86 protein-coding genes, 3 tRNA genes and 2 pseudogenes are annotated in these 115343 nt (G+C 58.3%); 48 read left to right on the top strand and 43 right to left on the bottom strand.

Annotation, left to right across the window (positions count from 1 at the left end; translation table 11 throughout):
* Positions 1–281, bottom strand: a 281-nt coding sequence (locus DL88_RS10085; RefSeq protein ID WP_034995720.1) for a transposase, incomplete at its 3' end; no start/stop codon positions are given.
* A 230-nt stretch (positions 282–511) separates the two neighbouring features.
* Positions 512–1012: a hypothetical protein gene (locus DL88_RS10090; protein ID WP_034995502.1), complete on the bottom strand. Its 501-nt coding sequence runs from the start codon at positions 1010–1012 to the stop codon at positions 512–514.
* Between the two features lie 922 nt (positions 1013–1934).
* Here DL88_RS10090 and DL88_RS10095 point away from each other — a divergent pair.
* The 5 genes from DL88_RS10095 (at position 1935) to DL88_RS10125 (ending at position 7331) form a co-directional block, all read left to right on the top strand.
* Entirely contained in the window at positions 1935–2294 is a 360-nt protein-coding gene (locus tag DL88_RS10095) for a hypothetical protein (RefSeq protein WP_034995505.1), read from the top strand.
* 802 nt (positions 2295–3096) lie between these two features.
* Positions 3097–3363 carry a hypothetical protein gene (locus DL88_RS10110; RefSeq protein WP_034995513.1) on the top strand — a complete coding sequence of 89 codons (267 nt, stop codon included), beginning with the start codon at positions 3097–3099 and terminating at the stop codon, positions 3361–3363.
* A gap of 88 nt (positions 3364–3451) precedes the next feature.
* Positions 3452–4135, top strand: coding sequence for a hypothetical protein (locus DL88_RS20310; protein WP_156971040.1), 684 nt, complete (start codon positions 3452–3454; stop codon positions 4133–4135).
* A 101-nt stretch (positions 4136–4236) separates the two neighbouring features.
* Positions 4237–6360, top strand: coding sequence for an AAA family ATPase (locus DL88_RS19375; protein WP_084705108.1), 2124 nt, complete (start codon positions 4237–4239; stop codon positions 6358–6360).
* A 677-nt stretch (positions 6361–7037) separates the two neighbouring features.
* A complete protein-coding gene (locus DL88_RS10125; RefSeq protein ID WP_034995519.1) occupies positions 7038–7331 on the top strand; it encodes a hypothetical protein in 294 nt (97 codons plus the stop codon).
* 583 nt (positions 7332–7914) lie between these two features.
* Here the strand turns inward: DL88_RS10125 and DL88_RS10130 are convergent.
* The 10 genes from DL88_RS10130 to ileS all read right to left on the bottom strand — a co-directional run bounded on the left by DL88_RS10130 (position 7915) and on the right by ileS (position 21581).
* On the bottom strand, positions 7915–9117 hold the full coding sequence (locus DL88_RS10130; RefSeq protein ID WP_034995523.1) for a tyrosine-type recombinase/integrase: 1203 nt from the start codon (positions 9115–9117) through the stop codon (positions 7915–7917).
* Between the two features lie 165 nt (positions 9118–9282).
* Positions 9283–9358, bottom strand: a tRNA-Phe gene (locus DL88_RS10135).
* A gap of 119 nt (positions 9359–9477) precedes the next feature.
* Positions 9478–10761, bottom strand: coding sequence for a phosphoribosylamine--glycine ligase (gene purD / locus DL88_RS10140; protein ID WP_034995722.1), 1284 nt, complete (start codon positions 10759–10761; stop codon positions 9478–9480).
* A 37-nt stretch (positions 10762–10798) separates the two neighbouring features.
* Positions 10799–11386 carry a hypothetical protein gene (locus tag DL88_RS10145; protein ID WP_034995525.1) on the bottom strand — a complete coding sequence of 196 codons (588 nt, stop codon included), beginning with the start codon at positions 11384–11386 and terminating at the stop codon, positions 10799–10801.
* Between the two features lie 36 nt (positions 11387–11422).
* The gene (gene mutL, locus DL88_RS10150) at positions 11423–13348 is read right to left on the bottom strand and encodes a DNA mismatch repair endonuclease MutL (protein WP_034995527.1); all 1926 of its coding nucleotides are present in this window, start codon (positions 13346–13348) and stop codon (positions 11423–11425) included.
* 71 nt (positions 13349–13419) lie between these two features.
* On the bottom strand, positions 13420–14700 hold the full coding sequence (locus DL88_RS10155) for a M16 family metallopeptidase (protein WP_034995529.1): 1281 nt from the start codon (positions 14698–14700) through the stop codon (positions 13420–13422).
* A 232-nt stretch (positions 14701–14932) separates the two neighbouring features.
* Positions 14933–16342 carry a M16 family metallopeptidase gene (locus DL88_RS10165; RefSeq protein WP_051955847.1) on the bottom strand — a complete coding sequence of 470 codons (1410 nt, stop codon included), beginning with the start codon at positions 16340–16342 and terminating at the stop codon, positions 14933–14935.
* A gap of 411 nt (positions 16343–16753) precedes the next feature.
* Positions 16754–17509, bottom strand: a complete 756-nt coding sequence (locus DL88_RS10170) for a hypothetical protein (RefSeq protein WP_034995533.1) — start codon at positions 17507–17509, stop codon at positions 16754–16756.
* Between the two features lie 507 nt (positions 17510–18016).
* Complete coding sequence (lspA, locus tag DL88_RS10175; RefSeq protein WP_034995535.1) at positions 18017–18514, bottom strand: signal peptidase II; 498 nt, start codon at positions 18512–18514, stop codon at positions 18017–18019.
* A 61-nt stretch (positions 18515–18575) separates the two neighbouring features.
* Entirely contained in the window at positions 18576–21581 is a 3006-nt protein-coding gene (gene ileS / locus DL88_RS10180) for an isoleucine--tRNA ligase (protein WP_034995724.1), read from the bottom strand.
* 446 nt (positions 21582–22027) lie between these two features.
* Between ileS and DL88_RS10185 the strand changes: the two genes are divergently transcribed.
* The 3 genes and pseudogenes from DL88_RS10185 to DL88_RS21140 form a co-directional block, all read left to right on the top strand.
* A complete protein-coding gene (locus DL88_RS10185) occupies positions 22028–23959 on the top strand; it encodes a hypothetical protein (protein WP_034995538.1) in 1932 nt (643 codons plus the stop codon).
* A 1572-nt stretch (positions 23960–25531) separates the two neighbouring features.
* Positions 25532–25753: pseudogene (locus tag DL88_RS20815) on the top strand (Mu transposase domain-containing protein); the annotation flags it as partial.
* A pseudogene (locus DL88_RS21140) lies at positions 25751–26071 on the top strand (ATP-binding protein); the annotation flags it as partial. The pseudogenes DL88_RS20815 and DL88_RS21140, both read left to right, overlap by 3 nt.
* A gap of 43 nt (positions 26072–26114) precedes the next feature.
* On the opposite strand, the gene DL88_RS10195 reads toward DL88_RS21140, so the two are convergent.
* Entirely contained in the window at positions 26115–27104 is a 990-nt protein-coding gene (locus DL88_RS10195; RefSeq protein WP_034995543.1) for an aldo/keto reductase, read from the bottom strand.
* 51 nt (positions 27105–27155) lie between these two features.
* Complete coding sequence (locus DL88_RS10200) at positions 27156–28202, bottom strand: NAD(P)-dependent alcohol dehydrogenase (protein WP_034995546.1); 1047 nt, start codon at positions 28200–28202, stop codon at positions 27156–27158.
* 154 nt (positions 28203–28356) lie between these two features.
* Between DL88_RS10200 and DL88_RS10205 the strand changes: the two genes are divergently transcribed.
* Positions 28357–29250, top strand: a complete 894-nt coding sequence (locus tag DL88_RS10205; protein WP_034995548.1) for a LysR family transcriptional regulator — start codon at positions 28357–28359, stop codon at positions 29248–29250.
* A gap of 419 nt (positions 29251–29669) precedes the next feature.
* On the opposite strand, the gene DL88_RS10210 is transcribed toward DL88_RS10205, so the two are convergent.
* On the bottom strand, positions 29670–30608 hold the full coding sequence (locus DL88_RS10210) for an AraC family transcriptional regulator (RefSeq protein ID WP_245270751.1): 939 nt from the start codon (positions 30606–30608) through the stop codon (positions 29670–29672).
* Between the two features lie 226 nt (positions 30609–30834).
* Between DL88_RS10210 and DL88_RS10215 the strand changes: the two genes are divergently transcribed.
* Positions 30835–31605: an alpha/beta hydrolase gene (locus DL88_RS10215; protein ID WP_034995550.1), complete on the top strand. Its 771-nt coding sequence runs from the start codon at positions 30835–30837 to the stop codon at positions 31603–31605.
* 623 nt (positions 31606–32228) lie between these two features.
* Here the strand turns inward: DL88_RS10215 and DL88_RS10220 are convergent.
* Both DL88_RS10220 and DL88_RS10225 read right to left on the bottom strand, forming a co-directional pair.
* Complete coding sequence (locus DL88_RS10220) at positions 32229–33293, bottom strand: saccharopine dehydrogenase family protein (RefSeq protein ID WP_034995553.1); 1065 nt, start codon at positions 33291–33293, stop codon at positions 32229–32231.
* Positions 33294–33295: 2 nt separating this feature from the next.
* Positions 33296–33814, bottom strand: coding sequence for a hypothetical protein (locus DL88_RS10225; RefSeq protein WP_034995555.1), 519 nt, complete (start codon positions 33812–33814; stop codon positions 33296–33298).
* A 79-nt stretch (positions 33815–33893) separates the two neighbouring features.
* On the opposite strand from DL88_RS10225, the gene DL88_RS10230 reads away from it, so the two are divergent.
* Positions 33894–34838: a LysR family transcriptional regulator gene (locus tag DL88_RS10230; protein WP_051955849.1), complete on the top strand. Its 945-nt coding sequence runs from the start codon at positions 33894–33896 to the stop codon at positions 34836–34838.
* A 115-nt stretch (positions 34839–34953) separates the two neighbouring features.
* Here DL88_RS10230 and DL88_RS19380 read toward each other — a convergent pair whose 3' ends face one another.
* From DL88_RS19380 to DL88_RS10240, 3 genes are all read right to left on the bottom strand, one after another.
* Positions 34954–35223, bottom strand: a complete 270-nt coding sequence (locus tag DL88_RS19380) for a hypothetical protein (RefSeq protein WP_051955851.1) — start codon at positions 35221–35223, stop codon at positions 34954–34956.
* Positions 35220–35444: a Rossmann-fold NAD(P)-binding domain-containing protein gene (locus DL88_RS19385; protein WP_051955853.1), complete on the bottom strand. Its 225-nt coding sequence runs from the start codon at positions 35442–35444 to the stop codon at positions 35220–35222. Before DL88_RS19385 ends, DL88_RS19380 begins: the two co-directional genes overlap by 4 nt.
* Before the next feature lie 624 nt (positions 35445–36068).
* Positions 36069–36145: transfer RNA gene (locus tag DL88_RS10240), tRNA-Arg, on the bottom strand.
* Between the two features lie 237 nt (positions 36146–36382).
* Here DL88_RS10240 and DL88_RS10245 point away from each other — a divergent pair.
* Positions 36383–36997 carry a DUF938 domain-containing protein gene (locus tag DL88_RS10245; RefSeq protein WP_034995729.1) on the top strand — a complete coding sequence of 205 codons (615 nt, stop codon included), beginning with the start codon at positions 36383–36385 and terminating at the stop codon, positions 36995–36997.
* Positions 36998–37000: 3 nt separating this feature from the next.
* Here DL88_RS10245 and DL88_RS10250 read toward each other — a convergent pair whose 3' ends face one another.
* Positions 37001–38479, bottom strand: coding sequence for a sensor histidine kinase (locus tag DL88_RS10250; protein ID WP_034995557.1), 1479 nt, complete (start codon positions 38477–38479; stop codon positions 37001–37003).
* 857 nt (positions 38480–39336) lie between these two features.
* Here DL88_RS10250 and DL88_RS10260 point away from each other — a divergent pair.
* The 3 genes from DL88_RS10260 to DL88_RS10270 all read left to right on the top strand — a co-directional run bounded on the left by DL88_RS10260 (position 39337) and on the right by DL88_RS10270 (position 45132).
* Positions 39337–40593, top strand: a complete 1257-nt coding sequence (locus tag DL88_RS10260) for an efflux RND transporter periplasmic adaptor subunit (RefSeq protein ID WP_245270753.1) — start codon at positions 39337–39339, stop codon at positions 40591–40593.
* Positions 40594–40694: 101 nt separating this feature from the next.
* Complete coding sequence (locus DL88_RS10265) at positions 40695–43865, top strand: efflux RND transporter permease subunit (protein WP_034995562.1); 3171 nt, start codon at positions 40695–40697, stop codon at positions 43863–43865.
* Entirely contained in the window at positions 43825–45132 is a 1308-nt protein-coding gene (locus tag DL88_RS10270) for a lytic murein transglycosylase (RefSeq protein WP_245270755.1), read from the top strand. The genes DL88_RS10265 and DL88_RS10270 overlap by 41 nt, the downstream gene beginning before the upstream one ends.
* A gap of 39 nt (positions 45133–45171) precedes the next feature.
* On the opposite strand, the gene DL88_RS10275 is transcribed toward DL88_RS10270, so the two are convergent.
* Positions 45172–47577, bottom strand: coding sequence for a heavy metal translocating P-type ATPase (locus DL88_RS10275; RefSeq protein ID WP_084705109.1), 2406 nt, complete (start codon positions 47575–47577; stop codon positions 45172–45174).
* A 79-nt stretch (positions 47578–47656) separates the two neighbouring features.
* Here DL88_RS10275 and DL88_RS10280 point away from each other — a divergent pair, with 79 nt between their 5' ends.
* Entirely contained in the window at positions 47657–48088 is a 432-nt protein-coding gene (locus DL88_RS10280; protein ID WP_034995567.1) for a MerR family DNA-binding protein, read from the top strand.
* A 45-nt stretch (positions 48089–48133) separates the two neighbouring features.
* Here the strand turns inward: DL88_RS10280 and DL88_RS10285 are convergent, their stop codons facing one another.
* From DL88_RS10285 to DL88_RS10295, 3 genes are all read right to left on the bottom strand, one after another.
* A complete protein-coding gene (locus DL88_RS10285; RefSeq protein ID WP_034995570.1) occupies positions 48134–49729 on the bottom strand; it encodes a PEP/pyruvate-binding domain-containing protein in 1596 nt (531 codons plus the stop codon).
* A gap of 180 nt (positions 49730–49909) precedes the next feature.
* A complete protein-coding gene (locus DL88_RS10290) occupies positions 49910–51868 on the bottom strand; it encodes a hypothetical protein (protein WP_034995734.1) in 1959 nt (652 codons plus the stop codon).
* A gap of 291 nt (positions 51869–52159) precedes the next feature.
* Positions 52160–54061 (bottom strand): sigma-54-dependent Fis family transcriptional regulator, encoded by a 1902-nt coding sequence (locus DL88_RS10295; protein WP_034995573.1) that lies wholly within the window; start codon positions 54059–54061, stop codon positions 52160–52162.
* 769 nt (positions 54062–54830) lie between these two features.
* On the opposite strand from DL88_RS10295, the gene DL88_RS10305 reads away from it, so the two are divergent.
* Positions 54831–55040, top strand: coding sequence for a cold-shock protein (locus DL88_RS10305; RefSeq protein ID WP_034995578.1), 210 nt, complete (start codon positions 54831–54833; stop codon positions 55038–55040).
* Between the two features lie 211 nt (positions 55041–55251).
* On the opposite strand, the gene cdd is transcribed toward DL88_RS10305, so the two are convergent.
* On the bottom strand, positions 55252–55677 hold the full coding sequence (gene cdd / locus DL88_RS10310; RefSeq protein WP_034995581.1) for a cytidine deaminase: 426 nt from the start codon (positions 55675–55677) through the stop codon (positions 55252–55254).
* Between the two features lie 226 nt (positions 55678–55903).
* On the opposite strand from cdd, the gene DL88_RS10315 reads away from it, so the two are divergent.
* The gene (locus DL88_RS10315; protein WP_034995583.1) at positions 55904–56116 is read left to right on the top strand and encodes a con-10 family general stress protein; all 213 of its coding nucleotides are present in this window, start codon (positions 55904–55906) and stop codon (positions 56114–56116) included.
* A 231-nt stretch (positions 56117–56347) separates the two neighbouring features.
* Here DL88_RS10315 and DL88_RS10320 read toward each other — a convergent pair whose 3' ends face one another.
* Positions 56348–56644 (bottom strand): con-10 family general stress protein, encoded by a 297-nt coding sequence (locus DL88_RS10320; protein WP_034995586.1) that lies wholly within the window; start codon positions 56642–56644, stop codon positions 56348–56350.
* 1554 nt (positions 56645–58198) lie between these two features.
* On the opposite strand from DL88_RS10320, the gene DL88_RS10330 reads away from it, so the two are divergent.
* Together DL88_RS10330 and DL88_RS10335 are read left to right on the top strand one after the other, a co-directional pair.
* Positions 58199–59077, top strand: a complete 879-nt coding sequence (locus tag DL88_RS10330; RefSeq protein ID WP_034995593.1) for a 3-hydroxybutyryl-CoA dehydrogenase — start codon at positions 58199–58201, stop codon at positions 59075–59077.
* 367 nt (positions 59078–59444) lie between these two features.
* Positions 59445–60014, top strand: a complete 570-nt coding sequence (locus tag DL88_RS10335; RefSeq protein ID WP_210165298.1) for an HNH endonuclease — start codon at positions 59445–59447, stop codon at positions 60012–60014.
* Between the two features lie 295 nt (positions 60015–60309).
* Here the strand turns inward: DL88_RS10335 and DL88_RS10340 are convergent, their stop codons facing one another.
* The 3 genes from DL88_RS10340 to DL88_RS10350 all read right to left on the bottom strand — a co-directional run bounded on the left by DL88_RS10340 (position 60310) and on the right by DL88_RS10350 (position 63331).
* Positions 60310–60747: a DoxX family protein gene (locus DL88_RS10340; RefSeq protein WP_034995599.1), complete on the bottom strand. Its 438-nt coding sequence runs from the start codon at positions 60745–60747 to the stop codon at positions 60310–60312.
* Between the two features lie 310 nt (positions 60748–61057).
* On the bottom strand, positions 61058–62095 hold the full coding sequence (locus tag DL88_RS10345) for an endonuclease/exonuclease/phosphatase family protein (RefSeq protein WP_051955858.1): 1038 nt from the start codon (positions 62093–62095) through the stop codon (positions 61058–61060).
* A 753-nt stretch (positions 62096–62848) separates the two neighbouring features.
* Positions 62849–63331 carry an outer membrane protein assembly factor BamE gene (locus DL88_RS10350; protein WP_034995601.1) on the bottom strand — a complete coding sequence of 161 codons (483 nt, stop codon included), beginning with the start codon at positions 63329–63331 and terminating at the stop codon, positions 62849–62851.
* Positions 63332–64038: 707 nt separating this feature from the next.
* Between DL88_RS10350 and DL88_RS10355 the strand changes: the two genes are divergently transcribed.
* The 8 genes from DL88_RS10355 to DL88_RS10390 all read left to right on the top strand — a co-directional run bounded on the left by DL88_RS10355 (position 64039) and on the right by DL88_RS10390 (position 73025).
* Positions 64039–64647, top strand: a complete 609-nt coding sequence (locus DL88_RS10355) for a ubiquinol-cytochrome C chaperone family protein (protein ID WP_034995737.1) — start codon at positions 64039–64041, stop codon at positions 64645–64647.
* A 337-nt stretch (positions 64648–64984) separates the two neighbouring features.
* The gene (locus tag DL88_RS10360; RefSeq protein WP_169741559.1) at positions 64985–65629 is read left to right on the top strand and encodes a YceD family protein; all 645 of its coding nucleotides are present in this window, start codon (positions 64985–64987) and stop codon (positions 65627–65629) included.
* 359 nt (positions 65630–65988) lie between these two features.
* Positions 65989–67083, top strand: a complete 1095-nt coding sequence (gene plsX, locus DL88_RS10365; RefSeq protein ID WP_051955862.1) for a phosphate acyltransferase PlsX — start codon at positions 65989–65991, stop codon at positions 67081–67083.
* A 350-nt stretch (positions 67084–67433) separates the two neighbouring features.
* Entirely contained in the window at positions 67434–68402 is a 969-nt protein-coding gene (locus DL88_RS10370) for a beta-ketoacyl-ACP synthase III (protein ID WP_034995604.1), read from the top strand.
* Positions 68403–68635: 233 nt separating this feature from the next.
* Positions 68636–69013: an integration host factor subunit alpha gene (locus DL88_RS10375; RefSeq protein WP_051955864.1), complete on the top strand. Its 378-nt coding sequence runs from the start codon at positions 68636–68638 to the stop codon at positions 69011–69013.
* 273 nt (positions 69014–69286) lie between these two features.
* Entirely contained in the window at positions 69287–69862 is a 576-nt protein-coding gene (locus DL88_RS19895; RefSeq protein WP_034995606.1) for a MerR family transcriptional regulator, read from the top strand.
* 311 nt (positions 69863–70173) lie between these two features.
* Positions 70174–70251 (top strand) — tRNA-Pro (locus tag DL88_RS10385).
* 1166 nt (positions 70252–71417) lie between these two features.
* Positions 71418–73025: a glycoside hydrolase family protein gene (locus DL88_RS10390; protein ID WP_034995610.1), complete on the top strand. Its 1608-nt coding sequence runs from the start codon at positions 71418–71420 to the stop codon at positions 73023–73025.
* 309 nt (positions 73026–73334) lie between these two features.
* On the opposite strand, the gene DL88_RS10395 is transcribed toward DL88_RS10390, so the two are convergent.
* The 4 genes from DL88_RS10395 to DL88_RS10410 form a co-directional block, all read right to left on the bottom strand.
* Entirely contained in the window at positions 73335–73865 is a 531-nt protein-coding gene (locus DL88_RS10395) for a Dps family protein (protein WP_210165299.1), read from the bottom strand.
* 668 nt (positions 73866–74533) lie between these two features.
* A complete protein-coding gene (locus DL88_RS10400; protein ID WP_034995616.1) occupies positions 74534–76876 on the bottom strand; it encodes a xanthine dehydrogenase family protein molybdopterin-binding subunit in 2343 nt (780 codons plus the stop codon).
* Entirely contained in the window at positions 76869–77342 is a 474-nt protein-coding gene (locus tag DL88_RS10405; protein WP_034995618.1) for a (2Fe-2S)-binding protein, read from the bottom strand. The genes DL88_RS10400 and DL88_RS10405 overlap by 8 nt, the downstream gene beginning before the upstream one ends.
* A 115-nt stretch (positions 77343–77457) precedes the next feature.
* Positions 77458–78756 (bottom strand): c-type cytochrome, encoded by a 1299-nt coding sequence (locus DL88_RS10410; protein ID WP_034995746.1) that lies wholly within the window; start codon positions 78754–78756, stop codon positions 77458–77460.
* Between the two features lie 43 nt (positions 78757–78799).
* Between DL88_RS10410 and DL88_RS10415 the strand changes: the two genes are divergently transcribed.
* Both DL88_RS10415 and DL88_RS10420 read left to right on the top strand, forming a co-directional pair.
* Positions 78800–79159 (top strand): hypothetical protein, encoded by a 360-nt coding sequence (locus DL88_RS10415; RefSeq protein WP_156971042.1) that lies wholly within the window; start codon positions 78800–78802, stop codon positions 79157–79159.
* 549 nt (positions 79160–79708) lie between these two features.
* Positions 79709–80401: a response regulator transcription factor gene (locus DL88_RS10420; RefSeq protein WP_034995623.1), complete on the top strand. Its 693-nt coding sequence runs from the start codon at positions 79709–79711 to the stop codon at positions 80399–80401.
* A gap of 511 nt (positions 80402–80912) precedes the next feature.
* On the opposite strand, the gene DL88_RS10425 is transcribed toward DL88_RS10420, so the two are convergent.
* Together DL88_RS10425 and ppc are read right to left on the bottom strand one after the other, a co-directional pair.
* Positions 80913–82679 carry an AMP-binding protein gene (locus DL88_RS10425; RefSeq protein WP_034995627.1) on the bottom strand — a complete coding sequence of 589 codons (1767 nt, stop codon included), beginning with the start codon at positions 82677–82679 and terminating at the stop codon, positions 80913–80915.
* 261 nt (positions 82680–82940) lie between these two features.
* Positions 82941–85754 (bottom strand): phosphoenolpyruvate carboxylase, encoded by a 2814-nt coding sequence (gene ppc / locus DL88_RS10430; RefSeq protein ID WP_051955866.1) that lies wholly within the window; start codon positions 85752–85754, stop codon positions 82941–82943.
* Positions 85755–86248: 494 nt separating this feature from the next.
* Here ppc and DL88_RS10435 point away from each other — a divergent pair, with 494 nt between their 5' ends.
* From DL88_RS10435 to DL88_RS10465, 7 genes are all read left to right on the top strand, one after another.
* Positions 86249–86734 carry a Het-E N-terminal domain-containing protein gene (locus tag DL88_RS10435; RefSeq protein WP_034995633.1) on the top strand — a complete coding sequence of 162 codons (486 nt, stop codon included), beginning with the start codon at positions 86249–86251 and terminating at the stop codon, positions 86732–86734.
* A 110-nt stretch (positions 86735–86844) separates the two neighbouring features.
* Positions 86845–90270 (top strand): tetratricopeptide repeat protein, encoded by a 3426-nt coding sequence (locus DL88_RS10440; protein ID WP_156971043.1) that lies wholly within the window; start codon positions 86845–86847, stop codon positions 90268–90270.
* A 308-nt stretch (positions 90271–90578) separates the two neighbouring features.
* Positions 90579–91016, top strand: coding sequence for a pyridoxamine 5'-phosphate oxidase family protein (locus DL88_RS10445; RefSeq protein ID WP_245270759.1), 438 nt, complete (start codon positions 90579–90581; stop codon positions 91014–91016).
* Between the two features lie 866 nt (positions 91017–91882).
* Positions 91883–93016, top strand: coding sequence for an ABC transporter permease (locus tag DL88_RS10450; RefSeq protein ID WP_034995638.1), 1134 nt, complete (start codon positions 91883–91885; stop codon positions 93014–93016).
* 86 nt (positions 93017–93102) lie between these two features.
* Positions 93103–93900 carry an ABC transporter ATP-binding protein gene (locus DL88_RS10455; RefSeq protein WP_034995750.1) on the top strand — a complete coding sequence of 266 codons (798 nt, stop codon included), beginning with the start codon at positions 93103–93105 and terminating at the stop codon, positions 93898–93900.
* Between the two features lie 133 nt (positions 93901–94033).
* Positions 94034–95080 carry an MlaD family protein gene (locus DL88_RS10460; RefSeq protein ID WP_245270761.1) on the top strand — a complete coding sequence of 349 codons (1047 nt, stop codon included), beginning with the start codon at positions 94034–94036 and terminating at the stop codon, positions 95078–95080.
* Positions 95081–95294: 214 nt separating this feature from the next.
* A complete protein-coding gene (locus DL88_RS10465) occupies positions 95295–95903 on the top strand; it encodes an ABC-type transport auxiliary lipoprotein family protein (protein WP_034995643.1) in 609 nt (202 codons plus the stop codon).
* 47 nt (positions 95904–95950) lie between these two features.
* Here DL88_RS10465 and DL88_RS10470 read toward each other — a convergent pair whose 3' ends face one another.
* Both DL88_RS10470 and DL88_RS10475 read right to left on the bottom strand, forming a co-directional pair.
* Positions 95951–96949, bottom strand: coding sequence for a cation diffusion facilitator family transporter (locus DL88_RS10470; protein ID WP_034995646.1), 999 nt, complete (start codon positions 96947–96949; stop codon positions 95951–95953).
* Between the two features lie 58 nt (positions 96950–97007).
* Complete coding sequence (locus DL88_RS10475; protein ID WP_084705116.1) at positions 97008–98216, bottom strand: ceramide glucosyltransferase; 1209 nt, start codon at positions 98214–98216, stop codon at positions 97008–97010.
* Positions 98217–98743: 527 nt separating this feature from the next.
* Here DL88_RS10475 and DL88_RS10485 point away from each other — a divergent pair.
* Positions 98744–100096, top strand: coding sequence for a glutamate--tRNA ligase (locus DL88_RS10485; protein WP_034995650.1), 1353 nt, complete (start codon positions 98744–98746; stop codon positions 100094–100096).
* Here DL88_RS10485 and DL88_RS19395 read toward each other — a convergent pair.
* Positions 100059–101375 (bottom strand): DUF2865 domain-containing protein, encoded by a 1317-nt coding sequence (locus DL88_RS19395; protein ID WP_051955868.1) that lies wholly within the window; start codon positions 101373–101375, stop codon positions 100059–100061. The two genes, DL88_RS10485 and DL88_RS19395, sit on opposite strands and share 38 nt — an antisense overlap.
* 382 nt (positions 101376–101757) lie before the next feature.
* Between DL88_RS19395 and DL88_RS10495 the strand changes: the two genes are divergently transcribed.
* The 5 genes from DL88_RS10495 to ruvA all read left to right on the top strand — a co-directional run bounded on the left by DL88_RS10495 (position 101758) and on the right by ruvA (position 107052).
* Positions 101758–102246: a CreA family protein gene (locus DL88_RS10495; RefSeq protein WP_051955884.1), complete on the top strand. Its 489-nt coding sequence runs from the start codon at positions 101758–101760 to the stop codon at positions 102244–102246.
* Between the two features lie 167 nt (positions 102247–102413).
* The gene (gene rpsT / locus DL88_RS10500) at positions 102414–102677 is read left to right on the top strand and encodes a 30S ribosomal protein S20 (protein WP_034995653.1); all 264 of its coding nucleotides are present in this window, start codon (positions 102414–102416) and stop codon (positions 102675–102677) included.
* Between the two features lie 1615 nt (positions 102678–104292).
* On the top strand, positions 104293–105828 hold the full coding sequence (dnaA, locus tag DL88_RS10510; protein WP_084705117.1) for a chromosomal replication initiator protein DnaA: 1536 nt from the start codon (positions 104293–104295) through the stop codon (positions 105826–105828).
* A 97-nt stretch (positions 105829–105925) separates the two neighbouring features.
* Positions 105926–106438, top strand: coding sequence for a crossover junction endodeoxyribonuclease RuvC (gene ruvC / locus DL88_RS10515; protein ID WP_034995660.1), 513 nt, complete (start codon positions 105926–105928; stop codon positions 106436–106438).
* Positions 106435–107052, top strand: a complete 618-nt coding sequence (gene ruvA, locus DL88_RS10520) for a Holliday junction branch migration protein RuvA (RefSeq protein WP_034995663.1) — start codon at positions 106435–106437, stop codon at positions 107050–107052. Before ruvC ends, ruvA begins: the two co-directional genes overlap by 4 nt.
* Before the next feature lie 7 nt (positions 107053–107059).
* Here the strand turns inward: ruvA and DL88_RS10525 are convergent, their stop codons facing one another.
* The 3 genes from DL88_RS10525 to tsaD form a co-directional block, all read right to left on the bottom strand.
* On the bottom strand, positions 107060–108535 hold the full coding sequence (locus tag DL88_RS10525) for a protein adenylyltransferase SelO (RefSeq protein ID WP_034995667.1): 1476 nt from the start codon (positions 108533–108535) through the stop codon (positions 107060–107062).
* Between the two features lie 152 nt (positions 108536–108687).
* Complete coding sequence (locus DL88_RS10530; RefSeq protein WP_034995765.1) at positions 108688–109248, bottom strand: Hsp20/alpha crystallin family protein; 561 nt, start codon at positions 109246–109248, stop codon at positions 108688–108690.
* A 427-nt stretch (positions 109249–109675) separates the two neighbouring features.
* Positions 109676–110734: a tRNA (adenosine(37)-N6)-threonylcarbamoyltransferase complex transferase subunit TsaD gene (tsaD, locus tag DL88_RS10535; RefSeq protein WP_034995671.1), complete on the bottom strand. Its 1059-nt coding sequence runs from the start codon at positions 110732–110734 to the stop codon at positions 109676–109678.
* A gap of 202 nt (positions 110735–110936) precedes the next feature.
* Between tsaD and hemC the strand changes: the two genes are divergently transcribed.
* The 5 genes from hemC to DL88_RS10560 all read left to right on the top strand — a co-directional run bounded on the left by hemC (position 110937) and on the right by DL88_RS10560 (position 114763).
* A complete protein-coding gene (hemC, locus tag DL88_RS10540) occupies positions 110937–111872 on the top strand; it encodes a hydroxymethylbilane synthase (RefSeq protein WP_034995674.1) in 936 nt (311 codons plus the stop codon).
* Between the two features lie 58 nt (positions 111873–111930).
* Positions 111931–112692: a uroporphyrinogen-III synthase gene (locus DL88_RS19400; protein WP_051955869.1), complete on the top strand. Its 762-nt coding sequence runs from the start codon at positions 111931–111933 to the stop codon at positions 112690–112692.
* 78 nt (positions 112693–112770) lie between these two features.
* Positions 112771–113115, top strand: a complete 345-nt coding sequence (locus tag DL88_RS10550) for a lysozyme inhibitor LprI family protein (RefSeq protein WP_051955870.1) — start codon at positions 112771–112773, stop codon at positions 113113–113115.
* 8 nt (positions 113116–113123) lie between these two features.
* Positions 113124–113930 (top strand): lanthanide ABC transporter ATP-binding protein PedB/LutE, encoded by an 807-nt coding sequence (locus tag DL88_RS10555; protein ID WP_084705113.1) that lies wholly within the window; start codon positions 113124–113126, stop codon positions 113928–113930.
* Positions 113927–114763 (top strand): lanthanide ABC transporter permease protein PedC, encoded by an 837-nt coding sequence (locus DL88_RS10560; protein ID WP_034995678.1) that lies wholly within the window; start codon positions 113927–113929, stop codon positions 114761–114763. The genes DL88_RS10555 and DL88_RS10560 overlap by 4 nt, the downstream gene beginning before the upstream one ends.
* Before the next feature lie 57 nt (positions 114764–114820).
* Here DL88_RS10560 and DL88_RS10565 read toward each other — a convergent pair whose 3' ends face one another.
* A complete protein-coding gene (locus DL88_RS10565; RefSeq protein ID WP_051955872.1) occupies positions 114821–115219 on the bottom strand; it encodes a c-type cytochrome in 399 nt (132 codons plus the stop codon).
* Between the last annotated feature and the right edge of the window lie 124 nt (positions 115220–115343).

Below are 115343 nucleotides of genomic sequence, written 5' to 3' on the forward strand. Positions count from 1 at the left end.
AGTGCCGGGCTCTTCTGCTTCTGGACCAGGGCAAGCAGCCGTTCCCAGACCCCGAGCTTCGACCAGCGGATGAATGTCTGCGCCGCCTTCCACCACGGACCAAGCTCCGGCGGAATGCTGCGCCATTTGGCACCGTTGGTGTGCCGCCAGAAGATCGCCGTAATGGTCCGACGCAGGTTCTGCAAAGGCGTTTTACCATGCGGCTGTACCGCCTGGATCAGAGGCTCCCAGATCGCCCAGGCTTCATCCGTGAAGACTTGTAAGCTCTTGTCCGTGCTCATCAATCAGATATAGGGAATAATTCAAGAACTAACAGGCCCTAATATCAGTTTTTCATAATAAAGAAATATTATGGTACTTCCGGCAAATCCGATTTTATCGACTACCACAACAGAAAGATGATAATCTTTTCATTCCTTTTTTGGCTCTGAAAAATCTTCAAAAGCATTATAGAAAGCTTCGACACCCTATATCACAAGAACGATATACATCTACTATCCGTATCTAATTTTTAAAATGGACGAACAAGGCTTGGAGCTGCATTCCCCCATTGTGGATCACCCGTTTCCAGAAAATAGACGACAGCATCACGTGCTTCTTGAGGTGTGATTTTATGCCAACGGCTGATTTCAGATGGCGAAAACAGTTCAGTGATAGGCCCGAATTCTCCCACACGGGCATGAACGTAAGCACCACATTCCACCATCGTTTTTTCTGGAAATCGCGATATAAAAATATGTCGTCCTATACACAGATGGATATCATCCTTGTAAATCATACTGAAATTGGAAGCGTTGATACTATTGTTATCAACTTTTTTAACGAACAGAATTAGCTCCTCTCGTTCCCATTGATTAATTCCCAGTTTTTCCTTCGAGAGAAACCCGTCCATTTCCAATTTGAGATTTTGATAATTGACGAGTATTGGCAAACACTCTATTAAATATACAATAATTCTCTCGTACAAACACCGCAATAAATGAAATCTATGCTTAAAAAATGAAGAAAACATATTAAAAATATTCCTTTTTTTGATTTTAATAAAAATCTATACATAGAAATAGCTAATTAAAAAAGCCAATAATATATCGGAATTGATCGCGCTACAGGATCAAGTTACTTTATTAATACCATTAACAATTTGAAAAGCCTATTCAGTAAAATTTTACTTTGCAGAGGGATATTGATCCATATATGATCAAAGCAAATCGTCTCTTATCTTAAGATACAATCAAAAAGCGCTCATAACGCTTTTGTTTTAATTTCTATAGTTGTTGGTTATATATTATTGATTTTTATAAAGATAAGTATTTTATTGATGCATACATAAGTCTCACTTAATACAATATATGCTTTGAAAGTATCCGGCAGCGACCTGCGCCGCTTTCACGCCATTGGTCATTTCAGTCGGTGACACAATGTTTCCAAGAAATTCATACAGGGCGTGAAAATCTTCAGGCAAAACTGCTCCATAGCCACACAAAACAAATATGTGACATCGACATCAAGCGCCTTCGCCAAGAAAAAATTTTGCTATAGAACTCGGAGATGACCATTGTTGGAGCGGCGCCAACAACACTGGTTGAGCATTCTGAAAAGGATGATGGCACAGCGACGCAGATCGGATTGGCACCGATCGAAGTCATAACCCGTATCGGCATGAAACCCGTCCGGTCTCTTGCGCTGTATGCTGCGCTTTTGTCGCATCGGATGAATGGCATCGACCACTCTTCATCACCATGCTGTCATGCCGGTTGGCCCTGGTCAGGATGCTGGGAGCGCAAGCCCTTGCCTTCGCCACGATGGCGCGCTCGATCTTTTCGGTCGGTCCAGCATAGGGCGATGGAGCCTACCCCGCAAAATTGCGTCCTGCGGGGCGAGCGCCCTGCGTCAGCGTGTCATCCCGGAGCAACCGACAATCTCGTCAGGCAGATATGCCCACGAGGTTCCGTATCACGGAAGAACAGGATGCCGCGGGGCGACTGCGCTGGATTACCGACCCAAGCCCGCTCGACTTCGGGCGCGGCACATCCAGTGAAAACGACGGCGCGATTATTTCAGCCCATACAGCGTCAGGAAGAATGGATGCCGCATGGTCTTCTGCCAGACTTTGGGCAAACAGCTTCGTGAAGCTGACTCTGCTGACAGCACGATCACCACTGGCCTTGGACAAAGACGCACGGCGACGGCACGACATGGTTTTGGAAAGGCGTCTCTCTTCCAAAAAAGTGGAAAAGATAAAGACGTTGAATCTAAAGGGAAAATATAATGGTGCCAGGGGCGGAGCCAAATGATTTATATAAATCATTGATTTTACATAAAAAATTTATAACTCGGAAAATGTCTGTACCAACATAAATACCAACAGATTTTTCGGCTTGGCCGGTTCCATTCCCATCTCTTTCTGCCACTGACGCGTAATTTTTCCCCGAATCAATTCGCGCGGAGCGACTCGCCATTCGTGCCAGCCGCCAAATCCTCTGACAAGCCAGACCTTAGTAACGCCGCCAGCCAGATTTCTTCCTCATCATCCAGGCGCGGCGGCCATAGTGCCACGATCCCCATACCGCGGTCCTTGTTCCTGCCCGGCATCCACTCACCCCTGGTTCTTTTGTACCTCTTCCGCAAACCGTCATTCCGGCGAGTGCCTTGTCCGGTCAAGTAAACATGAGCAGACAATCAACGACGTTCCTCTATGACGGATACACTAACCAGTCAGGCGTATAACATCTGTCTAACAGAGCACCAAATTTAAGAAAAAATTCTAAAATTTTAGGGAAGGTTAGATCCCGCACAACAAAACACTAAAATTATGAAAAACCGAGCCTAATTTGACACCGTAAGCAACGCTATGCTACCGTTCTTCTGTATCCAAAAGTGACAGAGGAGATACACACAACAGATGCTGCAATCCGTCCCTGTATTCGGCGCAATGAGCATTACTCAATTCTGCCGATCGCACAGCATTAGCAGGACATTTATGTACGATCTGCTCAAAAAAGGCGAAGGCCCACGCATCATGACTGTTGGCCGCCGCAAATTGATCTCGAACGAAGCCGCGGCCGATTGGCGACGCGAAATGGAAGGAAAAATTCAATGAGTACCAATTCGTTTACGCCATCTGCCCCGACCGGTAAGCATTTTCAGCCTTTTCGCATGGACGAGGTGCGCTCCGCTCTCGCCCAGGAGCGCATGAGCCCTGACGAGTTCATACAGGCGTGGCTCCCATATGCTCTTTCCTTGAAGGGTGGAAGCGCGGACGATGCGCTTCGCCGGTGCCTTGGCAACGGCATGCACGCCTTCGACGGCAACAGCCTTCAAAAAATGGAACGGCATTCTCGGGGCTTTGATTTCTCGAAATAGCCCACGCCTGCGGGGCGGAATAGATGCAGATATAGCGTAGATCGATAGAAGAGAGATTTCCGCTCCGGGCCAATCCGGAGATTACATCATGAGTTTATCAACAATAAACCCCACTTCTGCGCCAACAGAAGCGGGGTTAAAAAGTATACTTCCTTTTGTGGGGCCGAAAGAACTACAAATATACCGCGATCTATTACTTGAACGTGGCAAAGTCACGATCACAAACGGGAGCCAATCGACAGCTTTATCTGTAGCCTTTAGTGGGCTCGAACGCAAGCGACTTATCGATGAAACCGGCGTATCTGCGAAACCGTTCAAAACTCTTATCGTTTACGATAAAGGTGATGACGATTATCTCAAACGCACAGGCCGTTGGCTTCACGAGATCGAAGCTCGTCGTCTCGAACGATACAAAGTCGTGCGAGATATTTGCGTCTACAGACTTGAAGGCTGTGGGCTTGAATCCCTGCGAATAACTCATCGGGATAGCGCTGTCTCTGTCGCCAACCGACTTATCACCGAGACCAGATCTCATGGTGCAGATCTGATAGCTCTTGGTCCCTTCAGCCCATGTCCGTTCGCGCTCGATTGGCTGTCACTAGTCGCCAAAGAGACGAATGCGGCCACGCTCGTTTATAGTAGCCTTGGTCATATTGACGGCAAAGATCTCTGTTTCCGGGAAGCTACACCTTCGAGTGCGGCAATCTTAAATCACTGCAAAGAAACTCTGACGGAATTTCAGACCCGCGCAGTTTGCAAATCGCATTCGTGAGCAATTCGCCGCCACAACCTCGCTCAATCGACAGAAAAAAGACCGGTGGCGGCAACGCCCCGCCGGCCCAAACCTACTTAAATTCTAAACGGTTATTCCACATGACAGACACGTTACTGCCAACCGATAATAAAAATGTAAACCCGCGATTCGAAGGGAAGCTTGACGCCGCGCTCGCTTGGGCGGCGCGTGGATTTCGCGTCTTCCCTTTGCGCGAGAATGGGAAGCACCCGCTTCCTAAAATGAAAAACTGGCAGCACCTTGCCACGGATGATCCAGACAAGATCCGTGAGTGGTGGAAATGCCCCGTCACAGGTTCCGAGTTTGACTATAATATCGGCGTTTGCACGACCAATTTGGTTGTCCTCGACCTTGATACGAAAGACGGGAAGAAAGGCGTCGAGAGCTTTAAGGGTCTCGGTCTCGCCTTCACATCGCTGACCGTTAAGACGCCCTCCGGCGGTTTCCACGTCTATTACTGCGGTCAGAATGTCGGGAACAAGGTTGATCTTCTCGGCCCCGGCTCCGGTCTCGACGTTCGCGGGTTCCATGGCTACGTGCTGGCACCAGGGAGCACGATTGACGGAGTCGCCTACGAAATCGTCAAGGACAGCGAGATAGAGCTTGTCCCCGAAGAGGTTTCTCCTCTCCTCCCCCCTCCCCGCGTTCGCCAAGTCGGCACGCTCGAAACCCCCGACGATTCTGACGATGCCGTTGCGCTTGGCACGCACTATCTGCTTAACAATGCGCCGATCGCGATCGAAGGCCAAGGCGGCAACGCGACGACATACGGCGTCTGCGCGCACCTGACGCGCGACCTCGGCCTATCTGAGGACACCGCGCTTTATCTGCTTCTAGAGCACTGGAACGAACGATGCGAACCGCCGTGGAGTGGCGAAGAACTCCAGGCCCTTGTCGAGCACTCCGCACAATACGGCACGTCGCCGATGGGATGCGGGACTTTCGAGGCCATGTTCGGGGAGATTAATCCAAAGGACGTTGTCACCTACGACGACGGCGACGGCAGCAGTGAAAACGATGAAGGCGATACGGGAGAGACCAAGTCGAAAATAATCCCATCTCCCAAGATGGCGCTTGAATGGTTTAATGCCGCGGCGGACGCAGCATTGAACACAGTCCACCATCCTCTTGTTGAAGGTTTATTAGACGAAGGGGGCCTAAGCGTCGTCTACGGACCCTCAAACGTAGGCAAAAGCTTCATACTTCTCGACTTGGCGTTCCATGTCGCTTCCGGGTTTCCGTGGAACGGAAAGCGCACAACGCAAGGATTCGTTTTATATGTCGCGGCGGAAGGCGGAGTGCGTATTCAACAACGGCTAGCGGCGCTGAGGAAACACCTTCAGGAGCGGCAAGGTGCTGAGGTGCTGGAACCCTCGCTTGCATTGGTCCGCTACCCCGTAGACCTTCGGTCTAGCACCGGAGACATCAAAGAACTTCTACGCATTATCCGGGAAGCCGAGTCGCAAAAAGGCAAAAAATGCAATTGGATCATCATCGATACTTTATCGAGAGCAATGGGCGGTGGCGACGAAAACAGTTCAGTTGACATGGGTGCCCTTGTCTCTGCTGCAGGCACTATTCAGAAGAGGACGGGCGCGCATTTCACATTCATTCACCATTCCGGCAAAGACGTCGCAAAAGGGGCGAGAGGCCATTCATTGCTCCGGGCGGCGACCGACACAGAAATCGAAATTGCGCGATCCCGAATGGAGGTAACGAAACAGCGAGATATGGATGGTGATTTCAAAATCGGCTTCCAAATTCGCGACATAGACATTGGGTTTGGAAAAGACGGAACCGTCGCGAAAAGTGCGGTGGTCCATTGGACACCAATCGTCGAGGGTTCGAGACACGAGAAAAAGGTTGTAGCAAGAAAGCCACCACCGGGTCTTACAACTTTCCCGGAATCGTTGGATGAAGCCCTGGAGTCAGGAAGCATAGAAATCGAGGTAGATGGGTGTCCCGTTACAGCGGTGCCCGATAGCGCATTCCGGGAAAGGTATCGCCGGCGGCTTGCCGAAACCGCGCACACTGGAGAGGCAACAGACAAGCTGGAGAAGAGACTCAGCACATATTTCACAAGACATGCCAAAAGGGCTATTGATGAGAAACATTTGATGGCGAAGGAACATGGTGGCGAGAGACACTTTTGGCGGCCCTCCAATCGTCCTACCCGCGAAGCCGTGCAAGGTCTTTTGCATTGAAATTCGACAACACCATCAGAACTAAATTCTAGAAAATATTCTATGTATTTCGAACATAGGCCAAGTTAGACTGTGTGTTAGACACGTTCGAACGGCTGAAAGCCCTCCACATTCGCCACAAATCCGAAAGCGCATTTGTGGAGTGTTCTGTGGTGAGATGTACAACACGCCACAGTTTGCCACAAAAACCCTTTTCCTATTAAGCTATTGTTTTCTATTGACTCCACTTTTCCACATTTGGCCCACAAAGTTGAAAATTGTGGCCAGCAAAACCTTTTCCACATTCCACACGCGGCGCGGCGAGCTTTAGAGAGCCGCAAAGTGTGTGGAGTGTGGAGGATGCCAGGTTCTGTGGTGTTGGGTTGGTGCGCAATGGCCGGAAAAGCATGAAACAGGCGAAAGCATATCCCTCGGCGCGCAAGAATGCTGGAGGCTTCGCGCGTTGCCAGGGTGAAACCATGCAAGCGCCGAAAGCAGTCACGAATTCGATAGGAGCACCCTACTGACAACGCTGACAGCCCCGGCAATCTGACAACACTGGCGCGTTATACCGAATGTTATACAAAGACTGAAATCTAAGAATGAAATCTTATTCGACACAGAGTGTTTTCTGTTTGACGAAGACCGCGCTCACATGTTTGCATGTTTTTGTACCCGCAGAACGGAGGCAAACAATCATGACGATTCCGCACGAATACCTTTCTATGGCTACACAAGCGTTTGACGAAGATCTGGAAGACGCCACTGAATGTCTTTGTGAATATATCTCTGAGGGAGAGCCTATATCTCTGGCCATAGACGGAACGGGAAGGAAGATCCGTATCCCATGGGAGAACGCCCTCGTTTATTCGAAAATGGCCAATGAAGCGGGGGTGCCTCTTGATGAATGGCTCGAAGGTTTCCTTAAAAACGCGGCAAAGGATCAAGCATCGCTCAACAGCGTCCTGGATGCTTTATTGGGTCCGGCATAGACCGAGGCACGATGGTCACGACGGGACTCCGCGCCCGTCGCCCCAGCCATACAATGAAGCGTTTAGACTTAATTGGATCGATAGAATTTCAATTAAAAGTTGTAATCGCAGAAGAATCGCGCATTTATAGAATTATTATGTTATTGCACCACCCAGCCGCTAGTCCGAATTGCCGTAAGACTCTTCCGAAAATCCTATAAGAATTTACAAATTTGATGAGGCTTAACATCCCCCTGGTAAATTTAAGAATTTTCTCTAATTTCCGTTGGCGAGCCGATTGTAAAACTTCGGTAAGAAGAGCCTTCGAGCGGTAAAATCCGATCGATTCGGACGCCTTGGCTTTTCGTGTCAAGCGATTCTAGACCATTTTGCACTTCGGTTGAATCGCTTCGCGATTTCGTTTGTCCGGAAATGCTCTGGTTCTCTTAGCCAGACCGCTTCCAAATCAATTCGAAACGCTCTAGCTAGTCCCTTGTCCCGTCTCCGAAGCTTTGGCCACCTTCCGAATTGCCGTTGTCCGGTATCCGTGGCCGGGGCAATGCAATATGCTAATAGTTCTAGGTAGAGTCCGAAAACCTACCGTCTAACGCTCCGCCACCCCACTGCCCCGCATTTCTTCGCATTGATCGGCCCACCAGGCCATCATACGAACCCGCTCTTCCCAAAACTCCGCTCGCTGATAAGCCCGGCGCACGGCGTTTCCCTCGATATGCGCCAACTGAGCTTCGATCGCGTCGGGGTTCCACCGCCCACATTCATTCAACATGGAAGACGCCGCAGCACGGAAGCCGTGGCCGGTCATTTCTTCCTGTCCAAAGCCGAGACGCCGCAAAGCCGCATTGATCGTGTTTTCCGACATACAGCGCGACGGTGAACGCACGGAAGGAAAAAGCAGCGAACCATGGCCTGTAATTGCACGAAGCCCTTTCAAGATGTCCACCGCTTGCGGCGCAAGCGGAACACGATGCGGCCGCCGCATCTTCATCTTCTCGGCAGGAATCGCCCAGACAGCCGTATCGAGATCAAACTCACACCATTCAGCAGAGCGAAGCTCGCCTGGTCGAACAAACGTCAAAGCCAGCAGTTTGAGCGCAGTTGTTGTTTCCGGCATGCCGTCATATGTCGCTATGGCTCTCAGAAGGCCGCCGAACTCCTCTGGCTCAGTGATAGCCGCGCGATGCCGTGCAACCGGCGTTACCAGTGCACCCTTGAGAGCCCCCGTAGGATCATTTTCGCATCGTCCCGTTGCGATGGCGAAGCGGAAAACCTCCCCTATTGTGGAGCGCATCCGCCGGGCGGTTTCAAGCCTTCCGCGCGCCTCGACCTTGCGGAGCACGTCAAGGACTTCCGTAGCTGCAATTTCCGCAATTGGACGTGATCCTATTGCCGGTTTGGCGAGGCCCAGGAGCCATTCCACCTTTTCGAGCGTCCGGGGCGCCTTATCCTCCCGGCGTTTCTTCTCCAGCAACTCCTCGGCAATTGCGGCGAACGTAGTGGCTGAAGAGATAGCCCGCGCTGTCTTGGCTGTCTTTTTTACCAATCCAGGATCCTGCCCGTCCGCCAGCAACCTGCGCGCCGAGTCTCTGGCTTCGCGCGCCTCTTTCAAGCCGATGGCCGGATAGACGCCAATAGCCAACGTCTTTTGGATTCCACCGAACCGATAGGCCAGTCGCCAACGCTTCGCTCCGTCTGGCGTGATCCAGAGTTGCAGTCCTCCGCCATCCGAGAGCTTAACGACCTTTTCGCCGGGCTTAGCCTTTTGGATTTCGAGAGCGGTGAGAGGCATATGTTGGTATCCGAAGCTGTTGGTATGGCGCGATACCAACAATGCTACCAACAAATTTACCGGATTCAACCGGACGCCCCCGGGCAACAGCGGACACTAAATCGCCAAAAGCACCAGACTTTTCAGTATTTTATGGACGGTTTTGGACGAAGAGAGACGCCTATATGGTGCCCAGGGGCGGAATCGAACCACCGACACTGCGATTTTCAGTCGCATGCTCTACCAACTGAGCTACCTGGGCATAACCGCAACCGTGTTTCGGTTCCGGCGGTGCGCTGATTGATGAGTCTCAACCGCGCGATTTGGGCCTTATAGTAGACTGGACCTCCCATTGTCCAGCACCCTCTTGAAGGTTTTCTGTCAGTTTTTCTTTCCTGCACCGAGATTTTTCAGGGCCCGCCAGCCGATGTCGCGGCGGCAAAATCCTTCCGGCCAGTCTATAGCATCGACCGCCTGATAGGCGCGCGCAGCTGCCTCGGCGACATCCTTGCCAAGCGCGGTGACGTTCAGCACGCGGCCGCCATCGGCCAGCAGTTTCCCGCCCTCGCGCCGCGTGCCGGCATGGGTCAGGCTCACGCCGGGCACCAGCGCCGCCTTGTCGAGGCCGGAAATCACGCTGCCCTTTTGCGGCGCCTCCGGATAGCCACGCGCCGCCAGAACCACGGTCAGGGCTGTTTCAGGCGAGAAGCGCAGCGATTTTTCTTGCAGGTTTCCTTCGGCCGCGGCGAGCAGAAGGGCCAGAAGATCCTCTTGGAGACGCGGCAGCATGACCTGCGTTTCGGGATCACCGAAACGCACATTATATTCGATCAGCTTCGGCCCATTCGCGCCGATCATCAGGCCCGCGAACAACATGCCCTTGAACGGCGTGCCGCGCGCCGCCATGCCCTTGAGCGTTGGGCGGATGATCTCCTCCATGACACGCTCCGTCATGGTCCCATCCATGATTGGCGCTGGAGAATAGGCACCCATGCCGCCCGTATTGGCCCCTTTGTCACCCTCACCCACCCTTTTGTGGTCCTGCGCGGAGGCGAAAGGCAGAGCGCGAGTACCGTCACAGAGGGCGAAGAACGAGGCTTCCTCTCCTTCCAGAAAATCCTCGATGAGCAGACTGCCGCCACCAATTCCGCCGGCGAAAATCTGGTCGACCGCCGCTTCCGCCTCTTCCCGGCTCGCGGCCACGACGACACCCTTGCCCGCGGCGAGGCCATCGGCCTTGACGACGATCGGCAGGGAACGTGTCGACAGATAGGCTTTTGCGGGTTCCGCCGCCTCGAAGGACCGTGCCTCAGCCGTTGGAATGTGATGGTCGATGCAGAATTGCTTGGTGAAGCTTTTCGAGCCTTCGAGCTGCGCCGCCGCCGCGCTCGGCCCGAACACCTTGAGACCTGCCCGTTCGAGCGCTTCGGCAAGCCCGGCAACGAGCGGTGCCTCCGGACCGATGACGACGAGGCCTATCGCCTGCACGCGGCAGAAGTCGATGATCGCCTGAAAGTCATCGAGCCGCAGGACCACGCATTGGGCGATTTCCGCCATGCCCGGATTGCCCGGCGCGACGAAGAGCGTCGAAAGCAGTGGACTTTGGACGAGACTTTTGGCGATCGCATGTTCGCGGCCGCCGGAACCGATAAGAAGGACATTCATGGAGCGAAACGAGGCATGGGCTGGGAAGGGAGATGGATCAAGCCATGACATTATAATGGCGCAGGATCCACACAATTTGAACGATCAGCGCGCCCGCGACGAACATCAGGTGGAAATTGCGCCGGCGTATGAACATCGCGACAACGGCCAGGGTGAAGAAGGCGGTTTGCTGCAACATATATTCTTCCGACAGCGACCAGAAATGATCCCATCCCTTCAGAACGGAATCGAAGACATCGAAGAGAAACACCAAAGCAAGAAGGCCGTAGAACCATTTCTGCCGCGATGTGAAATAATCCTCGAAACCTTTGTATTCGTCGAGACGGTCGGGAAACAGCAATGTCGAAAGGAAGAACAGGAGAATGATATAGGCGAGAATGTATGCGTAAAATTCGAAGGTAATGACATCGACCCGCACCAGCATGATCTGGAACCACCAGAAATAGATGGTGTAAAGCAGCAAAAACAACGCCCAGCCGAAATGGACCGGATAGATCGTCTCGCGTTTCGGATGCTGGACGAAACGCGCGAGACCGGTCAGGAGCCGGGCGATGCTCAAACTGGTGATGAAGCCGGTGATCAGACGCACATGGGTGAAGACATCGAGATGCACTATCTGGTTCATGGGGCGACATTCCGCAAATGAATTGACGTTCCGCGATCAGCTGCGGCCGAATAATTTCTCGATATCGGCACGTTTCAATTCGATATAGGTCGGCCGGCCGTGGTTGCATTGGCCGGAACCCGGCGTGCGTTCCATTTCGCGCAAGAGCGCATTCATTTCCTCGATTGCGAGACGGCGGCCAGCGCGCACGGAATGATGGCAGGCGAAAGTTGCAAGCAGATGATCGAGCTTGCGCTCGAGCGGGATCAAAGCCCTTTCATCTTCCTGCAATTGCTCGGCAAGATCGCGGATGAGCGCGGGGATGGAGCCATTTTTCAGAACGACCGGAATTTCCCGCACGGCGAGCGCGCCCGGCCCGAAAGGCTCGACGATAAGACCATAATCGGCAAGCATGGGGGCCGCCTCGGCAAGCCTTTCGACATCGGCCTCGGGCAGATCGACGATCGTCGGCAAAAGGAGAATCTGGCGTTCGACCGCATGGGATTGACGCGCCTGTTTCAGCTTTTCATAAACCAGCCGCTCATGGGCGGCATGCTGATCGACAAGAACGAATCCTTCGTCGGTTTGCGCGACAATATAAGTGTCATGCAATTGCGCCCGCGCGAAGCCGAGCGGCGGCAGATCGCCACCGGGCGCTTCAGCACCGGAAGAATCACGAGGAGGAGCAGCGGGCGATTCCGCAAAACCTGCCTTAAAACCCACCTCCCGACCGGCAATATCCAGTGCCGAGGGCTCCACATCCTGCGGACGCGCGTGGGATATGCGCCAATCCCAATCGACGCTACGAGCAGGAGATTCCGCGCCCGTCCAGGATCGTGGACCGCCCGCGCGCGCGGCAGGCATCGGCAAAGGCAACCGGCTCTCGATCACCGGTAAGGAGCTCGCGAGGGCATCTTCCTGTCTCTTGGCCTGTGCTTGGGCAAGCAAGCCCAGGGCGGCCGCGCCATTCTGCGGGCTCGCCCGATGCATGGCCTGCTGCAAAGTCTGCTTCAGCGCCCCGACGATGAGGCCACGCACGAAACCCTGGTCACGAAATCGCACTTCCGCCTTGGCCGGATGCACATTGACATCGACATCATGCGGATCGCAGGTGAGGAAAAGGACCAGAGCCGGAAAGCGCCCGGCGGGCAGATAATCCATATAGGCCGCACGCACGGCGCCCGTCAGCAATTTGTCGCGCACCGGACGGCCATTGACGAAGAGATGCTGGGCGAGCCCATTGGCGCGGTGCCATGTCGGCAGGCCGATGAAGCCCTCGAGCACAACGCTTTCGCGCCGCGCGGAAACGGGGAGCGCATTGGCCTCGAAATCCTTGCCGAGAATGGCACTCATGCGCGCCAGATGGCCTTTTGCATCCTCCGTCACGGGAAGATAATCGAAACCCGCCGTCTCCGTGCTCGTGAAGGTGAAACGTTTCCCCGGATGCGCAAGCGCCAGCCGCTCGATCGCATCGGCGGCGGCCCGCGCCTCGGCCCTGTCGCTTTTCAGAAATTTGAGCCGCGCCGGCGTGGTGCGGAAGAGATCGCGCACCTCAATCCGCGTGCCGCGCGCCTGCCCGCAGGGCGCAACGGCGCCTTTAACGCCATGCTCCACACGGATGGCGACGCCATGATCCGCACCTTCCGCGCGGGTCGCGACATTCAGAGAGGACACAGAGCCGATCGATGGCAAAGCCTCACCGCGAAACCCGAGGGTCGCGATGGCGAAAAGATCACCGTCGGGCAGTTTCGAGGTCGCATGGCGCTCGACCGCGAGGGTGAGATCCTCCCCGCTCATGCCGCAGCCGTCGTCGCTCACGCGGATCAAAACCTTGCCGCCGCCTTCCAATACGACGTCGATTTCCCGCGCGCCCGCGTCGAGCGCATTCTCGACGAGTTCCTTCACCGCCGCGGCGGGGCGCTCGATGACCTCGCCGGCGGCGATACGGTCGATCAGGATCGGATCGAGACGGCGAATGGCCAAGATGGGGCTCCGGCAGGTTTCACGGCTCTACCCCGCCGTGCAAGCCCTATCTAGTCACACAAGGGCTCACGTCAAAGATTTTCCGGCCGACCGGCAATGACCACGAGCAGGCTGCCGTCGCCGAAAAGGCGCTTGGCGACCCGCTTCGCATCCTCCATCGTGACACCGGCAATCAATTTGTTGCGGGCGTCGAGATAATCGACATCGAACCCTTCAGTCTGCAAATGCACGAGATGCGCGGCGATCTTGGTCGATGTATCGAAGCGCAGGGCATAGGAGCCGATGAGATATTTGCGCGCCTTGTCGAGCTCCTCCTCGGTCGGGCCAGCCTCGGCGAGATCGCGGATCTGCTCCTGGATGACGTCGAGGGATTCCACTACGCGCTCGTTCTTGGTGGAGGTACCGCCCGACATCATCGCCGCATGATCGAAGGTCACGAGTTGCGAATAGACGGAGTAAGCAAGGCCGCGCTTCTCGCGCACCTCGCGGAACAGGCGGGCGGAGAAAATGCCGCCGCCCAGAATGTGATTGACGACGCTCGCGGCGATGAAATCATCGTCCTTGCGGGCGATGCCCTGGCGGCCGAAACGGATGTTCGATTGTGGAATGTCGAGGTCGACGACCTGTCTGCGGCCCTCGCCGGAAAAGACAACATCGGGAATGACGAGGCGATCGCCCTTGGCCGGCAGCGCGCCGAAAACATCGTCGAGATAGGTCCCAAGGCTCACCGCGTCGATGGCGCCGACGACGGCGATCTTCAATCCGTCGCGCGCCAGCACACGGCGGCCGGTCTCGACGAGATCGCCGCGCGTCAGGCTCGGCAGGCTGGTGAGATCGCCCCGCACCGGCAGGCCATAGGGATGACCGGGATAGGAAAGCGCCCGAAAGGTCCGCCCGGCGGCATAATCGGGATCATTGGCCTCGCGCTTCAGGCTCGCCATCATCTGGCCGGTCACACGCTCGAAAGGCTCGGCATCGAGACGCGCCTCATTGACCGCAAGGCGCAGCAGCTCGAAGGCGCGCGGCACGTTGCGGGCGAGCGTCTGCATCCGCCCGGTCGTGACATCGCGATCGGCGGAAAAAGATAATTCGATCGCATCTTCATCGAGCGCCTGATGGAAAGCCGCGGCGTCGAGAGAGCCCGCTCCCTCATCGAGCAGGCCCGCAAACAGGGTCATGGCGCCGGGCTTGCCCACGGGATCCTGCGCCGCTCCGCCCTGGAAGGCGCATTCGAGAGCAACCAGCGGCACCGCATAATCCTCGACCAGCCAGGCTTCGATCCCGCCCTTCGAGACGACTTTCTGGACGGAGGCGGAACGCGACGGAGTCTCTGCGGTGGCAAGTGCGGTCATGAAGGATTCGATTCTCAAAAGCCTGATGGGATCATTTGTCGGAAGGGACGATCTTACCCTTCAAGAAAGCGGCCGGGAAAGGGCCTATGATGGCCGAGCCGGCAAACCGCCCCGGCCCGCAAACGGCACCCTTGCTTCGGAGGCCGGTTGTCCCGATCCACTGGTCTGCCGCTCGCAAACGGCAGCCAATTGCGGACAGGACAGCGCCGGCCCCCAGGCCCCGCAAGCGCGCCTAAACGGTTTCCGCCTCGGTTTCGACGGCGAGGCTATGTTCGCCGGAGCGTTCCGCCGGCAACAGGAAACCGGTAACACCACGGTGCTTGGCAAGCCAGCGTGTGGCCTTCTTGACGTCTTCCGCGCTCACCGCCTCGATCCGGCTCGGCCATTGCGCAATATCCTCGAGGGTCAGGCCGACGCTGAGCGAGGATCCATACCAGCGCGCAAGCGTTGATTGATTGTCCTGCGCATAGGTCGCCTCGGCGACGAGACGGGTTTTCGCGCGGTTGAGATCCGCCTCGCTCACGCCTTCCGCCGAGACCTTGGCGACCACCGCGTCGATGGCCGCATCGATGTCCTCGAGCGAAATGCCGGGAGCCGGAATGCCATAGACATAGAACCGGGTCTGATCGACGGCCGTGCCCTGATAATAGGCACCGGCGGCAACCGCGACCTTGTCCTTGACGACGAGCGTCTTGAACAGAAGGCTGGTCGGGCCTGCGCCGAGCAGATGGCCGAGAACCTCCAGCGCTTCGGCCTCGCCGGGCGCTGCCGTTTTATAGGACGGCACCAGGAAGACACCCTGATGCGTCGGCTGCTCGACTTTTTCATCGACCATTTTCACGACGCGATGGGCACGCGGCTCCGGCTCGCGCGGGCGTGACCGGCGCGGCGGCGCGCCATGAGTGGCGATACCGCCATAGACTTCGGTAGCGAGCGCCAGAACCTCATCGGCCTCGACATCTCCAGCGACGACGAGAATGGCGTTTTCCGGCGTATAGAAGCGATCGTAATAGGCGAGCGCATCCTGGCGATCGAGCGACTCGATCTCATGGCTCCAGCCGATGATCGGCTTGCCATAGGGATGATGCGTATAGAGCGCCGCCTGCACGGCTTCATTGAGCAGGTCGGAAGGATCGGAATCGGTCCGCATCCGGCGTTCTTCCATGACGACCTCGCGCTCAGGAGCGACGACTTCATCGGAAAGAACCAGATTCTTCATCCGGTCGGCCTCATATTCCATGCAGACGCGCAGATGCTCGCGCGCTACCCGTTGGAAATAGGCTGTATAATCATTGGAAGTGAAAGCGTTCTCCTGGCCGCCGAAATCGGCGATCAGTTCGGAAAATTCACCCTGTTTGTGGTTCCGCGTGCCCTTGAACATCAGATGTTCAAGAAAATGGGCTATGCCGGACTTGCCGAGTGGATCATCAGCCGATCCGTTGCGATACCAGACCATATGGGTAATGACCGGCGCGCGGTGATCGGGAATGACCACGATATCGAGGCCGTTGGCAAGTCGTGCCTGGCTGATGTTGGGACCGCCCGCTTTCGAAGGCGTCGCCGCCGAAGGAGTGAGACCCGCCGGGGCTGAACCCAGGGAGCCATGAACGGGAGATGCCACGCCAGACTGACCTTGAGACATAAACACGCTTTCCATTCGAAGTGGGCTGACGCCCGATATGACCCATAAGCGCGATACCGACCCGCATCCGCTTCAAGCGGCAGACTGGCACGGGAGCGCCCTTAACGATTATCCCCACTTATCGGGCCGCATGGCCGTTCTCCGGCCAACCCCAAATGAGGCCGCCCGACCCGCGCGTTCCTATCGCAACTTTGTATCGCCGCGCTCCGCTGCAAGGGCCCGACGGAGAAAAAACCGCAATTTCATCCGATCAACCGTCCTGAAATCTCACCCAAGCCACGCCCTAGTCTCCAGGAAAAGGACGTACCAGAAGCCATCGGAGCTCATTTAGGAAGCAGAAATTACGCCAAGGCGGGAGACCGCCTCAGCAATCTCCTCGGAGGCTCAAGGAATCAACCGCACCGCCCGCATTCAATCATCCAGACCGCTCTTGTGGCGCTGCTGATTGCGTGTATAGGCCGCCGCATCGCCAGGATCTGCGGTTTTGACGTCCTTGTCGGATTCCACGTGGGTCGTGCGGGTCGCCGCGCGATAGCCGACCGGCGGTTCCGTCAGATATTTCCTGTCCGGTTCCTCACCGACATTGACTACTTCCTTTTCTTCTTCTTTTTTCGAGAAGACATTGCTCAGGAGCTTCCAGGGCGCATAGACGCATGCGGCGGTGCCGGAATTCGCCTGGCAATCATCCTCTGGACGGGAGCCCGGCTGCTTCTCATCCTTCACATCCGTCTTGCCTTTCTCCAGTTCCTGCGGAGAAAGCTCGGCTCGCGTGTTCAGATTGACCTGCGGAGCAGGACGATGGGAATCGGCAGCGGCGCGACGGCGTGCCGTAACATCAGGATCGATCGGCCAGTTGGCATCCTGCTGCCGCTTCTCCACAGGCTGGGGCAAGGCCTGACGGTTCGGCGGCACGACTAGCGGCGGCCTCGCGCGATAATCAATCGCCTCCTCTTTCTCCTTGTCGAACTGCATGCCGAAAAAGCCGAGCATGGAATTGAAAGCATTGGTGTCCTCATAGGCGCATGCGGGCGTGGCCAGACCCGAGAGGAGCCCCAAGGCGAGACTGGCGACGAGACCAGCGGGAAGCACGGCGAGGGCGAATTTCCGATAAGAGCGCCCGGCGCGTGTGAACGCCGTGCTGCAAGCAGAGGCCTTGGCAAAAGTCATGATCTCTCCTTTTCGCAGAGCAATTCTGGTGCTGCTGTCAGATCCTGTCGCATCCAATAGAGCGGACATTCCTGCGGTTCGAACTTCGATAGGTTGACACTTCGATAGGTTGACACAATGTCAAAAGCGGAAAGCACCGCTCATGATCCGGGCATTCACGATTCAAGCGATGCGCGAACTCTCGCTGCCAGAGAGTTTCTACCATAAACGGCAGGGTTCCGGCAAAAGCGGCAACCCGAGCGGGTCCAGACTGCCAGGCGTTCCTTACGCAGCTGCGTGAACCTGCCTTGCACGGATAGAAGTCCGAAAATCGGCTCAATCAAGGCACTGCTCGCATCGAAGCCAGCGCCGTCCCGAGGAAATCATCTCGGGGAATCATCCTGAGCCGAAGCCGATCAGGCCCGCTGGCCCTCGCGATCGGTCCCACCAATCAAATCACGAAGCCAAGGCGTAACGCAAGCTGTTTGCACGATCTTCGTGAAGACCACTCCCGTCCGCTTGAGGCGTTCAGGAAGGGCGGCCCTCCTCCACCGGCATCGAGGGTTCCGCGCGAAAGGATTCCAGAACCAGGAGCGCGACACCCAGAACGATCGCGACATCAGCGAGATTGAAGACGTACCAGGAGAAGGAACCGATGTGGAAATAGTAAAAATCCGCCACCGCGCCATAGGTGATCCGGTCGGCGGCATTGCCGAGCGCGCCGCCGATCACGAGGCCGAGCGCCACCCCGGCCAGCCGGCTCGTCATGCGCCAGAGCCAGAAGCTCAACGCCAGAATCGCGAGCAGCGTTAAGGCCACGAGGAGCCAGCGGCCGAAGGGGCCATGGGCGCTGAACAGGGAATAGGAAATTCCCGGATTGCGCGCATAGACGATATCGAAAAACGGCAGGAGCCTGACCGGCTGGCGCGCGGCAATATCGAAGCCATAGACCAGCCAGAGCTTATTGGCCTGATCGAGAACGAGCGAGGAGAGCGCGACGATAAACCCCAAAAGACGCACGCTCATCACTCTTTCTCCTTCATATGCCTTTCCGAGTCGCCAATCGATATTTGCGCCGCACGGCCAATCATGCCGCCCAAAGTCCCGCCGCCATCAATTCGCGCAGAGCCCTGGCATCGCGCGGCGTGACGTCAGGAAAGTCCGGATCAGCGCCAACCTCAGACGAGACCTTCCAGGAACGCGCGCATTTGCGCCCTTCCGCGAGCCCGCACACCACCGCGACGCCCGGCACATCATTGAGACGAAAGGCGTCCTCTGGCCCCTCGCCTGCCTCGATCACGAGGCCCGAGGTGATGCAGATTTCAGCGAAATCAATCGTCTCGACAAGGCTCTGCAATTCCGCATCGGCGATGAAGACGCGCGGCGCGGCTTCGAGCGAGGAGCCGATCAATTTCTGCGCTCGCGCGATTTCCAGCGCCCCCGTGACTACCGAACGGACCTTGCGGATCTTCGCCCATTTGGCAGCGAGCTTTTCATCGCGCCAATGCGCCGGCACATCGGGGAATGGCTCAAGATGGATGGAAACCGCCTGCGGATAGCGCGAGAGCCAGGATTCCTCCATGGTGAAGACGAGGATCGGCGCGAGCCAGAGCGTGACGCAACGGAAGATCTGCTCGATCGCCGCCAGCGCCGCATGGCGCTTGCCACTCGAAAGCGGCTCGCAATAAAGCGTATCCTTGCGAATGTCGAAATAGAAGGCCGAAAGATCGGTGTTGAGAAAGGCCGACAACCGCGCCACGACACGCTTGTAGTCGAAGCGGCGGTAGGCGTCGCGGATCTCGCCGTCGAGCTCGGCGAGCCGATGAAGCATCAACCGTTCGAGCTCATCCCATTCCTCATAGGCCGGTGTCCGGCTCGGATCGTAATGCGCGAGCGAGCCGAGCATCCAGCGGATCGTATTGCGCAATTTCTTGTAGGTCTCGGTGAAGGTGGACAGGATCTGCTTGCCGATGCGCAAATCGTCCGAATAATCGGAGGCCGCCACCCACAGCCGCAGAATATCGGCGCCGGCATCCTTGATGACCGTCTGCGGCGCGACGACATTGCCGAGCGATTTCGACATTTTGCGGCCCTGCTCGTCGAGCACGAAACCATGCGTCAGCACGGCGTCATAGGGCGCCATGCCACGTGTGCCGCAGGCTTCAAGCAGCGACGAGTGGAACCAGCCGCGATGCTGGTCCGAACCTTCGAGATACATTACTTCATCACGGCCGCCCTCGCGCAGCCGGCTGATGCCGGCAAGGCCAGGAAACTGTTCCGCATCCCCCATGGTGAAGGCATGGGTAGAGCCGGAATCGAACCAGACGTCGAGGACATCATCGATCTTTTCATAAAGCGCGGGATCGTAATCGGGGGCGAGAAACCGCGCCGCCGCGCCTTCGGCAAACCAGGCATCGGCGCCTTCGGCGGCGAAAGCGTCCGTAATCCGCGCATTGACTTTGTCATCGACGAGGATCGCCTGGCTCTCCTTATGGACGAAGACGGTGATCGGCACGCCCCAGGCGCGCTGGCGCGACACCACCCAATCCGGCCGGTTGGCGATCATGCCGGTGATGCGGTTCTCGCCCGCCGCCGGATACCAGCGGGTTTTGCCGATTTCAGAGAGCGCGATCTCGCGCAAACTGCCGTTGAATCCCGCGACAGGCTTGTCGAGCGCGATGAACCATTGCGGCGTATTGCGGAAGATGAGCGGCTTTTTGGACCGCCAGCTATGCGGATATTGGTGTTTCATCCGCCCGCGCGCGAGCAGAGCCCCCGCCGCGACAAGCGCCTTCATCACAGCGTCATTGGCATCACCCTTGTTGCCCTTGTCGTCGATGACTCGGGTACCGGTAAAGCCCGGCGCCTCCTTGGTCAGAAAGCCCTCGGCATCGACCGTATAGGGAATGTGCGTCTCGATGCCGCGCTCGCGCAGCATGCGCTGGCTCGCCATCCAGATGTCGAAATCCTCGCGGCCATGGCTCGGCGCCGTATGGACGAAGCCGGTACCCGTCTCGGCGGTGACGTGATCGCCATCGAGCAGCGGAACGGCGAAGGCATAGCCCTCGATGGTCGCCGCGAGCGGATGCGCGCAGGTGATGCCTGCGAGCATCGCGGCAGGCACTTCGGCGACGCGCTCGAAAGCCTCGACCTTGGCCGATTTGAAGACGGATTCGGCAAGCGGTTCGGCGAGCACAAAACTTTGGCCCGGTTGCATCCAATTGCCCTCCGGCGCCGCCGTCACGCGATAAAGCGCATAGGGAATCTTGTGCGAATAGGAGACGGCGCGATTGGCCGGAATGGTCCAGGGCGTCGTCGTCCAGATGACGATCGAGGCCTGCAGGAGAGCGGCTTCGAGCGCGCCGCCGCTCGCGCCTTCGCAGCGCAAGGAGGCCACCGGAAAAGCGACGAAGATCGTATCGCTGGTGTGATCTTCATATTCGACTTCGGCCTCGGCGAGAGCGGTCTTTTCGACGACGCTCCACATGACCGGCTTCGAGCCGCGATAAAGCAGGCCGTTGGCGGCGAATTTCATCAATTCTTCGGCGATCCGCGCTTCCGCCGGAAAAGTCATGGTGAGATAGGGATGCTCCCAATCGCCACCGACGCCGAGCCGCTTGAATTCCTCGCGCTGGATATCGACCCAGGAGAGCGCGAAGGCGCGGCATTCCTGGCGGAATTCGATGATCGGCACGTCATCCTTGTTCTTGCCCTTGGCGCGATATTGCTCCTCGATCTTCCATTCGATCGGCAGGCCATGGCAATCCCAGCCGGGGACGTAATTGGATTCGCGCCCGCTCATCTGCTGCGAGCGGGTCACGAGATCCTTCAGGATCTTGTTGAGCGCATGGCCGATATGGATGTTGCCATTGGCATAGGGCGGCCCGTCATGCAGCACGAATTTCGGCCGGTCACGGCCCGCCTCGCGCAGCAGCTTCTGCAGGCCGATCGCCTCCCAACGCGCGAGCAATTCAGGCTCTTTCTTGGGCAGACCGGCGCGCATCGGAAATTCCGTCTGCGGCAGGAACAGGGTTTTGGAATAATCAGGAGCGGAAGCCGTTTGCGCCGAAGGGTTCAGCGTCGAATCGTTCATGGTCTTTTGAGCCTGCAAGGGCGTGGATGGAATAGGGCTCGATTTCCTCCCGGCCGGACCCGAGCCGGACCAGGTTCACGACCTTTATCGGGCTCAAGTGCGAACCGGGCCGCTAATTCGGCCAAGTTGCGGCATGACGCACTCCCTTTTCGGACAATGTATCCGATGCTGAAGGATCGGTTCTTCTAGCAACGAAACGGCCCGCGGGCAAAGGTTTTGGAAAGCCTGCCCAAATCGGCGGGAAAGGATGAGTGCGAAAACGGATGAAAAAACATTTAGAGCGTCAAACGCTCTGCATCCGCAAAATCGACAAAGAGGCTGGCGAGCTTCGGCCCAGGATCATTCGCCGGCAATTTTCTTACCCGCAATTCCGCGTTTGATTCTTCGGCCGACCGTTCCCTCATCTTTTCCCGCGGCCGCGCCTTTCGCATCAGGAGTCACGCCCGATGAAATTGCTCGCCGCATTCTGCGCCCTCGTCGGCATGACAATCATGCTCCATGCGGAGGAAAACCCCGCCCCGGCGAAAAAAGCGACAGGCAAGGCCTCGTCCAGCTTGCCCGCCGATATCGAAACGGCGATCGCCAGCCGCCGCCGCGATATTGTGAAATGGACCGAGGCCATTCCACCACGCAAAAGCGTGAAATATGGCGGCTATGACGTTCTAGCGGCAACCGCCGGTCAGAATTGCGGAACGCCCGAACGCGCAACCTATATGGTCGAAATGGCGAGCCATGGACTCGGCTCCGCAGGCGATGAAATGTTCGGCCTGCCGGCTCTGGTGCGCTATCTCTATGCCTTTCCCCAATGCCTTACGGATGAGCAACGGCAGACGATCAAGCAGGCGCTGACATCCACGCGGCACGATCTCTTCGGGCACGGCACGCTCAACCACATGGTGCTGCAATCCACCTCCTGGTATCTGCTCGCGCAATATTTTCCTGACGCGCAATGGCAGGACGCAAACGGCGAACGCCTCGCTTCCCCGGACGTGATGGCGCAGATCAAGGACCTTCTGACGCGCCGCCACTGGCGCAGCTTCCAGTCAGGCATGACAGAAGAACTTTCGCCGACCTATGCCTCGGCCGATCTCTATCCCCTGCTCAATCTCGTGGATTTCGCACGCGACAAGGATGTCGCGCATCAGGCATCGGACGAGGCCAGCCTCGAAATCCTCATCCTCAAGGCGGATTCATTTCACGGCGAACTCATGCCACCGCTCACCCGGCACAATGTCGATCAATCGAATGCGCCGCTACCGAAGGATTGGCCCACCCATGCCGCTGTCGGCCAGCAACCGCTCTGGTATTATTTCGGCGTACCCGTAATCGGATCCTTCGACCTCTTCAAACCGGTCACCGAGCCGAATTTCCTGATCATGCTGGCGCTCTCCTCTTGGCGGCCACCAGCCGCCGCCTGGTCACTGCCGCAGGGTAATTATGCGATTGCCGTCGCGACGCCGGAATTCACCAAATGGGACAATCCCACCTTCCCGATAGCCTATGGAGATACATGGATCGGTTCCGATTACGCACTGGCGACCGGCAATTTCGTCTTCGATCCGCGCCGATACAATGATCACAATCAGAGTTTCGCACTCGCCTTCAAATCGGAAGCCCGGCGCAATCTCGTCGAATGCCAGCATCCCTATTGGCGCAGCAATGCGGGAGAAGACGGCTGGACCACCGATTTCTGGTCTCCCTTCCTGCAAACCGCCCGCCTCGACGAAACCCATGCGGTCCTTCTCGCCTCGATCCCGCAAAAGGACCCGTGGAGCCGGGACACGCTGAGCGGCATCGAGGATCGCTTCTGGACGGAACGCGATCAGCACAAGGACAATCTCATCAAACTCGTGCAATGCCGCATCCCGAAGGCGGTGGATCAGCTCGTTCTTGAAGACAATTGGGCCTTTTTCCGCAAGGGCAATGTCTTCATGGCGCTCGGCAGCCTCGGTGGAAATTTCGATAATCCGCCGCCGATCCTGCCGCCGCCGCTTGCGAGAGATTTCACCATCGTCAAAATCCACGCGCCAAAAGCCGGCCTGTTCATCGCAGTCGACGATAAGGGCGGCTCGTTTCAAGCGTTTCAGGACAGGGCGAAGAAACAGGCCCCACATTACGATCCGGACGGCCCAGGCATTGTCTATGGAGAGACCAAAGTACGTTTCACGCCGCCAGCGCCGGACCCGGCCCATGCCGGCTATTGGCGCGCCTTGCCGCAGGTGACACGCGGCGGCACGCCTATCTCCGTTTCGGATATACCGGTAAAAACCCCGTTCATGACACTCGCGAATGGTACACTGACAATCACCGATCCACAGCCATTGACGATCAAGGGACCCCCGCAGCCGACAAGCACGAGAGCCGCGCGGTTTCAGTGATTCCGGAAAGACAATGACACATGATCATTGCGGCAAAGGGTACTGATACCGCGTCACCATGTATCCGATAAAACCGCGAATGGCTGTGCCGCGGGAGGATTGCATTCAGGCGTCCCGCAAGGCCTCTTCGAGATAGGCTACGTTTTTTGTGCGCAGCGTCATTGTCGATAACGCAATGAAGATCCAAATGCTGCAGTGCGGCATACATTGGCTGATCATTTCGCCCTTCAGTACATCGAGCACAGCGAACAAGGTGATGGTCCCATGCGCTCATAGCCAAGGAGAGCATGCAAAATCGGAGCTGCGATACGCGAAATGCTGCCCCGCCACCATCTTGTCCGCGGCTAATGTACCAGCTGCATCGGAACGAAGACCTCGCCCGCCATAGGGATGCGGGCCTCAAAATTCACGGGCCCGTAAACGATGCCACTCTTTGCGTCACGCTTCACGTATTGTTATTGCACAAATCCCCGTGCGCGCCCACCGGGGACCTTGCAGGAACAGCCAGTTCCAAGCCAACCCGGCTCATAGAGCAAGCACGTCTTCACGGGAGTTGCGCAATGATTTCCAGGGCCTGCCACGCCGCCCGGCACGGGGTAGCTTTCCGGACCGGAGACCGCCACGCTTCTGCCAGTCATCAGAGGCGCGGTTTCGGCTAGGGACGGAGATGCATAGGGGTAACCAGGATACTCGACGCAGGTATGCCAGCCGCCATTATACATGCAAAGGACTTCATCTGCTCGAGCGGGGCCACTCGCCACCAGGGCGGCACCAAACACAGTGGCCAACAATATGCCAAAGCGTTGCATAGTTTTCTCCTTTTCGAGGCTCTCTTTTGCGGGCGGCGCGTGAACCTTTGGAGCGCCATCCCGTTATGTGTTCTTGTATGTTTGCACAACTAGGTAAGATGTCATTTGTGGCAATACACGATTAATGATTGCAAACTTAAGCTCTGTCAGCTTCTTTGCCGCACAGAACACTCACTGCCAGATGGACACGCCATCAGTGTCACCATCTTTATACCATCGGTTATTTTTTGCAAGATGCTGCTCTTGCAGTGAGCCATTCCATGCAATATCGTGCACCATGTCACTTTCCTGGATCTGATTCACTTCGCCTGCCGCATGGCATTGATTGTGGCATTGATATCAACAGGTTGTTTCTATTTCTTGGCGCGATGATTGTAAGCATACGTTCAAGCTTTATGTGCGATGCAATGTAGACGGCAAAGATAGCTACAGAGTATGTAAAACTGCGGGGAGCGTCAGGCGGCAATTGAGGCAGAGCGATTATCATTCTTCATTCTATGCCTGAAATGCGGGATAGACCCGCCTGAAAGCCCCCCTGAAAACCCCGAGGAAAGCGCCATTGAGAACCGCAACGCGGACATTGAGGAATGGCCGTAGGATCCAGCGGTTCCAGCGCATCTACTGCTTCTTGGTCATGCGCTTCGACAGAAACTCGTTGACCGCACTTTCCACGAAGACGGTCGAAATCGGCAGTCCCTCATGTCGGGTTTGCCCATAATTCAGCAGTGCATGCCGGTTGGCATAAAACTATTCAGCTATAGCTTTGTCGCCGACGGGCTTCGTACACTTCGAGCGCAACCGCTGTAGCGTGCCGGCATCTTTTGCCAATCGGCAGGTCAACTTGCGGATCTTTCCGGAGTGGATCGCGATCGCCGCAGAGGGACAAATCCTGTGCAAACATGCACGGATCATCGAACGGTCCCATCCTCTATTGGGACGAAACGTCTATGACTGGCCGCGCTATCTGGCGTTCATCAAACGCAAGCTCTATGAACACACAAATATCATCATCATTACGGGCCTGAGCTTCAGCGAGTGGGCGGGTCTGTTCGGCGATGCCGAGATGACGACCGCATTGCTCGATCGCCTCACCCATCACTGCCACATTTTGGAAGCCGGCAACGACAGCTTCCGGCTCAAAGCAAGCGCAAGATATTTTCAATCCGGGTCAACGCCGATTACGCCCGCCGGCCGGCCCCCTCCGCCCTATTCCCGGTCCTCGGCCAGCTCTGCCAGCACTCTGTTGCGTGGGGCGCCCATTACCGCCAACCACCGGGCCGAGGCTGCCTGCAAGGCCCGGTGAAACGGTAATGATTAAAATCGCCTTCCCGCAGACGCCGTCATCTTTAGAGACCGACCATCGCCTGGAGCTGCGCCGGATAACGATCACCCTCGATCCGGATCGAGGCGGTGGCCTTCTGGATCTCGGCGAGATCGGTCGCCGTCAGCGCGACATTCACCGCGCCGAGATTCTCTTCGAGCCGATGCAGTTTGGTGGTGCCGGGGATCGGCACAATCCACGGCTTCTGTGCCAGCAGCCAGGCAAGCGCGATCTGCGCCAGAGTGGCGCTTTTTTCCCAGGCTATCTGTTTCAGCATGTCGACCAGCGCCTGGTTCTTCTCCATCGCCTCCGGCGTGAAGCGTGGCAGGATAGAGCGGAAATCGCCTTCGCCGAGCCTGGTGTCCTTGTTGATCGCGCCGGTCAGGAAGCCCTTGCCGAGCGGGCTGTAGGGCACGAGCCCGATGCCCAGCTCCTCGCAGAGATCGAGGATGCCATTCGTCTCGACCCCGCGCGTCCAGAGCGAATATTCATTCTGCAGGGCCGTGATCGGCTGCACGGCATGGGCACGGCGTGCCGTCGCCGCACCGGGTTCTGACATGCCGAAATGCTTGACCTTGCCGGCCGCGATCAATTCCTTCACCGCACCCGCGACATCCTCGATCGGCACGTTCGGATCGACGCGATGCTGATAGAAGAGATCGATCTGCTCGACGCCCAGGCGCTTGAGCGACGCATCGGCGACTTCCTTGATATGCTCGGGACGGCTATTCGTCCCCGCCATCTTGCCGTCGACAATGTTGAAGCCGAATTTGGTGGCGATCACCACCTGGTCGCGCACCGGACGCAGAGCTTCTCCGACCATCTCCTCATTGGTGAAGGGGCCATAGACCTCGGCCGTGTCGAAGAAGGTCACACCCAGATCGACCGCCTTGCGGATCAGCGTAATGCCTTCATCCTTCGTCAGCCTATGGCCGTAGCTGAAGTCGAGGCCCATGCAGCCGAAGCCGAGGGCGGAAACCTCAAGGCCGCTGCTTCCAAGCCGGCGTTTTTGCATCAGTCGTTCCTTGTCAGAAAGCAGTTTGGGAATATCAGGCGCTGCGGCGGTTCACGCGGTCAGCGAGGCCATATCGATCACGAAGCGATAGCGGACGTCGGATTTTTCCATCCGTTCAAAGGCATGGTTGATCTCGTCCATGCGGATCATCTCGACATCGGGCAGCACATTCTTGCGCGCGCAGAAATCGAGCATCTCCTGCGTCTCGCGGATGCCACCGATTGGTGATCCCGCGATCCGGCGACGGCCGAGAACGAGGGGGACGGTGCTGGGCTCCACGACCGGCCCGATCTGCCCGACAATTACCAATGTTCCGTCGACGTCGAGCAGCGGCAGGTAGGGATTGAGGTCGTGTTTGACCGGCACGGTGTCGATGATGAGGTCGAAGCTGCCGGCAGCCTTCTCCATCGCATCCGCAGCGGTCGAGACAAGCAATGCGTCGGCGCCGAGCGCGTGCGCATCCGCGGCCTTGTCTTGCGTGCGGCTGAGCACCGTGACATGCGCGCCCATGGCGGAAGCGAGCTTCACCGCCATATGACCAAGCCCACCGAGGCCTATCACGCCGACCCGGCTGCCGGGGCCAACATTCCAGGTTCGCAGCGGCGAATAAGTGGTGATCCCGGCGCAGAGCAGCGGCGCTGCCCGCGCCAGGTCAAGCCCATCCGGTACCCGCAGAGCGAATTCCTCGCGGACGACGAGGTGTTTGGAATAGCCGCCAAGCGTATATTCCTTGGTGAACCGGTCGAAACCGCCATAGGTGCCGGTATTGCCTTCCCGGCAGAGCTGCTCCTCACCCTTCCTGCATTGGTCGCAATGCTGGCAACTATCGACCATGCAGCCGACCGCGACATGGTCGCCAATCTTGTAACGGGTCACGCCCGGACCCGTCTCGATCACCCGACCGATGATCTCATGGCCGGGGACGGCCGGAAAGATGGTCCAGCCCCAATCGTTGCGTGCCCAATGCAGGTCGGAATGGCAGACGCCACAATAAAGGATCTCCATCACCACATCATTCGAACGCGGAGCGCGCCGCTCAAAGGAGAAAGGAGCAAGCGGTTCATCCACCGCCGTGCAGGCGAAGCCAATGGTCTTCATGGTCTGATCCCTTATTGGTCTCGAGTTCGCGCTTCGGCGCAGCACCAAACCCTTTGGCTGGCACCGCACTTTTGCTTGCGAAACCTTTTTAGCGTTCGCATCGCCTATGAATTAGGTGCTAGGTTCCGCATGAAGCTATATTTCAGGTTCATGAATGAAACGGGATGAGCTGGGAGATCTGATTGCGTTTCTGACCGTCGCCGACGAGCGCAGCTTCACGCGCGCGGCCGCTCGCCTGGCGACATCACAATCGTCGCTCAGCCATACGGTCCGGCGTCTTGAGGAGCGGATGGGTGTGCGGTTGCTGACGCGCACAACCCGGAATGTCGCCCCGACGGATGCGGGCGAGCAACTCGCCGAAACCCTGCGGCCGGCCTTGAACGACATCGAGGCGAAGATCAGTGCGATCAGCGCGCTGCGGCAGGAACCCGCCGGCTTGATCCGCATCACGACGAGCCATCACGCGGCGCAAAGCATCCTGATGCCGGCCGTCAAGCAATTGATGAAGGACTATCCCGAAGTTTCGGTCGAACTCTCCGTCGACCAGCGGCTGACCGATCTGGTTGCCGAACGCTACGATGCCGGCATCCGCCTAGGCGAACAGGTCGAGAAGGATATGATCGCCGTGCGCATCGGCCCGGACCTGCGCATGGCGGTTGTCGGAGCGCCGGACTATTTCGCCATCCATCCGAAGCCACTGACCCCGCACGATTTAACCAGGCATATCTGCATCAATCTGCGCCTGCCGACGCTCGGCGGCCTCTATGCCTGGGAACTCGAACACAACGGACGCCCGGTGAATGTCCGCGTCGAAGGGCAATTCATCTGCAACGATGTGGGGATGATTATCGATGCCGCCCTTGATGGGCTGGGCCTTGCCTGTTTGCCTGAAGACCAGTTTGATTCCCTGATCGACAATGGGCGGCTGGTGCGTGTGCTCGAAGATTGGTGCCCGCCGTTTCCGGGCTACCACCTCTATTATCCGAGCCGTCGCCAGACGTCCCCGGCTTTCGCCTTGCTGATCGAGGCGCTCCGCTTTCGCGGCTGATCGGCAGCAGCGCAGGCCCGAACCGCGGGAACGAAACTGTTTGGAATAATGAGTACCCGAAGAGGCAGCCTTGAAGATCAGGATCGACCCGTCTTGGCAACCCGTCTTGGCAACCCCGTCCTGCCAACCAGGGACGCTTGGCGCACTGCACCGGGTGATGATGAGAACTATGTCTACGCGATAGCCCTCCTTTAAGCCGGTTGGCCCCGCCCCGTGGTGCCGCGCAAACACCCCGACGCCGCAAGGGCGCGATGCGGTCGGGAAAGATTTAAGCTCTACGCGACCGCGCCATGAACGAGGTCTGCATTGGGGCCGACTGCGGACTGTCCTCTCCCATCCCTCCGATCTGGGACAGCCGCCGCGCGATTTCTCAAAGCCGCCATTCGGCGCGGAGAACCTCCGATTGCTCAATATCGGCATTATGACTGTGAAACTGCTGATTTAATACCGGCGGGAGGAATCCCGAATTGAGCTTTGAACGCTCGGCTGAAAGCCGCATCGGAGTCGTAACCCACCTGCCTGGCGACATCGCCGACACGGGCATTGGCCTGGCTGAGAAGCCCGTGAGCAAGGGTGAGCCGCCATCGATTCTGGTAGGACAACGGCGCTTCCTTGACCAGGGAAGAGAACCTTTCGGCAAAGCTGGACCTGGACATTCCGGCCGCGTTTGCCAGGTCGGCCACGCTCCATTTGCGGAAAGGTTCGTCGTGAATGGCCTTAAGGGCGCGGCTGATGCGGGGGTCCCCCAACGCGCCTAGCCATCCTGTGTCGCTGGCGTTCTTGGTCTGCGCCCAGGTTCGGATGACGCGGATGATCAGAACGTCGATGAGGCGCGAGATCATAACCGAAGAGCCGGGGTGCACCATCTGGGCTTCCATCATCATGAAATAGGCCAATCCCTCGAGCCATCCGCCAGTCTGGCCGCCCGACTTTGCAATATGGATCACGGCCGGAAGGGCTGAGACGACCCATGGCACGGCTGTGCTCTCGAAATGGAATGCCCCGGCGATAACCCTGGTCTGCTCGCCATTGCCGCCATGGCGAAGACCCAGCTGTTCTGCCGTGAACTGCTCTCTCATCAAGTCGGCGGCGTCTGCCGCAGTCGCATCGCTGCCATCGCCGAGGATATAGCCGGTTCCTCGTGGCAGCATGACGAGGTCGCCTGCGACCGCCTTCACGGGGGGAGCGTCGGCCGCCTGCGCGATCAAGCTTCCTTCCAGGACCACGAAGAAATAGGCCGACCCCGGCTCGAACCGCAGCGCCCATGGGTGGCTCAACTCGGCGGAAAACACCAATTCCCCGCGCAGCCGTACGAGGTCGAGCATTTGGGACAACAAATCGACTCGAGAGGCGAGCATGGCCCCAAATCCGGACGATGGAGCATGTCTTGCGGGGTTCCGATCATGGTGTTCCATGTCGCCAAACCGTAAGTTCAAGAGGTCTTCAGAGACGAAATATCCAGATAAACCATAATGTTACCGCAGACACCAGATTTGACCGGTCCGGCAGAAACTCAGCCGACAGCATTGCAGATTATCCGCACGCAAATCAACTGCACTCATGCCCAGCCAATGGAGCACCAAAATGAAAACCCTTCTTATGTCCGCCCTCGTTCTCTCCACAGCCATGCTGGGCGTCGTTCCGGCGTTTGCCCAAACCGCTCGGCCCGCAAAGGCCATCAAGAATATCGTGCTGGTTCATGGCGCCTTTGTCGATGAGACGAGCTGGGACGGCGTCGCCGCTATCCTCACCGCCAAGGGATACCACGTCGCTGCCGTCAAGAACCCGCTGACCTTGCTCGCTGATGATGTGGCCGCCACCGACGCCGTGCTTGACGCACAGGACGGTCCGACGGTCCTGGTGGGGCACTCCTGGGCCGGTGTCGTGATCGGCGAAGCCGGCGACAACCCGAAGGTGGCATCGTTGGTCTATGTTTCAGCCTTCGCACCGGACAAGGGCGAGACGGTTTCCGCCCTGTCGGAGCGCGGACCCGCCACACCGGGCGTCAAGGCGATCCACCCCGACGCCAAAGGCTACCTCACGATCGACCCCGCGGTGTTCCCCAGCGCCGTGGCCGGCGACCTGCCCAAGGAAGTCGGGGAGCATTTGGCGGCCCACCAGATGCCGATCAATCACACCGCGTTCGACGCAGCCACGGAAGTTGCCGCCTGGCACGACAAGCCGAGCTGGTATGTGCTCACTTCCAAGGATCAGGTTCTCGACCCGCATGCGCAGGCTTTCTTCGCCGAGCGGATCAAGGCCAAGGTGACGACGGTCAAGGGAAGCCACGCTTCGCTCGCCTCGCATGCCGCTGAGGTTGCCGCGGTCATCGAAGCTGCCGCAGGGGCCAAGTAACGTCGTCAATAATCCGACGCCGCCGCCGGCTCTCCGGTGGCGGTGTCGCGTGCTCGTTGTTCCCAGTTTCCCCCGCCCAAACGGGGCATGGTCGAAGGGGCCGTCTGACGGTCAAGCCCCGCGGGCTCGATCCAACAGCCGAACCAGGAAGGACCTAGGAAACGACAGAGCAGCACCAGGGCGGGACGCACTGACACCATGGTCGCTCGAACAAATAAGCGCTTCTTTCCAGACCCTCTGTCCAGAACCGCCCGTTCGTGTCCCATCCCGCTCCTGACAAGCTGTCGATTTACCCGGCCATCCGCTTTCACGTGCTCGATAATGCAACCCCTACGACCGACATGGGGCGCACTCCTCGCTATATTCGGCCGGCGGCGATACGAACTTTTCTGCCGCAGAACGCCGCCATTTCTACGCTCTCTTGCGCGCGGGCTGCGCCTCTGCCGGATACGGGAGCGTACGTTCGGTGATAATGCGCAATGAGTTGAGTCATCTGCAGAATTTGGCGCGCCGCGCCGGGTGAAGATGGGAACTATGTCTACGCTATAGCCCTCTAAGGCCACACCTCCCCCTATACCGCGCGAACACTGCCCTTTCCCTGAGAACAAGCGCCTCGGCAGATGTCACTTCCCGCTGATCTGCACGTCGTCAAGCTGGTCGAGAAGTGCATATCCGAAGGCGGAGGCCGGCGTGAACGAGCCGGCAAGACCGTCGTGGCTCAGCATCTTTTCGACATTGACCAAAGTCGCCTTTGCGGTTTCTGCATAGCCTTCGCCTGTTTCCAGGTAAAAGAGATGCGAGCGACCGAGACGGTCCCAGGCCTCCACCCATATGCGGGACCGGAATTCCGCCGGGTTGCCCGGTGATTGCGCGGTCTGGGGCTTCGATCCAATGCGGCCCGCCCGCTTGCGCAGGGCCGGGATCGACAATGCGAGGCGAAGCCACGGCGACAGAAGACGCAGGATGCGCGCCTTCCCCGCAGACAATTGCCGGCCGACAACGATGTCGTGTATATTCGTGGAGCGATACAAGGCCGCCAGTTCTCCCAGCGGTGCAGCGGCAAAAGAACGACTTTCGCCACGGTCTTTGAAAGTCCAGTGGGTGTGCGCAAGGGGGCGGCGGCGCAATTTCCCAAGTTCAACGGCATAGCCACCCTTGGCCAACACCTCGACCACGGTGCGCCGCACCGTCGCGGTCGTCTGGGCGTTGTCAGCAGCGACGGACACTCTCAACCGAACCGCATCCTGCACGCGGGACAAGGCATAATGGGCCAGGCACTCGCCGAAGGTCACACCGAAGCCCGCGCCGGTGAGGATGGCAATTCCAGCCTTTTTCGCGGCGGCGTCGTGCCGGGCAAGGGTCCGTATATGATGAAATTCGCCGGAGATATCGGCATAGGCGGTGCCGACATCCAGGCAGGCGGCGATAAGTCGGGCGCCGGTCTCGGAAAAGGGACCAGCGGCGTTCAGCACCAGATCCACCTCACCCAAGGCAGCGCACAGCGCTTGTTTGTCGTCCAGCGAAACCACCCGGTAGGGAAGATCATGGGTCCTGGCAAGTTCTTGCAGCCGGTTTCGATCTCTTCCGGCGATGGAGGGACGGTGCCCGCGACGAAGCGCGTCATCCAGGATCATCCCGCCAGTGAAGCCATAAGCGCCGTAAAGCATCCATTGCTGGTTCGCGGCCATGATCAATGTCCTCCCGCCATTGCAAACAACTTCAATCCGGCGAACCCCACCAGACTGACAAGCGTCGCGAAGAACGCGATGAATTTGATCTGTGTGAAGAATGAAGCCGCCGACACAAGTCTATCCCGCCTGCGCGGCAAGGCCGCCAGCACACGCAGCAGAGCCAGGTTTTCGAGATAGTCCGCGCCGGCAGAGGCAACGGGGAAGACGGTCGCCAATGTCAGCCAGGCCAAACCTTCTCCCGCCCAGCGTGAACACCAATCCACCAGCAAGCTCAGGAACAGGCCGTAGACGGCGGGAAAAATCATGTCCAGCAGCAGCAGCCTGCGCCAATGCGCGATCCCGCCGGCACCATAGCTTTCGATCAGGCGATATGTTTCATCCGGACGATAACCGAATGTCAGATCAGGCGACGGCCTGCCGTTGCCGATCGCCTTGAGAGCAGGTGTGCCGATTGGAGACATCCAAAACAGCGAGAGGAATGCGAGCGTAAGAAGACCAGAGGCAATCAGAAGCGTCATGGCAGTGTTTCCAGCAGAATTGCTGGGGTTTTGTCTGGTTTTTTGATATTACTCTAATTCATAATCAATATCTAAAATCATGAATCAGATTGATCTAAAGCGCTTCGACCTGAACCTTCTTGCCGTCTTCGACGCGCTGATGCAGGAGCGTCATGTGGGGCGCGCTGGCGAGCGGCTCGGGCTTACGCAGCCCGCGGTCAGTCATGCGCTCGCGCGGTTGCGCGCGCTGGCTGATGACACGCTTTTCGTCAAGCATGCGCGCGGCGTGAAGCCGACGGCGCGCGCCATCGAATTGGCGGAAACGATCGGGCCAGCACTGGCGGTGCTTCGTGCAAGCTTTGGCATACGGACCGCCTTCGATCCGTCGTCGGCATCGAGGACGATCGTCATCGGCTCGTCCGACTATGTGGAATTGGCGCTGCTGCCGGCGGTGGTCGCCCGCCTTCGCCACGAGGCTCCGAAGATCGACATTCGAATCCGCTCCATCACACAGGGCGATGTGGAACAGGCGATGCGGCGGCGCGACATCGATCTTGCCATCGGGCCCCTGACGGCAAGCCCCGGCTCGGTGCTGGCGACACCGCTCTTTTCCGACCGGCTGGTTCTGGTCGCGAGACAAGGGCATCCGGGTTTGGCGCAGCCGCTGACGGTCGAAGCATTCGCCGGTCTCCATTATCTGCTGGTATCGCAAAGCGGCGATGCGTCGGGCATCGTTGACGACGCTTTGCGGGAGTTCGGTCTCGAGCGAAGGGTCGCGCTAACGATCCCGCACTTTTCCGCAGCACCTTTTCTGATCGCGGAAACCGATCTGGTCGCCATGTTGCCTGAACGGATTGCAAAGCCACTTTGTGCCCCTGCAAGCGTGACCATCCACGATTGTCCTCTTGATGTCCCGCCATGGGTGGTGGGTATCGCGCAGCCTCAGGAAGGCCAAATGGATCCCTGCCTGTCATGGTTGGTTACGCTGATCCGGAAAGTAGTTTCCGATGGAGCGGACGGAGAGCGCATCCGTCAAGCCGTTTGACATCGCCCCGGAACTTCAACGGTTTTGTTTGCAACGGCGGGAGGAGTTGACGGCCTCCTTTGCGATGCCGACTGCCAAGTCCTGCTAACATTGAATGATCCGCGCAAATGACAAATCAAGCGGGCAACATGCCATTGGAGCGATACCAACCGACCTCGTCAGCCAATGTTTCTTCCATCGGCTTGAATTCCATTCCCAGTTCCTTCTTGATCTTGGAATGGTCGAAATGACTGTGTCCGGCTTCCTGACGCATTTGCTGTACCGTCACCAGGCTGAGCAGCGCAGGGCGGCGGTAATGCGGGCAGTCACTTCCTGCAGCTCGGCAATTGTCCAAAGAAGCGGTGCGGGGATAGCACGCTTCGGCGCGGGGATGCCGGTCGTTCACTCGTAAAGCTTTATCAGGTCTGCCATCGTCATGTGCCGTTCGGCCGAGAGAGAGTGTTCGCCGCGGCGACCATTACGCAGCGCGAGGATCTGCGCCTTTGCCACGTCCCGCGTATCGACGAATGCGAATGTCGCGGGTGGAATGCCAGGCAGCTTGCGCTGCACATAATCCAAAGTGAACTGCCCCGCCGAGGTCGGGCCTCGGTCACCTGGACCATGCATCCATCCGGGCATGATGAAGACGCCGAAACTGTCCGGATGCCGATCTAGAGCATGTTCGGATGTTTCCGAACTGCTCCACTTGGAGAAATTAGAGTATTTTCAAGGATTTTGAATCGCGTAGCGATTCAATCCGAACCGAAAATGCTCTAGGTGTTCGAAGACCTTTTCGTCGGACAAAATTTTCGCGCGATAATAGTCATCTGCATCGCTCAACGGACGTTTCATGGTTTCGTCGACCATTTCGCCCTTGCGACCGTTCACGACCGCGATCGAACTCGTGTGAACGAATTGCCATACGCTAATCGGTCACGCTCGAAATTCGTCCTGGCTGCGCGGCAGCAAAAATCCGCTTTCCGAGGCCTTCTCGGATCTCGATCGATTGGCCGCCAATGTCTGCCGGCAGGGATGGCCCCAAATGCAGCCACGACTGAGATGGGCGAGCACAATTGCTGTTCAAAGGCCGTTACGCGATTTCAGCGCAGGAAGATCGACTGTCAGCGATTCGAGCTTTTCACCGCAGAACGCCGTCGTTTCCACGGTCTTAAATTTACAGCCTTCGCTCTATTCGTGCACAAGCGCGCGTTCAGCGGCTATAGCCCATTATGGAGGGAAATCGGCGAAATTTGGCGCACCCGAGAGGATTCGAACCTCTGGCCTCTGCCTTCGGAGGGCAGCGCTCTATCCAGCTGAGCTACGGGTGCCTTGCAGGGACTTTAGACCAAATCCGCTACTGACGCCAAGAGGCTTCCTCCATAAAGGTGTCTTTTCTTTGCTTCTAAAAGCGTTCCGCACTGGCCGGGGAATGGTTTTTGCTGTTTTCTATAAGCCTCTGCGGCATGGATCCGCTGCGGAGCCACCATTTGTGTGAAACTCGGCATTCCGATTCGCAATGCGAATCACCCAAGCTCCACACCGCCCTTGCAAGAGGCCACCGCCCGATGAACGCTTCCTCGACGGATGCCCGCCTTCACGCGCCCGCCGCCGCGCGCAATCGCGACGCGATTCTCACGGTACTGAAAGCTCATTTACCGCCTGAAGGGATACTTCTCGAAATTGCCAGCGGTTCGGGTGAACACAGCATCCATTTCGCGCAAGGACTGCCCGGCTACACCATTCAACCAACCGATCGGGATGAACGGGCGCGTGCCAGCATCAGCGCCTGGATCGCCGCTTCCGGCGTCACCAATGTGCGCCCGCCACTCGCGCTCGATGCGACGATCCGACCCTGGACGATTGAGGGCGTGACCGCCATCCTCTGCATCAATATGATCCATATTTCGCCCTGGGCGGCGACAGAGGGCCTGTTTGCGGAAGCGTCCCGCCTTCTGGCACCCGGCCAGTTTCTGTTCACTTATGGACCCTATAAACGCGATGGCGCGCATACGAGCGATAGCAATGCACGGTTTGATGCCGATCTGCGCCGCGAAAACCCGCTCTGGGGCGTTCGCGATCTCGAAGCCGTCATCGCTCTGGCGGCAGCCAATGGATTTTCCACGCCCGAGATCACGCAGATGCCCGCCAACAATCTCACCTTGACGTTCCAGAAACGGTAAAAGTCAGGATTCTTTGGCCATCGGGATCACGAGGTGGAGTTTGAATCCCTTCGGATCGTAATCGGCCGTGACTTCGGCATGAATTTGCTGGGAAAGCACACGCTGCAGCAGCATCGAGCCGAATCCTTGCGAGAGCGGCAGGCTGACACGGGGACCATCGCTCTCCTCCCAATCACAACAAAGCGCATTACCACCGTTCTTCTCGACCAGGGACCAGATCACCTTCAGGCGGCCGTTGGCATCGGCGAGCGCGCCATGTTTGGCCGCATTGGTCGCCAGCTCATGGATCGCCATGCCGAGCGGCACACCAATCTGTGAGGGCAGATCGACCGTCGGGCCGATGAGCGTAATCCGCCCGTCGCGATCGAGCCCATAGGGGGCGAGTTCCTGCACCAGGAGCTGGCGGAATTCGACCGATTGCTGGAGTTCCTCCGTCATCGCCGCATGGGTCTTGGCGAGCGAGGCGATGCGTCCGGCGAAGGCTGATTGGAAATCCTCGATGGAAGGCGAGTTCTTGGCCGTCGAGGTCATCACTCCCTGCACCACGGCAAGAGTGTTGCGGACACGATGGTGCAATTCGCGAATCAACAAAGCCTGATGCTCTTCCGCCAGCACCTGATCTGTCACATCATTGCCGACGACGAAAATACCGTTCACCTCTCCATTCTGCCCCATGATCGGTTGCAGGACGAAATCGAGATAATGGTCGCTCAAGGCTGCCTCGGGTTCATCCTGCAAAGCCGCCTTCATGCGGCGTCCGAGGAAAGCCTTGCCGGTTTTATAGACGTGATCGAGTATTCTGAGATAATCTTGGCTACCGATTTCCGGCACGGCTTCCGCGAAAGGCTTGCCGGCAAGATCGCGGCCGCCGGCAAGCTTGAGAAATGCGAGATTGGTCAGCTCGAGCCGGTAATCGGGCCCCCGCAGCACCGCCATGAAACTCGGTGCCTGCATCAGGAGACGGCGTAGATGCAGCGTCTCCTCGAGCAAACTTTCATTGACGATGTCGACGCAATTGTCGAGGCCCGTTTCCTCCTGCGGATCCCCAATGAATTCTCCCTGCCGGCTTCCCGCAGGCTCCATGGGAAATTGTGCGGTCACGGCCTCGGTCATGTCCTGGGCATTTTGCAGGATGAAGGTGATCTCACCCTCCTGGTCCCGAAGCGGACTATGTGTGTAACACCAATAGCGCGGAGTGAGCACATCGTCGACGCGAATAGGCACGGTCAACAGCGAGGTGACATCGCTCACACCCTGATTCAGCACCCGTGCGCAGGATTCCGCGATCAGCGTGCGTGTCGCTTCATCCAAGGGAAATACGGCATCGAATGCCTGCCCGACGACATCAATACCAATCCGGGCCGCACGACGATAGGCGGCATTCAGCGCGGCAATCGTCTGATCCCTTGCAAGGACCAGCAACGGCACCGGCAAATTTTCAAAAAGCGCATGAAAATCGAGGACCTTATCCGTGCCGGTCACGCACTCACTCCGATGCTGGCCAAAATGGCCGTCCAGGCTGCTTCCCGGTCGCCCCCGCCTGATGGATCACGGGGTGTCCGGATCGGGAAACCGTCAGATGCGGGCGAAAGCCGGCCGGATCTCGCGCGCCCCTTTTTTAGCTCTTTATACGCAGGCAAAACCGTGCCAATCGCGGCCACGCCAATCAAGGCAGAACGGGATCATCAAGCTCGTCCCGTTCGCGATACGCGCCGCTCCGCCGCACCAGCCTTGCCGGGCTGGTATTTATTGGTCCAACCTCATGGATTTCCATGCGCAATCTCATGTTTGCAATCGTCTGTCCATAGCCGCGTTTCAGGCAGCGCTCCCGGCCACGATGTAGGCTTAGTTAAATCGTCCAGAGGCTGCGAGTGTTCCATGCAGGACAGGAAATCCAGCTTCCCTCCATGCATTAGCCAGCGTGGACAGCCGAGCATAAACTGTTTAGAAAAAGCTCGATGAAACGGGATACGGCACGGGAACCGGGACGTGGGGACTTCGCGCTTCTCGGGACAGGCCACTTTCCGCCGTTTCGTCCAAGATCATGCTCCTGCCAAAAACTGACCGGGAGAATGCTCCGCGGCGGCCGATAGGCTTTTGCGGCAAACTTTATAGAACCATCGCCCGATCCATCAGTATCGCTGAGCGATGCCCTCTATCGTTCTGGTACGCATCAATTTTTCTAAGATAGGTCTCGACCTTCTGGTTTGATGCCACAGGACACAGGGGGGAAGGCAGCAGTTGGTTCTCCGCTTTCTCCCTTTCCCTGAAAAACCCGGCCGAAGAGCGTCACCATCTGCGGCTTCGTTTTAGAAGTTTCCTTTGCCAGAGGTTTCTCCTTGCATCTTCTGCGTCTCGCCTCATTCCATCTCGCGACATCGTGCCTCGTGCTTTCGGCGGCGCCACTCGCCCTGGCGCAAATGCCGCAGGCCGGCCCGCCAGCGGTAGGCGTTTCCCGCGTCGAAAAGAAACCCCTGACCCAGAGCAATGAATTCCTCGGGCGCGTTCAGGGCATCGATCGGGTCGACATCGTCGCCCGCGTCACCGCCTTCCTTGAGGAAGTCGCCTTCCAGGACGGCACGGAGGTCAAGACCGGCGATGTACTCTACCGGCTGGAGAGCGGGCCTTTCGCCGCCGTTCTCTCCTCCCGGAAAGCCGTCGCCGACCAGTTCCGTGCCCAGCTCGTCAATGCCAATATCGCCCTTGCCCGCGCTCAGGCGCTCCTGCGCACCCCCGCCGGCACGCAGGCGACGGTCGATTCGGCAACAGCGAACGCCCGCGCCCTCGAGGCGCAAGTAGCCGGCGCCGAAGCCGATGTGAAAAGCGCACAGATCAATCTCGACTACACGACGATCAAATCGCCGATCGACGGCAAGATCGGCCGCACCAGCGTCCGCATCGGCAATGTCGTCAGTCCGTCGAGCGGGACGCTCGTCACCATCGTGCGCCAGGATCCGATGTATGTGCTCTTCCCAGTTTCGGTCCGCACGATGCTGGAATTGCGCAACCGGGCGCTCAAGCTCGCCGAGAAGGACCCTGAACACAAGGCCAATCAGCTCGTCGTGCGCCTGCGTCTGCCGGATGGCCGCATCTACAATCAGACGACGAATGTCAATTTCGTCGACAACAGCATTCAGACCTCGACAGACACCATCCTTTTACGCGCGACGATTCCAAACCCGATCATCCCGGCCAGCGAGGCGCTTCACGTCCCCTTGCGCGAATTGACCGATGGCGAATTCGTCAACGTCATTCTCGAAGGCGCCGAGCCGATCATGGTGCTCGCCATTCCCCGCGCCGCGGTGCTCACCGATCAGGAAAGCGATTTCGTCTATATCGTCGACAAAGAAGGCAAGGCGCAGCGCCGCAACATCAAACTCGGACAATCGACGCCGACGGTCGCCTCGGTGTTGACTGGCCTCAAGGAAGGCGAACTCGTCATCGCCGAAGGATTGCAGAGCGTGCGGCCGGGGCAGCCCGTCTCCGCCTCCCCGCTGACGCCGGGACCGACGATCGATCAGGCGACAAAGGCGCCAGAAGCCGTGCAGCCATCAGCACCGACTGTTTCGCCACCGCCGCCACCGGGCAAACAATGATTGTCTGAATTGTCGATATATCGCGCCCCGCATCCGGCGGGCCGCTCCCAATCTGCAGCGCCGGTACGATCGTCGGCTTTCTCCTGATGAAATGACGCGCCATGTTTTCATCGATTTTCATCGACAGGCCCCGCCTCGCCATCGTCATCGCCATCGTGATCACGATCGCCGGCGCCATCTCGATTACCCGGATTCCGATTTCGCAATTTCCCGATATCGTGCCGCCACAGGTCCAGGTCACAGCGACCTATCCCGGCGCTTCGGCAGCGGTAGTCGAGGCTTCCGTCGCGCAGCCGCTCGAAGCCCAGGTCGTCGGCGTCGACAAGATGCTCTACATGAAATCGGCGAGTGGTGACGATGGCAGCTATACGCTGACGGTGACCTTCGCGCTCGGCACCAATCCCGATATCGACACGGTCAATGTCAACAACCGCGTGCAGACGGCGACACCGCTCCTGCCAGAGGCGGTGCGGCAACAGGGCCTGACGGTGCAGAAACGCTCTTCGGCGGTGCTGCAATTCATGATGCTCTACAGCGATAATGGCGCGCAGGATCCGCTGTTCATCACCAATTATGCGACGATCAACGTGCTCGATGAAATCGCGCGCACGCCGGGCGTCGGACAGGCGAGCCTGTTCGGCAATCTCAAATATTCGATGCGCATCTGGTTCGACACGAGCCGTCTCGTCAGCCTCAACCTCGCGCCCTCCGATGTCATCGCGGCAATCAAGACGCAGAATATCCAGGCGCCGATCGGCCGTATCGGCGCGCGGCCGATCGCCGATGACCAGCAGTTCCAGTTCAACTTGCAGACGCAGGGGCGGCTGGTGACGCCCGACGAATTCGGCGCCATCATCATCCGCGCCAATCCCGACGGTTCGGTCCTGCGCGTGCGCGATGTCGCACGGGTCGAGATGGGCGCCCAGAACGAGGACGCCGAAGGCCGCTTCTCCGGCAAGCCGGCGGTCGGCATCGGCATCTATCTCTCGCCCGGCGCCAATGCGGTGCAGACCGCCGCCGCGGTCGGCAAGGTGCTGGAGCGCGTCGGCAAGCGTTTCCCCGAAGGGCTTAAATCCACCGTCGTCTATGATGCGACGACCTTCGTCACCGATACGGTACGGGAAGTGCTGCGTACGCTCGTCGAAGCTTTCGTCCTGGTCGTCATCGTCGTGTTTCTGTTCCTCGGTAGCGTCCGGGCGACGATCATTCCGACGATCGCCATTCCGGTCAGTCTCATCGGCACTTTCGCCATTCTGCTGGCACTCGGCTTTTCCGCCAATACGGTGTCGCTGCTGGCGCTCGTCCTCGCCATCGGCATCGTCGTCGACGACGCAATCGTCGTCGTCGAGAATGTCGAACGCGTCATGGAGGAGGAACCCGATCTTACGCCGTCGCAGGCCACCAAGAAAGCGATGGCACAGATCACCGCGCCGATCATCGCCATCACTCTGGTGCTGCTGTCGGTCTTCGTGCCGATTGCCTTCATTCCCGGTACCTCAGGCGAATTGTTCCGCCAGTTCGCGGTGACCATCAGCGCCTCCATGCTGATTTCCGCCCTCAATGCGCTTACGCTCTCGCCGGCACTCTGCGCTGTGGTGTTGCGCCATGGCGGTCCGCGGCGCGGCTTCATGTCCTATGTTCTGCGCGGCATCGATGCCGTGCGCGGCGGCTATGCCCGCATCGTCGTCAGGCTGCTGCGCTTCTCCTTCGTCTCCGTGCTCCTCGTCATCCTGTTCGGCGCGGGCGTCTATGGCCTCTCCTTCAAAACGCCGACAGGCTTTCTGCCGGAGGAGGATCAAGGCGCCTTCTTCATCTCCATCCAATTGCCGGACGGTGCTTCCGTCGCCCGCACCAATGAAGTGGTGAAACGCGTCGAGCGCATGCTGCTCGCCATGCCGCAGGTCAAGGCGACCTTCGCCATCACCGGCTATTCGCTGCTCGACGGCGCCAATGAGGCCAACAGCGGCTTCATGGTCGCCAATCTCAAGCCCTTCGAGGATCGCCAGGGAGCGATGGATTCGGCGCAGGCGCTCATCGCCAAGGTCTTCATGCAGGCGGCGGCGGAAATCCGCACCGCCCGCGTCATCGCCTTCAACCTGCCACCGATCATCGGCCTTTCGACCAGCGGCGGCTTCGAATTCATGCTCGAAGGTCTGGAAGGTCAGGATCCGCCCCAGCTTTCGAGCGTCATGCAGGGCCTGATCATCGCCGCCAACCAGCGGCCCGAACTCACCCGCGTCTTTTCGACCTTCACAGCCTCCAATCCATCGATCTATCTCGATATTGACCGCGACAAGGCGCAAGCGCTCGGCATCGGCATTTCCGATCTCTTCAACGCGCTCAATGCCACGCTCGGTGGCTATTACATCAACGATTTCAATCTTTACGGGCGCACCTGGCAGGTCAACATCCAGGGCGAGGCAGCGGACCGGCGCGATATTTCCAATATCTGGCAGATCTATATCCGCAACCAGAACGGCCAGATGGTGCCGATGGCCTCACTCGCCACCGTGCGCATGGTCCAGGGACCACAGATCATCACCCGCTACAACAATTACCGAGCGATTCTGATCAATGGCTCCCCAGCCGCCGGCGTTTCTTCGGGCACCGCGCTTGAAACCATGAGCACGCTTGCGAACCGTACACTGCCGGCCGGGTTCTCCTATGAATGGACAGGCACAGCGTATCAGGAATCGCAGGTCTCCGGCCAGACAGGCTTCATCCTGGCTTTCGCCGTTCTGTTCGCCTATCTCTTCCTCGTCGGTCTTTACGAAAGCTGGGTCATTCCGGTGCCGGTCCTGCTCTCCGTCTCCGTCGCGGTGCTCGGCGCCTTCCTTGGTGTTCTGGTGATGGGCCTTTCGCTCGATCTCTATGGCCAGATCGGCCTCGTGGTGCTGATCGCCCTTGCCGCCAAGAACGGCATTCTGATCGTCGAATTCGCCAAGGAACAGCGGGAACGCGGAGCGACGATTCTGGAAGCCGCGGCACTTGGCGCGGAAATGCGGTTCCGCGCCGTGATGATGACATCGCTGGCCTTTCTGCTCGGCCTCCTGCCGCTCATCCGGGCGACCGGTGCGGCGCAATTAAGCCGCCGGGCAGTGGGTACGCCCGTCTTCTTCGGCATGCTGGCCGCGAGCACCATCGGAATTTTCCTCATTCCGATGCTTTACGTGGTCTTCCAGCGGATGGTCGAACGGGTGAGCCGCAGAACGCACCGAAGCGATGTGCCGCATGAGCCGGTTTCCTCGCAACCGCCGCATTCACCAGCCTGAACCGGCGATGACAGGCGGAAGGAGAAGGCAGACCCTCCATCGCCTCGGCCTCACCGGCTGGCTGCTTTGCGGTCTCGCGCCAGCGGCACCGTCGCCAGCCTTGGCGCAAACACCCTCCGGCACCGAAGAACGACAAAGCTTCGGTGCCTTTCTGGAAAGGCTCTGGCCAGAGGCGCAGAAAGCGGGCATCCGTCGCGCGACCTTCGATACAGCTTTTCCCGGTCTCGTCTTTGATCCGGCCCCGCCACGCGCCGCAATGGCCCAGCCGGAATTCGACCGGCCCCTGCGGCTCTATCTCGCCCAGGCGGCGGGCAGGGCGCGCCGAACTCATGGCCGCGCCCTGCATGAACATTATTCCAAGGAACTCGACCGGCTCGAACAAGGCTATGGCGTCCCGGGGGAGATTCTCATCGCCGCATGGGGCATGGAGAGCGATTACGGCCGGCTGCGCGGCACGAGCGACCTCTTCCGGTCACTGGCGAGCCTCGCCTATGCCCTGCCCGAGCGTCCGCTCTACGCCCAGGAACTCATCGCGGCACTGAAAATCCTCGAAAGCGGCAAGGTGCGGCGCGCCGACATGCAGGGGTCCTGGGCAGGCGCCATGGGCGATCCGCAATTCCTGCCCTCGGCCTATCTCGCCTATGGCATCGGCTTCGACGGGCAGCCCTATCCCGATCTCTGGCACAAGCCAGCCGACACACTGACTTCGATCGCCAATTTCCTCGCCCGTTCCGGCTGGCAGCGGGATTTGCCCTGGGGTGTCGAAGTCCGCCTGCCGCAGGGACTCGCTATCAATACGCTGCATCGGGATTTCGCCGACTGGAAACGCGATGGCGTGACAGCCACTTCCGGTGATTCGATGCCAGAGCGCGGCGCGGCAACATTGTTTCTGCCTGCCGGGCGACAAGGTCCGGCCTTTCTTCTGTCCGATAATTACTGGATCATCAAAGCCTACAATAATTCAGATGCCTATGCTCTTTCGCTAGCCCTGCTCGCCGACAGCCTGAAACGCCAGCGTGCCGCGAAAGACATCATCGAAGCGCAATGGCCCGAGACTGGACCGGAACTCAGCCGCAAGGAGAAAGCGGCGATCCAGCACCATCTCCAAAGCCTCGGCCTTTATCAGGGCACGATCGACGGGCGCTTCGGCCAGGCCTCGCGCGATGCGATCCACGCCTATCAAAAACGGCTTGATCCCAAAAGCGCCGATGGTTTCGCGACGCAAGCGCTTTACCGGCAGATGGTCGGCGCCAAGGTTGAGCCATAGAGCCCTTTCGGATTTATCCGGAAGCTGCTCCAAGCGCCGCTATTTGAGATCGACCATGCGCAGGCGCAGGGCATTGGCGATGACACTGACCGAGGAAAGCGACATGGCAAGCGCGGCAATCGCCGGCGACAGAAGCAGCCCCAAAGCGGGATAGAGCACACCTGCCGCCACCGGCACGCCAAGCGCATTATAGATGAAGGCGAAGACCAGATTCTCCCGGATGTTGCGCATTACCGCCCGCGACAGATGTCGCGCCCTGACGAGGGCCACGAGATCACCCTTGAGCAAGGTCATGCCGGCGCTCTCGATCGCCGCGTCGGTGCCGGTCCCCATGGCAATGCCGATATCGGCGGCGGCAAGAGCCGGTGCGTCATTGACGCCGTCACCAGCCATGGCGACGACGCGGCCCTGTTTTTTATAGGCTTGCACGACTTCCGCCTTGCGCTCGGGGGCGACGCCCGCCTCGACATCGTCGATGCCGAGCTGGCGCGCGACGGCCAATGCCGTGGTCTTGTTATCACCCGTCACCATGACGACGCGAATGCCTTCCGCCCGCAGCGCCTGCAAGGCAGAGGCTGCCGTCCCTTTGATTTTGTCGGCAATGCCGATCACCCCGGCAAGGTGCCCATCGATCGCGACGAAGACCGCCGTTGCGCCGTCGCGCCGTAACGCCTCAGCCTTGTCCGCAAGCGGCGAAATATCGATCTGCTGATCCGCCAAAAGAGCCGCATTGCCAATGAAGAGCTTTTTGCCGTCAACCAGCGCAATGGCGCCCTTGCCGGCAGGTGCGGAAAAGTCAGAGGCTTCGGGAATCGTCAGCTTGCGCGCCTGCGCGGCTTCAACCACAGCGACCGCAAGCGGATGTTCACTCGCACGTTCCACCGCCGCCGCCATGGCGAGCAATGTATCTTCAGAATGCGCTTCATTTGCCGCGATGACAGCGGTCACCGCCGGATGACCTTCCGTCAACGTGCCGGTCTTGTCGACGATCAAGGTGTCGACTTTCTCCAGCAGTTCCAGCGCTTCGGCATTCTTGATCAATATGCCCGACTGTGCGCCACGCCCAACACCGACCATGATCGACATGGGTGTGGCGAGACCGAGCGCGCAGGGACAGGCGATGATTACGACGGAAACAGCGGCAAGCAGCGCATAAGAGAAACGCGGCTCCGGACCGAAACTCATCCAGGCCGCGAAGGCCAGAACGGCGCAGGCAAGGACCAGGGGTACGAACCAGCCGGCAACACGATCGGCGACACCCTGGATCGGTGCGCGCGTGCGTTGTGCCTCGGCGACCATATGAACGATGCGGGCCAGCAGCGTTTCGCTGCCGACACGTTGCGCCTCGATCACCAGACCGCCGCTCTTGTTGAGCGTTCCACCAATGACCTGCTGTCCGACTTCCCGCGTAACCGGCATCGATTCCCCGGTCACCATCGATTCATCGAGGGCGGACCGGCCTTCGATCACTTTGCCATCGACGGGAACTTTCTCGCCCGGACGCACACGCAGCCGGTCGCCGGGATGGACATCGGCAAGGAGAATTTCCTCTTCCATCCCATCGGCACGGATGCGCCGCGCATGTTTCGGGGAAAGATCGAGCAGGGCACGGATCGCGCCGCCAGTACGCTCACGCGCCCGCAATTCGAGGACCTGACCAAGAAGGACAAGAACAGTAATAACGGCGGCCGCCTCGAAATAGGTCGGCAAAGATCCATGATGCGTGCGCAAGGCCGCCGGAAACAGGCCAGGCGCCAGCGTCGCCACCACGCTGTAAAGCCAGGCTGTGCCGGTGCCGAGCGCGATCAAGGTAAACATATTGAGCTGGCGCGTGATGAGCGAACGCCAGCCGCGCTCGAAAAATGGTGCACCGGCCCACAGGACGACGGGCGTCGCCAGAACCAAACCGATCCAGTTCAGCGTCTGGAAACCGAGCTTTTCTCCTATGGGAAGAACGTGGCCGAGCATTTCAAGCAAAAAGACCGGAATGGTCGGAATCAGCCCCAGCCAGAACCGCCGCGTCATATCCGCAAGTTCGGGATTGGGCGCGCCCCCGGCGTTTACACCGGCCGGCTCCAGAGCCATGCCGCAGATCGGGCAGAAGCCCGGCCCCGATTGTCGCACCTCGGGATGCATCGGACAGGTGTAGATCGTGCCTTCCGGTGCAGCAGTGGCGGTCCGGACATTCGATCCGCTATGCGCGGCACCTTGTGCAGGTGCGAGATAATGGCCGGGATCGGCCTTGAACTTCGTCTGACACCCTGCCGAGCAGAAGAAATAGGTTTTGCCGGCATGCTCCAAATGATGTTTTGCTGTGTTCGGATCGACGCTCATCCCACAGACAGGATCCTGCACGCTCGCTGCAACAAACGATGACATCGGATGATGTTCATGCGCGCATTCATCCGCGTGATTGCGACGCTCATGATCACGGTCCGCCGTCATTCCAAGCCGCCTTCTCCAGCATCCATTGAATTCGAGCCTAGACCTTCCCATCATGGGAGGGTCAACAGGAGTTTTGGCGATGAAGATCAGCGAGGCTTCCCGAAAATCCGGCGTCTCCGTGAAGATGATCCGCTATTACGAGGCTATCGGCATTCTGCAGCCCATCGACCGGTTGGAAAATGGCTATAGACTCTATTCCGACATCGTCGTCGATGATCTGAAATTCATCAGCCGCGCTCGCAACCTCGATTTTTCGCTTGAGACGATCAGCGCGCTGTTGTCACTTTGGCGTGATAAGAACCGGTCGAGCTCGGAGGCGCACACAATCGCCGCGCGCCATCTGCAGATGTTGGAATCGCGGATTGCCGGGCTACAGGAAATGGCGGAATTGCTGCGGTCCCTGATCACCTGCTGCCCGGACGATGACAAGCCAAGCTGTCCCATCCTTGATTGTCTCGCCGGGAAGCCTGCTGGCGGCGACAATCAGGTGATGGCGACAAGAAGCGAATAAAGCTGCAGAGGATAGCAGGCCGCGACCGATGCCAGAAAGCGTGTCCTATGCAGGCACGCTTTGGTTCCAGCGCGCCACTTCCGCCAGTTCCGCCTCCGGACGATCGGTGACGATCTTGCCCTTGCCGCCGAAAACCGTCCCCGACCCACCGTCGATGGAGAGCCAATCCCCTTCCCGGATCGTCAGACCGTTGAGGCTCGCGTGATGGTTCGTGGCATCGAGCGACAGGTTCTGGCAGCCGACAATACAGGGCTTGCCCATCTGCCGCGCCACCAGCGCCGCATGGGCCGTGCGCCCGCCAACCGCCGTCACGATCCCCGCCGACGCCGCGAAGCCGGCCACATCCGCCGTGCTCGTCTCTGGCCGCACGAGGATCACCGGTTCGCCCGAATGGGAAAGACGGACGGCGCTTTCGGAATCGAAAGCCGCGCGGCCGACCGCGACTCCCGAGGACGCGCCAGTGCCCTGCCCCGCGGGATCGCCGACTCCGGCCAGCGTCTGACGCGACAAGCGGCTGTCGGCTGGATCGAAATCGACCTCCCGCAGCCGGCGCAGGGCTTCCTCCGGCTTGATGAGCCCTTCCTCGACCAGCGCGACGGCGATGCGCAGGGCAGCGGCGGGCGTCCGTTTGGCGGAGCGCGTCTGCAGGAACCAGAGCTTGCCGTCTTCAATCGTGAATTCAACGTCCTGCACATCGCAAAAGGCTTTTTCGAGCCGGACGAGCCCCTCGCGCAATTGGCCGGCGACAGCCGGAAGACTGCGGGCGAGCGCCGCTTCCGTAACCGGGGTGCGCCGGCCGGAAACCACATCCTCGCCCTGGGATTCAAACAGAACGTCGATCACCGGTTCCTTCGCGCCCATCGAGGGATCACGCGAGAAGGCGACACCGGCGCCAGAGATCAGGCTCGCATTGCCAAAAACCATCGTCTGGACCGTGACAGCCGTGCCGGCCAGCATGTCCAGTTTCTGCAGCTGACGATAGGTCTTGGCCTTGTCGCTGTTCCACGACCAGAACACCATGCGCGCCGCCGCCTCGACCTGACGCAGAGGCTCCTCCGGCAAAAGACCGCCCTTGTCCTCCACCGCCTCGTGATAGAGGCCAGCCAGACGTTCGAGCGCCTCGCTATCGAGATCGTCGAGTTCCCCCGCGCCTTCTTCCTTCAGGATCTGATCGAGGCGCTTGCGCAGCAGGAGGGGATCAATGCCGAGAACGACATCCGAATAACTGTCGAGGAAACGGCAGCGGCAATCCCAGGCAAAACGCGGATGGCCTGTCTGGCGAATGAGCCCCATCACTGCCGCCGGCGTGCAGCCGACGTCGAGGACCGTTTCCAGCATGCCCGGCATCGAGCGCGCGGCGCCTGAACGCACCGAGACGAGAAGTGGATTGCGCCGGTCGCCGAAAACCCTGCCGGTTTCGGTTTCGAGATAATGAATGCCTTCACGCAAGCCTTCCGCAAGCGCCTGTTCGGCTGCCGGATCGCGCCGCAAAATCGCCGCGCAGAGTGAGACAGGCAGGACGAAGGCCGGCGGCACCGGCAGGCCGAGCGCCGCCATGCGCTCCAGATTGGCCGCCTTCGCGCCAATCTCTTCGGCCGAGTGGGTCTCTTTGATCCGGGACCCGATGCGCACGATCTGCATGAATTATTTCCGTTCTTTCCTCTCGAGGTGGAGACGTCTGGTTCCAAATTCCTCGATCTGGCGAATACCGGGACGATTGATCGTCCTGATTTGAACGTACCGGAGCATTTTCAGAGAGCGTTACGCTTGAACAATGCTCGAACTTTTCAGGTGGAGCGTTTCAGATAGTCCCCAAACGCCCTAGCGCGACAAATCGGCCAGCACATGATCACGCAGCAACAGGCCCGCGCCGGACAGATGATCCGTCGCCCGTTCCAGTGCGCGCCCCAGCTCCAGGACGGCAAGCGAAGCGCGCAGATCATGACCATCACGCAGCACCAAAGCCGTCAGCCGGCGCTCGGCCACATCGGCCAGATGTTCGCTCTCGCCGAGCCGCATACAGGCTTCGAATGTGTCTTCGGAATCGACGCGATGGCCTTGCGGAACATCCATCGCGGCGGCGGTGCCGGCCGCCATGGCCTGCGCACTGGCGACGACAGCCGCGCCGAGTTCGCCGAGAGGAGCGAGAAAATCAGGAGAAAGATCATCCGGCAGCAGCGAAGCCACGAAGGCCGCCTGCTCGATTTCGTCAATCGATTCCTCCACCCGATCGATGAGTCTCTCGATCGAGCGGTCAACGCCCAACCGGGCGATTTCACCACGCGCGGCGACAGCGATCCGGTCGGCCTTCAATTCGATGTGCCTGGCTCTTTCCGCGAGATGGTCGCCATCCACCTTCCAACCCGCGCGCCGCGCCGCGATCAGATGGGCAATGCCATCGGCAATATCGCGCGCGAGGCCCGCCTGGCGAACGACGACACCCAAAAGGGCGCTGTCTATGCTGCGCATACGGCGCATGAGATCGGCTTCGATGCGATCACGCGCAAGGCGGACGGTCGCGCCGGCCAGCAGGGTTTCCGCCGAAACGCGCAAGACATTTTCGAGAAATTCGAGCGCCGCTTCGCGCCCGAGCGCATGATCGAGACGTTCGCCGAAACCGATCCGTGACGGCGTCGCGTTGCGCACGGCAGAGGCGAGCAGATCACCGCCGCCAAGTTCCAGAAAAGCGCGATGCCCGAAACGGTGCCGCGCCGCCCAATCGAGAATCTGGCTGGCGTCGGATTTCGACACCCATGTGCGCAGCAGCTTACGCGCCTTGTTCCAATCGATCAGAAAAACGAGGCTCGCGCCGATCGTTTCCAGAAAGGCACCGCGCCGCGCCGGATCCTTCTCGGCAAAGCGCCCCGTCGTCAGATAGAAGGCCGCCTCGTCGCCGATACCCTGGGCATCCTTGCGCTCAAGGCCGCTCCAGTTCATGGCAAAACCATCGAAAAGGTTCGAAAAGAACCGCGCGCGGTCGAGATGCACATCCGTATAGGTGATGCTGATTTCGGCCGGTTCGACGGTGATGACAACGACATGCGCCTCGGTCTCGCCGATATCATTCTGAATCACCAGCCGGCCTTCTCCGCGCATCGCATTGGTGCCAAGACCCGGATGATCGAATTTGAGCTTGCGCGTCGCATCGACCCCTTTCATGAAGGCAGCGACGTCGATGCGATCCTCTGCCGTAAGGCCAAAGACATTGGCACCGGCGAATGTTTCTTCCGCATGGGTCGCTGCAAGCTGGTTCAAGGCCTTGTGCAGATCCATGACGAGGCGATGCAGGCTGTCCTCGTGCCGCGCAGAAAGAGAGCCGAGTGCGGCTATGCGGGCGAGAGCGAGCGTATCCGCCGCTTCGACCTTGCCAGCCTGTTCGCCTTTGCCATTTTCACCCGCGCTATCGCGGAGCGCGGCAAGCCGCGCGAGCCCCGCCTCGCCAGCATCATGATCCCCGGCAGAGACGGAATGCGCCATAGTGGCGACATCGTTCCAGATGGCCTCGAGAAGCTGGTCGAGCCCGGGAGCCGTCAAGGTCGTCGGCGTCACGAGCCGCGCGTCACGCACCAAAGCTTCCATCGCCACCGCATCAATACCGGCAGCGCTGCAATCGGCGGCCAGGTCGAAAGGCGGAGCATCCGCCGCCTCGGACCTGCGGGCTGCGGCCTGCAGAACGGCAAGCCGCAGCTTGACCTGGTCATTGGCCCGTAAACCCTGCCGGATCAGGGTCGGCAGCAGGATTTCGCTCTGTCCGAGCCGTTCGATGATTTCGGATTTCATCCGCGAGCCCTCATGGACATGAATGGGACTGAAGCGCATGCGCTTCCGCCCTCGTCATCAAACCGGAAAGGGGCAGCCCTTTTCGGGAGAAGTCGGAGGATTATCAAATGCAATAAACGCGAGCGAGACGCGGCGGATCATGCGCGAATCGCCCGCGGACCCTGCGACCGGAACATGACAACCAAATGACATCAGGTTGCCGGTAAGCCCCCGCCGCAGGTGTCAAATCTCAATGAATAATGGCCGTTGGAGCATTTTCGATCGCGCGTTTCGAAAACATCCGCAAGCGCTCTAAGATCGGTCCGGGCGTCCTGGCACTGCCAGCCGGTACTGTTTGATGCGGCGGTAAAGAGTCGCCCGGCTCATGCCGAGATGGGCCGCCGCTTTCACAATATCGAAATGCTCCCGGACGAGTTGCCGCATGATAATCTCGCGTTCCGTCGCTTCCAGCGCATCAAGGCGGGGCGGCGCATTCTGCTGCTCCTGATGAGGCGGGGGCGGCAGATCGAAATCTGACCGTTCAAGACGGGAGGCCCCGCCTCCAGCGGCGGCAAGTTCCAGAACCTGCCGCAATTGCCGCCAGTTCCCCGGCCAGTCATAGGCCGCAAGTGCCGCCCGCGCCTCGTGCGAGAGTGAGCGTCCGGGCGCGATCTCATTACAGAGACGATCGATGATCGCTTCCTTGTCCTGCCTCTCCCGCAATCCCGGCAGATCGAAGGAGAAACCATTCAGGCGGTGATAAAGATCGGCGCGAAACCGCTGCGGATCGGCGAGCGCCGCGCGCGGCTGCAGCGTCGCGGAAATCACACGCACCGGCGAGGAAGAGCCGGCGCCATTCCAACGATCGAGCAGCGGCACGGCCATGCTCTGGAGAGCGAGCGGCAGTTCCGCAATCTCATCGAGGAAGAGCGTCCCGCAGGCGGCCTGTTCGAAAGCGGCCTCAAGCGCGTCACAAAGATCGGATGGCTGGCTCCCGCCGCCAGCCATCCGGCAATCGAAGCGGATGAACGGGTGATGGCTCGCCGCATTTTCAGCATGGATCGCACGCGCCCAGATTTCCTTGCCGCTCCCGGTTTCGCCATGAATCAGCAAGGGCATCTGCATCGCCGCCGCCGCGCGGATGCGCCTGACCGCGGCATGCAGGCTGGACTCCTCTCCCGCCAGAAAATCGAGTGGCAGGGAATTTACAGGCGCCGGCCGCGCCGCGGCACGTCGTCTGCCGCCTGCAACGAGCGGCGGCAAAAATGGCAGGGAAGCGCCAAGCACCAGAAATGTTCGGCCTCCGGCACGGACCAAGGGCGCCTCATCGGAAGCCCTATCGCGGGAAGCAATATTGCGCTGGAAGCCTCCGCGCTGGCCGCCGCCCGTCTCTCCCTGCAAAACTTCCACACCCTGGCGCAACGTCATTTCATCGAGCCCGAGCTGCAGCCGGGCGAGGCGGCTCGCGCCAACCAGACGCCGATCACCATCGAAAGCAAGCAGAGCCTTGCCGGCAATCGATTCCCCCAGGGACACGATCCAGCAATCCCGATAGGCACGACGAAAGGCAGCAGCTTCAATCCATCCGGCCGCGAGAGTCGTGGTATTTTGCGCGAAAGTGACGATGCGCGTGTCGATTTCCGGATTGAAAGCCGAAATATCGAGGCTACCGATCATCTCGCCATCCGGGCCGAATAGAGGCGCGACGGTACATGTGAGCGAGGCATGGCGGGTCCTGAAATGTTCGCCGCGATGCACGGTCACCGGCCTCTGCTCGGCAAGGCACAGGCCGACCCCATTCGTGCCCTCGAAATCCTCGCTCCAGACCGATCCCGTCCAGAGGCCCCATTTCTGGTAAGACCGCACATCCTCCTGCGTCCGCGCATTCAGCGTGATCCCTTCGCGATCGGTCAGCAGGACGACATAGCCAAGGCCACCGACCTGACCATAGAGTTCACTGAGAATGGGGTCGGACAAAGCCAGGAGATCGTCGAGCTTTTCCCGTGCACCGCGCAATTCACCGCGCGACAAGATCCTTGTGTCCGATTGGCGCTCGGGATCGAGCTTGTAATGTTCCAGGCAACGCCGCCAGGAAGCGACGATCGAGGAACCAACCGGCGATGGACCGATCGACGCCGCGCCACAGGAAACCGCAAAAATATGCTCCGCGTGCGACGCCGCGGAAACGGGCCGACCCTCCTCATCCGGTCCCAACCCCTGGCCCTCCCTGACTTGTTCCCCCGATCCCGTTCTTCTCTCCCGGAAGATTGCCCGCACGGATGCAGGAAGGGGATCAAGGTCTATGCCCCATGGCGGCTAGCTTTTGACCGCACTTGCTTTGCTTATATGACATCAGCCGGGCAAGTGGACATTGATTTTTTGCGCCCGCTTTTTAGCAGATCTATCGGTAAATTCTTCCTATCATTTCCTGATCCATCTTAGCGTAAAGACGAGCCCCCGCCCGGACCTTTCTTTTATTCTTTCCGGTCGATTGCCCTTCCAGTATCGAGAGCTGCGAAAAGCCGGCGTCGACAACGAGCGCAGACGCGCCCGACGCATGCACAAAGCGGCGTAGATTCCCTTGAGAAACCAACCTTGTCGGCAAGATCCAGCAAGAAAAACGGTACGCGCTCATGGACCAAAACCGCGAGCTTCACAGTGCCGAAATGACGAGCAAAGTATGAATGGAATTTATTCACTGCGCTCTTGTTTTGGCATCAGAGCAACCATACCTTGAGAAAATCGCTCATGGCCTGCGCATTCATTCAGCAGTTCTGAAGCCGCGAGCGAGACCGGCCCGTCTTCCGGAGGGGACGGAGTCGGAGGCGGGATCGCTCCGGACGATGCTGGAGCCTGCTCTGGCGCCGGACGGTACGGAAGTCATCGCGGGCTGGCGTCACCGCGCCCGCCTGGCGCGGACGGATGGATAGCCGATCCTGTCTTTCGAAGCGGCGTTGAAGGCAATATCTACGAGGAATTTCCAATGTCTACTGGAACGGTAAAATGGTTCAATGCCGAGAAGGGTTATGGATTCATCCAGCCTGACGAGGGGGGCAAAGATGTATTCGTCCATATCAGCGCCGTCGAGCAATCCGGCCTGCGGCACCTGATGGAAGGCCAGAAGGTCAATTATGATATCGTTCCCGACAAGCGGACGGGCAAATCCTCGGCGGGGAACCTGCGCGCTGCATAAAGCGGAAGCCGGAACAGACTTCCGAAAGATCGGCGACGTCGCACTCGGCCCTGGCTCATCGCCGGGGCTTTTTCGTAGATATCTTCCGATACATCAAGAAACATATACGGAACCATACACAATGTATCCGGCGAGCGAACGCTTTGTCACCCTGCGTATTGAGGCTCAAACGCAGCCGGAACAAGGGCGGGCATCGCTCCGGCAATATCCTTCATGTCGAAGATGAACTCTGTTCCTGAACATCCCGCTCGAAAACGAAAGCATGCGGAAGCAGATCATTCATTGAGAAACAGGCTCTCGAGCCTTCACGCCCCCCGACATGAACAAGGGTCCGCGGCGTCGAAAATTCATGCAACCTCTGACGGCACGCGCCGCAGGGAGTGGTAAGCCCGGGCCCGTCGCCCAGAATGTAAATTGAGCGTATTTCCCTTTCCCCCGCCGCGATCATCGCCCCGATGGCAGAGGTTTCCGCACAGCTCCCCACGGGATAAGCCGCATTTTCGACGTTGACACCGGTGAAAATTCTCCCCGAGACAGAGCACAAAGCAGTAGCCACCTTGAACTGCGAATAGGGCGCGTAAGCGTGATCGACGACGCCGAGAGCGGCGCGCCAGAGTTTCTCGGTCTCTTCATCCATGCGGCTCTCTCCTGAATGACCTGTCAAGCTTGGCTAACCGGCCCCTGGGACCATGCCTGTAACCATCTGTAAAGCCGCCTTTTCATCAAAACTCCAGCGGATCGGCCCAATGCGCAGCCTGCTCAGGAAGTTTCCATAAGCCACTGCTAGGTGCTGAAGCGCGACAACGGCTTGGAACCCTCTACGCCTTTTGAAGGTTAAGGCTCGAGTCAAAAGGGAGAGCCCAATGTCTCAGGAGATGAAACCAGCTAAAGCAAACCGGGGGTTTGCGTCGATGGATCTCGACAAACAGAGGGAAATCGCGCGTAAGGGCGGACGCAGTGTCCCCAATGAAAAGCGTAGTTTTTCGCAGAACCATCAGCTCGCGTCCGAGGCCGGCCGCAAGGGCGGCCAATCCACTCACAGTCATCGCCGTGGCGATCAGAATCCGGGAGCTTGAACGCAATCGTGAAAGCGATGTCACGGCATGTATCTGCCGCCGCTGCCAAACTCCCCTTCATCAGCGTCCCAAAGGCCTAATCCTCAAGATGCAAGTCCAAAAATGCACAAAAAAGGTGGCGATTGCAAACCGCCACCTTTTTCATTTCTAATCATCTGATTGCCGTCAGTTCGCCCGTGGTGCGCGGATCCCAATCGAACACGCACCACGCCGTGCCAGCATGATCAGCGATCAGCCTTCGCCACCCGCGACCGCAGTCTTGCGCGCCCCACTATGCGAAGCGTGACCACCCTTGCGGCCAGCCTCGGACGCGAGCTGATGGTTCTGCGAAAAGCTGCGCTTGTTCGGATTCACACTCTGCCCGCCCTTACGGCCGGCTTCCGCAGCAAGAGCAGGATTTTGCGAGAAGCTGCGCTTCTCATGCGGAACGCTTTCTCCGCCTTTGCGTGCTATAGCGCGCTGCTTTTCAGCATCCATGGAGGCGAAACCACGGGTTGATTTCTTTGGAGATTCCAAGGTCGTAGTCATGCTTCCTCACAAGTGTTATTATTTCGTAAACGAAGAAACGCCTAGCTCTCCCTCTGGTTTCCCCGGGAAGAAAGATATTTGAAGGATTATACGAAGCTAAGCACAAGCTGTCGGGATCAATGATCAAAGTGTATATGGGGAGCAAGCGCCGATTTCGCGAGAGCTATTACCGCGAATTAATGTTACCGACGAGCGACGACTTTCATGCTCCGTTCAGTTTCACCGGATGTAAAAATCGGCAGGCAGGCACCCTGGGCAACAAGCTCTAAACGATTTCTGTAATCGAAATCCATATACAAAATGATCGACATTATCAGTCACAAGAAAATATACATCAGCGACCATATTACCGGCCTGGTTGATCATTGAATTCACCAGATGAGCCACACCCGCCTGAAATCAATGCGCACATGCCGTGACCGGATAATTGATTATTTGAAAAATGAATGCGTCTATCAGCAACGATCCCGGTTTTATATAGGGCCAGGACATCAATGTCATGCTCAAGCGTCCGCGATATTGTAAAATATTATTGAGCATTATACAGGCCTGCCGCAGCCTGGGCACCAGCCGAAACCTCCGTGGAAGGGATATCTCATCTGCGCCGATCGCCGCCCATCTGAGACCCAGCCGAAAAGTCAATGTCAGTCAAGAATGCCGATCACGATTGTCACTTGGTCCTGATCGTCCGTCCTCAAAAAATCGAGAAACGATCCAAGCGCCTCGAAAGCGGAAAAAGTCGGTTCTGGAGCTTCGCTTCCGCTCCAATCGATCCTGACGAGCGGATCAACAGCCTCCTATATCAAGCTTGCCGATCAGACCCTGCTGGGTTCAACGAGATCCGGCAGGAAGCCGCCACCCTGTAGTCGCAGCGGCACGTCTCAATGAGTCATGTGTGTTGAGACCCTGATATTAAATGATCACTGCATTCAACAGAATGACGCTAGAGCCCGGAAGGCTCCGATTTTATGAGTCAATTTCCACAATTTTCCTTTGGATCTATTGCCTTTCCTTATAAGCTCCCCGCCGGGAGGACGTTTAATAAGTGAACAGGCAATTCCGAATCGTCAGCGCCGGATATCGAAGCCCTCTGGATTTCCACCGACGGGATGCAATCAAAGCCAGGGTTGCTGCAGTCTCGCAACGCGCGTTTTCCGCACGTCGGCATCGTTCCGCAGAGCGCGACATTGAGATGCGGCCCGTCGCAGCGCAAACGGCTTACATGTCCTCGCGATTTTGCGTTCTGTTCGCTACGTTGCTCCAGAAAACCTTTTCTTATCAATGGCCCGTGCAATTCTCCGCTGGCCATACGGGGAAGCGTTTTGGACAATTTCTCATGGCTCGGGCCGTACTCGATCTTGCAGCTCGACAGCCCTCCCGAAGCAGACCAATGCCGAATAAGAGTTTAGAATGACAACAGATTTTGAAAAATTTGTGAGGGATCCGTTTCCGATAGACCGATTACGCTAACCATGCTCCAATTCTCTAGAAATCCATCGTGGAATCCGGAATTTCGTCTTTCCCCTTTCCGGTTGATGCTGCAGGGCGAATGAAATGGCAGAAATCAAGAAGATCGGCATTGTCGGGGCAGGACAAATGGGATGCGGCATTGCCCAGGTCTGCTCCCTGGCAGGCATTGATGTGGTGCTCAATGACGTTTCACGCGAGCGCCTCAATGCGGCTCTGGCCAAGATCCCGGCCAATATGGACAAGCAGATCAAGCGTCACGAGCTGACCGAAGCCCAACGCGACCAGGCGCTTACCCATATTTCTATCGCCGAGGACTACAAAGGCCTCTCAGATGCCGATCTCGTAATCGAGGCGGCGACTGAAAATGAGGAAGTGAAGCGCAAGATTTTCAGCGAATTGTGCAAGACCCTCAAGCCCGAAACCATACTCGCCAGCAATACGTCCTCGATTTCGATTACCCGTCTTGCCTCCGTTACCGACCGGCCAGAACATTTCATGGGCATTCATTTCATGAATCCCGTGCCGCGCATGCAATTGGTCGAACTGATCCGCGGCATAGCGACCGAAAATACCACCTTTGAAACCGCCAAGACCTTCATCGCCCAACTCGGCAAGACGGCGACCGTTTCAGAGGATTTTCCCGCCTTCATCGTGAATCGCATTCTGCTGCCGATGATCAATGAAGCCATCTACACACTCTATGAAGGCGTCGGATCGGTCGAGGCTATCGATACAGCCATGCGGCTCGGCGCCAATCACCCGATGGGGCCGCTGCAACTTGCCGATTTCATCGGTCTCGACACCGTCCTCTCGGTCATGCAGGTCCTGCATGAGGGTCTTGCCGATTCCAAATATCGCCCCTGCCCTCTCCTCGTGAAATATGTCGAGGCAGGCTGGCTCGGCAGAAAGGTCCAGCGTGGCTTTTACGACTATCGCAGCGGCACGCCGATTGCTACGCGTTGATGATAGACGAAACGCTAAAGGATTATTATAAGGTCATTATAAAGTCACGGATCGCTGTTTATAGAAACTTCTAGCATCCCGACGTCAACGGCAGTTTATCCCGCTTCGGTACTCTATAATTTCTGCAGAACCGGAGAATAGGAGCGAAGCCGCTTGCGAAAGGCTATTTCCGTCGTGCTTACTTCTGGCGCGGCTTTAGAGTTCATATCAAGGCCCCGTTCGCGGGGCTGGCCTACCACCCTTGCTTGACGGAAAGTCCCAGCTGGCAGGGCAGACCGTCGGGTCCGGTGCTGATGAACCGTGTTGCACGGTTCCAACCCCTAATTGGAGCCTCCGGCCGCGGCCGCGCTTCAAGCGAGGTGCCGATTTGACGGTCCACTTCCAACCCCTCGTATCGCCCGAGGCCTGTCCAGCCCTCGTGCTCAACGCCGATTTCCGGCCCCTCAGCTATTACCCTCTCTCGCTGTGGTCGTGGCAGGATGCAATCAAGGCGGTCTTCCTCGACAGGGTGAACATCGTTTCCCATTACGACAAGACGGTTCGAAGTCCGAGCTTCGAAATGCGTCTTCCCTCCGTTGTCTCCCTCAAAACCTACGTAAAGCCCTCTCGTCATCCTGCGTTTACGCGGTTCAACGTTTTTCTTCGCGACCGTTTTACTTGCCAATATTGCGGCTCCCGCGACGACCTTACTTTCGACCATGTCCTGCCGCGTTCAAAAGGCGGCACAACGACTTGGGAAAATGTCGTAGCCGCCTGCTCCACCTGCAATCTTCGCAAGGGCGACAAACTGCCCGATGACGTGCATATGTGGCCGGCCAACCAGCCCTATCAACCGACCGTCAGCGACCTTCACCAGAACGGACGGCACTTCCCCCCCAATTATCTGCATGAGAGCTGGATGGATTATCTCTATTGGGATTCCGTCCTCGAACCCTGACGCGCCAAACTTCCGCGCCGCAATAGATAATGCAGCAGGTAACGGCAAACGGGCTCTCCAGCATCAAAACGAGAAAACATTGTTTTTCGTTTTGATGCTGGAGAGCCTTTTCTCGTCGAGTGGGCTTTAAATGGGATCGAAGGCGTTGGAAACGCCCTCGATTTTTAGGAACGCCTGATCGTGAACAACTCGTCAGGCTCTGGATCGATAGACACATTGCTATGGTCGGTGCGCGCGGCCACTCATACCAACCCTGCCACACCTGTCCCAAGCCTGATGCAGATCCATTGGAGGCTTAATGTTTCTGCGGTTCCAGGCCAATCAGGCGATCAATCGAAACAACGCCGGGACCCGCGACGGCGAGACACAACAAACCGCCAGCAATGCCCATATTCTTGTAAAAATGCAGCATATTGCCGTAGCGTAACGCGCCTTCCATCGTCCAGAAATGATGACCGATCATGGCAGTCACGAGCGTATAGAGCGCAAGAAGAATGGCCAATGGTCGCGTCAGAATTCCAAACAGAACGGCAAGACCGATGCCGGTTTCGACGACCAGAGCGATAGCGGCCGCAATCTGCGGAAGCGGCGCGCCGGTTTCAGTCATATAGGTCACAGCGCCAGCGAAATTGGTGATCTTGCCCAAACCCGAAAGCAGAAAAAGTCCTGAAAGAAGGATACGGGCGACTAGCAAGAGCAGATTATTGACCAGGGGCGATTGGATAGAAAACATAGACTAGGCCTCATTGCATTGAGGACCTCAAATTACCTCATGGTCTTGTCATTGCAACGGCTCGGGCAAAGGAAATCTCTGCATATCACTCATGGCAACCTTCGCCAATCTTCGCTAACCTTGATCAATCGTTTGCGTCGAAGTCTCGACAAGACCAAGTCTCACTTCAACCCAACCTGCCGGGATCAGTGAAATCCAGCGGAGATGCCGCCGCCCCATAGCCGCAGGAGCCTAATCCTGGAGCCCGACTCTCGTAGTCCAGCCCCCCCGATTCAAACTCTCGAGGAATCAAGTCCATAGAGATTTGATATCAGGCCAATTCTATATCGAGCGTGATGAGTTCATGATCCGACAACGGATTGCCGGAGGCATCGAGAGCCGCCCAGGTTTGCGGGTTGGAGACATTGAGCCCTTTCGTGAAGAACCAGTCGATACGGCGTAGCACGGTTTTCGGGCGCCCATCATCAAGTTGCCTGCGTGTCTGCTGGCTCCCATTCCCCCGCATCCAATCAAAGCCTGCGGCGCGCAGGGACGCAAACATGGGTTCGAACGTCTCCGGCTCCTCAAACCAGTTTGGATGTAACGCCATGCCATCCACATCCGGTAAAGCCGCAGTGTTGAAATCACCGGCGATGACAATACCATCCACCTTCTCGCGGCGCCCTAGCTCTTCGAGAATGCAATCGATCTGCTCGCGTCTGCCTTCAGGTTTCGTCAATGTCTCGAAATGCGTACTGACGAATAAAATCTTGCGTTGCCTGAACACGATCGTGGTCAGAATCGCGTTGCGTCCACCAAGACGCCGATGATGCCAGTTGAGACCATACCAGATCGTCCCGTCATCAAGCGATATCAGCGCATTGTCCCGCATCGGCAAAGGACTGAGAATCGCATTGCCATGCAGCCCAAGAATGTTGGTCTGGCCCGCGAAACGTGCTTCTTCTTCCGGGGTGCCGAGGCCGAGTTCGATGAATTCGACACCGAACAAATACCCCGTATCAAGTCGTTCTGCGAGTACGCGTGTCGTATGCAAATTGCCCGAACGCGCCATTCCATTATCCATTTCCGACAGGAGACATATTTGCGCACCGCTACGGCGCAGAAGTTCCGCCGACTCCTCACAATGTTTACAGCGCTCGAGATTCCAGGCTGCGACACGTAGAGTCGACTGACCATAAAGAGCTGACGGCGGCACAGGCTGATGCAACTCGAGCTCACGCAGTACGGATGCCTGGGCGATCAGGGTCCGCGCATGAGCACTGGTCGCCGGCCCGTTCATCCCACGTGTAAACAAGTCGGCATCGAGAGGTGTCAAAATGTCGACAGTCCTCGTCACGATATCGTTCATGCTTCTTCTCCTGATCGTGGAGCCGGGCTCACCAAGATTTCGCCAAAGACATGGCCAGAAATGATCTTGTCTTGCTCATACACGCCCAGATCACTACAGCCTCCGCAGCCTTCCTCGCACCCTCCCCGGCCTATTACCGGTCGCATGTTTCCTGCCCCAATGGCATGATTGGTGAGCCTTTTCGGCCATCCATCCGACCCATCGACTATCATTATATTATAAAAATACCTGACGAACACGTCCGGTATTCTCGAAAAAATTCACTTGCATCCTTCGTTTTCTGCAAAGAACATTAATCATGTCTTTTGTAACGTATGCGGCCCGCATCGAGAACCGTCCCTGGAACCTTCACACCACTGAAGAATCTCCCGCTCCAAGGGAAGCAATGACGCTCCAATATCCCCGTCGTAATCTGATTCCATCCAACGCGAACGGAAACACACACGCGGTAAATGCTTCAATCATCCCGCCCCAATCCGCACAATGCTACGACACTGCACCCGCGGTCACAGGCTCCAGTCGGTCACTACTCAGATATGTGAACAATCCCCATGCGAACGCGTGCATACATCTCCTGCGCATGGGTGCTGATACGCATGCGCAGTGCGTTTCTCGATAATCCTATAAAATCGTTCGCTTGCACGAAGCTGACCTGAGCCGTGACACGCACCGGCAGCGTGCGTGTCACGGGGTCCTTCGACGACGTCTCAGGCTGGAAAACGGCCGCGCTTGATGCCGTGCCGCGACATTCGCTTACTGAGAGCTGAATTTCATCAGATTCAGGAGCATGCCTTTGAGGAAGGTCGATTCCGCACCGCCCGTCGGGGTCGTACGTGTGTTGAAATCGATCACCTTTCCGTCTTCCATGCCATAATTGGCGACGCGCTCTACTTTCTTGTCCTTATCGAAATAGACGGCGAAGACCCGCTGATCGACGAGGTGAGGCGCCATGAACGCGAAAGAATGATCGGTGACCTGGGTGATGTAATACCACGCATCGCCTCCGACGGTCGATGTCGTGGACGGCGTTCCCAGGAGCGTCAGGATTTGTTCGGCGGAGGCACCGATGCGGACTTGCTGCTGCGTGCGCGCATCAAGCTGATAGCCATGGACGACCTGGCCATCATATCCCAGACAGCCTGCAAGCATGCTGGAAAGAACGAGTCCAAACGCGAGAACGAATGGCGGTCCACGCTTGATGCGCGGGCACGTCAGCATCGGACGCTCATTGGACATCCAGAAAAACTCCGCCTTGAAAGTTTAGCCAATCCATGCGCCCCAACAAAATATGCCTGCGCTTCCGCGCCGCCAGACCGCATGCACATACCATCAAGCCTCACGGAATCGATCCCACGCGCAGGTCTTTTCAGCGATGCGCAAACTCGCGCATGTCCTGAGGAGCGAATTCACTTGGAAGAGAATCGCCCTTCAATTCAAGAGACTTGAAAATACTCTAACTTTTTAAATGAAACCGTTCGGAAACATTTGCGAAATGCTGTAATCTTTGGCCGTCTGAAAAGCAAGATCATCCGCCGCATGGCCCTTTCTGCAATGGAAATGGTTTTGCGCCAGGAATGGCGCACCGCTGGGCCCGGTAAGAACAAAAGTGGCTTGGCCTTGGAAACGGGCGCTGGCATGCCGGCTTCGAACATGCTCTAAGCACCGTGTTCGCGCATGTTTCTGGCAGAACAATGATCGTCTTGACACCTTTCGGACAGCATTGCGGAAGCCCACTCACAGAGAAACCCGCGCCACGAGGCGCGCCTAGCCTGCCGATCTGTCGACCGGCGCTTAGGGCGTTTCGGATAAATCCGGAAAATACTCCAGGACCGCACCGTCAGCTTATAGCTTTTCCTGTATCGCTGGCCTTGCTGGCCCTTTATCAAATTATGGCTATACGATTTCCGGTCAATGGCTTTGGCCTGCCCCTCTTGGATCTCTTCATGTTCGCATTCCTCCGCCGTTCCCGGAACCGCAAGCTGATCGAACGCCTGCACGCAAGAATCATCGCAGCGGCCCGCAATCCGGTGCTTTTCGTCGATTACGGCGTCGCTGACACGCTTGATGGCCGTTTCGAAATGGTCACGCTTCATGCAGCGCTGGTTCTGCGCCATATGCACCGGCTGGCACCTCCCGCCCCGGATCTCGCTCAGGATCTCGCGGATTGCCTGTTTCGCCATTTCGATCTCGCGCTACGGGAAATGGGCGTCGGCGATACCAGCGTCCCCAAGCGCATGCGGGCGCTCGCGGAAGCCTATCTCGGCCGCAGCCTCGCTTACGAAAAAGCGCTCGACACTCTGGCAGAGGCCCAAGAGACCGGAGAAGACAGAGAAAAGCCCTCGCTGCTTCCTCTTGAGGAAGCGCTCATCCGCAATATCTATAGGAAGGCAACGGATGAGACGGCGCAGGATGATCCCCGCGCAGACCCGGCATGCAACGCGGCCATTGAAAAGCTCGCCGTTTATGTACGCCTCAACGATGAATCCCTGGCGAAAATGTCGTTCAATGATGTCCTCAAGGGTGAGCTTCCCTTCGTGGCTCCGCAAGCATAACGTGACGACCGCCGTCCGGATCAAGCGGCGAAGCGGCTTAAGGGTCTCGTTTGAGGATGTAGCTTGAGCGCAGGGTCTCGCCTCGCCTAGATTGCCCTTTTACGAAGAGCCCGCTTCTATTATCTGAGGGCGGAGCGCCGGAAACGAACAAGTGCTCGCCCGCCATCTACCTCGAGCGTTTCGGAGAAATCCGGAAATGCTCCCATAAAATTAGTGCATTTTCAGAGCAATGGGATCGCGAAGCGATTTAGGGTCTTTTAGAAAATGCTCAAGCGTTTTTCACGGGCCACTCGTTTGCAAACGAATGCGCAGGCCCATTCTCGGTCAGGAGGCGCGCATGAAATCCCGCTCGCGACAGGACAAGCGCAAAACGGATTTTCCGCCTGCGCCAGCCGCCAAGGCTTCGGGCGACAAGAACTCTTCCAGCAATGGCTGGGGCCTTCCCTGTTTTTCCCGCTCTTTCGACACCACGACCTTGCTGGCTACAGGCGCTGATGTCGAGATCGAGGCCAATGCGCAGGAACGCACGGCGCTTGCCGATCTCGATGACCTCGTCGGAATCAACCGACTCATCGGCCGTTTCCATATTACCAAGCACAGCAATGGACTCGTCAATGTGCGCGGCCATGTCCAGGCCGAAGTCACCCAGATCTGCGTTATCAGCCTCGATCCTTTCGATGCAACGATCGAGGCTGAGGTGGATGTGAATTTCGCCGAAGAAGGAAGCACCTCCGCCCATGTGCCGGCTCCTCATGGCACCTCTCACGGCCCGTCCCACGACTCCGGCGAAGACCAGGAGCGTGATCCGCCGGATTTGATGATGAATGGCGCAATCGACCTCGGCGCCCTTGCCGCGGAATTTCTCGCTTTGTCGCTCGACCCCTATCCCAGAAAGGAAGGCGCCCGATTCGAGGAAATCATTTCGGAAACGCCGGCAGCCCCTTCACCTTTCGCGATCCTTGGCAAAATCACCAAGAAATGACACGGAGTGCTGATATACCCGAATTCCCACAGGAATTCGGGTTCCGTTCTTGCAAATCATTGGAATCAAATGATTTGCAAGAGTGTACCGCCTTATTCCTTCGGACTATTGGTCCATAAGGTCTCTTTTTCTCACAATGCCCTGAAATCCTTTCATCTCGGGGCACAAATTTCCTCGCAATGGGTTTCCCAGTGCGTGGCTTCGCGCTAAAGCGGTGACCGGTTTCGCCGCTCCAACGAACCTTCACTGAACCTTTGGAGTGAAACGGCATCCCGCCTCATCGAGACTCAGCCCCGCCGGCCGTCAGGTCTTGCGAGAGCCATGAGGGTCTTAATCCATTTTCGGAGTTCTGCCGCGCCATGTTGAAACCCGTCCGGATTGCGCTCGACGCCATGGGTGGGGATGTCGGGCCGCAGGCCATCATTCCCGGTGCCGCGCATGCGCTCCAGCGTCTCCGCGATGTCGAGTTCCTGTTCTTCGGCGACAGGGCGCAGATCGAGCCCTTGATGCGAGACTATCCCGCTCTCGCCGCGGTTTCCAGCCTGCATCATACCGATGTGACAGTCCGAATGGACGATAGACCAAGCCAGGCCCTGCGTTCGGGGCGCAAGGTCTCCTCCATGTGGCAGGCGATCGAGACAGTGAAGCGCGGCGAAGCCGATGTCGCACTTTCCGCCGGCAATACAGGTGCCCTCATGGCCATGGCCAAGGTCTGCCTGCGGATGCTGCCGGGCATCGACCGGCCGGCGATTGCCGGCATCTGGCCAACCTTGCGCGGCCGCTCCATCGTTCTCGACATAGGCGCGACGATCGGCGCCGACGCGAACCATCTCGTCGATCTCGCGATCATGGGTGCCGCCATGGCGCATATCGTCCTGAAGATCGATCAGCCGACAGTCGGCTTGCTCAATGTCGGCGTCGAGGAAATCAAGGGCCTTGAAGACGTCAAAAGCGCCTCGCGCCTTCTGCGTCAGCTCATGCTGCCCTCTCTCACCTACCATGGTTTCGTCGAGGGGGACGATATCGGGCGCGGAACCGTCGATGTCGTCGTCACCGAAGGCTTCACCGGCAATATTGCCTTAAAGACAGCGGAGGGTACCGCCAAACAGGTAGGACAATATATTCGCGAGGAAATGCGGCGAAGCCTTTTGACGCGAATCGGTTATCTCTTCGCCCGCCATGCTTTCGACGCCCTGAAGCAGAAACTTGATCCACGCCGGGTCAATGGCGGGGTCTTTCTCGGCCTCGACGGAATCGTCATCAAGAGCCACGGCAGTTCGGATGCCATCGGCACCGCCAATGCGATCGAAATGGGTTACGCAATGGCTCGCCATGCCCTTTTGAACACGATTCGCGAATCACTGGAATTGTCGCAGGGAGCACGCGCCGCCGTTGCCGCTTCGCAGGAAACGGCAGACATGGAGACGGTCCCGACCAAGGCCACTGGCACGTGAGGCGAAGGAAAGAGAGGCCCGGATCCTCGCGTTCGGCCTTTCGCCGATCCTGAACATGGCGGCCATGAACATGTCGCCTCAATCCTACCGATTTGACTGAAAGTGCTCTTTTATTTGAAAAGTGGGTGCCTCTTTTCACCGCGATACGATAGACAATCGCTTTCGCGAAAACGGCCCGCACCAATACCGTCAAGGCATGCCTTGATTTTACTATGGCCTGGGGTTGGCTGACCTTAAGACAGGCAGATGACGACCCGAAACTGGCCTCGTGCGCCTCGACATAGACAAGATCCGGCACGTCCGGATCGCAAGGATTTCACGACGTGACACAGCAGCATACGTCAGGGCCGATGCGCTCGGTCGTTACGGGACTTGGCGCTTGTCTCCCCAAGCGCATTGTCAGCAATGACGATTTGGCCAAGATGCTCGATACAAGCGATGAATGGATCATTCAACGCACCGGCATTAGGCAACGCCACATTGCCGGTGAGCACGAGCCAACCTCGGTGCTGGGGCTGCGCGCGGCCGAGGCGGCGCTCGCCGATGCCGGCCTGACGAGCGCGGAGATCGATCTCATCATCGTGGCAACGGCGACGCCCGATTACACCTTTCCATCCGTCGCGACGCAGATTCAGGCTGGACTCGGCATGACCCATGGGGCGGCTTTCGACGTGCAAGCCGTCTGTTCGGGTTTCGTTTTCGCCATTGCGACCGCCGACAAATTTTTGCTCTCCGGTTCGCATAAAAGGGCGCTGGTAATCGGCGCCGAGACCTTTTCCAAATTGCTCGACTGGACCGATCGCAGCACCTGCGTCCTGTTTGGCGATGGCGCCGGCGCCATCGTCCTGGAAGCAAGAGAAGCCACAGGCACGGTGGCGGACCGCGGCGTCCTGACGACGCAACTTCGTTCGGATGGCCGCCATCGCGAAAAGCTCTATGTCGATGGCGGTCCTTCCACGACGCAGACGACGGGCCATCTACGCATGGCCGGACGCGAGGTTTTCCGGCACGCCGTCGGCATGGTCAATGATATCGTCAATGCCTCTTTTTCGGCCACAGGCATTACCGGTGCCGATCTCGACTGGTTCGTGCCGCATCAGGCCAATCGTCGAATCATTGAAGCCTCCGCAGACAAACTCGGCATCGCCCGCGAGAAAGTGGTGATCACCGTCGATCTTCACGGCAATACTTCGGCGGCTTCGATCCCCCTGGCCCTGGCAACGGCACGCGACGATGGCCGCATCAAACAAGGTGATCTCGTGATGATTGAAGCCATGGGAGGCGGTTTCACTTGGGCATCAGCCTTGATCCGCTGGTAATCGACTTGTCTTGCCGCATGTAAAACTTTATAGATAAGCGAGTTCAAGCGGATGTTTCGGCTTAGCGTTCCTGGTTGCAAGGTCGCTCGTGTAAAGCCGCCGCTCCCAACCAAGGCTTGCCTTGGTGGATTCATGTCGAAGCGTGCTTATTCAGTCCGATGTCGGGCGTTACTAAGCCTGTTTTCTTCATAATTATTTTGGAAGCCAATTTTTTTTAAGTCGAGATTGCAGGAATGGTAAAATCAGCAAGTTCCGAGGCTGAAATATCGGCTTCCTCCCCCAAGGAGAATAGCACGGTGGAAAGCCAGACTCTGACCCGCGTGAACCTCGCCGAAGCGGTCTACCGCAGCGTCGGCCTTTCGCGGAAGGAATCCGCCGCGCTTGTGCAAATGGTGCTGAGTGAACTCTCAGATACGCTTGTCAAGGGAGAGACCGTCAAACTTTCGTCGTTTGGCTCCTTCATCATTCGCTCGAAAGCAGAACGGATTGGCCGCAATCCGAAGACGGGTATCGAGGTGCCAATCACGCAACGGCGGGTTCTTGTCTTCAAGCCTTCGAATGTTCTCAAGGCGAGAGTCAATGGCCAGACCGTAGCCGAGGAAGAAGAATAGCATTGACGCCAATGACAATGGACCCGATGTCAAAGAGATTGGGGCCATTTGGACTGCGATAAAGTTGTAATAGGGGATGGAATTCGAGTTTGGCTCCGCAATCAGGGGCCGGAGCTCTGTGGGGTTTGCCGATCCTGCGACTGCAATCAGGAAAGATTGGGCAGGAAAGATTGGGATAGAGCCTCGATTGCATAGGGTGCAGGGCCTTTGGCCCGACAGAGGAGGCAAAACGAACCTCCGACTCCAAAGCCAAGGAGATGATTCGAGCCGGGAATGGAGAAAAAGGAAGACGCCTTTCGGACCATCAGTGAAGCCGCGGAAGAACTCGATCTTCCTCCGCATGTGCTGCGCTTTTGGGAAACACGTTTTCCGCAGGTCAAACCCCTGAAACGCGGCGGTGGCCGCCGTTATTATCGGCCAGCGGATATCGAACTGCTGCAAGCCATCCGCACCTTCCTTTATGATCAGGGCTATACGATCAAGGGTGTCCAGCGCCTGCTGCAGGAAAAAGGCGCGCGCGGTTCTCTCCAAGCCTTGAAAGCGCTTCCGTCCGAGATGATGACTTCGGTCGATCCAGAAATTCCTGCCATCCCTTCCGAAGAAAATGGCAAGGCCATCCCGGCGGAAGAGCTGGAAAAGGATGAACCGGATACTTCACAACCATTGCAAGCTCTTGCAGCCGCGAGTGATCTAGCCGTTGTTTCGATCATCCAAGAGAGTGAATTCAGCACGAGCTGCAGCAGCCCTCCCGCTCCCGCAATGGACAATATTGCCCTGCGCGCGCTCCTCGATGAAATCCGAGCCTGCACGAAGATTCTGACCCATGCCCTCGCAAAGCAAGCCCTGTGAGTGGGAGCGCACCGTTCAAGCGTAAAAGCGACACGAAAAATGCGTGAAGCGATTCTGTCGGCTTTCTCCGGCCGTTTATCCCCTACCTGAAGCCAATCTCCGGCGTATCCCGAAGCAGTACGGCGCAAATCAGGTCTGCACCCTTCGATCGTGATTGCCATAGCTCGTTGACTCCAATCGGTTGGTATCAACGCAATCCGGCTGGAAGCCACCGCCGCGCAGCCGTCGGGCAAGTCTCGATCAATATGATTCATCAAGACTTCGTATAACGCATTGCGTCGGCACAAGCCTTTCATTATAAGGTCCATAGTCGGAGTGTAGCGCAGCCCGGTTAGCGCACTAGTCTGGGGGACTAGGGGTCGTGGGTTCGAATCCCGCCACTCCGACCATTTCTCTCTTTGATAAGTCTTTGACTTCCCGGTTAGCGAAAGCCGTTGCTGGCCATCGACACGCGTTTGACCCGCGAAAGGAGCGGGAATCTCGGGCAGCAAGCTCTGAGCTTATTCCCGTGAGCCTGTCCCTGAACCATGGTTGAATGTCTCCGCTCGGCCTCAGCGGACCTTTCAAACGTCTGAAGCGCACAAAGATTCGCGTCAAATCAATGATGCTCTCCGGACAGTTCTTTCCCACCCATCCCCGCTTCATCGAGACAGCTTCCACCCTGCCCATTAATTTCGATTGGCACGGCGGAGGTCATAGCACCCGATTTCTCGAAAGTCTCACGGGGCCAGAATCACGATGGGTCGGGACATTCAAGACATATGATCAATCCCGAGGAAAAATCGGCCTCCGCCTATGTCTATTCTGTAAATTCGCAAAGCAAAGAATAATAAGATCCTTGCAAAAGAAGATCCGCGCAAGGAAAGAGGGACATGCTCCTTTAACGCTTCCATTAAGTATATGTTATTTCGTATATTTTTAATCTGTGCATGTCGCATCCGGCGACGATATGCCCGTGTGGGATATTCTCAGCAGCCAAGATAAACATCGCGAAGCGCGCGATTTTTCGCCCCGTCTACGGGAATTAGCCTTTTCTTGGCCCAAGATGATTGCGAAAAATAATAAATTAACTTAATGCTATGTCGCAATATGATTCTTGCCTATCACGCAAGAACATCAAATTCAAAAGCGGGCATCCCTTTCAGATTTGATGTATTTTTAAAGAAAAGAGCATCGAAGACGAGGCCATTCGAGTCATCGATGCTCCGGAGTGTTGCGGATATATCCGGAAATCCTCCTTCCAAAAACAAAAGTCTTTTTCAATCTCTGGAAAAGCAAAGCAATTCACCATCATTAGAAAACATTCAAAATCATAGAAGTATAAAGCACACATAATAAGACGCTTACGTGTGCCGTCACTATTTTCTGTTTGAATAATTCAAAGCAGAAATAGTCGCCTTATTCTACAGCATGTTCGGAAATATCCGAGCAGATCGACTCGATAACATGAGCATCCAGGGTCTTTTGAATCGCGCCGCGATTCTCTTCAAAGAGACATGCGCCGATCACAGCCCCATCACTCGGCTTCCTGCAAGACTATCCGCAAGGAGTTTCCATGCCCCTCATCCTGCCCGCATCTCTAACGCTGAGCCGCCGCTCGTTTCTCTCGGGTGCCGGGGCACTCACAGCCGGTCTCATCTGCAAGCCGGCGATCGGCGCCACGCAAGTGACCGTCAACAGCGTGCAGGATTTCCCCATCGATTCCGTCTCCTCCCTGCGGCCGGAGGACTCGGCGAAACTGCTCACGGCCTGCGCCAATGCAACGGATAATCGCGCCGCGTTCCAGGCCGCCTTTGACGAAGCGCAGAAAGTCAGAGGCACCACGATCGTGGTCCCATCTGGCGTCCACTACGTGCGCGCGGGCGCGACACCCGCCCAGACCCTGCTCGCCTTCAAAGGCATGGTCCTCCAGCTCGAGAAAGGCGCGACGCTGGTCTTCGACGGATGGGGCAATCCCTTCATCGCCGCGATCAATACGCGCGAGGTAACGATCGAGGGAGAAGGCACGATTGTCTATGCCGGGACCTTTTTCGACTGGCATCGCGCCAATACCCGGCCTCAGAGCGGCCCCGCCTATAGATTTGGCTACGGAGCCGTTATCAATTTCTATGAATGGTGCGCCGCAATCGCCTGCTGCGGTACGGATACGGTACGCATTTCCGATATCAGTATCCGCGGCCTCAATTATTGGAACGAACTCTCCTACGGCATTTTCCTGCAGGGCCAGTCCGATCTCGTGTCGCGATCACATGACATCTGGGTCACCAATGTCAATTTCGACGATTTCTCTCAAGGCATTGGCACACGAGGCATCGAGGCGAAAATCACCGGCTGTACCTTTGGCAGGGCGGGCAACGCCAGTGGCCATCCCTCCTATAAGATCAATGGTACGCAAATCCCTGCCGGCAACGGCCAGGGCCATGCTTTATATCAGGGGCCGCTTTCGAATAATTATTTTCCCTCCAGCCTGACGATTGATGGTCTCGTCGACAAGGCCATCATCAACCCGACTTATGATGTCTATGGCACTACCTGGGGGGGCCCTTCCGGACATACATTCTCGTTCAAGGGTCTCATCAGTTCGACCATCAACAATTGCACCTCTTCGCGGCAGATCGGCCTCCTGAATTTCTGCGCGCTTGATAATGTCACCATGACCGGCAATCGCTGGACAAATGATACCGGGCTCAGCAATTATGGCTATGGTGTCGTCATGGCCGTCAATGTCAATGATGCGATCAACACCAATGTCACTTTCAAGAATTTCAGGCTTCTGAGCACGGCCGATAATGACATCACCCTTCTCCAGCTCGGACAATTGTCGAGCGCTGAGAAGAATGTGAACATGGTGGTCGAGGATCTCTATCTGCAGCGGACCTGCTATCCCTATGATGGCAGTCCCTGGGTCAATTATGTCGGCAAGGGTGGTAGCTTCACTGCCATCTATAACGAGATCGGCACAGGAATTAAACCCAATGTCGCACTCCGTACCAAGGATACGAGCAACAATACTTTCAACCTGACGGCGACAGGTGGCAACAGTAAGATCCGCATCCTCAATCCCGATTACGGGACAAATAATACATACCAATGCGGATCAGACTCGACTTATGCCACTGATTATGCGTCGCTCTATACGCAGAACGGGAACACGTTCCAATAATTGTCGCTTGCTGAACGACAGAGGCCATAAACGGCCAAATGTTCATCGATAGGGGAGTTGGATAGACGCTCCCCCATTAAAAATTCACGACTCAAAAAATTGATGACCCGCTTCAGTGCATGGATCACGACCTGTCGCGATCCATAGTATTGTAAATAAAGCGAGCGTCTCAGGCGTCAAATATCGCCACGTTGTGAAAAGCTTAATTCATCGCACCTTGGCCTCGCGGCCAAGAGGAGGCGGCTACGCACTGGAGCTCGTTGATCACAAGGAGATGCGATCAACGAAACTTTGTATAAGAGCGATTGATCAATTGTTGGAACCCAAAGCCCGGCGCGTGATCTCATACAGGAACCAGGTCCGGCGCTCGGTTTCATCGATCCAGTTTTCGATCAGACTCGCGGTTGCCACATCCTTGGCTTCATCACAAACACCGTGTAGCGCGCGCAGATAGGCCGTCAATTGCTGATTGTCGTCGCGCAATTCAGCGAGCATATCCTCAGGGTCCACATATTCCGCATCATTGTCGAGAATCTTCTGTTCCCGCGCAATTTCACCGATCGAATGAATCGTCGTCGCGCCGATCTTACGCGCGCGCTCCGCTATCGGATCGGTCATCGCAAAAATCTCGGTCGCCTGTTCATCAAGCAGCAGATGGTAGTCGCGGAAATGACGGCCACTGACATGCCAATGGAAATTTTTCGTCTTGAGGTAAAGTGCGAATGTATCTGCAAGCAGACGCCGCAAACCCGCCGCAACGTCACGCACGCCAGTCGATTTGAGGTCCGTCGGGGTCGCCAGATATTCTTCAACATGGGTGTCATTGGCAGATTTGGACATGAAATTCTGCTCCATCAAAAGAGATCGGGCGTCAGAGGAGAGTCTTCTATGGTTTGCGGCCGCGAAAGGGCTCACCAGATTTCGATAACAGCCAGCCGGCCAATCCTCCGATCGGATTCGGAGAGAAAGGAATAGAGATCATTTCATTGAAGCGGGCATGACGGCTGCGCGGAAGGCGGGTTGCACCGGGACGAAGCCAGAGAAGGCCGCTCCTGCGTCACCCGGTTCTGGTGTGCAAAAAACGCCGGAGCCGATCCGTGGTTCCCGGAAAACGGCATTTGGCGCTGCATAATGGCATCAACGGATCGTGAAGGCTCAAAACACCCTGCTCTGACGCCATGAATAGCCGATCCGGTCAATGATGGAGAAAAGTCGCGCCCCTGCTCTGCCACAACAACAGCGCGCTAGCGGACGAAGGTTGTGCGGGATTATTGCTTCGCAAGGGCGCAAGGGCGAATTTCGGTCCACTTCGACCCTCGGCTCGCTTTGTGACGCGCGAGAGTGACGCGCCTCTCACGCGCGCCTTCGATCTGATTGATCTCTGATACATTCTTACGTGGCAATGGCGCCCGATGCATTCCAGAATGGAATCCAGTCTCCTACCTGCTCGGGGCCGGAAAGCAGCGCGGCTTCCCGGCCCCGGGCAATTCGGATGGTTTATCAGCCGATTATCCCACGGCCTTAAGTCCGGCAAGCACGGCTTGCGGCGTGATTGGCAGGTGACGCAACCTGACCCCTACAGCGGCAAAAATGGCATTGCCGATTGCCGGTGCGACGACGGTTGTCGCAGGCTCACCAAGGCCCACTGGAAATTCCGCGCTGTCCACGAAGCTGACGTCGAGTTCCGGCGTCTCATCGATCCGTAGCGGCGTGTAGCTGTCGAGATTGGTATCGCGAACCTGACCCTTTTCGAATTCGGTGCCTTCGTTCAGGGCCATGCTCAGCCCCCACAAAGCACCGCCTTCCGTCTGGGCCTTGGCTCCGTCGGGATCAACGATCGTGCCCGCATCGGTGATGATCGTCAGTTTTTCGACCCGTACCTTGCCGGTTGTGCGATCGACATGCACGCGCGCGGCACAGGCGATCCAGGTGGGCATTTCACGTTCCTGTCCGAACGTTGTCGCAATGCCGAGACCGGTATCGGGAGGAAGTGGTGAGCCCCAGCCAGCACGCTGCGCAACCCGCCGCAGAACTTCAGCCTGCCGCAGGGCACCGCCCACAGCCTTGGGCGCCTGCCCGGCATTCTCGTTCTGTCCCTTGCCGCTGAGCAGTTTCAGGCGAAGCGCGACCGGATCCATCTTCGCGTGGAATGCGGCTTCATCCATGAAGCTTTCGAGCGCCCAATTGATCCAGCCGGGACCAACGGACCGCAGCCAGCCGGGCCGGAAGGTCGCATTGGCGAGATCGTTGGAAATGGCCCGCACCAGCTGCGGACCGACATCATACCAATGGTCCGCGCCGGCAATAGCGAAGGGGTCGAACGGCTTGTCATCCTGCCCCTTCGGCATAAAGGCCGGAGCCATGACCTCCGTCGGCCAGCCCGCCGCGGCGTGATGTTCCATACCAATGATCTTGTTGCCGGAATCGAAGGCCATGCGGATCTTCTGCACCGACGACGACCGGACGGAATCGAACAGAACATCATCATGGCGGGTCAGCAAGAGCTTGACCGGGCGGCCGAGCGCCTTGGCGGCGAGCGCCGCAGGAACGATATAGTCGCCGTTGAGCCGGCGGCCGAAGCCGCCGCCGAGCATGTAGGAACGCAGAACGATGCTTTCCTGCGGCCGGTCCAGCGCCTTGGCGAGAACCGGCAGGATCAGGCTCTGCCATTGATTGCCGGTATGGATTTCAAAAATGCCGTCCTTCTCGAAAGCCAAAGCGTTCATCGGCTCGAGCTGGAAATGCAGCACCGTGGCAGTCGTATAGGTCTGTTCAAGGACGAAATCCGCAGCCGCGAAAGCGGCCTTGGCGACATCCCTGCCCTTGGGACCGCCGACATCGAGAAGCACACCGCCCTCGGGTTTATCGATCAGTGCCGAGGCATGATCCTGCACATCCTTTTCGGAAACATTGGCCGTCGGGCCAGCCTCCCAGGTGACCTTGACGAGATCGGCGGCACGCATCGCCGCAAAGGTCGAATCCCCGATCACCATGACCCAGCCGGGGACCGTGTTCGAGGGATCCTCGATGACGAGCGACCGCAGATAGCCCTTGATCTTACGCGCAGCGCTGTCGTCGACGGAAACGACCTTGGACCCATAGCGGGTCGGTGGAATTTTGGGCCGGGCATGCAGCATGCCCGCCACATGGGCGTCGATACCGTAGAGCGCCTCGCCGTTGGTCTTGGTCGGAACGTCGAGCGCCGTGACAGGCTTGCCGACGAGACGCCGTTCGGCGACGGGCTTGAGCGGCAGTTTGTCGATTTCTTCCGGGCTGAAATGACGGGTCACCGCCTTTTTGCCGATGATCTCGCCAAAGGTGATGGATTTTTCACCAGCCACCACCTGCCCATGCCGGGCGATGCAGGATTGTGGATCGGCATCAAGAAGCTTGGCTCCAGCCTCGATGAGGGCGATGCGCCCGGCCGCACCGGCCTGGCTGAACAGCGTCCACGTCTGCGAAACGGACCAGCTGCCGCCGGTCACCATCAGACCCCATTTCTGATCCGTATCGACATGAACGATATTGACCTTGTTCCAATCGGTCTCGAGTTCGTCAGCAAGGATGCGCGCGAGCGCGGTGCCGACATGCTGGCCCATTTCGGCGCGGATGATATTGACTGTGACATTACCGGCGCTGTCGATCGAATACCACAGCGAAGGCTCATAGAGAGCACCAACCGGTTTCGGCGGCACGCCATTGGCCGTCGCCGGATCCATCGCTGCATCGGCCATACGCGAAAAGCCGAAAGCGGCGCTCGTCCCGACCATGCCGGCAAGGAAACCGCGCCGTGAAAGAGCCGAACCCGCGGCTTCGCGGGCGGCTTTCTGGAGACGATGCAGACTAGCCATTGGTCACTTCTCCCCGCAGCGCGGCGGCCGCCTGTTTGATCGCGGCACGGATGCGGACATAGGTCATGCAGCGGCAGAGATTACCACTCATCACCGCGTCGATATCCTCATCGGTTGGCGAGGGAAAATCACGGATCAGCGCGGCGGCCTGCATGATCTGGCCGGGCTGGCAATAGCCGCATTGCGGCACCTGCAAATCGATCCAGGCCTTCTGCACCGCATGCGCGGCCGTCGCGGCCAGGCCTTCGATCGTGGTGATCTTCGCCCCCTCGACGGCACGCACAGGCGTGATGCAGGATCGCGTCGGCCTTCCGCCGACATGGACCGTGCAGACACCGCACATGCCGATCCCGCAACCGAATTTGGTGCCGGTGAGGCCGATTTCATCGCGGATGACCCAGAGAAGCGGTGTATCCTCTTCCACATCCACCGTGACGCTACGGTCGTTGATCGTGAAACTGGTCATGATCCTGTTTTCCTGAAACCTGTTGCCTGGCATCCTGCACACCGCACGGCTTCCGCCTGCGGGGACTTTGCCGGCCGATATGGCGTGCGAACAGCCAGCCGCCGAAAGTGTTGCATCATTCTTCCGTCTTGCCCTGAGCGCGGATCGCGGCGACCTTCTCCACGAGGCCCTGCCACGGCGGATGATCGGTTCGGGTCGCCCGCAGATAAGCGGCGATCTGGGCGACATCCTCATCCGAGAAGCCATGGGCGAAAGCCGGCATCACAATGTCCGGCGCACCCTCTTTGGCATCGATACCAAACAGGATGATGCGGATGAGATTGGTCGGATCCTCGAGATTGACCGCACTGTTGAGCGCAAGGTCGGGGCGCAGCACATTGATCTCTCCGCCGTTGTAATGGCAGGAGGCGCAAGCCGCCGTATAAAGCTTGGCAGCGGGATCGTTATCCGGACCGACACCGCGTTTATCCGCCGCGAGCGCATGGTCGATCGCGGCTTTTTCCTCCGCGGCGCGTGGCGCGGATTCGTCAACATCGGCGAAATAAGTGGCGATCGCCCGCACGTCGGCATCAGAGACGACGTTCAGGCCCGCGTGCACCACCGGCGCCATGGGACCGGAAGCCGAACCGTGATAGCGGCTGATGCCAGTCCGCAGATAGGTATAGAGCTCATCCCGGCTCCAGGGAACCGGCGAGGGATTGCTTTTATCGAGCGGCGGCGCGACCCAATTGTCGATAAAGGCACCGCCATAAGTCGCCGAGGCCTTTTCGGCACCGAGCAGGTTGCGCGGCGTATGACAGGCGCCGCAATGGCTGATGCCCTCCGCAAGATAAGCACCGCGATTCCATTCGGCGCTCTTATCGGCACGCGGTTCGAAGCGTCCGGGCGTGAAGAACAGCAGTTTCCAACCGGCCTGGAAGAGCCGGATATTCAAAGGGAAAGGAATGGTATTTTCAGGCGTTACGGAATGCACCGGCTCGCGCGTCATGAAATAGGCATAAAGCGCGGCGACGTCCTCGGTGCTGAGCTTGGTCAGATGATCAAAGGGGAATGCCGGCAGAAGATGCGCACCGTCTCGTCTTACGCCGGTCCAGAGCGCGCGGCGGAATGCCTCTTCCGACCATTTGCCGATACCGGTCTCAGGATCCGGCGTGATATTCGTGGCGTAAATCGTCCCGAAATCGGTGACCATCGGCCGGCTGCCTGAATAAGGCCTGCCACCTTTCGGTGTATGGCATTCGGAGCAGTAACCAGCGCCTGCCAAAATTTCACCGCGCGCAACAAGCGCCGGATCGAAACTTGAGGGTGCGGGCGGCTGGCTCGCTGCGATCTCGGGTCGCCAGGCGAAAGCGAGAAATCCGCCGAATCCGAGGACCATGAGGACGATGGCCCCAATGAGGAGACGCTTGAACAACAACCTGTCCTTTATCCCGTGAAATTCGCGTTCGGACCGGCGCGTGAAAAGAGCCGGAAAACGGAATTTCCCACTGACGTTTCAGCCCGGAAAAGCGGCGCTTCTCCAGGCTCCCGGGCATTTCCCCATGGTTGATTTTGCTTCCTTTCCGAAGTTCATTGCGGCGAAAAGACCACAAAGCAGTATTCCTGAGGGAATAGAAGAACTCGGCTTGGCAACGCTTCTGTCATTCTCGGCGGACCACGGCGAGAATGACAGAATGATCATTCCCGATGGTTCTCAACCCGAAGAATCCGGCGTTATTTTTTGGAACTTATCTTATTCTTTTCTGGACGGAAGGAAAACAGGTCTTTCCAAGTTCTTTCGCGAGCTGTCTGGAGAGCGCGCTGAGAAGCGACTTTAATGCCAAGCTGCTGAGGAGTAGCGGCATTCTGTAATCACGATCCGTTCAGGACGGGGCGAGCCTTTCTACGAAGGCGCCTCGGATATATCCAGAAACGCCCCGATCAAAAATAGGCGCCTTTTTCAAAACAATGGCATCACGAAGCGATTCAAGATTCTCGGAAAACGCTCGAGCGCCCGTTGACCAGGCACCGAGTCAGCGCCGACCGGACCACGATGGTCAAAAAAAGCCTGAATTATTCACTCCTCGGCTCCAGCCCTGCTTCATGGGTCCCATGAAAAGCGACGCGAGAATCAGGACACACGCGTTGGTAGCAGGCATCTTAAGAAAGGGCGCGGCCGCGGTTGTATAAGCGCCATGACCGGCAAAAATTACGGAAGGCCGACCTTTGCCTGACACCCAAAGATCTCAATAATAATATTTTTACTCAAATACTTAAAAGCAACCAACAGAGCCCGGAAAATTGATACAACCAAATTATTAACTTAAGGTTGTATTACAACCTAAAATTGTTATTATGCCTCATCGAATGGCGATTCGGAGGCTCTGATGCTGGTGATCATTGATGAACGGGAAATCGTAACCTCAGGATATGTTTCCCGTTTCGCGAGCGAAGGCATTTCGTCCACCGGATTCAATCCGGCAGAATTCGGCGAATGGGTCCAAAGCGCCGCCGATACGGATCTTTTTGCAGTGGAAGCGTTTCTGCTGGGCGATTGTCAGGAGCGTCAGGGTTTTCCGAAAATCATCCGCGAACGTTCGCCCGCACCTCTCATTGCCTTGAACGATACGGCCTCTCTCGAACAGACATTGAGCCTTTTCGCGGCCGGGGCAGATGATGTGGTCCGTAAACCGGTCCATGTGCGGGAAATCCTGGCACGTGTCAGCGCCATCAAACGCCGCCAGGAAGAACGCAAGGAAGAAGAACGCCGGGAATCGACACTCATCGGCGATCTGCGCGTCTTTTTCGACGGCCGCGATCCGGAAGTGCGCGGCGCATCACTTCAATTACCGCGCCGCGAACGCAGAATTCTCGAATATCTCGTCAACAATCGTGGAAGGCGTGTCAGCAAGACCCAGATCTTCAATTCAATCTACGGCATTTTCGACGAAAACATTGAGGAAAATGTTGTCGAAAGCCATATCAGCAAATTACGCAAAAAACTTCGCCGGCAACTCGGTTACGATCCGATTAATTCAGTCCGTTATCTTGGCTATTGTTTCAATGACACACATGCTTGAACCAAGACCTCTGCACCAGCAATGAAGGTTCACAAAGGTTCAACGCCTCGGATAACGTCCGCAGAAATAGAACTGCACTCTGTTGCATGATATCAATCCTCACAACACTTGCATCGTATCACAGCATGTCATTCATGCTCGTGATCCAATATCGACGCAGAAAAAGTCGTGAGACACAAACTGCCGCAAATCCCACATGGGGTCACCTTTTAATCATCATGGAGCTTTGCCGGCAAAGATAGGCGAGATCGCTACTGTCCGAATGAGCGCGTGATCATTTACAAATTGCGGAGAATCACGGCGCGATCCGGAATTGTTGCAACGGATCTTGCTGTTCATAGCGAGCGCGATGGAAATATTCGCGAAAGTCTGGCACATTACTCAACCGATCGAGCTCATGAAGGATGCTTATTGTTTTGAAAACGCATCCGATGGCTCCGAAAAGTGGGATCCACTTTTCGGTTTGATAAAAGCGCGCAGCAAAATGAATCCGCTTTACGGAAAGGCGATGTCAAAAAGGCAAGTCCTTGCCGCATCCGTTTCGGTGAGAAAGCTGATGCATCGCGGAGAACAACCATTTCATCGCCGAGGCTGCCGGTTTTGTTTGTTTCTTCTTGCGTGGAAACATGGGCATTTTGGCCAGGGCCATTCTGTCAGGCATGCCATCCGGTAAAAGCGGAACGGTAGTCATCTTGTGAATGAGGTCGGGAACCATGAAGGAAGGCAAAAGCCGCCGCAATTCCGCAAGAAGCCGCTTCTCATTCACGGCTCCCGGATTTTTCTCCACGATCCAGGCGATCAGAACCTCGCCATATTCCCGATTCCGCCGATAATCACACAAGACATCAGCGACGCCCGCCTGAGATTGCAGAATGGTCTCCACAGCAGTCAGTTCGACTCTGCGCCCGCGGAGATTTCGGCGTGTATCCCGTCGGCCGAGGCGTTCAAGATTGCCGCCCGGCATACGGCGCGCGAAATCACCAGTCCTAAGCACCCGCTCCTCGGCTCGTCCCGCACTGTCCCGCTGAGGAACGAAGAAATGCTGCGTCAGCATGGCATCACGCCGATAGGCCCGCGCAATGGCAGAGCCGCCAATATGGATTTCGCCAACAACACCATCCGGACAGGGAGACTGGCGGGAATCGAGCATCAGCAGCCGTGCTCCGGGGAGGATTTCCGGTGTTTGTGCTTCAACATCGTCAATGCCTTGATCGAGCCGGGTCACCATGACGGCTGGCGCCTCGAGAGGACTATAGAGAAGGAGAATGTCACCACTTGGGAAATGATGCAGACATTCCCGCAGATGCAATCTGGAAACCGGCTCCGGCGACAGGATCTGTTCCGTAATGACCACCCGCTCCAGAGGCGTGAATAGCGAGGGGGCTTCATCGACGAGCCATTCGCAGAGAGAAGGCGTCAGAAAGAGTGTGTCGACGTCTTCCTCGCGGATCCGATTGACGATCTCCGCCGTATCCGGCCAGGCCGCCCCGTAATAGACCAGTCTCGCGCCAGCCGCGAGGATGCCCAGCGTCTCGAAGAAAGTGGTCTCATGGGAAGCCGCCTCCATCTGCAGCACGGTTTTCTCCGGGGAGAGACCGACTGCTTCACCAAGCACCGCCGCCCGGCTCAAAGTATGATGCGTCCACTCGATACCACGCGGACCGAAGATTTGCGAAACAGGGACAATCGCCGCAAGCGAATCATTATCCCAGGCGAGTTCGACATCCTCGTCGGATTCCGTATGCGCCACCTCGGTCAGCGCCGTGTAATCGAGCAAGGTCAACCGTGGTGATTGCCGAAACAGCGGCAGATCCTCACGATCCTCCATCATCACCAGATCGATCCCCGCATGAGCAAGAAAGTCGGCGATCCATGCAGATCCCATGCGCCGATCCAGAGGCACGCAAGCACCCCCGGCTTTGAGCACGGCCAGCGTGCCGATCATGCCGACAAATCCGCCGCTGAGACAAAGGCCGACAGGTGTTTCCGGCCTCAGCCCCGTTGAAATAAGATAGCGCGCAAGCCGGTTCGCTGCCGCATTCAACACACCATAGGTCAGCGAAAAGGGACCGTGATTCATTGCGACACGGCCCGGATCTCTCCGGGCATGTGCCGCCACGATGTCCTGTATACGCTCCCCGTTTGCGGCACCGGACGATTCTCGAGGCGTCGAAACCGGCGATGTTTCTTCGTCTATGGCGAAGTCCTGCGCAATCACGGCGGATGTCGACGCCGACAACTCCTGCCGCTTTGCGGAGACCGAACGCATGGCGCTCATGTCATTCTCCTGAAGTTCGTCGCGACCGTCTCGGCACAATCAGGCGATCCGGTCCATTGCCTTCAGGAAACCATCTTTTATTTAAGGGCCAATGAGCCAACTCACTGCAATTCTACGGATTTTTCAAGCAAAGCCGGCGGAGGCGGCCCCCCTCCGCCCTCATGGAGGCAGGACACCCTGCCTCCATTCATCGACAATCGCTTTCCCGCGCATACTGATCTGGCGCAGAAACATTGCGCGAGGCTTGCGCGCATGCCGTCATCAGCCCGTATTACGCAGGCCCGCCGCGACGCCATTGATGGAGATCAAAATACCATTATAGGTCCGTTTGTCGGTCTTGCCGTGGCGCCAGCGGCGCAGCAATTCGACCTGCAAATGATTGAGCGGTGCGATATAGGGAAAACGCCGCGCGATGGACCGGGCAAGCGATGGATTATCGGCAAGCCGGTCGCGGACATCGAGAATTTGATCGAGCGCATCGATCGTTCGTATCCATTCCGCTTCGATGAGCCCGAAAATGTGTTCCGAGAGCGCGGGGTCGGGCACGAGCGCCGCATAGAGTTTCGCGAGCTTGCGGTCGGTTTTGGCGAGCACCATGTCCATATTCGACAAAAGCGTCCGGAAGAGGGGCCATTCGGCGGCCATTTCCCGCAAAAGCTCCAGTCTTTCCTGTGGCGCTTCCTTGAGAAAGGCCTCGACGGCGGAGCCGAAACCATACCAGCCCGGCAGGCTGACGCGCGCCTGACCCCAGGAAAAACTCCAGGGAATGGCACGCAAATCCTCGATTCTGCGGCTCGTCGTGCGCGAGGCCGGGCGCGACCCGATATTGAGATCGGCGATCTCGGCAATCGGCGTCGCCGCATAGAAATAATCGACGAATCCCGGCTGTTCATAGACCAGCGCCCGATAGGCTTTGGTGCTCGTCTGCGAAAAAAACTGCGCCGCTTCGCAATAGGATTGCGGCGGCACCGCGTCGGCGCGCAGCAGCATGGCTTCGAGATTGGCGACGACCAGCGTTTCGAGATTGCGCCGGCCGATCTCGGGCTGCGCATATTTCGAGGAAATGACCTCGCCCTGTTCGGTCAGCCGCATCTGGCCATTGGCGGTCCCTGGTGGCTGCGCCAAAATCGCCTGATGGCTCGGCCCGCCACCACGCCCGACCGTTCCCCCGCGACCATGGAACAGGCGCAAGGTGATGTCGGTATTTTTCGCGAAGAAATCGGCGAGCGCGACAGAAACGCGGTAGAGTTCCCAATTGCTGGTGAAAAATCCGCCGTCCTTGTTGCTGTCGGAATAGCCGAGCATGATTTCCTGCACGCCGCCTGAGTCGCGCACGAGATCGGCGATCCCCGGCAGAGCGTAGAATTCCGCCATAATGCCCTTGGCGTTGCGCAAATCCTCGATCGTCTCGAACAAGGGCACGACCATCAATTCGGCACGTGGCGGCTCGGCAGGATCGCCGAACAGGCCTTCGATCAGGCCGCATTCCTTCTGCAGCAGCAGCACTTCGAGAAGATCGCTGACCGCCTCCGTATGGCTGATGATATATTGGCGGATCGCCAGCGGCCCATGCGACCGGCGCAATTGCCGCGCCGCCGCAAAGACCGCCAATTCCTCCCGCGTGCGCGGGCTATAGCTGTGATAGGGCACGAAGAGCAGGCGCGGATCGCACAAAAGCCGCAACAACAGATCACGCCGCGCCGCCTCATCGAGCCCGGCATAATCCTCGGCGACCTTGGCGACACGCAGCAATTCACCGATGGTTTCGGCATGACGGTCGGAATTCTGCCGCAGATCGACCGTGGCGAGGTGAAAGCCGAACAAAGCGACCGCCCGCCGCAGCGGCGCGAGCCGCACGCCGATCAACGCCGCGCCATGATTTTGCGCCAGCGACGTCTCGATGATCGCGAGATCGGCCTGTAACGCCTCGGGATCGGCATAGGGCTCGGCACCCTCTGGAACCGGTTTCGAATCCTCCTGCCCGGTCAGGGTTTTGAGGGTCGCGGCTAGCCTGCCCTTGATGCCGATGAGGGCACGCCGATAGGGCTCATCGGCACGGTGCGGGCTTGTATCCCCCGAGCGGGCGGCGAGCTCCGCGAGTTCATCGGAACAGGAGACGAGAAGGCTCGAGAGCGGCAATTCATTGGCGAGCACCCGCACTTCGGCCAGATAATGGCGCAAGGCCACTTCTGCCTGCCGGTTCAGGGCCATGGACAGGCTCTCGGCAGTCACATTGGGATTGCCGTCGCGATCCCCGCCGATCCAGCTGCCCATCCGCAAAAAACAGGGCAGCGTGCCGCTTTTGAGATCGAGCTGGTCCTCGAGTTCACAATAGAGCGCGGGCAATTGGCGCAGAAAAGTGGTCTGATAATAGCTGAGCGCGTTTTCGATCTCGTCGCGCACAGTCAGCTTGGCGCTGCGCAGGAGCCGCGTCTGCCAGGCCTGGGTGATGCGGGCGCGCAGCAAGCCGAGATTGCGGCGCAGCGCCGCCTCATTCCGTCCGAGCCCCGCCCGCTCGACGAGCAAAGCGAAGATCTCGCGTTCGGCATCGAGCTGGCTCTTGCGCTGCACTTCCGTCGGATGCGCGGTCAAAACCGGCGAAAGGAAGCTTTTTTCCAGCGCAGCGATGATCCGGTCCCTGTCGATTCCGGCAGCCTGCAACCGCGCGAGCCCGCCGGCGAGACCAAGACCCGCCCGGTCATCCTCAGCGCGGAGATCCGCTTCTCCGTTTTCAGCCCCGTTTTCAGCCTCAACCCGGCGGATCGTTTCATGATCCTCGGCAATATTGGCGAGATGCGAAAAGGCGCTGAAGGAGCGGATCACCGAAACCGCCTGCTCGGCCGAAAGCCCGCGCAGCAGATGATCGAGCGCCGCGCCCGCCTCGGCATCGGCGCCGCGCTCGAAGGCAACGCTCAGGCGGCGGATCGTCTCGATCCGCTCGAAACTTTCGTCGCCCTCCTGCTCGCGAATCGTGTCTCCAAGAATCTGGCCGAGCAGCCGGATGTCGTCATTCAACCGCTCATCGGACGGCTGCATCTCGCCGGTCATCAGAAGCCCCCAATCCTTTCCACCCATCGATTTTGTCTGAGACATGCCATGAACTACGTCCGAAGCTCAAGACGCGGCATGGATTGGGGACGCTTTCTTCGGGGTGAGCGACCTTGTTGAGATCGCAGAAAGCCACATGATCACATTTCCGGCATTTTGCGAGGGAGGGTAGTTATCAGCGATGGTGGTGTTGGCGCGACCAAATACGACAATCGGCATTAATTTCTTAGACAGGCCGTTTGCTGACCAGCAGCTTTCGACATGGAAGGCTCGTCAGCGGGCGCTAGAAAAGAAACGGCGTGCCATTAGCCTTTGTGCTCGGCAGGTTCCCGGTCACGCGGGAGTGGGCTCCTTAATCTGCACGATCCTTGCACAAAAAGATGGCATCGTTCGGCATCGATTTCCACACTTCGACTTCGTCATCTTGCCGTCAAACCTGCTAGAGCTGCGGCGAGATTGCAGGAATCAGTAGTCTGGCTCATATAATACCACCCCGCATAAAATCGTCTCGGTCGGATCACATGGATTTCTCCCTTCTTCTTTCAACCATGATCGCAGGCGCCTCTACCTTCTCTCCCACGCTCGGCGAAATTATAGGAACCGAAGTCATCAAGGAATTAACTAAGGACGCATACAAGAGCCTGAAGGGTGCCTTGATAACCGTATGTGGCCGGAAAGTTGAGCGGGCAGCTAATCGCCTCGAAGTAGATGCCTCGTCTCAGGACGCGCAGGCGGAGCTCGCTTCAGCCATTGCCGACATTCCGCCAGAAGACGCGGGTGAAATATCACAAAAACTGACCACCCTCTTAACCGCTTTAAAAGATGATCAGGCGGCGATCAAAGCGGCTGAGTCCATCGCCAGTATCAAAGTTGATATTGACAGCGGAGGTCATGTCAAAATCGATACGATAAAGGGCGCCCAAACCATCGATGTCAAATCGAAGTCTGCCGGAGATTTCAGTTTGACCAATATCGATATGCGAAATGGCAAGCCATCGGGAAACTGACTGGCGCACCGTCCGAAGCATTGGGCGGTGCGCGGAAACAAATCGAAAATTTACGAGACCGGCCTGTCGCAAACGCAAATATTTCTACCCAATCGGGTGAAAATTCATTTGTGTTTTTAGATTCTCCGAACGCGACCGCATATGCGGCGCGGGAGATTCACTTCAATCAATATTTCATTTCAGAATCATCGCGTTTGTCGGCGGCGATCGCCAATGCGGCGGCGACGCAGAATGACGACCAGCGTATCCTGTCGGTCTTAGAAAAGAGCCTTAGCGATCAAATCGACATTTTCCGTGAGCGGCTCAGAGCTGGCTATGCCAAGGACGCAGAAAATGGCTTACGAAAGATGCTTACGACGCTTCCTAGGGAAGCCTCTTCTTATGTCGTTTTTCGGGTCAAAGCCAATATCGGCAATTGCTTGGCCCAGCTTGGCGATATCGCTGGTGCTCTGACATGGCTTGATCAAGCGATAGAGGCAGCTCCAGAAGAACCAAAAGCCATCGCGACACAAGCCTACACTTTGATTCTACGTCAAAAATACCAGGAAGCCCTCGTATTCGCGCAGACCAAACTTGCTTCGGATCCAAACAATGAGGAGCTTGCGGCTCATCTCATCGATACCTGCAACACTCTTAATGACGGGACCGATCCGGAACAAATCATTCCGGAAGGGCTAAAGCATCGCGAACGTGTTTTATTAGCAAGATGTCTTCTCGCGCAGCAACGCGGACCGCGAGAACAATGGTGGTCGCTCGCGCGGGTCGGAGCTCAGCTTTATCCCAATAATCATTTCTTCAAAATATTTGCGGCTGAAGCTGATGTCGATGAAATTGCGCGCGCCACGCGCCATGAATGTTATCGCCCGCTTACTGGGCATGAGCGGGAAAAAACGCGCAAATCCGCGGAAACCCTAGAAGCAATATGGCTTCGGATCAAACAATCGGAAGTTCCTAATCGCGAAGATGGGCTTTCAGCACTCAGTACTTGCAGCGTCGCTTATCGCTTACTCGAAGACGGTCCGAAAGCCGTGGCGCTCGCAGGCGAGCTCGTTGATAGATCCGATTATGAACCGGCCCTGATCCTGGCCGTTCAAATCGCTCTGACCTTCAATGATGGTACACTCGCCTCGCGGGCATTCGCGAAGCTACCTTCTCAAGACTCCGCTGGATTTTTCAGAGGCGTCTTTGAATTCAATAAAGGCAATTGGGTCGAGGCATCTCAAATTTTTCGAAAAGCCGAGATTCCCGACCTAGAGAAGAGCTTTGTCGCGTGGCTCATTCGTTTGGCCGATTTGGCAAGCGGTGAACACGACAATGACGAGACCGCATTCGATGACGCTCGGAAAGGTGCAGTCACCGAGCCAAGGGCTCTCATCTTCATTGCACAACTCGCAAGACATTATAGTTTCGGCGATGTTGCCGATCGGGCTTTCAAGGACGCCGTCTCTTTGCTTCAGGCCGATATGTCCCATCCGGCCAGAATCATGCTTGCTTCATATGCTTATGCGCTCAGCGACTACGGCTCCGTTATTGACGCTTTGAATGGGCACCTCGACCTAGGAGCCATTACTCCGGAGTTATTGCAGCTTTCGGACGCGCACGCCATGGAACAGCCGCCGCGTCGGCGAAATATGAAATTTTACGAACATCTGGCACCGACACTCCTTAGTCATCCTAGAATTGCGCGAGGCCACGCCAATGTTTTGGCTGAAAGGCACCGCTATAGTGAAGCTGAAGCCGTTCTGAAGCAGGCGATCGTAGCATCGCCAAGCGAAGCCTATATCCGGCTGAAACTTATTGAGATTTACCGGCGCACCAAGCGCGATGAAGAAGCCCGGAAATTTATCATCGAAACCGATGAAACATCATTTGTCGGGCCACCAATTTACGCAATGCGTTGGTCCCATCAGCTCCGGGATGTCGGCGAGTTTTCAAGAAGTCTCTCGCTCGCCTATCGAACGCTTCAATCCCATCCTGAAGATCCAAAACTATCGCTTGGATACGTCGGACTAATAATCGCCGATAATAGCCAGACGATTATTCCAGACCAAAACATCGTCGATCAAGACTGCTGGGTCATGATCAAGGATGATCTCGGACGGACTGACAGCTTTATTATCGGAGACGGCGAGGCGATCTTCGGGATCGAGATTGTTTCGATCCAGCAAGAAAGAGCCAAACGTCTTCTCGGTAAGCGGCTCAATGACACAATCGAGTCCAACGAACTTACCGGTCAGCATCGCATTTGGACCGTGTCCGAGATCAAAAGCAAATATCTGCATGTCCTGCATACGGTGATGCAGTCCTTTCCAACCCGCTTCCCGACAACCCCCGGGCTGTGGAACTTTACGATGGTTGCTGGCGACGTTCAGCCCATCCTCAACATGATCAAAGAGCGCTCTGACGGTCAGAGGGATGCCGTCGAGCAATCCTATTTCAAAGGTACGCCGTTAGCGATCACGGCGCGCTCGATCGGCATGGATGTGATTGGTCTTGCCCATTACATTCGCTCTTTGGGCCGGGATATCACAACTGCTACCGGCATCGGCACAGACTGTGATCAGGGTGTTGCCACTGCGAAAGACTACAAAAATGTAGGCGCAACCCTTGACGAATACACGGCGATCGTCGCCGCCGAAGTCGGTGCTTTACCGCTGCTCAAGTCGTGGTTCGGCACCCTTAGCATCCCGGCGTCAGTAATCGACGAATTGGATGCCGGAATCACACGTGCGAAGGCCAATCTTGGACGCGCCAAAATGTCTCTCGCCTATGTTAATCATGAATATGTTAGACATGAGATCACTGACGACTTTCTCGAGCAACAAATCAAAGCTTTGGAAAACGTCAAACAGAAAATCGAAAATCACTGCATCATCGAGCCCGTTACCTTTCCAGACTCGATCCCGAAAGAAGTTGCTGACTTTTGCCGCATCATCGGCCAACGCGTATTGGAGCCGATGTATTTGGCAGCGTCACGGGGTGACGTGCTTCTCAGCGACGATCTCTACTATCGCCAAATCGCTACGGTTTTAACCAAGGTCGATGGAACGTGGCTCCAGGCGGTCGTTCTCGCAGCGCAATCGCAAGTGCTTGTGACACCAAAAGATCAAACAACTGTAACCGTTGGCTTAGCCTATCGACGACACGGAAACCTATGGCTTAACGATCAATCACTTGCGATCTATTACGAAGAAAGTACTGCCGATGGCTTTGCCGCCCTGTGCCATTTCATTGGAAATGTCGGCGCCGATATGCCTGGCCACACCGTCGTCACGGCACGCTTTCTCATAAACTTGTGGCACCATAAGGGAGCCACGCTTGAACGGGCAACCCGCACATCATGCATTCTCTCCGCCCTTATTCGGCACCGCAAAGAGGATTGGGCCTATTGGATCGCGTACATCTGGCTGCAAGGGAATCAACACTTGAGAAATTACATCTTCGATTGGCTTAAAGGCCACTTCCTTTCCACTCAAGAGGTTCAAAAGGCAGTTCAATTTTGGACCAACACAGTTCTACGACATCACATGCACTGAGCAGGACGCGCTCGCATCAGGGCAGCTATCTGCCATGTCCGCTTTGAATAGCGATAAAGAAAAGCTCGAACGGCTAATATGGACGCAAAGCGGAAAGTAAATAGCCTGCCTTGAAGGTTGCCTATGCTGCAAACTGGCATCCAAATACATACCCGAAGAGGCCAATGGCCGTCCGCCGCCTCCTTTCAGCCTTCACTAAAAAGCGAAGGCGACGCTAAAAATGGAACCCGAAATCACGCCTGAGAATTGCCCCGCCAAGGCATAGCGCCGTCATACGGTAACTGGAAGCACCCCAACACCGGAAAGACATGATGAGCAAATTGAGTCTCTCGGAACTCATTGACAGGATGCGCGGCATCGACTTCGTGATGCTCTCCACGCAGACAGAGACTGGCGCGATCAGCGCGCGGCCGATGAGGACCAATGGCGATATCGGCGATTGCGGCACCTGCTATCTCTATGCCTATGAGGATGCGCGTCTCGTCGCCGAGATCGCGCGTAATCCCGCGATCGGTCTGACTTTTCAGGGTGACCGGGGTTTGTTCGGCAGCCAGCCGCTCTTCGTTGCCGTGGACGGCCGGGCGGAACTGATCCGCGACAGGGCCGCCATCAAGGCGCATTGGCAGCAAAGTCTCGACAAATGGTATGAGAACGGCAGCGACACGCCAGGTATCGTCCTCATTAAAGTGAATGCCAAACGCCTGCATTATTGGACTGGCCAGGAGAATGAGGAAATCGTTCTTTGATACCCCTGCGCCATCAACCGCCGTTTCCCCGTGCCCCTTCAGTTTGAGAAGCGGGATCGCGTTCCATCCGGAACGCGCCACAGGAAACCTTTTCCCCTCGCGTCGTCGCTTTGCATATCCTTGCGCTGACAATCGTCCGACTTTTTGAGAAGGCGGTTTCGGAACGATCCGCAACGGCATCGTCGCAGAATCGGTCCATACTGCCTCACTCCGGATCGGCGCGCGGAATCCGCGCCAAAGGTCCATTAAGTTTTGAGGCTTATAGCTGTGCGATGGATCATAGCCGATTGCGCTCGATGAGGTTTTGCGTGACAGCCGCTGCCTCGCATGGCGGGAGCCCATCTTCAAAACGGTGCTTTTCAAGAGGCCGTGATCCAGCATGAACGCGCGCCGTCCCATCACGGACCCGCACAATTTGTGACTTTTCTCGCGCAACGATAGGCTCTAAACCTGCCTTGGCCTCTAGCTTGGCAGCCGGCCAGCGCGACGGCCGGCAATCCCGGCCCATGCCGTGCAAGACATCCGGGTCTTGCGAAACGCGCGTGTGGCCCAAGGCAGACGGATCACAGCAAATCTCGACGAGCGCGATTCCTTGAGCCTCTTCGAGATTTGATCCCCGCGACGGCGGGGCAGCGGTTTCCCGGATTTCGTTGATCCCGACAGGTGGGGACCAGCGAAATTTGGTGTACTACCGAGTCTCGATGAGTATAAAGCATTGAGATTCGGTCCCCGTGATCACGGGGCAACGGCTTTCCGCCGGACCTCTCTGACCCGACAGACCGGGATCAGGGAGAAAGGATAGAGGGCAAACATCGGGTCCGCACCGGACCTGTCCGTTTGGGCGCGAGCGAGATCGGGACCGGGCAATGCCTCAAATTCCCAGTTTTTCCAGTGAAACGCTCGGCGATGCCGTGCATTTCAGCCTCGCCGGCCATTGGACTCTCGAATGGTCCAACGCACTCGAAAGCGCCGCCGCCGAGCTTTTGAAGAAGCTCGGGCAGGCAAGACGGGCGATCTTCGACCTTGCCGGTGTCGAAAGGCTCGATACGGCGGGCGCCTGGCTGATCGACCGGACGCTGCAGGATTTGTCGCAGCGCGGCGTGGCGACGGAACTCGATCACGTCCGGCCGGAATATGACATCCTGTTCCGCGAAGCCCATTTCCGTGCTTTTCCGAAATTCGAACGCAAAGGCGTTCCGATTCTCCTCGCGCCGCTGATCGAAATCGGCAAAACGGTCGTCGATTCTGGCCAGGAAGCCTTGCGCGGGATGGTGTTTCTCGGCGAATCGATCACCTCGCTTGCCCAGAGCTTCATCAATCGCCATCATTTTCGTGGGATTTCCCTCGTCTATCAGATGGATATGATCGGCTTCCGCAGTGCGCCGATCATTATTCTGATCAATTTCCTCGTCGGCTGCATCGTCGCGCAGCAGGGGCTTTTCCAGCTCCGCCGGTTCGGCGCTTCCACTTTCGCCGTCGATCTTCTCGGCATCCTCACCTTGCGCGAGCTCGGCGTGCTCCTGACCTCGATCATGATCGCCGGCCGTTCGGGATCCGCCATCACCGCCGAAATCGGCTCGATGAAGATGCGCGAGGAAATCGATGCGCTGAAAGTGATGGGCATGCGGCCGATCGAGGTACTCATCGTGCCGCGGCTGCTCTCTCTCATCATCACACTGCCGCTCCTGACCTTCCTCGCCGATATGGCGGGACTTGCCGGGGGTCTCATCGTTTCCTATTCCTATGGCGGCATCGCGCCGGTCATCTTCCTGAAACGGCTGCATGACGCGATCAACCTGCACACGCTCTATATCGGCCTCATCAAGGCCCCATTCATGGCTCTCATCATCGGCCTCATTGCCGCCGTCGAGGGCTTTGCGGTGGAAGGTTCGGCCGAATCGCTCGGCCGTCACGTGACCGCTTCCGTCGTCAAAGCGATCTTCATGGTCATCGTGCTCGACGGCCTGTTCGCCATGTTCTTCGCGGGGATCAACTATTGATTGAGGATGCGCCAGGAATGCCGCCGCCACCCGCCTATCCCGGCGCCGCGCCGTCGATAAACGGGGGGACCATAAACGGGACCTCCATGGCGGAACCGAATAAAGAAATCATCATCCGCGTCCGCGATCTTTTCGTCGGTTTCGGCGAGAAAATGGTCATGAAGGGGCTCGATCTCGACGTCTATAAGGGCGAGGTGCTGGGTTTTGTCGGCGGCTCGGGCATGGGCAAATCGGTGCTCACGCGCACCATTCTCGGCCTCGTCAGGAAACGCAGCGGCCGGATCGAAATGTTCGGCTCCGATCTCGACCAGATCACCACACGCGAACATGCCGCCCTCGAACGCCGCACCGGCGTCATGTTCCAGCAGGGTGCCCTGTTCTCCGGCCTCACCGTCAAACAGAACGTACAAGTGCCGATGCGCGAACATCTGGCGCTCTCGTCACGGCTGATGGATGAGCTGGCGCTTTTGAAACTCGAACTCGTCGGCCTGCCGCGTGATGCCGCCGAAAAATATCCTTCCGAACTGTCGGGCGGCATGATCAAACGCGCGGCGCTCGCCCGCTCCCTCGCGCTCGATCCCGAACTCGTCTTTCTCGACGAGCCCACCTCCGGGCTCGATCCGATCGGCGCAGCGGATTTCGACGAACTGATCTCGACGCTGCAGAAAACCCTCGGGCTGACCGTCTTCATGGTCACCCATGATCTCGACAGCCTCTATGCGATCTGCGACCGCATCGCCGCGCTCGCCGACGGCAAGGTGATTGCGGAAGGATCGCTGTCCACCATGCTTGCCTCGACGCATCCCTGGCTGCGCGCCTATTTCCACGGCAAGCGCGCGCGCCAGCTGCTCGGCGACGACCGGCTCGCGGAGGCATCTTCATGAGCCGCAGCCTGTTTCTCCCGCCCTTTTGGGCGTCCCACCCCTCGCGCTCCATTGGCCCGGGACCGCACGGCCAGGCTCGTCCGGCGCGCATCCTGTTCGCCTGCATGCGGGCGATCCGCCATTTTCGGGATCAATGACCATGGAAACGCGCGCCAATTACGCCCTGATCGGCGGCTTCACCGTCGCTGTCATCATCTCGATCTTTCTGTTCATTCTGTGGTTCTCGGGCGCCAACCGTCCGGCCGAACTTGCCAATTATCGCGTGCTCTTCAACGGCTCGATTTCCGGCCTGTCACGCGGCGGCGCCGTCCTCTTCAACGGTGTCAGGGTCGGCGATGTCACCCATATCGATCTCGCGCCGAGCGACCCTTCCCAGGTCGAGGCCATAATCGCGATCGATTCGCGGGTCCCGGTGCGTTCCGATACCAAGGCACGGCTGGAATACCAGGGCTTTACCGGCGTCGCCTCGCTCGCCCTGACGGGCGGCAGCCCGGAGGCCCCGCCGCTGCCGACACCGCCCGACGGCGGCCCCGGCATCATTCACGCCGACCGTTCGGACTTCCAGGATCTGATCGAAAGCGCGCGCCGGATCGCCTCACAGGCTTCCGATTTCCTCGAAAAGGCCAATGGCCTCGTCGATGCCAATTCGCCCGCCTTGAGCAAAACCCTGAAGAACGCCGAGAAATTCAGCGACGCGCTCGCCGCCAATTCCGACGGGATCAAGGATTTCATGGCATCGATGGGGGATCTCGGCCGTACCATCAAGCCGCTTACAGAGGATGCCGACAGGGTGGTGAAATCGATCGATCCGGAGCGTGTCAAATCGATCCTCGCCCATGCCGATTCCTTTTCCGGCAAGCTCGATGCCGCAGGCAACAAGATCGAGGGTGTGATGGATTCGCTCCAAAGCTTCCTCGGCAGCGGAGATTCGAAGAACGCCTTGACCGAGATCCGCACTTCTTTCGCCGATGTCGGCTCGGCGGCACGCTCAGTGCGGCGCGCGGCGGATAATATCAACAAATTCGCCAGCACCGGCCTGCGCCAATATGAGGCGCTCGCCGTCGACGGCCGCCGCACGCTCGACACGATCACGCAGGCCGTCCGGTCGATCGAGAACAATCCGCAGCAATTCCTGTTCGGCAAGAAATCATCGATTCCCGAATACATGAGCACACGCTGAACCGCTCGTGAGCAAACAAGCCGTTCCCGAGGCCCCCTCCTCCGGGAATGCTATCAATCCACCGTGATGATCCCCGGAAGGCGGGCGAGGAACCGCCCGGCACCCCACGACGGGGTTGCGCCTTCCGGCCTATCAGCCTAAGCATGGCCTCAAGTACCCGCCAGTCTCGATTGCGGGAATGGGGCGTGTAGGAGCCCCTTGGAGTTTCGAGAGGATGACGTCAGAATCGGCCTCCCTCAAAGCGCGCTGTTGCAACAGACGCACGCCCTCTTTGGGCCTGTTGCTCGTTTTGCCGCTTACCCTGGCCGCCTGTTCGGCCGGGGCACCGCCGACTTTCGATCTTTCACCGGCATCCGGCTCCTTTCACGTTCATGCCGCGCGCGGCCAATTGGCCGTGGCCGAACCCGTCACCGATTCCCCGCTCGCCTCCCAGCGTATCCTCGTGCGGCGGCCGGACGATTCGATCGCCTATCTGAGCGGCGCGCAATGGGCGGACCGTCTGCCCGCCCTGGTGCAGACGCGGCTGATCGAAACTTTCGAGAATGCACATCTCCTGCGCGAGGTCGGCCGTCCCGGCATGGCCGCCAATTTCACGCTCTCGAGCGAGATCCGGCGGTTCGAGCTGAATGCCGCGAATTTCCAGACCGCCGTGGTGATCGCGGCACAGCTCGTCGACAATACCGGCCGCATCCGCTACGCGCGTATTTTCAAGGCCTCGGTGCCGACACAGCATGACGATGGCCCAAGCGTCAGCGCCGCGCTCGATCAGGCGCTGGGCCAGGTCATGCGCCAGATCGTCCGCTGGGCGGCGCCGCTGATCTGATCATTTTCCTCAAACTTTGCAAAAAGCGCAGCCCGGCACCACCAGCGTCACAAGACATGGTCTGGTGCGAGCGCGCAGAGCGTCTCCGGGTCGCATTCGATCTGCAAAGTCACATGGCCGATGCGATAATGCGTCCGCAATTCCTCTGAAGCCTGCATCAGAAAAGTATCGCCGGGCGCTCCCTCGGGCATGAGAAGATGCGCCGTCAAGGCCGTCTCGCTGGTCGAGACTGGCCAGATATGGAGATCGTGCAGTCCCGCCACGCCTGGAAGCGAGAGCAGATAGCGGCGCACGCTGTCGCTCTCTATGCCTGCCGGCACCGCATTCAGCGACATGGCCAGGCTTTCACGCAGCAACGCCCATGTGCCGTAAATAATCGTCGCATTGATGAGCAGGCTGATGACGGGATCGAGCCACAAATAACTCGTGAGGGCGATGAGCAGTCCGCCGATCAGGACGCCGGCGGAGACCAAAGCATCCGCCGCCATGTGCAGAAAGGCGCCCTTGATGTTCAAATCATCCTTGCTGCCGGAGAGAAACATATAGGCCGTCGCGGCATTGGCCACCATGCCGACGAAAGCGACAACCATCATCATCCCGGCTTCGACCGGCTGAGGATTGAAAAGACGCAACAGCGATTCCCAGATCAAGGCACCGGCAACGACGAGCAGCATCACGGCATTGAACAAAGCCGAGAGAATTGAAAATCCGTGCAGGCCATAGGTGTAACGGCCGGAAGGGGGCCGCAGGGCAAGCCGATGCGCGGCGAAAGCGATCACGAGACTCAACACATCGGACAGATTGTGCCCCGCGTCAGCAATCAAGGCGACGGAATTGCCGAGAACACCAAATGCCGCCTCCAGCACGACGATGAGAATATTGAGACTGATACCGATGAGGAACCGGCGATTGTCATCGAGCGGCACATGCACGTGGGAGTGACCGCCGGGATGATGGGCATGGGTGTGGGAATGGGCGCCGGCGTGATCATGACCGCCATGATCATGATCATGCGCTTCCGCTTTCCCATTCACCGCATCAGACATCGGAAACCCCAGTCATATACCGCCATTCCCAAGGAATGAGGCGGTATATAAGCGAGAATCAGGACGAGCGCGACGTCGATTCGACGAGTTCACCGCCGGATTCATCATGGGCATGATTTCCGTCCTGCGGCCTCGCGCCATGCGCCGGTTGCTGTGCGCGCATGTCCATCGGCTTGCCATGCCAGACGAAACGGTCACCGCACCAGGCGAGCGTATAAATCACCGGGAGCGAGAAATCGCGCAAGAGAAAGAGCGCCGGCATACGCCAGGAAAACGGCCAGTGCTTGTGCAAAGCGAGCAGGCTTTCCGGCCCATACCAGAGCAGCAGCAGAGCCGCTAGGACCGCCTCCACATTATAATCGGCGAGGAAGGCGGCGAGGGTCCCGGCGAGGATCGGCAGGGCTCCACCCGTCAGAATTTCCGGCAGGAAGTAGAGCGGGAAGGTTTTGCGCCGCATCCGCGCCCAGCGCACCTGACGGTTCCACACTTCCTTTGCCGAGCGCCGCCCAAGCGGCTGTTCGAAGGGCGCCTCGACAAGGTGGATCTTGCGGTTTTGGGCATGCACGAGCTTGGTGCCAGCGGCATCCTCGGCGATTTCTCTGCCGAGCGCGCGAATGCCTCCGCCCGCCTCCAGAATATCGCGGCGCCACAGCATCGTCTTGCCCTGCGCAAATCCCCTGCCGAAAGCCTCACCGGTAAATTGCCAGCGTGCTTCATAGGTGTTGAGAAAAGCGCATTCGAACTCCGCCCAGACATTTTCCGCTTGTGACCCGAGCGGCATGGAGCAGACGAGCCCGCTTGACGGTTTCCACGCGGCGAGAAGCTGCTGGATATAATCCCCCGGCATCAGCACATTGGCGTCAGCGAGAATGAGCCAGTCATGCCGGGCCTCGTCGTAGCCACGAACACAATTGTTGAGCTTGGGATTTTCGCAGACTTTCTCATCGCCGATAATGAGCTTCGCCGGAACCTGCGGATGCGCAGCGATGAGTTTTTCGACGAGCGGGATGATCGGATCGCTGGTGCGAGCGACGCAGAAGATCATTTCATAAAGGGGATAGTCGAGGCGTAAGCCCGAGGACAGCGTCTCATGCGAAAAGGTCTCAAGGCCGCAGACCGGGCGGACGATGGTGACGCCCGGCGCCGAATGCGGCACAGGACAGGCTGTGCGCGGCGGGCGAATACGGACAAGGGCGACGATCAGGCCCACCAGATTCACCATCGTCAGGACGAGGCTGAAAAGTCCCAGAACCAAAGCGATCTGCATCATCATGCCGCCAGCTCCTGAAAAAAGCCGCTGGTCCGGCTGATAAAAGGCATGTGACCGTCGCTCGAAAGCGCGTGTTTCGCAAAGCACCCTTTCTCGAACGGCAAGCGAAATGGCAAGTGAGAGGAATAGCGGCACCAATCTGGATCAACGACGGCCTGCGCCACGCAAGAGCAGACGAAAGGACGATTGGCGCGGGCGACAGCCGCCGTCTTCGGGACTTCGCGAGATGCTCCCTCACGCATTGCTGTCATCTCCTCATCAAGCATGTCCGCATCAAGCGTCTTCTCAAGTCTTTCCGCAGGCCATATGTCACCAACCGGCATCAGCATTGATCTCCCCTGCTTGAACTCCTGGGGAACGCGGGCGCATAATGACAATCCGACGAGCCCATCCGATTCTGCACCGGGGCGGCCTTCATCCCAAAGCGCAGCATTGAAAAGCGTTCCGGCGGGCCCGACATTTTCACACGGACTGGCGGTTTCCACAGATCCTTCGACCAGCCAAGCCGCTGTACAGAGAAAGCCATGTCTCATCCAATCGTTCGCTTCGCGCCTTCTCCCACCGGACGCATTCACATCGGCAATGCGCGGACGGCTCTGCTGAATTACCTTTTCGCACGCAGACATCATGGCGAATTCATCCTACGCTTCGATGACACTGACATCGAACGGTCAAAAGAGGAATTTGCGGCTTCGATCGAGGTCGATCTCGCCTGGCTCGGCATAAAGCCGACGCTGATCCTGCGGCAGTCCCAGCGTTTTGCCCTCTATCATGATGCGGCCGAGAAGCTTCGGGCGGCTCACCGTCTCTACCCCTGCTACGAGACCGCCGAGGAACTCGACCGCAAGCGTAAGAGATTGCAGGCGCGCGGCCTGCCGCCGATCTACGATCGCGCCGCTCTCTCCCTCACCGACGCCGACCGTGCGCGGCTGGAGGCCGAGGGACGCCGTCCGCACTGGCGTTTCAAACTGGAACCCGGCACAGCGCATTGGGATGATCTGATTCGCGGTGAAAGCCGTATCGATTGCGCCTCGCTTTCCGACCCGATCCTGATCCGCGAGGATGGCAGCTATCTCTACACATTGCCTTCGGTGGTGGACGACATCGACTGCCGGATCACCCATGTGATCCGCGGCGAGGATCACGTCACCAATACGGCCGTGCAGATTCAATTGTTCGAGGCGCTTTCGGGCCCCGGCCACGCGCCGTCCTTCGGCCATCACAATCTGCTCAGTTCGGCAACGGGCGAAGGCCTTTCCAAACGCACCGGCGCTTTATCGATCGGCTCATTGCATGATCAGGGCATCGAATCGCTTGCCGTCGCAGCGGCGGCCGTGCTGACCGGCTCCTCCGTCGCCCTGCATCCGATCCGTGATCTCGAGGAAATGATCGCCACGCTCGACCTTTCGAGCCTGTCCCGGTCGCAGGCGCGTTTCGATCCAGCGGAACTCGCGGCTCTCTCCGCCCGCACCCTGCACCAGCTCGATTTCGAGGCCGTGCGCGACCGCCTCGCTGCCCATGACATCACCGGCTACAAGGCCAAGGCCTTCTGGGAGGCGGTACGCGGCAATCTGACAGTCTTTCTCGATTGCATCGAATGGTGGCGGGTCGTCGAGGGCGAGATTCCGCCCGTCACCGAGGACAGCGAATTTCTTGCCCTCGCCAGCCAGCGCCTTCCAGAAGAGCCGTGGGACGAAAAAGCCTGGAGCTTCTGGACGAGCCGCCTCAAGGACGAGACGGGCCGCAAGGGCAAGGCCCTGTTTCACCCCCTGCGGCTGGCGCTCACCGGCCGCGAGACCGGGCCGGAACTCGCGGCTTTGCTGCCGCTTATCGGCAAGCTTAAAGCAACGGCCCGACTATCCGGACACGTCGCCTGATACCATCGGGTCCGGTTTCCTCTTCCTTCACGCCCTGCTGCGCCCCAACGGTCGGGGCTCCCGCTATGTCCTTGGCACCGATTCCCGCAGAATCGGTGCCGGCGGTCGGTGCGCTCGCCCCGCTCAGGGCCTCCTGCAAGGAGGGGTCATCATCAGCGGGCATGGCCGTCGGCAGTGTCGTGCGATCGGCACGCAAAGAGGCGGTTTTGCCACGCTGGCGCCCTTCGGATTTCGCCTGAGTGATTTTCGGCTGCGACAATTCGAGGGATTTTTCCGGGGTGACGAAAATATCACCGCGATGTTCGCGCCCGACCGCCCAGTCAGCATCGGCGAGCGCCTCGGCCCAGGATTGTCCTGGTGGCTTGCAGGTGCAGGCGGGATCGAAGGTCTTCTGGAATTTCGACGCGTTCGGCAGATCCGTATAAAGCGTCCCGTCGAGCGAGACAGCCGTGGAAATATCCTTGGCCGGCGAACGCGTGAAGACGCTGACTTCGGCGTTCGGGCAGAGCGCCTGGCAGATTTCCGTCAGGCCCTCGCCATCATCATTCCGCCGCAGCGAGAGATTCATCGGGAAGAACCCACCGTCACAGGTCTTCACACAGACGAGCTGAGAGCCGCGCCTCGGCCCCGACTCCTCTTCCGGCGGCCGCTGCTGCGCCTCGACAGGCGCATCATCAGGCACGGATGGCGGCAATTCCGGCGGAATATTGAACAGCGTTTCGAAGAAGCCACGCTCGCGCGGCGCCTGTCCACGGCAATAATAATTATAGGCGTCGACGAGCTTTGTTTTGGCGGAATTTCCCGCCGCCTGGGAGGCGGAGGCCTGCAATTGATTGATGCTTGCCTGCAATTGCTCAAGCCGTGCATTGATGCCCGCGCATTGCGGCGGCTGCGGCGCGCCGAAGAACAGAAACTGCTGACGGTCGCACCCGAGCGAGTGGGCAGACCGGGCGAGATGATCATAATCGATGCGCTGCTTGTGCAGGGTGCCCTCATAGGGATTGCGCGCCTGCCGCCCTTCCGCCGCAGCAATCTGCGCCTGCAGGCGGCCGCAATCGACGGATTGGGCAAAAAGCGGCACCGGTGCGCAAACCGCCACGCCCATGGCAATCACGGCCATAGCGCTTATGCGCTTGGTTCTAATGCTCTTGGCGTTTACTGCTTCGACCGCATTTTCTTCAGCGGATCTTTCCTGCGCCCGGTTCTCATGGCTCCGCGACGCCAATGCGGCGGCACGGGCGATGACTCGCGGGAAAACGGCAGGAAATCGGCGGGACATCGCGAAACTTTCATGCGCTTTGGCTTGGCGGCCAACTGGTCCGGAAAAAGGTTTCCGCCTATATAGGCGGCTCCGCGCCGCCTTGTCGATTTGTCATGGCTTCATGGCATAAACATGGGCATTTAAAACCCGCGAGAATGTCGCGAACACGTCCTTGGCGATGCTTGAACCGGCCGCGCCCGGGCGGGGATTTGGATGGGCGTCGGGATTTGGATCGGAAGAAAAGCCGGGAGACCGACAGATGAAGCGCCCCATTTTCACAAGCCCGTTGCCAGTGGAAGCGCGCTTCACGCGCCATCATGAAGCCGGATGCGAGAATCGCCCGGCCATCGGATCGTCGCGTCTTTTACGCCGCGCCTTTTCCTGCGCCATCGCGGCGTTGATGATGGCGCAGGCGGGTGCAGCAACCTCCGCTTTGGCCGAGGGCGGTCCAGACCTCATCTTCCGCCGATCCACGGTCTTCAAATTGCTGACGCCGAACGACAAGCTCGCCACTTATGGAATCGACGATCCGGTCGTCGAGGGCGTCGCCTGCCATTATACGGTGCCGGAGAAGGGCGGCGTCGCCGGCGCTTTCGGCGTCGCCGAGGAAACCTCCGACATTTCACTGGCCTGCGCGCAATATGGCCCTATTTCCTTCAAGGAAAAGTTCGAACAGGGGGATGTCGTCTTCCGCGAGCGGCGTTCCTTCATCTTCAAGAAAATGCAGATCGTGCGTGGGTGTGACGTTAAGCGCAACGTGCTCGTCTATATGGTCTATAGTGACAAGCTCATCGAAGGCTCGCCGAAAAACGCCACCGCCTCGGTGCCGATCCTGCCCTGGAACACCTCCGGCACCATTCCCCGCTGCGCCGATTGGGTCAAGAATTGACGCCATTTGCGCGCGGAGTTTCTTGACGCCCCGCTCCATCACGCTTATAAGCCGGTTTCTTCAACAGTCCGGCTGCTGATCTTCCGTATCGGGTTCCGTTACGGTCATTGGCGTTGCCTACGGCTGCACCCTATCGAGACGATCGTACCAATCGAGACCTTCAACAGATGGCGAATACTCCCTCGGCCAAAAAGGCTGTCCGTAAAATCGCACGCCGCACGGCGGTGAATAAATCGCGTCGCAGCCAGATGCGGACCTATATCCGCAAGGTCGAGGAAGCGATTGCCAGCGGCGACGCCGGCGCTGCTGCCAACGCCCTGCAAGCGGCTGCTCCGCTCGTCATGCGCGCCGCCCAGAAGGGCATCGTTCACAAGAATACGGCCTCGCGCAAGGTTTCGCGCTTGACCAAAAGGGTCAAAGCCCTGGCCTGATTTTCCCTGATCTTGCTTTTTCCAATAAAGCCCGGCTCGTCCGGGCTTTTTATTTTGACTTCTTCACAGCCGAGGGATCGCGGTGGCGTTTGCCGCGATGAATCATCTTCTCCTTTTGATTTGGACCCGCCCGCAATCGCCCGGACCAAAGGCGATGAATCAGATGCATCACCTTTTGCAATTACGGCGCAGGAAGCCTGAGCTGGCGGCAATCGTTTCCCGAAATCCTCCATCAGATTTTTTTCGCTGAGGATTCCAGCCCGAACAAATAAGCTTTCAGTGAATCAAGGGCTTGAAAGGAAAGCAGAATGAGTCGGCATCGATGGGACGGGTTGACTCGGGTTCAAATCCGATTCGCGCCATGGTGATCCGGCAGCCAAGTCGAAATGGCAAAACTCCGGTGCGACGTTGCTCACGCAATGAGTCAATTGGCGAATCAAACGTTTAAATGAGTCAAGCAAAAACGGAGCAGAAGCGAGTTTAAAATTCGTTCTCGCCGAGAACAATTTCAGAAGGGCAGCGTCTTGCGGTCACCCTTTGCTATGTTAATGTGACCAAACACGATGAAACGCGCGGATCTCGCGGCCTCCGAAAATTTCGCTTCGAAGGCGGCGCTGCAAGCATTTCCTAAGATTTTCCCTTTAAAAAAGGCTGATAGCGCAATGATTTGCTCTGTTCCATCCGGCTTCGTCCAAGGGGAGCAGAGACCGGGGAATCTTCCCCTGCGTTCTGGGCGCTGTGTCATGAGACGGTCTTATTACCTGCTTGAATCTTTCCTCTCCATCGAAGGGAACGAATATTCAAGTAAATTTGTTAAGCCGTCTCTTGCGACGAAGGTATAGAAACCCCTTTTGTCGCCATCCACCACATTCAGAGACAAAATAATATTTTTTGTCTACTGTTTTTTCTTATACGAAAGACATGCTTTGCCTTAACGGGAGAAAGCATGCGCGAAACTTTTTACCGGCTGCGACTTTGTTGGCATTGCCAAGCTTTGCAGACTTGCGTATTACTTCATCCGCTTGGGACGCCTCCAGCGTAATATTTGGCGAAGGGGTTAGCTATGGCCAATATACAGCTCATGATGCGGTCCGGTAAATTCTCCACGGACGCGGCTTCGGCTTTCCCCATCTCAGCTTTTCTTAGCGCGGCTTACCCCTCCGCCAAAACCCTGCGCACGTCCCTGATCCCACTCGTCCCGATTTCGCCTGGATCCGTGCCTCTTGGATCGGTACCTCGAGACCTGCCATCCCTCGCGCATCCTTCTCCTTCGCCCGGCCTTGAAAGGAAGGCCAGAATCAGCCGACAGCTTTGCAACGCCGCAATCCTCGAAAAGAACGGATCTTTTCATCCTCCGGAAACCAGCCTCCATACAGGGTGCAACCGGCCGGTCTCCTGACCGGAAAAGCCCCATCTCCGGATATCAGCACCAGGCCCCCGGAATTGCCGGGCATCAGGCCGTGCAACCACATCCTGTTCTTAATTTTGCGATAGAAGTACGAAAATGGCGAACGCGCGCGGATTGGTCATTCGGCCAAATCAGAATGAAATCAGCGAAAGACTTGACGAAAGACAAGGTTATCAGGCGGGGCAGAATTGGGCTGGACGGGATGGGATGCAGAACGGAGAGGCCAAAGCCAGCGAAACGCGCATCGGTGAGACAGGATTTGAGGTGACGGGATCTCATGGGACCCACGGCGTGAACAAGGATGAAGCCTGGGAGCGGATCTGCCGTCGGCTGCGCGCCGAACTCGGTGAAGACGTCTTCACCTCCTGGTTCGGCCGCCTCGAACTCGATCAGATCACCAATGGCGCAGCCTCGCTGTCAGTCCCGACCAAATTTCTGAAAAGCTGGATCCAGTCCCACTATACGGACAAGCTGCTCGCGGTTCTCGCCGACGAGTTCCCCCATGTGCGCCGCCTCACCATTGGCGTGCGCCTGGCGGGCCGCATCGGGCGGCCCTTGGCCGCCGATACCACACGCGAGGGTGATGCAGCGGACATGCAGGCCCCAGTCGGCCGCGCGACACGCTCGCCTGCCTCCGAGGTCAAAATCTTCACGACTCAGGATAGGAAAAGTGCCCAGGAGACGGGTGATGCCGATGCGCTCAACGGCTCTCCGCTCGACCGGCGCCTGACCTTTACCAATTTCCTTGTCGGCCGCTCGAATCAATTGGCCTATGCGGCGGCCAAGGGCGTCGCCGCCGCCGATCCGAATGATCCGCTGCTTTCAAATCCGCTCTATCTCCATGCCTGCGTCGGTCTCGGCAAGACGCATCTTTTGCAAGGCATCGCCCATGATGCCATGGCGCTCCGGCGGCGGGTCATTTATCTCACCGCCGAGAAATTCATGTATGGCTTCGTCGCCGCGCTCAAGGCGCAGACGGCACTCGCCTTCAAGGAAAAACTGCGCACGATCGACATTCTGATCATCGACGACGTGCAATTCCTGCAAGGCAAATCGATCCAGCAGGAATTCTGCCATACGCTCAATGCCTTGATCGACGCCGGCCGACAGATCGTCATTGCCGCCGACCGTCCTCCGGCCGATCTCGAAAGCCTCGACGAGCGGGTGCGCTCGCGCCTGGCCGGCGGCCTTTGCGTCGAAATGGGTGCGCTCGACGAGGCCCTGCGGATCAAAATCCTCGAAACGCGGATTGCCGCCGCCAAGCTCGTCCATCCCTATTTCGACGTGCCGCCAACGGTCGTTTCCTATGTGGCGAGCGTCATCCAGACCAATGGCCGCGATCTCGACGGTGCCGTTCACCGCTTGCTCGCCCATGCCTCGCTCACCAGTGTCCCGCTCACCATTGAAATCGCCGAAACGGCGATCCGTGATCTGGTGCGGACCAAGGAGCCGAAACGCGTCAAGATCGAGGATATTCAGAAACTCGTGGCGAACCATTTCAATGTGAGCCGCGCCGATATTCTGTCCTCGCGCCGCACCGCCAATGTGGTACGGCCCCGGCAGATCGCCATGTATCTGTCGAAAATCATGACCTTGCGCTCGCTGCCGGAAATCGGCCGCCGTTTCGGCGGACGCGACCACACGACTGTCCTGCATGCGGTGCGCAAGATAGAAACCATGGCCTCGACCGACACCAATCTGTCCGAGGAACTGGAATTGCTCAAGCGGATGTTGATGGAATAGAGAAGGGAAAAGTCCCCGGGATCATCGACGTGCCAATGTCTCTCCCCTCAGCACCTTATGCTGCCCCTGGTTTCCCAACGGGCGGAAAGTCCTGTCCATGATCGCGCGTCCCCTGCGTATCCTCGGCATTGATCCGGGGCTGCGCAACATGGGTTGGGGCATTATCGAAAGCAACGGCTCGGCGCTCGCCTATATTGCGAGCGGCACAATCCGCTCGAAAGGCGATGATGCGCTGGCCACCCGGCTGAAGGAATTGCATCAGGGGCTTGCGGGAATCATCGACAGCCATGATCCGTGTGAAGCGGCCATCGAGGAAACTTTCGTCAATCGCGATCCGCAATCGACGCTGAAACTCGGCCAGGCACGCGGCATAGCGCTGGTGGTGCCGGCGCTCAAGGGGCTGGATGTTGCCGAATATGCCGCCAATCTCATCAAGAAGACGGTCACCGGCAATGGCCATGCTGAAAAGCAGCAGGTCGCTATGATGGTGAAAGTGCTGCTGCCGAAAAGCGATGCCGGCAGCGCCGATGCCGTCGACGCTTTGGCCGTCGCCATCACCCATGCACAATTGCGGCGCAGCCCGTCCCTGATGAAAGCCACAGCGCGATGATCGGCAAATTGACCGGCCTCGTCGACAGCGAGGGAGAGGACCATCTCATCCTCGATGTGCAGGGCGTCGGCTATCTCGTCTTCTGCTCCAGCCGGACCTTGCGGCACCTGCCCAAAGCCGGCGCGACCGTCGCACTGCTCATCGAAATGCAGGTCCGCGAGGATGCGATCCGGCTCTATGGTTTTCCCTCCGAGGCAGAACGGGAATGGTTCCGGCTTCTCCAATCGGTCCAGGGCGTCGGTGCCAAGGTCGCGCTCGGCCTGCAGGGCCTTTATGACGCCAATGAGCTCGGCCGCGTGATTGCCTTGCAGGACAAGGCGGCGCTCGGCCGCGCGCCCGGCGTCGGCCCGAAACTCGCGGCGCGGCTGATTACGGAACTGAAGGACAAAATGCCCGATCTCGGCATGGTCAGCCCCTCCGCCGTAAAACTCGCCGCACCGGAGAGCGCGCAAGAAGCGCCCGGCGCGGCGCAGGATGCAATCATGGCGCTGGTCAATCTCGGCTATGGGCGGCCGCAGGCAGCAACAGCCATCGCCGCCGCTTTGGAGGCATTGGGCGAGACCGCGCCGCTCGCCGATCTGATCCGGCGGGGATTGAAGGAACTTGCATCCTGATAGCTAGTCACGTTCCGCAGAAGGTCTGGGTGACGCGCTCATGCGGCGCCGCCGGTTCCCTGTATTTGGCCATCTCCGGCTGATCCGCATAAGGATTGGTCACCACGGCGAGCAATTCCTCGAAGGGCGCGAAATCATCCCTTTCGACGGCGGCCGTGATCACGGCCTCAACCCGGTGATTGCGGGGAATATAGGCCGGATTGACGGCCCGCATCGCCTCCCGGCGCGTGCCGGGCTCGGCTTCTTCCCGCTCCAGCCTCTTGCGCCACGCGTCGAGAAACGCAGAGGCATCCTCGGCATTGGCGAACAGACGTCTCACTGCCTCTTCCTGCTCCGGATCAGCCGCAGCCTCGCTCAAGGCCCGGAAGGTTAAAGTAAAATCGGCGCCGCTACGGGCCATGGCGGCGAACAGATTCTTGATGAGCGCCGCATCCTCTTCCTGCTGCGTGAAAAAACCGAATTTCTTCCGCATGACGGTAAGATAGGCCTCCTGAAACCGTGCGTCGAAACCGGCGATCGCGGCACGCGCCAGCGTCAAGGCCTGCTGCGGATCCGGATCGATGAGGGGAATCAGGGTCTCGGCCAGCCGCGCGAGATTCCATTGGGCCATCAGTGGCTGATTATTATAGGCATAGCGCCCGCCATGATCGATGGAGCTGAACACCGTTTCCGGATCATAGGCCTCCATGAAGGCGCAGGGGCCGTAATCAATTGTCTCACCAGCGACCGACATATTGTCCGTATTCATGACCCCATGGATGAAGCCGAGCCCCATCCATTGCGCCACCAGGGCGGCGACGGCGCCGATGACCGCATTGAGCAAGGCGAGATAGGGATTGGCCTCTCCCGCGAGCGCCGGATAATGGCGGGTAATGACATGATCGGCCAGAGCGCGCACGCCTTCCACATCGCCACGCGCGGCAAAGAACTGGAATGTGCCGACCCGGATATGGCTCGCCGCGACGCGGGTGAAGACGGCGCCGGGAAGAAACGTCTCGCGTGCGACCTGCTCGCCGGTCAGAACCGCCGCAAGCGCGCGGGTCGTCGGCACGCCGAGCGCGGCCATGGCCTCGCTGATGAGATATTCGCGCAGCACCGGGCCGAGCGCGGCACGGCCATCGCCACGGCGTGAAAAGGGTGTCCTCCCTGCCCCCTTGAGCTGGATATCGCGGCGATGGCCCTCACGGTCGATGAGCTCGCCGAGCAGGATCGCCCGGCCATCGCCGAGTTGCGGGACGAATTGCCCGAATTGATGGCCCGCATAGGCAATGGCGATCGGCTCAGCCTCCGGCGGGATCTGATTGCCGGCAAAGATCGCCGCGCCTTCCGGCCCGTCGAGTGCCGCGGCATCGAGCCCGAGATCGGCCGCCAGAGCCCGGTTCAGCCGGATCATCCGTGGGGCTGCGACGGGCGTCGGCGAAACCTTGGCAAAAAACCGATCCGGCAATTGGCCATAGCTATGTTCAAAGGGAAAGCGCGTCATGGGAACCGATTTTCTGAAGAGCCCGTCATGAGCCGTTGTTCAAATCCCGCGCCAGAAACGGCGAAGGGTTCCGAATGGATCATCCGGAACCCTTTTCCACTGGATCACATTTGATCCGTCAGCGGATGTAATTCATCACGGACAATCGTGGCTCAACTGGCCTTGATCTCGATTTTCTTCTCGTTTTTTATCGCTTCGGCGGATTTCGGCAATTTGATCGTCAGCACGCCTTTGGCGAAATTCGCCTCGATCTTGTCGGAATCAATACCGGCGGGAAGCGGGAACGTCCGAGTGAAGGAGCCGAACCGGCGCTCGGACAGGAAATAATCCTGGCCGCGATCTTCCTTTTCCTCGTGTTTCTCGCCGCGGATGGTCAGCGCGCCGTCGCTGACGCGCAGATCGATATTCTTTTCATCAAGGCCCGGCAGTTCCGCCGTGACCTCATATTCCTTGTCCTTTTCGACAATGTCGACGGCCGGAGCAATCAGGGCATTGGCCCTGTCGATCCATGGAGCATCGAGGCTGAAACTTTGCCGGGGGAAGGAGAGAAGGCTCGAATGGCCGGCAAAACGGTCAAATAATTGATCGATTTCTCGCCGGAACGACTCGAAAGGCGTCCAGGCGCCTAAATTTCCGGAACGGAAGCTCGTGCTCGGAGACACGGCTCTCTGCTGGTGCTGCTGCTCGGTCTTCACAGGAATTTTTTCCGCCATGGTCATTGCTCCGCTCGGTTGAGGGAATTCCGAAGGATTACGACTGATCGGTCTTTCACTATGAAAGTGGGCATGCCGCGCGGGTCATGCCCGGGCGGGACTCCCCGTCCCGCCGGAAGAGGGCCGAACGACAAGGTCCCGCCACGTCGAGATATGTTGGCAGGGCTATTTGACAAGACAACAATGTGACCCGTCGAAAGACGGAGGATCGCCGGATTCAGCGCGCTGATGCGCTTTGGCGCAGCCTCGTGATCATCCGCATCTCCGCACCGAGGCTGCACTGCCGCTGCACCCCGGCCTTGCCAGGGCAGCAGACCCACCGTTTCCTGAATCAGTGCCTTGTGAAAATGGAGACTATTTTCAGGCGACGGTTCACGGGATCAGGCGACCGGTGCGCCTTGATGCAGGATGATGCAAGGACGTGCGATCAAGCCTTGCCGTGATGCGCGGCTTCGCCATTGGCGTCGAGTGGCCAGCGCGGCCGCGCGGCAAAGGTCATGTCGTCGACGAGACCGAGATTGAGGCGTTCGAGCCCCGCCCAGGCGATCATGGCGCCGTTGTCGGTGCAGAGCGCCGGCGGCGGCAGAACGAGGCGCAGGCCGGTTTCCCCGCAAAAGCGCATCAGCGCGCGGCGGATCGCGCCATTGGCCGCCACGCCGCCCGCCACCACCATGGCGTTGGAGGCCCCGACCTGCTCGCGAAACAGCCTGAGGCCCGCACGGCTGCGATCAATGATCGTATCGACGATCGCAGCCTGAAACGAGGCGCAGAGATCGGCGACATCCTCCTTGGTGAGCGGCGCGATGCGCTCGGCCTCGAGACGGATCGCGGTTTTGAGGCCGGAGAGCGAGAAATCGGGCTTGGGTCGGCCGAGCATCGGGCGCGGCAGATCAAACCGCGTCGGATTGCCGTCCTGCGCCGCTTTCTCGACCTGCGGGCCGCCCGGATAGGGCAGGCCCAGCATTTTGGCGACCTTGTCAAAAGCTTCACCAATCGCATCATCGACCGTGGAACCGAGCCGCAGATAATCACCAACGCCGCGCACCGCGATCAATTGCGTATGGCCGCCCGAGACGAGCAGCAACATATAGGGAAAAGCGATACCGTCGGTGAGCCGCGCGGTGAGCGCATGGGCCTCGAGATGATTGACCGCGATGAAGGGCTTGCGCGCGGCAAGTGCCAGCGCCTTGCCGAAAGTGAGGCCCACCATGACACCGCCGATGAGGCCCGGCCCCGCCGCCGCGGCTATGCCATCAAGGTCGGCAAGCGTCACATGTGCTCGCTCCAGAGCCCGGTCGACCAGCCGGTCGAGTACGTCGAGATGGGCGCGTGCGGCGATTTCCGGCACCACGCCACCATAGGCGGCATGTTCGGCGATCTGGCTCATGACCTCGTTGGACAGGATATCGCCCTTCGTTTCGTCGCTGAGCCGCACGACCGCGGCCGCCGTCTCGTCACAAGTGGTTTCAATCCCGAGGACAAGCATGCTATCGACCTGAATCCTGTACCACCCGCCAACCCGACCGCCGCTCCGGCCGCATGGCAAAGCGGGCCCGCTTTGCCATGCTGAGGCTCAAAGCACACGGCCGAGCCACCTGCGGCGCCAAATTCTTCCTGGGAGTAGCACGATCACCAACCAGCCGATAGAGCAATCCGCCGCAGCTCTTTCCCCCCTCCCTCCTTCCGGCGTGCGCTTGCGGCTCGGCACACGGGGCAGCCCGCTGGCTTTGGCCCAAGCCCATGAAGTCCGCGACCGTCTTGCCAGGGCGCATGGTTTCGCGGCCGAGGCAGTCGCCATCACCATCATCCGCACCAGCGGCGATTCGATCCAGGACCGCCCGCTTTCGGAAGCCGGAGGCAAGGGTCTCTTCACACGGGAACTCGATCTCGCGCTGATGGAAGGGTCCATCGATTTCGCCGTCCATTCCGCCAAGGATCTGCCGACCTTTCTGCCCGATCCGCTGATGATCTCCGGCTTTCTGCCGCGCGAGGATGTGCGCGACGTGTGGATTTCGCAAAAGGCTGATCATCCACGCGATCTGCCGGCGGGCAGCCTCGTCGGCACCGCGTCGCTGCGGCGCGGCGCGCTTGTCAAACGATTGCGTCCCGATCTCCGCGTGACCCTCCTGCGCGGCAATGTGGAAACGCGGCTCTCCAAACTCGCCGCCGGCGAGGTCGACGCAACTTTGCTCGCACTCGCGGGGCTCAAACGGCTGGGCCTTTCCGACAAGGCCACCCGTATTCTCGATACGGATGATTTTTTGCCGGCGGCGGGCCAGGGCGCCATAGGCATTACCGCGCGGGCAGGCGACGCGGCGACCGCGCAGCTGCTCGCGCCGATCCTCGATCCGGCGACCGGCGTCGCGCTTGCCGCCGAGCGGGCCTTCCTCACAATCCTCGACGGTTCCTGCAAGACGCCGATCGGCGCCCATGCGACGGTTGCGAACGGCATGGTCACTTTGCGCGGCATCGTCCTGCGGCCGGACGGATCGCAATGGTTCGAGGCGGAGGAAAGCGGACCGGAGGCTGAAGCCGCGGCGCTGGGCGAGCGGGCGGCGCAGGCCATTCTCTCCCGGCTGCCGCAGGGTTTCTTTCAGGAAGCCCCCGTTCCGGATACCATTTAAGACTCCGCTCAAGACAAGGGCTGATAGCGCCGCCGGACCCTTCGCCAAGGATTGCACGATGCTCATTCTGATCACGCGGCCCTTCGAGGAAGCCCTGCGCAGCGCCGCCAAACTCGAGGACGCCGGCTATTCCACGCTCCTCTCGCCCGTCCTCTATATGCGGGCGACGGAGACAGTCTGGCCGCAGGGGATTATCGACGGACTCATCGCCACCAGCGCCCAGGCTTTCGAGCTTCTCGACCTCAAATCCGAGCAGCCGCCGCCGGAAATGCGCCGGCTGTTGCCACTCTGGCTGGTCGGCGAAAGGACGCGCGGAGCGGCGCAGCGTAAAGGTTTCGACGGACCGGTTCATATCGCCCCGCATGCGAAACAATTGGCCGGGGATATCGAAGTGGCCGTCAAGCCGCCTGCCCGGCTCGTCTATCTCGCCGGGCAGGATCGCAAGCCCGATCTCGAGAAGCGCCTGAGAAAGGCCGGCCTCACCATTGAGGCGGCGGAAATCTACGCCGCCGAAGCCGTCGAGCAACTCAGCGACATCGCTCTCGAGGCGCTGCGCGCCGGCGAAATCGGCGCGGCGATGCATTATTCCCGCAGAAGCGCAGAGATCTTTCTCGCGCTCATGAACAAGGCCGGGCATGATCCAAAAGTCTTCCCCCATGTTTGCATGTCGGAGGATGTCGCGGAACCCTTGCGTGAGGCTGGCTGCAATGCGCGCTGCGGCGCGATGACCAATGAAGAAGGCATGCTCGATGCCCTGAAGGAAGCGCTCCGCTGCAATAGCGAGCCCTCCCCGCCGGTGCAGGATTCGTCAGAATCCTGAAGCCGGTAACACATCCGGGCAAAATCACTGGGCCATGGGCGGGGAAGGCAAAGGGCGGGGAAATTGGGGAGGAACGGAATGCGCGCCGCTTTTCTGGTGAGACTACTTGCGGTGAGTTTCACCCTGCTCGCCGCCCCGGCGGGAGCAGCGAGTTTCGATTGCCGCAAGGCCGAGACACCGGACGAGCGGACCATCTGCTCGCATCCGGGCCTCAATGATTCCGATGTCGAAATGGCGACGACCTACAAGCTTCTGGCGGGGCTCATGGCGATGGGAGCGCGCGGTGCTTTGCAAGACAGCCAGCAGGACTTCCTGACCAGGAGGCGCGCCTGTGGCGACAAGCTAGCCTGTCTGCAGCAGGTCTATAAGGCACGCCTGGAGGAATTGCAGGCGATTTACGACCGCATTCCCAAGCCGCTTTAGGCATTGCCATGACGACAGCAACCCGCTCCGGCGACGCCTTCAAGGGAACCACCCGAGGAACCACCGGAGGAACCACCCATGACGCAGGCGCGCTGACAGTCGCGAATGTGAGCCATGTCTATGGCAAGAAGCGCGCGCTGGACCACGTCTCCTTCACGCTGGCGCGCGGGCGCTTCAGCGTGCTGCTTGGCCTCAACGGCGCCGGCAAGACGACGCTGTTTTCCCTGATCACCCGGCTCCAGGCCTTTCAGGCCGGTACGATCTCCCTTGACGGCCATGATCTCCAGCGGGACCCGGGAGAGGTGCTGCGCCGGCTCGGCATCGTGTTCCAGGCGCGCACGCTCGATCTCGATCTGACCGTCGAGCAGAATCTCGCCTATCATGCCGCCCTCCATGGGCTCCCGGCGCGGCTCGCACGCGCCCGGGCGGGCGCGGTGCTGGAACGTGTGGATCTCGCAGAAAGGCACGGCGACAAGGCCCGCGACCTTTCGGGCGGTCAGATGCGGCGCGTCGAAATCGCCCGCGCGCTATTGCATCAGCCGCGGGTCCTCATTCTGGACGAACCGACTGTCGGGCTCGACATCAAGGCACGCGCGGAGGTCCTGGCGCATGTCCGCACCCTCGTCGCAGAGGAAGGGATCGCCGTCCTATGGGCCACCCATCTTTTCGATGAGATTGATGCTGACGATGATCTCGTCATTCTGCATCAGGGACGCGTGCGTGGCACCGGCCGCGCCGACACGATCATGGAGCAGATGGGCGCCGCGACATTGACCGAAGCTTTCACGCGCATGACCACCAGCGAGACCGTATGATGCGCAAAGCCGCCCCCGCCTCGCCCGGTTTCTCGCTGTTCCAATATGCCATTTGTCTCAATGGCATTCTCTGGCGCGAGACCCTGCGTTTCCTGCATCAGCGCGAGCGCTTCGTCTCGGCTTTGGTGCGTCCGCTCGTCTGGCTGTTCATTTTCGCTGCGGGATTTCGCGCGGGCGCAGGCCCTTTGCTCACGCCACCCTATACCACGCCTGTCCCTTATGAAATTTACATTGCGCCGGGATTGATGGCGGTGATCCAGCTGTTCAACGGCATGCAATCGTCACTGTCGATGGTCTATGACCGCGAGATGGGCAATATGCGCATCCTGCTCGTCAGCCCGTTTCCGCGCTGGTTTCTTTTGACAGCCAAGCTCTGCGCCGGAACCCTCGTCTCGCTGCTGCAGGTCTATGCTTTTCTGGTCATCGCCTGGTTCTGGGACATCAGGCCGCCGAGCCTTTTTGGTTATGTCGCCGTTCTGCCGGCGCTTGTTCTATCCGGCCTGATGCTCGGCGCGCTCGGCATGCTTCTATCCTCGCAGATCAAGCAGCTCGAAAATTTCGCGGGGGTGATGAATTTCGTCATCTTCCCGATGTTCTTCGCCTCAACCGCGCTCTATCCGCTCATCCGGATCCGGGAAGGCAGCCCGAAACTGGCGTTCGTCGCCAGCCTCAATCCGCTGACCCATGCGGTGGAACTGATCCGGTTCGCGTTCCAGCAACAGATAAACTGGCTGGCGCTGGCTGTCGTCTTCATCGCGACCGCCCTGTTCCTCGGTGGGGCGATTGTCGCCTATGATCCGGCGCGCGGGCTTGGTGCGCGCCGGAGCGAATAGGACCCGTTTCCTGCCGGGAGACGTTTCCCCGGCAGAGAGTACGGCGGGAGCAGCAGCTTACTTCTTGGTGCCGGAAGCGTCGAAAGAAGAAAGGAAGGCGAAGAGATTGTCCTGATCGCTCTCCTTCGGCAGGCCGGCGAAAATCATCTTGATGCCCGGAACCTTGGCCTTCGGATTCTTGATATATTCCTTGAAGGTCGCCTCATCCCAGGTCAGACCGGAATTCTTCATGGCATCGGAGAAAGTATAGCCTTCGAGCGAACCGGCCTTACGGCCATTGAGCCCGTTCAGCTCCGGACCGACGAAATTCTTGGCGCCCGGTCCGATCTGGTGGCAAACCTTGCACTTGGTCTGGAAGATCTTCTCACCGGCTTCGGGATCGCCGGCAGCCAGCGCCGCACCGGCGCTGGCAAGGCCCATCAGGACCGCCAGGGAGAAAGAAACGGTTCTTGTCATCGTGCTAATCCTCAAAAGCGTCGCCCCCATGCGCATGCGAGAACGGCGCATCTCCAAAGTTCCAGAGCAGCTACCGGACGGTTCCAGGCGAGCTTCCACCACACCCGATTCCCGGCGCAATGTC

The organism is Beijerinckia mobilis, assembly GCF_000745425.1.
GTDB classification, from domain to species: Bacteria; Pseudomonadota; Alphaproteobacteria; order Rhizobiales; family Beijerinckiaceae; genus Beijerinckia; species Beijerinckia mobilis.

What these genes read in the sequence shown, in the direction of transcription:
- DL88_RS10090 (WP_034995502.1), bottom strand. Translation starts at nt 1,012, where the DNA reads ATGTTTTCTTCATTTTTTAAGCATAGATTTCATTTATTGCGGTGTTTG.
- DL88_RS10095 (WP_034995505.1), top strand. Translation starts at nt 1,935, where the DNA reads ATGCCCACGAGGTTCCGTATCACGGAAGAACAGGATGCCGCGGGGCGA.
- DL88_RS10110 (WP_034995513.1), top strand. Translation starts at nt 3,097, where the DNA reads ATGAGTACCAATTCGTTTACGCCATCTGCCCCGACCGGTAAGCATTTT.
- DL88_RS20310 (WP_156971040.1), top strand. Translation starts at nt 3,452, where the DNA reads ATGAGTTTATCAACAATAAACCCCACTTCTGCGCCAACAGAAGCGGGG.
- DL88_RS19375 (WP_084705108.1), top strand. Translation starts at nt 4,237, where the DNA reads ATGACAGACACGTTACTGCCAACCGATAATAAAAATGTAAACCCGCGA.
- DL88_RS10125 (WP_034995519.1), top strand. Translation starts at nt 7,038, where the DNA reads ATGACGATTCCGCACGAATACCTTTCTATGGCTACACAAGCGTTTGAC.
- DL88_RS10130 (WP_034995523.1), bottom strand. Translation starts at nt 9,117, where the DNA reads ATGCCTCTCACCGCTCTCGAAATCCAAAAGGCTAAGCCCGGCGAAAAG.
- purD (WP_034995722.1), bottom strand. Translation starts at nt 10,761, where the DNA reads ATGAATGTCCTTCTTATCGGTTCCGGCGGCCGCGAACATGCGATCGCC.
- DL88_RS10145 (WP_034995525.1), bottom strand. Translation starts at nt 11,386, where the DNA reads ATGAACCAGATAGTGCATCTCGATGTCTTCACCCATGTGCGTCTGATC.
- DL88_RS10155 (WP_034995529.1), bottom strand. Translation starts at nt 14,700, where the DNA reads ATGACCGCACTTGCCACCGCAGAGACTCCGTCGCGTTCCGCCTCCGTC.
- DL88_RS10165 (WP_051955847.1), bottom strand. Translation starts at nt 16,342, where the DNA reads ATGTCTCAAGGTCAGTCTGGCGTGGCATCTCCCGTTCATGGCTCCCTG.
- DL88_RS10170 (WP_034995533.1), bottom strand. Translation starts at nt 17,509, where the DNA reads ATGACTTTTGCCAAGGCCTCTGCTTGCAGCACGGCGTTCACACGCGCC.
- lspA (WP_034995535.1), bottom strand. Translation starts at nt 18,514, where the DNA reads ATGAGCGTGCGTCTTTTGGGGTTTATCGTCGCGCTCTCCTCGCTCGTT.
- ileS (WP_034995724.1), bottom strand. Translation starts at nt 21,581, where the DNA reads ATGAACGATTCGACGCTGAACCCTTCGGCGCAAACGGCTTCCGCTCCT.
- DL88_RS10185 (WP_034995538.1), top strand. Translation starts at nt 22,028, where the DNA reads ATGAAATTGCTCGCCGCATTCTGCGCCCTCGTCGGCATGACAATCATG.
- DL88_RS10195 (WP_034995543.1), bottom strand. Translation starts at nt 27,104, where the DNA reads ATGCAAAAACGCCGGCTTGGAAGCAGCGGCCTTGAGGTTTCCGCCCTC.
- DL88_RS10200 (WP_034995546.1), bottom strand. Translation starts at nt 28,202, where the DNA reads ATGAAGACCATTGGCTTCGCCTGCACGGCGGTGGATGAACCGCTTGCT.
- DL88_RS10205 (WP_034995548.1), top strand. Translation starts at nt 28,357, where the DNA reads ATGAAACGGGATGAGCTGGGAGATCTGATTGCGTTTCTGACCGTCGCC.
- DL88_RS10210 (WP_245270751.1), bottom strand. Translation starts at nt 30,608, where the DNA reads ATGCTCGCCTCTCGAGTCGATTTGTTGTCCCAAATGCTCGACCTCGTA.
- DL88_RS10215 (WP_034995550.1), top strand. Translation starts at nt 30,835, where the DNA reads ATGAAAACCCTTCTTATGTCCGCCCTCGTTCTCTCCACAGCCATGCTG.
- DL88_RS10220 (WP_034995553.1), bottom strand. Translation starts at nt 33,293, where the DNA reads ATGGCCGCGAACCAGCAATGGATGCTTTACGGCGCTTATGGCTTCACT.
- DL88_RS10225 (WP_034995555.1), bottom strand. Translation starts at nt 33,814, where the DNA reads ATGACGCTTCTGATTGCCTCTGGTCTTCTTACGCTCGCATTCCTCTCG.
- DL88_RS10230 (WP_051955849.1), top strand. Translation starts at nt 33,894, where the DNA reads ATGAATCAGATTGATCTAAAGCGCTTCGACCTGAACCTTCTTGCCGTC.
- DL88_RS19385 (WP_051955853.1), bottom strand. Translation starts at nt 35,444, where the DNA reads ATGCATGGTCCAGGTGACCGAGGCCCGACCTCGGCGGGGCAGTTCACT.
- DL88_RS10245 (WP_034995729.1), top strand. Translation starts at nt 36,383, where the DNA reads ATGAACGCTTCCTCGACGGATGCCCGCCTTCACGCGCCCGCCGCCGCG.
- DL88_RS10265 (WP_034995562.1), top strand. Translation starts at nt 40,695, where the DNA reads ATGTTTTCATCGATTTTCATCGACAGGCCCCGCCTCGCCATCGTCATC.
- DL88_RS10270 (WP_245270755.1), top strand. Translation starts at nt 43,825, where the DNA reads ATGAGCCGGTTTCCTCGCAACCGCCGCATTCACCAGCCTGAACCGGCG.
- DL88_RS10275 (WP_084705109.1), bottom strand. Translation starts at nt 47,577, where the DNA reads ATGACGGCGGACCGTGATCATGAGCGTCGCAATCACGCGGATGAATGC.
- DL88_RS10280 (WP_034995567.1), top strand. Translation starts at nt 47,657, where the DNA reads ATGAAGATCAGCGAGGCTTCCCGAAAATCCGGCGTCTCCGTGAAGATG.
- DL88_RS10285 (WP_034995570.1), bottom strand. Translation starts at nt 49,729, where the DNA reads ATGCAGATCGTGCGCATCGGGTCCCGGATCAAAGAGACCCACTCGGCC.
- DL88_RS10290 (WP_034995734.1), bottom strand. Translation starts at nt 51,868, where the DNA reads ATGAAATCCGAAATCATCGAACGGCTCGGACAGAGCGAAATCCTGCTG.
- DL88_RS10305 (WP_034995578.1), top strand. Translation starts at nt 54,831, where the DNA reads ATGTCTACTGGAACGGTAAAATGGTTCAATGCCGAGAAGGGTTATGGA.
- cdd (WP_034995581.1), bottom strand. Translation starts at nt 55,677, where the DNA reads ATGGATGAAGAGACCGAGAAACTCTGGCGCGCCGCTCTCGGCGTCGTC.
- DL88_RS10315 (WP_034995583.1), top strand. Translation starts at nt 55,904, where the DNA reads ATGTCTCAGGAGATGAAACCAGCTAAAGCAAACCGGGGGTTTGCGTCG.
- DL88_RS10320 (WP_034995586.1), bottom strand. Translation starts at nt 56,644, where the DNA reads ATGACTACGACCTTGGAATCTCCAAAGAAATCAACCCGTGGTTTCGCC.
- DL88_RS10330 (WP_034995593.1), top strand. Translation starts at nt 58,199, where the DNA reads ATGGCAGAAATCAAGAAGATCGGCATTGTCGGGGCAGGACAAATGGGA.
- DL88_RS10340 (WP_034995599.1), bottom strand. Translation starts at nt 60,747, where the DNA reads ATGTTTTCTATCCAATCGCCCCTGGTCAATAATCTGCTCTTGCTAGTC.
- DL88_RS10345 (WP_051955858.1), bottom strand. Translation starts at nt 62,095, where the DNA reads ATGAACGATATCGTGACGAGGACTGTCGACATTTTGACACCTCTCGAT.
- DL88_RS10350 (WP_034995601.1), bottom strand. Translation starts at nt 63,331, where the DNA reads ATGTCCAATGAGCGTCCGATGCTGACGTGCCCGCGCATCAAGCGTGGA.
- DL88_RS10355 (WP_034995737.1), top strand. Translation starts at nt 64,039, where the DNA reads ATGTTCGCATTCCTCCGCCGTTCCCGGAACCGCAAGCTGATCGAACGC.
- DL88_RS10360 (WP_169741559.1), top strand. Translation starts at nt 64,985, where the DNA reads ATGAAATCCCGCTCGCGACAGGACAAGCGCAAAACGGATTTTCCGCCT.
- plsX (WP_051955862.1), top strand. Translation starts at nt 65,989, where the DNA reads ATGTTGAAACCCGTCCGGATTGCGCTCGACGCCATGGGTGGGGATGTC.
- DL88_RS10370 (WP_034995604.1), top strand. Translation starts at nt 67,434, where the DNA reads ATGCGCTCGGTCGTTACGGGACTTGGCGCTTGTCTCCCCAAGCGCATT.
- DL88_RS10375 (WP_051955864.1), top strand. Translation starts at nt 68,636, where the DNA reads ATGGTAAAATCAGCAAGTTCCGAGGCTGAAATATCGGCTTCCTCCCCC.
- DL88_RS19895 (WP_034995606.1), top strand. Translation starts at nt 69,287, where the DNA reads ATGGAGAAAAAGGAAGACGCCTTTCGGACCATCAGTGAAGCCGCGGAA.
- DL88_RS10390 (WP_034995610.1), top strand. Translation starts at nt 71,418, where the DNA reads ATGCCCCTCATCCTGCCCGCATCTCTAACGCTGAGCCGCCGCTCGTTT.
- DL88_RS10395 (WP_210165299.1), bottom strand. Translation starts at nt 73,865, where the DNA reads ATGTCCAAATCTGCCAATGACACCCATGTTGAAGAATATCTGGCGACC.
- DL88_RS10400 (WP_034995616.1), bottom strand. Translation starts at nt 76,876, where the DNA reads ATGGCTAGTCTGCATCGTCTCCAGAAAGCCGCCCGCGAAGCCGCGGGT.
- DL88_RS10405 (WP_034995618.1), bottom strand. Translation starts at nt 77,342, where the DNA reads ATGACCAGTTTCACGATCAACGACCGTAGCGTCACGGTGGATGTGGAA.
- DL88_RS10420 (WP_034995623.1), top strand. Translation starts at nt 79,709, where the DNA reads ATGCTGGTGATCATTGATGAACGGGAAATCGTAACCTCAGGATATGTT.
- DL88_RS10425 (WP_034995627.1), bottom strand. Translation starts at nt 82,679, where the DNA reads ATGAGCGCCATGCGTTCGGTCTCCGCAAAGCGGCAGGAGTTGTCGGCG.
- ppc (WP_051955866.1), bottom strand. Translation starts at nt 85,754, where the DNA reads ATGGGTGGAAAGGATTGGGGGCTTCTGATGACCGGCGAGATGCAGCCG.
- DL88_RS10435 (WP_034995633.1), top strand. Translation starts at nt 86,249, where the DNA reads ATGGATTTCTCCCTTCTTCTTTCAACCATGATCGCAGGCGCCTCTACC.
- DL88_RS10445 (WP_245270759.1), top strand. Translation starts at nt 90,579, where the DNA reads ATGATGAGCAAATTGAGTCTCTCGGAACTCATTGACAGGATGCGCGGC.
- DL88_RS10450 (WP_034995638.1), top strand. Translation starts at nt 91,883, where the DNA reads ATGCCTCAAATTCCCAGTTTTTCCAGTGAAACGCTCGGCGATGCCGTG.
- DL88_RS10455 (WP_034995750.1), top strand. Translation starts at nt 93,103, where the DNA reads ATGGCGGAACCGAATAAAGAAATCATCATCCGCGTCCGCGATCTTTTC.
- DL88_RS10460 (WP_245270761.1), top strand. Translation starts at nt 94,034, where the DNA reads ATGACCATGGAAACGCGCGCCAATTACGCCCTGATCGGCGGCTTCACC.
- DL88_RS10465 (WP_034995643.1), top strand. Translation starts at nt 95,295, where the DNA reads ATGACGTCAGAATCGGCCTCCCTCAAAGCGCGCTGTTGCAACAGACGC.
- DL88_RS10470 (WP_034995646.1), bottom strand. Translation starts at nt 96,949, where the DNA reads ATGTCTGATGCGGTGAATGGGAAAGCGGAAGCGCATGATCATGATCAT.
- DL88_RS10475 (WP_084705116.1), bottom strand. Translation starts at nt 98,216, where the DNA reads ATGCAGATCGCTTTGGTTCTGGGACTTTTCAGCCTCGTCCTGACGATG.
- DL88_RS10485 (WP_034995650.1), top strand. Translation starts at nt 98,744, where the DNA reads ATGTCTCATCCAATCGTTCGCTTCGCGCCTTCTCCCACCGGACGCATT.
- DL88_RS19395 (WP_051955868.1), bottom strand. Translation starts at nt 101,375, where the DNA reads ATGTCCCGCCGATTTCCTGCCGTTTTCCCGCGAGTCATCGCCCGTGCC.
- DL88_RS10495 (WP_051955884.1), top strand. Translation starts at nt 101,758, where the DNA reads ATGATGGCGCAGGCGGGTGCAGCAACCTCCGCTTTGGCCGAGGGCGGT.
- rpsT (WP_034995653.1), top strand. Translation starts at nt 102,414, where the DNA reads ATGGCGAATACTCCCTCGGCCAAAAAGGCTGTCCGTAAAATCGCACGC.
- dnaA (WP_084705117.1), top strand. Translation starts at nt 104,293, where the DNA reads ATGCAGAACGGAGAGGCCAAAGCCAGCGAAACGCGCATCGGTGAGACA.
- ruvC (WP_034995660.1), top strand. Translation starts at nt 105,926, where the DNA reads ATGATCGCGCGTCCCCTGCGTATCCTCGGCATTGATCCGGGGCTGCGC.
- ruvA (WP_034995663.1), top strand. Translation starts at nt 106,435, where the DNA reads ATGATCGGCAAATTGACCGGCCTCGTCGACAGCGAGGGAGAGGACCAT.
- DL88_RS10525 (WP_034995667.1), bottom strand. Translation starts at nt 108,535, where the DNA reads ATGACGCGCTTTCCCTTTGAACATAGCTATGGCCAATTGCCGGATCGG.
- DL88_RS10530 (WP_034995765.1), bottom strand. Translation starts at nt 109,248, where the DNA reads ATGGCGGAAAAAATTCCTGTGAAGACCGAGCAGCAGCACCAGCAGAGA.
- tsaD (WP_034995671.1), bottom strand. Translation starts at nt 110,734, where the DNA reads ATGCTTGTCCTCGGGATTGAAACCACTTGTGACGAGACGGCGGCCGCG.
- DL88_RS19400 (WP_051955869.1), top strand. Translation starts at nt 111,931, where the DNA reads ATGCTCATTCTGATCACGCGGCCCTTCGAGGAAGCCCTGCGCAGCGCC.
- DL88_RS10550 (WP_051955870.1), top strand. Translation starts at nt 112,771, where the DNA reads ATGCGCGCCGCTTTTCTGGTGAGACTACTTGCGGTGAGTTTCACCCTG.
- DL88_RS10555 (WP_084705113.1), top strand. Translation starts at nt 113,124, where the DNA reads ATGACGACAGCAACCCGCTCCGGCGACGCCTTCAAGGGAACCACCCGA.
- DL88_RS10560 (WP_034995678.1), top strand. Translation starts at nt 113,927, where the DNA reads ATGATGCGCAAAGCCGCCCCCGCCTCGCCCGGTTTCTCGCTGTTCCAA.
- DL88_RS10565 (WP_051955872.1), bottom strand. Translation starts at nt 115,219, where the DNA reads ATGACAAGAACCGTTTCTTTCTCCCTGGCGGTCCTGATGGGCCTTGCC.